Below are 115343 nucleotides of genomic sequence, written 5' to 3'. Positions count from 1 at the left end.
TGCAATTCCCCCTCGGCGGCGGTTGGTTCCGGCGCAAGACCTACCTGCGTGCAGTGGATGGCATCAGCCTCAGCGTGCAACGCGGCAAGACCCTGGGAATTGTCGGCGAATCCGGCTCGGGCAAGTCCACCTTGGGCCAGGCGATCCTGCGGCTGCTGGACTCCACCGGCAGCATCCGCTTCCAGGGTGAAGCCCTCGACCCGCTGAACCACAAGCAGATGCGCCCATGGCGCAAGCAGATGCAGGTGGTGTTCCAGGACCCCTACGGCAGCCTCAGCCCGCGCATGACCGTGGAGCAGATCATCAGCGAAGGCCTGGAAGTGCACGCGCCATGCAGCCTGGCCGACCGTGATGCACAGGTGATCCAAGTGCTCAAGGACGTGGGCCTCGACCCGGCCAGCCGGCATCGCTACCCCCATGAATTCTCAGGCGGCCAGCGCCAACGCATCGCCATCGCCCGCGCGCTGGTGCTCAAGCCGGCGCTGATACTGCTCGACGAGCCCACCTCGGCCCTCGACCGCACCGTGCAAAAGCAAGTGGTGGCGCTGCTGCGTGAGTTGCAGGATAAATACGGCCTGACTTACCTGTTCATCAGCCATGACCTGGCGGTGGTGCGTGCCATGGCCCACGACATGATCGTGATCAAGGACGGCAAGGTGGTGGAGGCCGGCGCGAGCCATCGGGTGTTTGATGCCCCCCAGCATCCGTACACCCAGGAGCTGCTGGCCGCCGCCTGCGGATTATCGTCATGAGCACCAGCCTCACGGATTACCAACAGGTTCGCGGCCTGGCGATCCAGTCGCTGTTCGAGATCATCGAACAGTCCAGCGAAGGCACGGTGATTGTCGACCGCGACGCCAATATCGTGTGGATGAACGAGCGCTACGCCAAGCGTTTCGGCCTCAAGAGCGCCGACGAAGCCATCGGCCAGCCGTGTGAACAGGTGATCTCCAACAGCCTGTTACGCCAGGTGGTGCGCAATGACCAGCCGATCCTGCTGGATATCCAGGACACGCCCAAAGGCCCGTTGGTGGTGATGCGTTTGCCGATCCACAACGACGCCGGCGCGGTGATCGGCGCGATTGGTTTTGCGCTGTTCGATGAATTGCGCAACCTGTCGCCGCTGATCGAGCGCTACCTGAGCATGCAGCAGGAGCTGGCCTCGACACGCTCGTTGCTGCGCTCACGCCAGAGCAAATACAACTTTGCCCATTTTATCGGCACCAGCACCGCCAGCCTCGAAGTTAAACGCCGGGCGCGGCGCAGTGCGAGCGCCGAGTCACCGGTGTTATTGCTGGGCGAGACCGGCACCGGCAAGGAATTGCTGGCCCAGGCGATTCACGGCGCCTCAAGCCGTGCGCACAAGGCCTTTGTCAGCATCAACAGTGCAGCGATTCCCGCTGACCTGCTGGAAGCCGAGTTCTTCGGCACCGCGCCGGGTGCATTTACCGGCGCCGACCGCAAGGGCCGTCCGGGCAAATTCCAGATTGCCCAGGGTGGCACGCTGTTCCTCGATGAAATCGGTGACATGCCCCTGCCGCTGCAGAGCAAATTGTTGCGGGTTTTGCAGGAGAAGGAATTCGAGCCTGTAGGCTCCAACGAGATGCTCCACAGCGATGTGCGGGTGATCGCGGCCACGTCCATGGACCTGGAAGCGGCAATCAAACGTGGCGAGTTCCGCGCGGACCTGTATTACCGGCTGAATGTGTTGCCGATCCAGGTGCCGCCGTTGCGTGAACGGTTGGAGGATATTCCGGCGTTGAGCGAAGCGATTCTTGAGGAGTTGCGCAGCCAGCATGAGCTGGACCGTGAAGCTTTGGCATTGCTGGGGCAGCATGCGTGGCCGGGGAATATCCGTGAACTGCGCAATGTGCTGGAGCGGGCTGCGCTGTTGAGTGATGACCTGGTGTTGAATGCCTCGGCGATCCGCGCAGCAATCGGCACCTTTACGCCGGTGGAGCGTGGCAGTGCCGTCGCAACGGTTGAGGGTGAAAGTTTCAGCGCGGCGCGGGAGCGCTTTGATCGGCAGATCATTGGAGCGGCGTTGAGGGCGTGCGAGGGGAATGTGGTAGAGGCGGCCAAGCAGTTGGGGCTTGGGCGGTCGACGTTGTACAAGAAAATGCTGGCGTTGGGTCTCGCCCAGTCTCAATAGAGAGACACGATTCTACATACGAAGACATTCCAATGTGGGAGCGGGCTTGCTCGCGAATACGGTGTGCCAGCCGCCTAATTCTTGGCTGATACACCGCATTCGCGAGCAAGCCCGCTCTCACATTAGATCTACATGAGTCTCAAATATGGGACAAATCTGATAGCGTCAATCCAATCTCTTTAATTTATTCATATATTTCAAATACTTAGCTAATTGGCACATATCTCGCTATAGCCCTCCTCCAAAGCCTAACCCCACAAAAATAACAATCCGATGGAGACACACCATGAGTGTGATCATTGCCCTGGCAGCCCTGGTGCTGCTGATGCTGGCTGCCTACCGTGGCTATAGCGTTATCCTGTTTGCCCCCATCGCCGCCCTCGGCGCTGTCCTGCTGACCGATCCGTCCGCCGTCGCACCCGCCTTTACCGGGGTGTTCATGGAGAAGATGGTCGGCTTTATCAAACTGTATTTTCCGGTATTCCTGCTCGGCGCGGTGTTCGGCAAGCTGATCGAGCTGTCGGGCTTTTCGCGCTCGATTGTCGCCGCCGCGATTCGTGTGCTCGGCACGCGTCAGGCGATGCTGGTGATCGTGCTGGTCTGCGCCCTGCTCACCTACGGCGGCGTGTCGCTGTTCGTGGTGGTGTTTGCGGTGTACCCGTTCGCGGCGGAGATGTTCCGCCAAAGCAATATCCCGAAACGTCTGATCCCGGCGACCATCGCCCTCGGTGCGTTCTCGTTCACGATGGACGCCCTGCCCGGCACGCCGCAGATCCAGAACATCATCCCCAGCACTTTCTTCAACACCACCGCCTGGGCGGCGCCGTGGCTGGGCTTGATCGGCACAATCTTCGTGTTCTGTGCCGGCATGCTCTACCTCGCGCGCCAGCGCAACAAGGCGCAGCGTGCCGGTGAAGGCTATGGCACCGAGCTGCGCAACGAGCCGGAAACCGCCGAGAACCTGGCCCTGCCCAATCCCTGGATCGCGCTGTCGCCGCTGATCCTGGTGGGCGTGATGAACCTGCTCTTCACCCACTGGATCCCGCAGTGGTACGGCAAGACCCACAGCCTTGCCCTGCCAGGCATGACCACGCCGGTGACCACCGAAATCGCCAAGCTCACCGCGATCTGGGCGGTGCAGGCTGCATTGCTGGTCGGGATTATCATGGTATTGGTCTTCGGCTTCTCGGCAATCAAAGGCAAGCTCGCTGAAGGCAGCAAAAGCGCGGTCAGCGGTGCATTGCTCGCAGCGATGAACACCGCGTCGGAGTACGGTTTTGGTGCCGTGATCGCCTCGCTGCCGGGTTTTCTGGTACTGGCGGACTGGCTCAAGGGGATCCCCAACCCGCTGGTCAACGAAGCGATTACCGTGACCCTGCTGGCCGGCATCACCGGCTCCGCGTCGGGCGGCATGAGCATCGCCCTGGCGGCCATGTCCGAGAGCTTTATTTCGGCGGCCCATGCGGCCAATATCCCCCTTGAAGTGCTGCACCGGGTCGCCGCCATGGCCAGCGGTGGCATGGATACCCTGCCCCACAACGGCGCGGTGATCACGCTGCTGGCAGTCACCGGCCTGACCCACCGCGAAGCCTACAAGGATATTTTCGGCATCACGATCATCAAGACCCTCGCGGTGTTCGTGGTGATCGGCACTTTCTACGCCACCGGCATTGTGTGAGGTTTTCATGACGACATTGAACGGCAAGACCGCCCTGGTTACCGGCTCCACCAGCGGCATTGGCCTAGGGATAGCACTGAGCCTGGCCAGGGCCGGAGCCAACCTGATCCTCAACGGTTTCGGCGACGCCAGCGCGGTGATCGCCCAGGTGCAGGCGTTCGGCGGCAAGGTCGGCCATCACCCGGCGGATGTCAGCGACCCGACACAGATCGCCGACATGATCGCCTACGCCGAGCGTGAGTTCGGTGGCGTGGACATTCTGGTGAACAATGCCGGCATCCAGCATGTGGCGGCAGTGGAAGACTTCCCGGCGGAGCGCTGGGACTCGATCATCGCGATCAACCTGTCATCGGTATTTCACAGCACGCGCTTGAGTTTGCCGGGCATGAAGGCCAAGGGATGGGGACGTATCGTGAATATTGCCTCGGTGCATGGCCAGGTCGGTTCGGTGGGTAAGGCGGCGTATGTGGCGGCCAAACATGGCGTGATCGGGCTGACCAAGGTTGTCGGCCTCGAGACGGCCACCAGCAACGTCACCTGCAACGCTATCTGCCCAGGCTGGGTGCTGACGCCGCTGGTGCAGAAGCAGATTGATGACCGTGCCGCCGCCGGGGTTGACCCGCAGCAGGCGCAGCATGATCTGCTCGCGGAAAAGCAGCCGTCGCTGGAGTTTGTCACGCCGCCGCAACTGGGCGAACTGGTGCTGTTCTTGTGCAGCGAAGCCGGCAGCCAGGTGCGCGGCGCGGCGTGGAATATCGACGGCGGCTGGCTGGCACAATAACGAGAGGCCCACTATGTCCGAGATTCTCTGGCAACCCTCCCCGGAGCGCATCGCCCACACGCGGATGGACCAGTTCCGGCGCTACATCGACGAGCGCTATAGCGTGCAGCTCAGCGACTACCCGGCGCTGCACCAGTGGAGCATCGACCAGCGTCCGGATTTCTGGCGGGCGATCGTGGCGTATTTCGATGTGCAATTTCGCAGCCCGCCCAAGGCGGTGCTGATCGAGGACGCCGAGATGCCCAGCGCTCAATGGTTTCCCGGCGCGACCCTGAACTTCGCCGAGCACCTGTTGCGCCGCCGCGACGATCACCCGGCCGTGGTTGCCATCAGCGAAGACGGCCAACGCGAACAATTGACCTATGCCGAACTGGCCGCCCATGTCGCCGGCCTGCAACAAAGCCTGCGGGCGGCTGGTGTGGTACAAGGCGACCGCGTCGCCGCGTGCATGCCCAACACCTGGCAAACCCTGGTAGGCATGCTCGCCACCACCAGCCTCGGCGCAATCTGGTCGTGCTCATCGCCGGACTTCGGCACCCAGGGTGTGATCGACCGCTTCGGCCAGATCGAACCCAAGGTGCTGATCACCTGCGCCGGTTATCGCTATGCCGGCAAAGACATCGACCAGAGCGCCAAGCTCAATGAAATCCTTGAGCGCCTGCCATCCCTGGAGCAGTTGATCATCGTGCCGTACGCGCGTCCCCAGGCCAGAATCGAGGACTATAAGACCCACGCCAGCGTTGCGCTGTGGCAGGACTTCTATCAGCCGGGCGGCGAGCCCGAATTCGTCGCGGTGCCGTTCGATCATCCGCTTTACATCCTCTATTCCAGCGGCACCACCGGCGTGCCCAAGTGCATCATCCACGGTACCGGCGGCGTGCTGCTTACCCACCTCAAGGAACACGGCCTGCATGCCGACCTCTCCCGCAAGGACTGCCTGTTCTACTACACCACCTGCGGCTGGATGATGTGGAACTGGCTGGTATCGGTCCTGGCCATCGGCGCCACAGTGGTGCTGTATGACGGTTCGCCGTTTCACCCTGGGCCCGAGCGCCTGATCGACCTGATCGATGCGGAAAAGATCAGCGTGTTCGGCACCAGTCCGAAATTTCTCGCCACGCTGGAAAAGGCCGGCTCACAGCCGCGTCTGACCCATGACCTCGGCAGCCTCAAAGGGCTGATTTCGACCGGCTCGCCGCTGTCGCCGCAGAGCTACGACTACGTGTACCGCGAGATCAAGGCCGAGCTGTGCCTGGCGTCCATGTCCGGCGGCACCGATATCGTTTCCTGCTTTGTGATCGGCAACCCGGTACTGCCGGTGCGGCGCGGCGAAATGCAGTGCAAGAGCCTGGCGATGGCCATTGAGGTATGGGACGACCAGGGTCGGCCGCTGATCGACGAAAAAGGCGAATTGGTGTGCACCCGGCATTTCCCGGCCATACCCATCGGCCTGTGGAATGACCCGGACCGCACGAAACTGCGCGCTTCGTATTTCAGCCAGTTTCCCGGCGTCTGGGCACAGGGTGACTACGCAGAGCAACGCACCAATGGCAGCCTGCTGATCCACGGGCGTTCCGATGCGGTACTCAACCCTGGCGGCGTGCGTATTGGTACGGCTGAGATCTATCGCCAGGTGGAAAAAGTCCCACAGGTGCAGGAAAGCCTGGCTATCGGCCAACGCTGGCAGGACGACGTCCGCGTGGTGTTGTTCGTGCGCCTCAATGAGGGGGTCGAACTGGACGAAGCCTTGGAGCAACAGATCCGCCAGGTGATCCGCGCCAACACCACACCTCGTCATGTACCGGCGAAGATCCTTGCTGTCACCGATATCCCCCGCACCATCAGCGGCAAGATCGTTGAATTGGCGGTGCGCAATGTGGTGCACGGCGAGCCGGTGAAAAACACCGATGCCCTGGCCAACCCGCAGGCGCTGGAGCAGTTTCGCGACCGCCCTGAACTGACGAGAGGATGAAAGGTTTCAGCCCTGGCGCACTCATTTGAAGACAAACCGCCAATGCATGCTATTTTTCGGGGGTAGTCACCCATTCCCGACTCGCGGGATAATAGGTGTTGTCATTTTTCAAAGCGTTACGCTCAGGGCTTTTTCATGAAGGACACAACCACCGGTAGCGAAGCCGCCGCATTGATTGCGCGGCTGGACTGGGCGCGAAGCCCTCTCGGTGAGGCCAATGATTGGCCGCAAAGCCTACGCACTGCGGTGGACATCGTCGTCCACTCGCCGATGCCAATGCTCCTGCTATGGGGCGATCAACTCACGCAACTCTACAATGACGGTTTCGCCCAACTGGCGGGCAACAAACACCCCGACGCCATGGGCCAACCCGCGCACCAGACATGGCCGGAGCTGGAAGGCTTCACCGCGCCGATCTACGACGCCGTGCTCACCGGCCAGGTGCGCACCTTCAGCGAGCAGCGCTTCGTGCTGCAACGCAACAATCGCGACACGGAAATCTGGCTGGACCTGACCTACAGCCCGATTCGCGATGAAAGCGCCCGTGTTGCGGGCATCCTGGTCACCGCCATCGAAACCAACGAACGCCGAAAAGCCCAGCACAACACCGAACAACGCCTGCAGCTTGCCCTCGCGGCGACCGACGCGGTGGGCACCTGGGATTGGGACATCGGCGAAGACCGTTTTATTGCCGACGCGCACTTCGCCTACCTGCACGGCGTCGACCCCAGTAATGCAAGCCAGTTGCCAATCAGCGATTACCTGCACGGCGTACACCCGGAAGACCGTGGCATGGTGACGCGCAGCATCAAGCATTGCATTACCTTCGGCACCGAGTACGCCGAAGAATACCGACTGCTGCAAGCCGACGGCCAGGTGCGCTGGGTATTTGCCCGCGGACGCTGCTATAAGGATCATCAAGGCCGCCCGGCGCGGTTCCTGGGTGCCGCGCTGGACCTCACGGAGCGCAAACATACCGAGCAGGCCCTGCGCCAAAGCCAGACCGAGTTGCAGCTGATCATCAATGCCATGCCGGTGCTGATCGGCTATGTCGACCATCAAGAGCGCTTTCGCCTCAACAACAGCGCGTACCTGGAGTGGTACGGTATGACACCCCAGGAGCTGTACGGCAAGAGCATCCGCGAAGTGCTCGGCGACGAGGTGTATGCCGGGCGTGAGGACAAGATCGCCGCCGCGCTCAAGGGCAAGGCCTGCAGCTTCATGACCATCACTCCGCACCACGACGGCCGTCCGCGCCATGCTTTGATGAAGTACCTGCCGCGTTTCAGCAATGACGGCTCGGTGAACGGTTTCTACATCTTCGTGATCGATGAGACCGAACGCAAACTCACCGAAGAAGCCCTGCGCCACCTCAACGAAAACCTTGAAGAGCGCGTGGCCCAGCGCACCCAGGCCCTGGCCGAGGCCAACCAGCGCCTGCAAAACGAGATGTACGAGCGCGAGCGTGCCGAAGATGCGCTGCGCCATGCACAGAAGATGGAAGCCGTCGGCCAGCTCACCGGTGGTATCGCCCACGACTTCAACAATATGCTCACCGGCATTATCGGCAGCCTGGACCTGATGCAGCGCTACATCGCGGCCGGGCGCAGTGACGAGATCGGCCGCTTTACCGATGCCGCCGTGTCCTCCGCCCATCGTGCGGCCGCTCTCACCCACCGCCTGCTGGCGTTCTCACGCCGTCAGTCGCTGGACCGCCGCCCGCTGGACCCCAACCAATTGGTGGAGTCCCTCGAAGACCTGTTCCGTCGCACCAAAGGCGCGCACATCGGGCTCAAGGTGCAACTGGGCCAAGACATCTGGCCAGTGAACACCGATGCCAGCCAACTGGAAAACGCCCTGCTCAACCTGGTGATCAACGCCCGCGATGCCATGCCCGATGGTGGTGAAATCCTGATCGAAACCGCCAACAGCTACCTGGACGGCACCGACATCACCACCCTCGAACCGGTCAAGGCTGGCGACTACGTGATGCTCGGTGTGTGCGACAACGGCACCGGCATGGCACCGAAGATTCTGGCCAAGGCGTTCGACCCATTCTTTACCACCAAGCCCATCGGCCAAGGCACCGGCCTGGGCCTGTCAATGATCTATGGATTTGCCCAACAGTCCGGCGGCCACGTGACCATTCATAGCGAACCGGGCCAGGGCACCTGTGTGCGCCTGTATCTGCCGCGACTGTATGGCACCTCGCTGGAAAGCAGTTTGCCCGCCAGCCTGGGTGAAGCCCCGGTGGCCCTGGCCGGTGAAGCCGTGGTGGTGGTCGAGGATGACCCGGCGGTACGCATGCTGGTGGTCAACCTGCTCGACGAATTGGGCTACACCGCCCACCAGGCCGCCGATGCGCGCACGGCATTACCGTTGCTGGAATCGGACTTGCGCGTGGATTTGCTGGTGACCGACGTCGGCCTGCCCGGCATGAATGGCCGGCAATTGGCTGAAATCGCCCGTCAGCATCGACCAGGACTCAAGGTGCTGTTCATGACCGGTTACGCGGAGAAAGCCGCCGAGCGCCAGGGTTTCCTGGAGGACGGCATGGACATGGTCGCCAAGCCGTTTTCCATCGACCTGCTGGCCACGAAAATCCGCAGCATGATCAGCGTGGTTGAATGAGTTCAGGCATAATCGCGCGCCGTTGCATGTACCTGGTAGAGATCAATGAAAGCCCAAGCCCGTCATATCCTGGTGAAAACCAGCGAAGAAGCCGAACAACTCAAGCAGCGCATTGCCAAGGGCGATGCCTTTGATGTGCTGGCCAAGAAGTACTCCACCTGCCCGTCGGGCAAGCGTGGCGGCGATTTGGGTGAAGTGCGGCCTGGTCAGATGGTGGGGGCAATTGATGCGGTGATTTTCAAGAAGCCGGTGAAGGTGGTTCACGGGCCGATCAAGAGCAAGTTCGGGTATCACTTGGTGCAGGTGTTCTACCGGGATTGATAGGTTGGCTTCAGATTGCTCGCCAATCGCCGCAGGCGGTCATTCAACGAGGAATCAAAGCCCCTGAAACTTGAATGACCCGGCTCGCCAATCGATGGCCGGCCAGCGCAGCTTGCTCCGCCGATCCACCCTTGAGCCGACTGGCCAAGTACGCCGCGCTGAATGAATCTCCTGCCGCCGTGGTGTCGATAACCTTTTCGACCTTCAGCGCCGGCACGGCAAAGCGCTCGCCATTGCAGCGAAACAAACACGCATCCGCCCCACGCTTGAGCACCACCTCTTCAATTCCCGAATACGCCGCGAACACCTGTTCACTGTCGGCATAACCAAACAGCGCCCGCTCGTCATCCTCAGTCAGCAAGGCAATATCCACCTCAGCCAACACGCGGTGATACGCGGCGCGCGCCGCCTCAATGCTCGCCCAGAGACGCGGTCGATAGTTGTTATCGAACACCACCTTACCCCCTCGCCGACGGGTCTCGACCAGGGTTTGCAGCAAACGCTCACGACCGATGTCACCCAGCACCGCCAGGGTGATGCCGCTGAAATACACCACGTCATAGTCCGGCAGAGCCGCCAGGATCGGCTCGGCGGCGGGCGTGGTGAAACAGTCGCGCACGGCGGCTTCGTTGCGCCAGTAGAGGAATTTGCGCTCGCCATTGGCGTCGGTCTGGATGCAGTACAAACCTGGCAGGCGTCCGGGCAAGCGCTGGACCATGCCCAGGCCGAGGCCTTCCTGCGTCCATTGCTGGCACATGGCATCGCTGAAGCTGTCATCGCCCAGGGCGGTGGCGTAGTCCACGCTGCCGATATCACCCAGTTCGCGGCGCAGGTACACCGCGGCGTTCAGGGTATCGCCGCCGAAGCTCTGGTGCAGGCTGCCGTCGGCGCGGTGTTGCAGTTCGATCATGCATTCGCCGATCAGGGCGATGCGCGGGGACAAGCGGGTCATGGCTTTATACTCAGAAACGGGTTTCCAGGGATTCGATTACCTGCAACTGCTCATCCACCAGGCAACCGACCTGCCACTTGTCGAAAGTCAGACAAGGGTGGGAGGTGCCGAACGAAATGATGTCGCCAACCCGCAGTTCCACCCCCGACGCCACGGTCATGAATGCATGCTGGTCCATCACTGCCGTGACTTTGCACGCACCTAAATCATCACCTTGCACCGGCAAAATACCGGCCTTGTAGCGCTTTAGCGGCACCGGCAGACCGGCGTCGTAGGCCACGTCGCGCTTGCCCAGGGCGATCACCGCAAAACCCGGCTCAGGCAACGATTGCACATGGGCCCAGACTTCCAGGGCCGGGCGCAGGCCTTCGCTGAGGTCACTGCGACGGTCGAGCACGCAGCATTGCGCCTCTTTGTAGATGCCGTGGTCATGGGCCACATAACTGCCGGGGCGCAGCACGCTAAGGAAGCGGCCGGCGGCGTTCTGTTCTTCGAACGACTCGGCGATCAGGTCGTACCAGGCAGACCCCGACGCGGTGACGATGGGCTTGGGCAGGTCGAAAGCTCCGTTGTTCTGCAGGTCTACCGCCAGGCGCACCAGGCTGGCGGCGAAGTCGCGGATGCCGCTGATGGCGTGCTCGCCATGGATCACACCTTCATAGCCTTCGATACCCGTGAGGGCCAGGGCCGGCTGGGCCTTGATCGCCTTGGCCAGGTCGCGCACTTCCTGCTCGCTGCGGCAGCCGCAACGACCGCCGACCACGCCATACTCGATCATCACGTTCAGGCGCAGGCCACGGGCGGCGAAAAACAGCCCCAGGTCGGCGACGTTATCCGGGTGATCGACCATGCAGTGGAAGTCGAAGTCCTCGTCGACCAACAGATCAGCAATCAACGCCATGTTCGGCGCGCCCACCAGTTGGTTGGCCATCAGCACGCGACGCACGCCACCGGCATACGCGGCGCGGGTCTGCACGGCATTGGCCAGGGTGATGCCCCAGGCACCCTCTTCGATCTGGCGCTGGAACAACGCCGGCATCATGCTGGTCTTGCCATGGGGCGCCAGCTCTGCGCCGCTCTTGCTGACAAAGTCCTGCATCCAACGGATGTTGTGTTCCAGGGCGTCACGGTGCAGTACCAGGGCGGGCAGGCTGACGTCACGGACCAAGTGGGCCCCGACGTCGGCGGCGCCCTTTTCAACGGCATTGATGGCAGACATGGAAAACTCCTATTCGTTGATACGCCGGGCCAGGTTGTTGGCGCTGTCGATCAACACCCGGCGATAGTCGTTGTAGTTTTTGATCGCATCGGCCCGGGGTGCGACGATACACAGGGTCGCGATGCTGATGCCTTGCGCGTCCCGCACCGGGGCGGCAAAGCAATGGGTAAAGGTGTCGGCCACGCTATCGAAGGAAAAGAAGCCATCGAGGGTGGCCTGACGGATCTGCGCCAGGAAGGTCTCCAGCGGCAAGCGCTGGCCGTCCGGCAGGATGAAGTCATCGTGATCGATCAGGTCGATGATCTGCTGGTCGCTCAAGTGCCCCAGCAATAGACGCCCGGACGCCGTCCAAGGGATCGGCGCGTTTTCGCCGATGTCCGAAGAAATCCGGAAGTGCCGCTCGCCTTCACGCATCAACGCCACCGTGTATTTGCGCCCATTGAGCAGGCACATCTGCGCGGTTTCGTGGGTCTGGCTGACGATCTCCTGCAGGGCGTGGTCGGCCTCGCGGGTCAGGTCGAAATGGCGCAGATGCGCCTGGCCGAGAAAATACAGCTGACGGCCGAGGTAGACGTGACCGTCCTTGCCCACCGTTTCCAGGATGCGTCGCTCAAGCAGGGACGCAACCAATTCGTAAACGGTGGACTTGGGGCTACCGATGCCGCTGGCAATATCATTCGGGCGCAGGGGCTGGCCGATTTCCTTGAGAAAATCGAGGATATCGAACGCGCGGTCCAGGCCTTTGGCGCGGCGCTTGATGGTGTCTTCGGTCATGGCGATGTTGGGTCCGGTCAGATTGTTGCTATCAACACAAATCCCCTGTGGGAGCGGGCTTGCTCGCTCCCACATTTGATCAGCTTTGGGCTTCAGATCCGGGCATTTAGCCTTTTTTCTTGTACGCCACGCAATCGATCTCCACCTTGCAATCAACCATCATGTTGGCCTGCACACAGGCACGCGCCGGGGCGTGTTCCGGGGTGAAGTATTCGCCGAACACCTTGTTGAAACTCCAGAAATCCCTCGGGTCTTCCAACCACACACCGACGCGCACCACGTCTTTGAGTTCGTAGCCGGCCTCTTCGAGAATCGCCACCACGTTGCGCATGGTCTGGCGGGTCTGTTCGATGATCCCACCGGTGATAATTTCGCCGTCCACCGCAGGCACCTGGCCTGAAACGTACAACCAACCATCCGCTTCCACCGCACGGGCGAAAGGACGGGGTTGGCCACCGCCGGCTGTGCTGCCGGCACCGTACCGAGTAATGCTCATAAAAATAGGCTCCTGATTAAAAACGAATGTTCTTGAGAAATTCCGCCAGGCGCGGCGATTGTGGGCGTTCGAAGATATCCTTCGAGGTGCCCTGCTCTTCAATGCGGCCCTGGTTCATGAAAACAATCTTGTCCGAGACTTCGTAGGCAAAGCGCATTTCATGGGTGACCAGCAACATGGTCATGCCCTCCTCTGCCAGGCCTTTGATCACACTGAGCACTTCACCCACCAGCTCCGGGTCGAGGGCCGAGGTGACTTCGTCGAACAGCATCAGGCTGGGGTTCATGGCAATGGCGCGGGCAATCGCCACACGCTGTTGCTGACCGCCGGACAACTGACCCGGGAAGTGGTTACGACGCTCTAAAAGTCCTACGCGGTCCAGCCATTTTTCTGCCAAAACCACCGCCTCGTCCTTAGGCATTTTCTTAACTTTCAATAGGCCCAGGGTGACGTTCTGCAAAGCCGTCAGGTGCGGAAACAGGTTGAATTGCTGAAACGCCATGCCGGTCATCGCACGGTGCTGGGCAATCACCCGCTCAGGGTGACGCACGCGCTTGCCGGCGATTTCGCTGTAGCCGATGGATTCGCCATCCAGTGTGATCTGGCCGCCCTGGAACTCTTCCAGCAGGTTCACGCAACGCAGCAGCGTGGTCTTGCCCGAGCCGCTGGAGCCGATCAAGGTCACCACGTTGCCGCGCTGCATGGACAGGTCGACACCCTTGAGCACTTCGACCTCGCCATATTGTTTACGCAGGCCGCAGATGTTCAGCAGTGGTTGGTCTGTTTGAGGTTGGTTCATGGCAAAGCCACCCGCTTTTCAATGTAGCGCCCGAATAACTCGATGGCGTAGTTGATGACAAAGAACATAAAGCCTGCGAACAGGTAGAACTCCAGGGTCATGAAGGTGCGTGCGATCACTTGCTGGGTGCTGAGCAGCAACTCGGCCACGCCGATCACCGAGAGCAAGGTCGAAGCCTTGACGATTTCCGTGGAAGAATTGACCCAGGTCGGCAAAATCTGGCGCAGCGCCTGAGGCAACAGCACGTAGCCCAAGGACTGGTAGAAGGTCAGACCGATCGCCTTGCCCGCTTCCAGTTGCCCACGGGGAATGGCTTGCAGCGCACCGCGCACGATCTCCGACACGTGAGAGCCGCAGAACAGCGTCAATCCGACCGCACCGGCCTGGAACGCGGTGATCTGCCAACCGAGCGCCGGCAGCATGTAGAAACACGCGAGCACCAGCACAAACACCGGCGTGCCACGGATCAGGTCGACATACAGGCGGAATGGCGCACGCATCCAGAACTTGCCGTAGGTCAGGATCAACCCGGCGACAATGCCGATCAGGGTGCCAAAGATAATCGCCAATGCAGACACATAAACGCTGGCTTGAAAGCCCGCCCAGAGGGTATCCCGGGCGATCCACAACTCATGCAGCCAGCTGGGGGATTCGTACATGGAAACCTCGCTTAACGACGGATCGCCAGACGCTGTTCCAGGTAACGGAGCAGCATGGCAATGAGGTAACAGGCGGCCACGTAGAGCGCGGTCGTGACCATCCAGGTTTCAATCACCCGGTAGCTTTCGACGTTGATCTTGCGGGCGTAATAGGTCAGTTCCGGCACCGCGATGGCGGCGGCGAGCGAGGTGTCCTTGAACAGCGAAATAAAGTTGTTCGACAGCGCGGGCAACACGTTGCGCAGCATCACCGGCACGGTGATGTAGGCGCGGATACGCCACTCGCCCAGACCAATGGCCAGCCCGGCTTCACGCAAGCCCTTGGGAATATTCAGCAACCCGGCGCGGAATACTTCGGTCAGATAAGCTCCGGCGTACAACGACAGGGTGATGATGAACGACGGGATCTTGTCCAGACGTATCCCGAGGCTGGGCAACGCAAAGTAGATCAACAGGATCAGCACCAGAATCGGCGTATTGCGCACCACCGTCACATACACCGAGGCGAAGACTCGCAACGCGCGGTGTTTGGACAGCATGGCAAACGCCATCATCAGGCCGATCACGCAGCCGATGGCGATCGACAGCAACGCCAGCTCAAGACCCAGGCCGAGCCCCGCCAGCAAGCTGGGGAAGTCGCGCCAGACGGCGGCAAAGTTCAACTGATAGTTCATGGTCAGCAGTACCTGATTGGGGCGCCGTCAGCGACGCCCCAGGTTTTCGATTTACTTGAACTCAACCGGGAAGCCGATCGCAGGTTCCGGCAGATCCACACCGAACCATTGCTTGAACGAGGCCTTGTAGGTCGGGAACTCCACGCCGGTCATGGCTTCATGCAGCGCGGTGTTGACGAAGTTCAGCCAGTCCTGATCGCCACGCTTGACGGCGCACGCGTAGGTTTGCGGGCTCCAGGCGTAAGTCGGGCTGCGGTAGCGGCCTGGGTTCTGCACCATCAGGTACTTGACCGAGGACTGGTCGGTGGCGGCGGCATCGGCGCGACCGGAGTTCACGGCCTGGTACATCAGGTCGACGCTGTCGTACTGGTCGACCTTGGCTTTTGGCAGTGCCTGGTGCACCAGCTCTTCGGCATACACGTTTTGCAGCACGGCCACGGTCACGCCGTCGCCCGCCGCTTGCAGGTCTTCAATTTCTTTGTACTTGCTGTTGTTCGGCAGCAGCAGGCCCACGCCTTCGCGGTAGTACGGCAGGGTGAAGGCGACCTGCTGGGCACGGCTGGCGGTGACGGTGATGAACTGGCAACTCATGTCGACCTTGTCGGTCAGCAGGTTGGGAATCCGCGCGTCAGACGACTGCACCACAAATTCGACCTTGCTCGGGTCGTTGAACAACCCTTTGGCCACGATGCGGCCGATGTCGATATCAAACCCCTGCAACTTGCCATCCGCTCCCTGGAAGTGCCACGGCGCATTGGTACTGCCTGTACCCACGATCAAGTGCCCACGCTTGAGCACATCATCGAGCTTGCTGTCCGCCGCCTGCACAACGCTTGCGAGGGAGGCCGATGCGGCGAAGAGAAAAACACACGCTTTGAACACGGAAGGTCGGTGATGCATGACAAGCACTCCAGAAGTTGTGTATTCCGCTATACCGGAACTTAGTATGTAACAACGGAATAGACAGCAGAAAGTGTGCCACACGCAGTAACAGAAAAATACCACATGAATAAATCTGTTTTAAATCAGTCAGATAAAAGATGATGCTGAGCACGGCGTTAAGCCAGCACTGGAAAGCACTTTGCTACCCAAGGCCCCATACAGCGGTGACAGGCCTCACTTGCGTGCGCCGCAACGGCGTTACCGCGCACCTTTGCAGTGCGCCTGGGGCGTGGAAAAATTCCTACGCTGGGCTAGCCTTGGCACATTCATTCCGACAAGGACTCCACCCTGATGAAGTTCCGCCTCACCCTGGTTTTGCTTTCTTTTCTGGTGGCCGGCAGCGCTTCGGCCAGTAACGACCGCCGTGAATGCAAGGAAGAACTGCGCAAGCTCAACGACGCCTTGAGCACCAATTACACCAGCCAGAATCACCACGGCTACCGCCAGGCGAAGGCCTCAAGGGACAACCTTGAATACAAGAAATGCGCGAGCCAGGCGCGCAAGGCGCGAGAACGCGTGGAGCGCAAGGGCGACCTGTGAACATTGACAGTAGACCCGGACAATTTCCCGCCTTAGCGTGAGCCATGCCTGGAGGGAAATGTCGATGAACTACGTGAATGCGGTGATTGCAGACAAGGCTGCGTTTGAGCGCGAACTGGAGACGAACCAGCCCGTCTTTGTGGTGTTCATGTCACATGACTGCGCGGCGTGCAGTGACGCGATGCCGCGATTCACGCGAATCAGCGAGCGCTACAAGGACCACGTCAAGATCTTGATTCTTGAGTGTGTCGACACCCCACCGCATCCAAGTGTCGACCGTATCCCGATGCTGCTGATCTACCATCACCAGAGACTGCTCGAAGCCCTTCCCGGTCTTGGCGAGCAAGCGTTGGAAAGCGCCTTCGAGCAGTACGCCCACCTACCCACCGTCACGCCTGGGGCAAAGGCGCCAGGCAAACCTGCGTGACCCGCCGCTCCTCCACCGCCGCCACCGTCAGGCGCCAGCCCTCATGCTCCAGGCTATCGCCCAGCACGGGGAGGCGGTCGAGCAGGCTCATGACCAGGCCGGCGAGCGTCTGGTAATCCTCGGTCGCAACAGCCTTGAAGCCGGTGCGCTGGCGAATCCGCGTGAGGTTCAAGGCGCCACTGGCGCGGAAACCGGCGCCCTCCTCGACGATATCCGGCCCGTCGATTTCGCTGGCGTCCGGCAACTCACCGGCGATGGATTCAAGGATGTCGGTCATGCTCAACACGCCCATGAAGTCACCAAATTCGTTGATCACGAACGCAATGTGGGTGGATTCCTGACGCATCTGCTCCAGGGCATTGAGGATCGAAAAGCTCTCCAGCAGGTTGATCGCTCGGCGGGCAAGGTGCTCCAGGTTCGGTTCGTTGCCGGCCAGGTATTCCTTGAGCAATTCCTTCTTGTGCACAAAGCTCAGCGGTTCATCGACGGCACCGTTGCGGATCAACGGCAGCCGCGAGTAGGACGAATGCATCAGTTTCAGGCGAATACTGTCGGCATCGTCCGCCAGATCGATGTAGTCGACCTTGGCCCGTGGCGTCATCAGCGTGCGGATCGGCCGTTCGGCCAATTGCAACACACCGCTGATCATCACCCGCTCACGTCGGTCAAACAGCGGGCCTTGCGCTGCATCCGGCTCGCCCAGCAGATCGGCGACTTCTTCACCCACCTCTTCCACGGCCAGGCTGCGACCACCCAGCAAACGCATCACCGCATGGGCGGTACGCTCACGCACCGGCAGCACGCCTTGCGCGGATTTCTTGCGACGTGAACGAGCGATCTGGTTGAACACCTCGATCAGGATCGAGAAACCAATGGCCGCGTACAGGTAGCCCTTGGGAATATGGAAACCCAGGCCTTCGGCGGTCAGGGCAAACCCGATCATCATCAGGAAGCCCAGGCACAGCATGATTACCGTCGGGTGCGCATTGACGAAGCGGGTCAACGGTTTGCTTGCGACGATCATCAGGCCAATGGACACGATCACCGCGATCATCATCACCGCCAGTTCGTCCACCATGCCCACGGCGGTAATCACCGCATCCAGGGAGAACACCGCATCCAGTACCACGATCTGCGCCACGATCGGCCAGAACATTGCGTAGGCAACATTGCCGGTGCGCTGGGCCACATGGCCTTCAAGGCGCTCGTGCAATTCCATGGTGGCCTTGAACAACAGGAACACACCACCAAACAGCATGATCAGGTCGCGGCCGGAGAAGCTCTTGTCGAACACCTCGAACAGCGGCTGCGTCAGGGTCACCAGCCAGGAAATACTCGCCAGCAGGCCCAGGCGCATCAGCAACGCCAGGGACAGGCCGATCAACCGCGCACGGTCACGCTGCTCCGGCGGCAGCTTGTCCGCCAGGATCGCGATAAACACCAGGTTGTCGATGCCTAGCACCAGTTCCAGCACAATCAAGGTCAACAGGCCGAGCCAGGCCGTTGGATCCGCTAACCATTCCATTTATTGAGTCTCTTCAGTCATCGATTTTCAGAATGCCGGGCACGGCAAGGCGCGGTCAGTGGACCGGTACAAGGTTAGCAGTCGGAATACGGGGTGTTTCAGACGGAACAGCGACAGCGGATGGCTTGGGGAAAGACGACTGGGAGGCTCCGAGAGGGTGTTCATGCAAATCCTGCAATGACAAAAGGACTTGAATCGTACAGTTGAAAGGGAAAATCCCCACAATCCAAAACTATTACAAGATCTGTAAAACCTCCAACACCAAATCGATCATTTGATCACCGTATGAAATTATTATCAGCAAAAAATCAGACTAAGTATCAGCGCAAAACCCAAAAAACCAAGAAAAAAGCCTTTTTTCCAGTTTTTCACGAAAGCATTTGACCGATCAGAATTTCATTTGATAAACATATGATCATCACAAGCAATGAATGAACGACTGACTACAACAATAAATGGGGTGCTCATCATGAAACTTGCTACGACCTTCGCCGCCGTTGCGGCCCTCTCTCTCCTCGCCAGCAGTATTGCCCTGGCTGCCGACGGCAAGACCTACAAGGTCGGCGCCGCGGTTTACGGCCTCAAGGGCCAATTCATGCAGAACTGGGTGCGCGAGCTCAAGGAACACCCGGCCGTCAAAGATGGCACCGTGCAGCTCACTGTGTTCGACGGCAACTACGACGCACTCACTCAGAACAACCAGATCGAAAACATGGTGACCCAGCACTACGACGCCATTCTCTTCGTGCCCATCGACACCAAGGCCGGCGTGGGCACCGTCAAGCAAGCCATGAGCAACGACATGGTGGTCATCGCCTCCAATACGAAAGTAGCCGATGCCTCTGTCCCCTACGTGGGCAACGACGACGTGGAAGGCGGCCGCCTGCAGGCTCAGGCCATGGTCGACAAGCTCAACGGTAAAGGGAATGTGGTGATCATCCAGGGCCCGATTGGCCAGTCGGCGCAGATTGATCGGGAAAAAGGTGAACTGGAAGTACTGGGCAAACACCCGGACATCAAGATCATCGAGAAAAAGACCGCTAACTGGGACCGCGCGCAGGCCCTGACCCTCACTGAAGATTGGCTGAACGCCCACCCCAAAGGCATCAACGGTGTGATCGCGCAGAACGACGACATGGCCCTCGGCGCTGTGCAAGCGCTTAAGTCCCACGGACTGACTTCCAAGGACGTGCCAGTCACATCCATCGACGGCATGCCGGACGCGATCCAGGCGGCGAAGAAAGACGAGGTCACCACCTTCCTGCAAGACGCCCAGGCCCAGTCCCAAGGCGCACTGGACGTAGCCCTGCGCGCCCTGGCCGGTAGCGACTACAAACCTCGATCAGTGATCTGGGAACGCTATGCCAAAGACGTGAAATGGGGTGATGGCACCGCGAAGAACTACATCCTTCCATGGGTACCGGTGACCAACGCCAATGCCGACGCGCTGTACAAGCAAGTCAGCGGCGCCAAGTAAACCATGCCGGGTTATCGCTCCCTGCACGGGAGCGATACGCTCACCTTTGCTGCGAGGTCTGCCATGTCCACCGTTACCGAACGCCCGCAAGAACAACTGTCCCCAATCATCCCGAAAACCATGCAGGCAGTGGTCTGTCATGGCCCTGAAGACTACCGGCTGGAAACCGTCGATGTGCCTGTCCCTGGCCCCGACGAAATTCTCACCAAGGTCGAGCTGTGTGGTATCTGCATGGGCGATATCAAGACCTATCGCGGCGCGCCTTCGTTCTGGGGCGACGCCGAGCAACCGCGCTACGTGAAACCGCCAATGATCCCCGGCCATGAGTTCGTGTGCCGCGTGGTTGCACTCGGCCCTGGCGCGGAAAGGCGTGGCGTGAAGATTGGCGAACGGGTCATTTCCGAACAAATCGTGCCGTGCTGGGGCTGCCGCTTCTGCAATCACGGGCAGTACTGGATGTGCCAGAAACACGACCTCTATGGTTTCCAGAACAACGTGCAGGGCGCCATGGCCCAGTACATGATCTTCACCAAGGAAGGCATCATCCACAAAGTCCCGGACGCCATTGCGCCGGACGAAGCCATTCTGATCGAACCCCTGGCCTGTTCACTGCACGCCGCCGAACGCGCCAATGTGGATTTCGATGACGTGGTGGTGGTCGCCGGGGCCGGTACGCTAGGCCTGGGCATCATCGGCGCGGTGCGCATGCGCAATCCGAAAAGGCTCATCGTGCTGGACATGAAACCCGAACGCACCGCCCTCGCCCTGCGCATGGGCGCCGACGAAGTGTGGAATCCGGCCGAAGTCGACGTACTGGCCAAGATCCGCGACATCACCGATGGCTACGGTTGCGACATCTATATTGAAGCCACCGGCCATCACAAGGCGGTCAACCAGGGCCTGGCGATGCTGCGCAAGCTGGGGCGTTTCGTCGAGTTCAGCGTGTTCAATGACGAGGCCACGGTGGATTGGTCGATCATTGGCGACCGCAAGGAGTTGGATGTACTCGGCTCGCACCTGGGACCCTACATGTACCCACGTGCTATCGATTTTATCGGCAATCGCAAGATCGATATGCGTGGCGTGGTGACCCACAAGTTCGCCCTGGCGGATTTCAAGGAAGCGTTCGCGGTGATGGAGCGCGGCGACAAATCCCTCAAGGTGGTGCTTGAGCCCTGACCTGCTGGACTGTCTGCCCTTTGCACCCTATACCAGCGGTGCCACAGGCCTCAATGAAACCTGTGCACCGCTGATCAGCCTTACCAGAACCGCTGCTGGGTCAACCGGCTCCACCAGGTCAACAACACGCGGTCCACCGAACCACTGGCTGCCAGGCCTACCCTTTCCTGCAAGCTCTTGCGTTCGGCATAGTGCAAATGGAAAACCTCGGCGGTCTTGGCCTTGGTGGCCAGGTATTCGTCGCTGGTCTGCAGCTCATCGACCAGTTGTTTGTCGAGGGCCGCAACACCCAGCCACACTTCTCCGGTCGCTACATCATCAATGGCCAGCTGCGGGCGGTAGCGCGAGACGAAGTTCTTGAACAGTTGGTGAGTGATGTCCAGGTCTTCCTGGAACTTCTCGCGGCCCTTCTCGGTGTTTTCGCCAAACACCGTGAGGGTGCGTTTGTACTCACCGGCAGTCAGCACTTCGAAGTCGATGTCGTGTTTTTTCAGCAAGCGGTTGACGTTAGGCAACTGCGCTACCACGCCGATGGAACCGAGGATGGCAAACGGCGCGCTGATAATCTTCTCGCCAATGCAGGCCATCATGTAGCCGCCGCTGGCCGCCACCTTGTCGATGCACACAGTCAGCGGCACGCCCGCCTGGCGGATGCGCGCCAATTGCGAAGACGCCAGCCCGTAGCTATGGACCATGCCACCACCGCTTTCCAGGCGCAGCACCACTTCATCTTTAGGGGTGGCCAGGCTGAGGAGCGCTGTAATTTCATGGCGCAGGCTCTCGGTGGCCGAGGCCTTGATGTCACCGTCGAAATCCAGCACGAACACCCGTGGCCTGGCCTCGGCTTTCTGCTTGCCCTTCTTCTTTTCAGCTTTGCCTTCGCACTTGCGCAGGGCTTTGAGCTGGTCCTTGTCGAGCAGCGTTGACTCCAGACGCTCACGCAGGCCCTTGTAGAAGTCATTGAGCTTATTGACCTGCAACTGGCCGGCGGATTTGCGACGACCTTTGCTGCGCAGCGATGCGAAGCTGATCAGTACCACCAGAATAGCAACCACCAGGGTGACGGTCTTCGCCAGAAAGCTCGCGTATTCGGCCAGAAAATCCATAGTTCTCCTTACAAGTGCAGTGCGCCAGGCGCGGATTGCCCAAGCATACCGGCGGCACCGCGTTCGGGCCAGTGATCAAACCGCCAGCAACCAGCCCTCTAACGCACTTTTAAAACAAGCGTATGTTTTTTCATTGACAGCCCTTCGGCATCCTCATAACCTCGCCAGACTTTCAACGTACCGGGAAAACGGACGTGGGCAGCATCTATCTGATTCGACATGGCCAAGCCTCCTTCGGTGAAGACGACTATGACGTCCTGTCGCCCGTTGGCGTGGAACAGGCGCAAGTGCTCGGTCGTCACCTGGCGGACATGGGCCTGGTGTTCGACCGCTGCGTGGCCGGCGACCTGCGCCGCCAGCAACACACCGCCACCGCCACCTTCGATCAGTACAGCGCCCTTGGTCTGCCGGTGCCGGCACTGGAAATCGACAGTGCCTTCAATGAATTCGATGCCGACGCGATCATCCGCGCCCTGCTCCCCGACCTGCTCACCGCCGAACCCGAAGCCCTGGAGATCCTGCGCAATGCCGCGCAGAACCGCAGTGAATTCCAGCGCATCTTCGCCCTGATCATCGAGCGCTGGCTGGCCGGCACTTATGACCCTCCAGGACTGGAGAGTTGGCTGGGGTTCGTGGAACGTGTGCAAGGTGGCCTGCAACGCATTCTTGAAGCGGCTGACAACACGCAAAAGATCGCCGTGTTCACCTCCGGCGGCACCATTACCGCCCTGCTCCACCTGATTACCCGGATGCCTGCCGCACAGGCCTTCGAACTGAACTGGCAAATTGTTAACACCTCGCTCAACCAGCTGAAATTCCGCGGTCGCGAGGTGGCACTGGCTTCCTTCAACAGTCATACCCACTTGCAACTGTTGAAGGCGCCGCAGCTCATCACGTTCCGATGAACTGCGGCCAACCGTGACCCCAAGGTCACTGGACTCTACCCTAAAGGATCGAAACCATGACTGACGTAGCCAAAGCTGTAGAAGCAATGAAAGCCAAATTCAACCCAAGCGCTGCCGAAGGCTTGGACCTGGTGTTCGGTTTCCGTATCGACGACACCAAGAACTTTTCCCTGGTCGTCAAAGACAAGACCTGTGAACTGTTGGAAGGCGAAAACCCAGACGCCCAAGTGACCCTGGTCATGGACAGCGAAACCCTGGAAGGCATCGTCGACGGCTCCACCGACGGCATGCAGGCCTTCATGGGCGGCAAGCTGCGCACCGAAGGCGACATGATGCTGGCCATGAAGCTGAGCGAGCTGTTCCCTTCCTGAGTCCGCTGAAGTTCAAAGGTGGGAGCGGGCTTGCCCGCTCCCACCTTTTATTCTGCGGTGTGACTTAGATTTTTGGCTGCAGCAACAACGCCACCAACGCACTCCACCCCGTCTGGTGCGAAGCTCCCAACCCCCGCCCAGTCTCTCCATGAAAATACTCATGGAACAACACCAGGTCGCGACTCTCCGGGTCCGCCTCCAACTGCGCATACCCCGCCATCGACGGCCGCAGGCCATTTTCATCGCGCAGAAACAACCGAGTCAGACGGTGACTGAGGCTACCAGCCACTTCCTCCAGGGATGACAGATAACCACTGCCCGTCGGGTATTCCACCGAGAAGTTGTCCGCGTAGTAGCGGTGAAACTCGCGCAGCGATTCGATCAACATGTAGTTCACCGGCATCCACAATGGCCCGCGCCAATTGGAGTTGCCGCCGTACAAACGCGAGTCGGACTCGCCGGGCTGGTAGCGGGCACACAGCGTGTTGCCGTTCATCTTCAACGCCAGGGGTCGCTCGGCGAACGCCTTGGACAGCGAGCGCACACCAAACGCCGACAAGAACTCATTGTCATCGAGCATGCGCCGCAGCAGGTCCTTGGTGCGTTCACCGCGCAGCAGCGCCAGCAACAGACGGTTACCCTGCCCCGGCTCGTTCCAGCGTGAAACCAGCTTGGCCAGGTCCGGCCGATGCTTCATGAACCCCAGCAAACGCTCGCGCAACCCCTCGAGGCCCTCATGCTCGCGCTGCTCCAGCACCAGCACGGCAAACAGCGGCATCAGGCCAACAATGGAGCGCAGACGCACCGGCTCGCTCTCGCCGTCCGGACGGTGCAGCACGTCGTAGAAGAACAGGTCCTGCTCATCCCACAGGCCTTCGGCACTGTCGTCGACGCGGTTGATGGCGCCGGCTATGTACAGGAAATGCTCGAAAAACTTCACGGCGATGTCGACATACACCCCGTTGCGCTTGGCCAGCTCCAGGCCGATCCGCATCAAGTCCAGCGCGTACGCCGCGACCCATGCCGTCCCGTCGGCCTGATCCAGTTGGTAACCCGTCGGCAGCGCGGCCGAGCGGTCAAACAAGGCGATATTGTCCAAACCCAGGAAACCGCCCTGGAACAGGTTGCGGCCTTCGGCGTCCTTGCGGTTGACCCACCAGGAAAAATTCAGCAGCAGCTTGTGGAAAATCCGTTCAAGGAAATCCATATCGCCTACGCCGGTCAGCGCCTTGTCTTGCTGATACACCCGCCAACTGGCCCAGGCGTGCACCGGCGGGTTGGCATCGTCAAAGCGCCACTCATAGGCCGGCAACTGACCGTTGGGGTGCATGAAGCGATCTTTCACCAGCAGTAGCAGCTGTTGCTTGGCGTACCCAAGATCGATCAATGCAATGGCCACTGCCTGGAAACCCTGGTCCCAGGAGGCATACCACGGATATTCCCAGGTGTCAGGCATGGAAAGAATGTCGAAATTCGACAGGTGCCGCCAATGAGTATTGCGGATATGCAGGCGCTCAGGCGGTGGCGTGGGTTGCGCCGGGTCGCCGTCGAGCCATTGGTTGACGTCCAAATAATAGAGTTGCTTGGACCACAGCAAACCGGCCAAGGCCTGACGCTGCACATTGCGCGCGTCCTCGTCGGCGAGATCGTGCTGCAAGGCGGCGTAGAAGTCATCGGCCTCCTGGCGGCGTTGTTCGAACAGCTTGCGAGCGTTGACCGGCGGCGCGTCGACCGGGGCGAAACGCAGGTAGAGGATTTTACTTTGCAGGCCTGCCAGGTCGAGGATGAAGCGTGCGGCGACTTTAGTCCCGCTGTCGCGGCGAATCGCCGATTGAACACCCTCGACCACATAGTCATTGATCCCGTCCTTGAACGGCCCCGGTGCCGGCTGTCCATCCAGCCTGGGGGAGTTGGTTTCGTTCTCACAGAACAGCCACTCCAACCCGTCCTGGCCCCAGACGCTGAGGTGACGGTCAAGCAGTTCAGGATGGTGCGCCAGTACCTGTTCCCCGTCCAACTTCAGCTGCGGTTTGGGTGCATCAAGAGTCCAGCTCCAGTCGTTGCGTGCCCACAGTTGAGGCAACACCTGCAACCGTGTTGGTTGCTCCGAACGATTTTTCACGGTGACACGCATGAAGATATCGTCGGGCTGATCCTTGGCATATTCGACGCTGACATCGCAGTAACGATTGTCTTCAAACACGCCAGTATCGAGGATCTCGTACTCAGTATCCTCCAGGCCACGGCGGGCGTTTTCGCTGATCAGGTCGGCGTAGGGAAAGGCAGCGTGGGGGTATTTATAGAGCATGCGCATGTAGGCATGGCTCGGGACGCCGTCAACGAAAAAGTACAGTTCCTTGACGTCTTCACCGTGGTTGCCCTCAGCGTTGTTGAGGCCGAACAGGCGCTCTTTGATGATCGCATCGCGCTCGTTCCACAGGGCCAGGCCCAGGCACCAGCGTTGCGCTTTGTCGCTGAAACCGGCCAGCCCATCTTCGCCCCAACGGTAGGCGCGGCTACGCGCGTGTTCATGGGGGAAGTAAGTCCATGCGTCGCCGTCGGCACTGTAGTCTTCGCGTACCGTGCCCCATTGGCGCTCGCTCAAATAAGGGCCCCACTCGCGCCAACGCTCGGCATCCTGCGGCGCCAGGCGTTGGCCCTCGATTGTTCCAAGTATTCGGTTGTCGGGTGTGGCCGTCATCGGGTCCTCCAGCGCCTACCAAGTGAGAGGCAGTGTAGAGCCCAATGACGGCCGGATGCACATGAAGACTTAGAAGATAGCGTAGGTGTAGTTGAAGATCAGGCGGGTTTGATCCTGGTCGGCGGTGCCGGTGTTCTTGCCGTGATAGGTACCAGTGCGGAACGTGGTACCGAAGCCTTTCAGGGGACCGGCCTGCACCACGTAGTCCAGGCGGAAGTCGGCTTCGTTTTCTTTCTGGTCAGGGCCGCCGGCGACCTTCGACTTGATGTCCGAACCGTCCAGGTACGCCACGGACGCCTTCAAGCCGGGTACGTACGCCTTGAAGTCATAGGTGTATTGGCCAAAGTTGACTTGCTCGCCCGCGCGGGAGAACTGGCCGACCACGGCGTCGGTGAACAGGTAGAAGTCGCTGCCGCCGGCGCCTTGGGCGTGCGGGTCGGCTAGGCTGCCCTGGTTGACCCAGACGAAACCGCCGTCGTCACCCACGCCAATGTGGCCAAGCATCAAGCTGCTGCCGCCCAGTTGGTAGGTGAAGGCCGCACTGTAGGTTTTGTTGTCGACTTCGCCGGCGTGCCTGGCGTAGCCGCCGTTGTTGTTGAACTGGTAGCCGCTCTCGCCGTTCTTGCCGTCGCTGCGGCTGTCGAAGTAGCGCAGGTCGGTCTTGAACGACTGGTCATTGCCCAGCGGCAGGGTGTGGACCAGGCCGACGTAGTTCTGTTTGTAGAAGTCTTGCAGTTGGGCGTAGTAGTACTGCAACGTCAGGTTTTTCGCGATCACGTTGTCGGAAGAACCAAACGGCTTGTAGTCCACCCCACCGAACTTGAAGCTGTCGCTGTCGCGAGTACCACCGGCCACACTCAGGCCTGTGGAGTTGCTGGAAGCACGGCCTTCGGCGCGATTCAGCTCACCACCGGTGAAAGTGACATTGGGAATGTCGTTGGAGGTCAGGATGCCGCCATCAAAAGTCTGCGGTGCCACGCGGCTGTCGTTGGAAACCAGAATTGGCAACACCGGCGCCAGGCCACCACCGACGTGCAACTCGGTCTGGGAAATACGGAACTTCACGTTGCCGGCAGCGCGACCAAAGGAGTCGGCTGGTTCAGTGCCATTGTTCTTGGTCGGGAAAAAGCTGTTACCGTTGCCCGACAGGCCTGCGCCCGCCGTGTGACCATCGCCGCCATCCAGACGCAGCGCGCCGAAGGCCATGACGTCAAAACCCAGGCCGACGGTGCCTTGGGTGAAACCGGATTTATAGTCAAAACGCAGCGCGGTGGCGGCTTCGCGCAGATCGTTGTTGGTCCCCGAGCGGTTGTCCGCGCTGTAGTACATGGTCCGCGAGCTGATGGTCGCGTGACTGTCTTCAAGGAAGCCGCTGCGACCGTTGCCCGTGCCCAGCGAACCGAGCCCGAAATCATCGGCGAATGCCTGTTGTGCAAGAACGGCGGCGGTGATCGACAACGCCAGTGTAGAAATTTTCATTAACGACAGCCCCTAAACATTTTTTTATGTGTCTGGTGTGCATAACGGCGTTTTCATCCTTGCAAACGTGACGATTCTTTCACGCCGACCCGTGCGGACTCCGTGAAGAATTAGTTAGGAAACCCGGCCTTAAATGAAATTTCTCACGGGCTGGTTTTTGTCATATTCACGTCATCTCATTCATTTGCAGAATGAAGTCCTGAGGATTCTTCGTTTGCAAGCGCGCCTTGCGCTCAACAAAATCCAGGCCAAGGCCACTTCTATTGTCATAGCCATCAGGAATTTTTCTATGCCCAGCACCGCACATGTCAGCCCCGACGAAATCCGCAAGGGCTTTTCAAAGGCCATGTCCGACATGTATCGAGATGAAGTTCCGCTGTATGGGGCATTGATGGAGCTGGTGGCTGAGACCAATACCCGTGTGCTCGACTCCCAGCCGAACCTGGCGCAGCAACTGCAACGCACCGGCGAAATCCAGCGGCTGGACATGGAACGCCACGGCGCGATCCGCCTGGGCACGGCTGAAGAACTGGCGACCATCTGCCGCTTGTTCGCGGTAATGGGCATGCAGCCGGTGGGCTACTACGACCTGACGCCGGCCGGTGTGCCGGTGCACTCCACCGCGTTTCGCGCCGTGCATGAACAATCGCTGCAAACCAGCCCGTTTCGGGTATTCACCTCATTGCTGCGCCTGGAACTCATCGAAAACCCCGATCTGCGCGCCTTCGCCGAAACCGCCCTGGCCAAGCGCTCGATCTTCACCCCTGGCGCTCTGGCGCTGATCGAAAGAGCCGAAAAAGACGGTGGCCTCAACGCCCAGGATGCCGACGAATTCATCTGCCAGGCCCTGGAAACCTTCCGCTGGCACCACACCGCCACCGTCACCGGGGCGCAGTACCAGCAACTGAGCGACCAGCACCGCCTGATCGCCGACGTGGTCGCCTTCAAAGGCCCGCACATCAACCACCTGACCCCGCGCACCCTGGACATCGACCAGGTCCAGGCCGCGATGCCCGGCAAAGGCATCACGCCAAAAGCCGTGATCGAAGGCCCACCGCGCCGCCAGTGCCCGATCCTGCTGCGCCAGACCAGCTTCAAGGCCCTCGACGAACCCATCGCCTTCACCGACGCCCAAGGCAGCCACAGCGCACGCTTCGGCGAAATAGAACAACGCGGCGTGGCGCTCACGCCCAAAGGCCGGGCGCTGTACGACCAATTGCTGAACGCCGCGCGCGATGAACTGGGCGCTTTCCCTAATGAGGGCAACGCCGCGCGTTATATGCAATTGATGGAACAGCACTTCCAGGCCTTCCCGGATAACCATGCGCAGATGCGTGATCAGGGCCTGGCATATTTCCGCTACTTTGCCACCGAGCAGGGTCTGGCGGCGCGCGGTACGGCTGATCAACCGCGCACCCTGGACGCATTGATCGCCGCAGGCCACATTGATGTGGAGCCTTTGGTGTATGAAGACTTTCTGCCGGTGAGTGCGGCGGGGATTTTCCAGTCAAACCTGGGGGAAACTGCGCAAAGTCACTACGCGGCCAATTCGAACCAGGCCGAGTTTGAAGAGGCGCTGGGCCGTCGGACGATTGATGAATTGAAACTGTACGGCGAGACGCAATGGCGCTCCATGGATGCGTGCACAAAGGCACTGCTGACATGAATTGAAGTGCCCACCCGGCTCATCAGCGCAATCCTTGCGCCGCAACAGTCCCCAGAGCCGGGTGGGCGGTGGGCATCATAGGCAGTGAAGAGCGCACTGTCCTTCAGGCAATTCTGAACAAATGTTTCCGCGCCCTGTAGGAACGCGGACCATCGCCTAACCCAGCTTCACCACAATCTCATCTTTGATCAACAAACGCTTTTTCTTCAGCTTCTCTACCTCCTCATCGCTGGCACTCGCCGATTCCGCCTTCAGCACCTCCTTGTCAGCGTCGTCGTACTGCGTGAGCAGCGAGTCCAGGCGTTTGTCGCTCGCCCTGCGTTCGTGAACGACTTCCTTGCTCAATCCCAAGTCCTGATACAGGTCGTGTTTCACTGGCATGGCGTACCTCCGCAAGTTGATCAATGGCTTACGCCCTAGAAGCTAGACCATTGCGAGGGGTCTTGTCATGTTCGAGGTCAATACGTTTCCGTTCGTCGCAGCGCGGGCGATGGGATAAAACCTTTGCCGCCCCCGGCCCTCCACTCTAGATAGCCACCCGAGGGAGACCGGTTTCATGACTCTTGCTGCCACCGCTGTCGACACCCAATGCATCAACACGATCCGCACCCTGGCGATGGACGCCGTACAGAAAGCCAATTCCGGCCATCCAGGCACGCCCATGGGCCTGGCGCCGGTGGGCTACACGCTGTGGAGTCGTTTCCTGCGCTACCACCCGCAACATCCCGACTGGCCCAACCGTGATCGCTTTGTGTTGTCGGTGGGGCATGCGTCGATGCTGTTGTATTCGCTGCTGCACCTGGCCGGCGTTGCGGAGATCGACGCTCACGGCAAACGCTCCGGCCAGCCGGCGATCAGCCTGGACGATATCAAGCAGTTCCGGCAGTCAGACTCAAAAACCCCAGGCCATCCCGAATACCGCATGACGACTGGAGTAGAAACCACCACCGGCCCACTCGGCCAGGGCTGCGCCAACAGTGTTGGCATGGCGATGGCCGAGCGCTGGCTGGGTAAACGCTTCAACCGTGACGGCAGGGTGCTGTTCGATTACAACGTCTACACCCTGTGCGGCGACGGCGACATGATGGAAGGCATCAGCAGCGAAACCGCGTCGATGGCCGGGCATCTGAAGCTGGATAACCTGTGCTGGATCTATGACAACAACACCATCAGCATCGAAGGCCACACCGAGCTTGCGTTCAGCGAGGACGTGATCAAGCGTTTCCAGGCCTATGGCTGGCACACTTTGCACGTGGCTGACGCGAATGACTTGCAGGCGCTGAGTACAGCGTTGGAGACCTTCAGGACCAACACCGGTGCGCCGACCCTGATCGTGGTCGACAGCGTGATCGGCTATGGCGCGCCGCATAAACACAACACCGCTGCCGCCCATGGTGAGCCTTTGGGCGATGAAGAAATTCGTCTGACCAAAGCCGCTTATGGCTGGCCGCAGGATTCAAGTTTTCTGGTGCCCGACGAAGTCCGCACGGTGTTGCAAGATGCGCTGCTGGAGCGCAGCCAGCCCTTGTATGACGCTTGGAACCGGCACCAGTCGCAGCTTGAGCAATATGAGCCGAAACTGGCTGACGAACTGCGCCGCATGCGTGCCGGGGAAATGCCCGAGCATTGGCAAGACAATCTGCCTCACTTCGACAGCGACCCCAAGGGCGTGGCCAGCCGCGCCGCGGGGGGCGAAGTACTGAATGCCTTTGCCCAGCAAATTCCCTGGCTGCTCGGTGGTTCGGCGGACTTGTCGCCGTCGACCAAGACCAACCTTACTTTTGACGGCGCCGGGCGTTTCAGCGCGGACGACTACAGCGGACGCAATTTGCACTTCGGCATTCGCGAACATGCCATGGGCGCGATTGCCAATGGCATGGCGCTGTCTTACCTGAGGCCGTACACCTCGACCTTCCTGGTGTTCAGTGATTACATGAAGCCGCCGATCCGACTCGCGGCAATCATGGAGCTGCCGGTGGTGTTTGTATTTACCCATGATTCGATTGGTGTAGGTCAAGATGGGCCGACGCACCAGCCGATCGAGCACCTCACACAGTTGCGCGCGACACCGGGGTTGCTGACCTTGCGACCCGGTGATGCCAATGAAACCCTGGAGCTGTGGAAGGTCGCCCTGGCGCAAACCCATCGGCCGAGTTGCGTGGTGTTGTCGCGTCAGCCGTTGCCGACGCTGGACCGTACACAATACGCGTCGGCATCCGGGGCGGCCAAAGGCGCTTACGTACTGGCGGCAGCGGATGAACCCAAAGTCCTGCTGGTGGCGACAGGCAGCGAAGTCAGTCTGGCAGTGGCGGCTTATGAACAGTTGAAAAGCGAAGGCATTGCCGCGCAGGTCGTCTCGATGCCCAGCTGGGAATTGTTTGAGGACCAGGACCAGGCCTATCGCGACAGTGTGTTGCCGCCGGCAGTGAAAGCCCGGGTTGTGGTGGAACAGGCGGGGCCACTGGGTTGGGACCGGTATGTAGGGCAATCCGGGGCCAAGGTGGTGATGAACAGCTTTGGCGCGTCGGCGCCGTTGGCCAAGTTGCAGGAGAAGTTCGGGTTTACCGTGGAGAATGTGGTGAAACAAGCCAAGGCCCAAATCCAACTGACTCAACCCTGAGTCACAAGCGGGCTTGCTCGCGAAGTCGGAGTGTCAGGCAGCATACATGTCGACTGATCCACCGCATTCGCGAGCAAGCCCGCTCCCACATCCGATCGATGTTGCCGGTTAGGTCAGCTCTCGGGCCAGAAATGGCGCGGTGCGGCTGGCCTTGCTTTTGGCAACCTTCTGCGGTGTGCCGCTGGCAACCACCTTACCGCCCAAGTCCCCCGCTCCCGGCCCGATATCGATCACCCAATCACTCTGCGCCACCACGCGCATCTCATGTTCCACTACAACCACTGTATGCCCCGCATCCACCAAGTGGTTCAACTGGCTTAGCAAGCGATCCACATCCCGTGGATGCAGGCCGGTGGTCGGCTCATCCAATACGTACAAGGTCGCGCCTCGCGCACTGCGTTGCAGCTCGGTCGCCAGTTTGATCCGCTGCGCTTCACCCCCCGACAGTTCGGTGGCCGGCTGGCCCAGGCGCAGGTAGCCCAGGCCGATATCCCGCAGCACCTGCAACGAGCGCAATACGCTCGGTTGTTCGGCAAACACCTCGACCGCCTGCTCGACCGTCAGCCCCAGCACTTGAGCGATGGTCAACCCTTGCCATTTGACCGCCAGGGTCTCGGGGTTGTAGCGCGCCCCATGACAGGTCGGGCACGGCGCGTACACACTGGGCATGAACAGCAACTCGACACTGACAAAGCCTTCCCCTTCGCAATTCGGGCAACGCCCTTTGGCGACGTTGAACGAGAACTGCCCGGCATCGTAGTGACGCTTCTTTGCCGCCGGCGTGGCCGCGAACAGTTTGCGCACGTTGTCGAACAGGCCGGTATAGGTTGCCAGGTTGGAGCGCGGCGTGCGGCCGATGGGTTTCTGGTCCACTTGCACCAGCCGGCGGATGTGCTCCAGCCCGCCACTGATCCGCCCATCGCTGGTCTGCGGCGCGTCGTCTTCCAGGCTCGGCTCTTCGTCATTTTCCACCACACGGCCAAGGCCGCTACCCACCAGCTCCAGCAGTGCCTGGCTGACCAGGCTGGACTTGCCCGAGCCGGAAATCCCGGTCACCGCCGTGAAGCAGCCCAGCGGGAAATCAACGTTCAAGCCCTTGAGATTATTGCGCGTCACGCCTTCCAGCTTCAGCCAACCGTTCGGCTCGCGGCGCAGGTGATCCTGCACACGTTTCTCGGCGAACAGATACCCGCGGGTCTGCGACACCTCCACCTCTGCCAGCCCCGCCGGCGGCCCGCTGTACAGCACTTGCCCGCCATGCTCACCGGCCGCCGGGCCGACATCGATCAGCCAATCGGCGCGGCGCATGGTTTCCAAATCATGTTCCACCACAAACAACGAATTGCCCGCCGCCTTCAAACGGTCCAGCGCGGTGAACAGTGCCTCGCCATCCGCCGGATGCAAGCCCGCGGAAGGCTCATCCAGTACGTAGATCACGCCAAACAACTGCGAGCCCAATTGGGTGGCCAGGCGCAGACGCTGCAACTCCCCGGACGACAAAGTCGGCGTACTGCGCTCCAGGGACAGATAGCCCAGACCCAATTCGATCAAGGTACTGACCCGCTCCAGCAAGTCCTGCGCAATACGCTGCGCCGCCAGGCGTTTTTCCACCGACAGTTTCATCTTGTCTTGCCCCGCCGCCACCGGCCGCAGCAACTCGGCCAATTGCGCCAACGACAGTTGCGACAACTCACCAATGTCCACCCCGGCAAACTTCACCGACAGCGCGGCCTTGGTCAGCCGCTTGCCCTCGCACAACGGACAGGCGCTGCCTTGCATGAATTGCGAGACGCGCTTCTTCATCAGCGCGCTCTGAGTGTGGGCGAAGGTATGCAGGATATAGCGCCGGGCGCCAACGAACGTGCCCTGGTAACTCGGTTCCAGCTTGCGTTTGAGCGCATCACGGGTCTGTTCTGGCGTAAAGCCGGCATAGACCGGTGCGGTGGGAGTTTCTTCGGTGAACAGGATCCAGTCGCGCTGCTTTTTCGGCAGGTCGCGCCAGGGGATATCCACGTCGTAGCCCAGGGTCACCAGGATGTCGCGCTGGTTCTGGCCTTGCCACGCCAATGGCCAGGACGCCACCGCGCGTTGGCGGATGCTCAACGAAGGGTCCGGCACCATCAGCGCCTCGGTCACTTCATACACACGGCCCAGGCCATGGCATTGCGGGCAGGCACCTTGAGGCAGGTTCGGTGAGAAGTCCTCGGCATACAGCATCGCCTGCCCCGGCGGATAACTGCCGGCTCGGGAATACAGCATGCGGATCAGGCTCGACAACGTCGTCACGCTGCCCACCGACGAGCGCGCACTCGGCGTACCGCGCTGCTGTTGCAGGGCCACGGCGGGCGGCAGGCCTTCGATGCTGTCCACGTCCGGCACGCCCACTTGGTCGATCAGCCGCCGCGCATACGGCGCCACCGACTCGAAATAACGCCGTTGCGCCTCGGCATATACCGTGGAAAACGCCAGGGACGACTTGCCGGAACCCGACACGCCGGTAAATACCACCAGGGCATCCCGGGGAATATCCACATCGACGTTACGCAGGTTGTGTTCGCGGGCGCCGCGCACGCGGACGAAACCGGATGGCTGGGCAGTGATCGGGGGAATGTTGCGCGGTGAAGTCATGGACAACCTTGTCGGGCGGTGAGCACGCTGCGCACCCGTTGCGTCAAGGCTTCGGGGCTGTAGGGTTTGCTCAGCAGATGAATGTCGGCACTCAGCAAGTGGTTGCTGGAGAGGATGTCGCGGGTGTGGCCGGAGGTGAACAGCACCGGCACGGGAGGATGCTGCGCACGGGCCCAGTCGGCCAAGTCGGTGCTTTTGACGCGGCCAGGCATCACCACATCGGTGAAGATCAGCTCCGGCTGTAATCCGGCCTGCAGCTTGAGCATGGCCTGGTCGCCATCATCGGCCGTGAGCACTGTGTAGCCGGACTGCTCGAGCAACTCGACCACGGTCAGGCGCACGCCTTCATTGTCCTCGACCACCAGAATGGTTTCCTGACCACCACTTTGCGGCACCTGGTCGATATGCACATCGAGGCTTTCCGGCTCCAGGCTGTGGGGGAAGTACATCTGTACCACCGACCCCTTGCCCTCCTCGCTCCACATTTCCACATGCCCGCCGCTCTGGCGAACGAAGCCGAAGACCATACTCAGGCCCAAGCCGGTGCCGTGACCTTCGCGCTTGGTGGTGAAAAAGGGTTCAAAGGCACGCTTGAGGGTCGCCTCGGACATGCCGACCCCCGTGTCGATGACGGCCAGGCGCACATACTCGCCGGGCTTGATGCTTTTACCCGCGCAATCGGCCGGGTTGAGAATAATGTTCTCGCCGGTGATACGAATCACGCCCTCGCCCTTCATGGCGTCCCGGGCATTGATCGCCAGGTTGAGCAGCGCATTTTCCAGTTGGTTGCGGTCGACGTTGATAAACCACGAGTCCTGGGGCAACTGCACATCGATATGAATGGTTTCCCCCAGCGCACGCTGCAGCAACTCGCCAAGGCCCGCGTAGATACGTTGCGGGTTGTACACTGCCGGTGACAACGGTTGGCGACGGGCAAACGCCAATAATTGCGATGACAGCTTGGCCCCGCGCTCAACCGCCGCGATGGCGGCCGCAACGCGGCGCTGTACCTGCGCGTTGTTCGGCTCGTGACGGGCCAACAGATGCAGGTTGCCGGCGATCACCTGCAGCAGGTTATTGAAGTCGTGGGCCACGCCACCGGTCAGGCCGCCGATGGCTTCGAGTTTCTGTGACTGGCGCAACTGGTCCTCGGCAGCGGAACGCGCCTGCACTTCAGCGACAACCCGTTGCTCGAGGTTATGCGTGAGTTCCTGGCGCACTTGTTCGGATTTCACCAGTTCGGTGGTCTCCACCACAATCGCCAGCACCCCGGCCGGTTGCTGGTTGTCGCCGGCGACCGGGCTGTAATACAAGTCCAGCCACACGGTTTCCGGTTTGCCGTTACGCAACAACACCAAGTCTTTGTTGTTAAACGACAACGTACCGCCCGCCAGGCAGGTGTCGACCACATGGCGGTTGAACTCGGCCACTTCCGGCCAGCCCAGTTCCACCGGAGTACCCAACAGATACGGGTGGCGCCCACCGGCGAATACCGAGTAACTGTCGTTGTAGATCATGTACCCCCATTGCCCCCACAGCATCACCATCGGCACGGGTGACGCCAGCATCATCTGCACGGTGCAGGTCAGGCTGGTAGACCATTGGTCAATAGGGCCCAAGTCAGTGGTTGCCCAGTCAAAGTCGCGGATCCGCTGAGCCATTTCACCGGCCCAGCCTTCACAGCCGTGGGGGTTGGATAAAAACTGCATGGTTGAACTCTGCGCAGAGAAAAGACAGTCGCAAAATTTGGAGCGCGCCAGGGGCGGATGGTTTCATCTCGTATAACTTAGGGGGTAATGGCGACAGAAGCCACAGGCCTTAATGAAAATCCCGGCTGCGCACAGTGATGCCTTCCAGCAATGGCGTCAGGTCAGTGAGGCGCCCGGCGATCAGGTGCCGCACTTCGCCCACCGCTTCCCAGCGACCGTCCACTTTCAGCAGCCGCGAGCCGACCAGAGCCTGGCGCTGGCGTTCTGCCAGATCGCGCCAAACCACCACATTGAGATTGCCGAACTCATCCTCCAGCGTGACAAAAGTCACCCCGCTGGCCGTACCGGGGCGCTGCCGACCGGTGACCAACCCAGCCACGCTGACATTGCGCCCATGCTCCACTGCCATCAGTTCCTGCGAACTGCGGCAGCGTCGCTTGTGCAGTTCAGCACGCAACAACGCCAACGGATGCGGGCCCAGCGTGGTGCCGACCGTGGCGTAGTCGGCATGCAAATCCTCTCCCACCGTGGGCGAAGGCAACTCCACTGCGGCTTCGTCCGGGCTCGGCAGGCCGGCAAACAGCCCGAGTTGCTTGTGCACGCCAGCCACCTCCCAACGCGCCTTGTGCCGGTTGCCGGCCAGGGCGCGCAAGGCACCGGAATCCGCCAGCAGTGCCTGGGCGCGTGCATCCAGCCCGGCGCGGTCGTCCAGGTCGGCAATGTCGTCGAATGCACGGCGTTGACGCGCCGCTTCGATGCGCCGCGCGTCCTCTTCGCGAAACCCCGAGATCATCCGCAAGCCCATGCGAATCGCCGGCTGTGCACCGTCGATCGGCTCCAGACTGCAATCCCAGTCGCTGGCCTGCACATCCACCGGCCGGATCTGCAAGCGATGGCGCCGCGCATCCTGCAGGATCTGGTCCGGGCTGTAGAAGCCCATGGGCCAACTGTTGATCAGCGCACAGGCAAACGCCGCCGGTTCGTGGCACTTGAGCCAGCAACTGGCGTAGGTCAGCAAGGCAAAACTGGCCGCATGGGACTCGGGGAAGCCATAGCTGCCGAAGCCTTTGATCTGCTCAAAGATCTGCGCGGCAAATGCCTCGCTGTAGCCATTTTTCAACATGCCGGTACGCAGGCGTTCGCGGTGCGGCTCCAAACCGCCATGGCGTTTCCAGGCAGCCATGGAGCGGCGCAGTTGGTCGGCTTCGCCGGGGCTGTACTCGGCGGCGACCATGGCGATCTGCATCACTTGCTCCTGGAACAGCGGGATGCCCAGGGTGCGTTTCAACACCACTTCCAGCTCCGGCGAGGGATAGCTGGTCTCCTCCTCGTTGTTACGCCGACGCAAATAGGGATGCACCATGCCGCCCTGGATCGGCCCCGGCCGCACGATCGCGACCTCAATGACCAAATCGTAGAACGCTTTCGGGCGCAACCTGGGCAACATCGACATTTGCGCCCGCGACTCGATCTGAAACACGCCGATAGTGTCGGCCTTGCTGATCATCGCGTAGGTAGCCGGGTCTTCCCTGGGTATCGACGCCAGACTCATGTTCCGGTTGCGATGACGGCGCAGCAAATCGAAACAACGGCGGATCGCGCTGAGCATGCCCAGGGCGAGGATATCCACCTTGAGCAGGCCAACCGCGTCGAGGTCGTCCTTGTCCCACTGGATAATGGTGCGCTCGGCCATGGTAGCGTTTTCCACCGGCACCAGGGTGTCCAGTGGGTATTCGGAAATCACGAAGCCGCCGGGGTGCTGGGACAGGTGCCGGGGAAAGCCGATCAGTTGTTGGGTGAGCGTGAGTACGCGACGCAGGATCGGGCTTTCGGGGTCAAAACCCGCTTCACGCAGGCGCGCCAAAGGCGGCGTGTCGTCACTCCAGCGTCCGCAACATTCGGCCAGCGCGTTGACCTGGTCCGGCGGCAAGCCCAAGGCTTTGGCCACATCGCGCACCGCGCCAGTGGCGTGGTAACTGCTGACCACCGCCGTCAGTGCTGCACGTGCGCGCCCGTAGCGCTGGAACACGTACTGCAGCACTTCTTCACGGCGTTCGTGCTCGAAGTCCACGTCAATGTCCGGCGGCTCATTGCGCTCGCGGGACAAAAAGCGTTCGAACAACAGGCTGGTCAGGCTCGGGTCGATCTCGGTGATGCCCAAGGCAAAACACACTGCCGAGTTGGCCGCCGAGCCGCGCCCCTGGCACAGGATCGAACGACTGCGGGCGAACTGCACAATATCGTGCACCGTGAGGAAGTAACTCTCGTAGCCCAGCTCGCTGATCAGCTCTATTTCTTTATTGATCTGCTGCCGAGTCTTGGCATCGACACCTTGCGGCCAACGCCGGGCGATGCCTTCTTCGGTCACGGCGCGCAGCCAGGAGTTGGCGTTGTGACCGGCGGGCACCAGTTCACGCGGGTAGTGATAGCGCAATTGGCTGAGGTCAAAGGTGCAGCGGCGGGCGATGGCCTGGGTTTCGTCGAGCAACGACGCTGGGTACAGCTTGCTTAACGCCGCCAGGCAACGCAGGTGCCGTTCGCCATTGGGATGCAGCCGCGTACCGGCTTCGGCCACCGGCACGTGATGACGGATGGCGGTCATGGTGTCTTGCAGGGCACGTCGACCGCGCGCATGCATGTGCACATCGCCGCAAGCCACGACCGGGATGTGCAAGCTGGCGGCCAATTGCAGGCGTTGCTCCAAGTGGCGTGCATCGTCCTGGCCGCAATGCAGGTGTACCGCCAGCCACAGGCGTTCGCCGAAGGTGCGGCGCAGCCATTGACTATCGGCCTGGGTGTCGGTGTCTGCGGCCACCCACAGCGCCAGCAGGCCGGGCGGCAGTTGATCGAAGTCCTCGCGCAGCAGGCGATAGCGGCCTTTTTCGGCACGCCGCCGGGCCAGGGTGATCAAGCGGCACAGGTGCTGGTAGCCGCTGAGGTCTTCCACCAGCAGCACCAGTTTCGGACCGTTCTCGATGCGCATCTCGCTGCCGATGATCAGCGGCAACGCTACTGTCTTCGCCGCCTGCCAGGCACGCACGATACCGGACAAGGTACATTCGTCCGTGATCGCCAGGGCGCTGTAGCCTTGGCGCTTGGCGCGTTCGAACAATTCCAGCGCACTGGAGGCACCGCGCTGGAAGCTGAAGTTGGACAGGCAGTGCAGCTCGGCGTAGCTCATGCAAACCAGCCCTGCAGCCACAGGCCATCATCCTGTCCCACGGTGCGAAAAGCCCAGCCTTGCTGGCCGGCGCGGGTCTGGATCAGGTAGTAGTCGCGGCGGATATCGGCGCCGTCCCACCAGCCGGACTCGATGCGTTCAGGCCCCATGAGGATTTGCACGCCCTGCTCGCCCAGCAAGGTCGGCTCGCTCAGCAGCCAGCCGGGGCGCCGCACCTTGTTCAGGGTCGGGCACGGGATTTTATCCGCCGCCGCTTGCCAGGCGCACTCGGGGCGGTGGTCGGCGTGAAAGCGCAGGCCCTGCACCGCCTCATCGCCCAGGCGGGCACGCAGGCGTTCGCGCAATTGCTCCCAGGGCAAGGTTTGCTGCGGGCGGTCGTCGAACAGGTCCTGGCGCTGAGGCACAAACACCGGCAGGTCCTGGGCCACCAGACGAAAGCCGCGCACCGGTGAAGTGACTTGGACTTGCTCCAGGCGGCCACGGGCCAGTTCAAACAACATCGCCGGTTCACGCTCGGCGCTGAGCAGGCCGATCTTGATCACGCTGTCGGGCGCCCGAGCGTGTTCCAGGTGCAGGTCGAAACGCTGCACGCCACTGTCGCGGCCGCACAGAAACGCGGACAGATCGCCGGTCAAGCGCCGTAGAGGAAACAGTAGCGCCTGATGGGATTGCACGTCGAAATTCAACTCGATGCGCACATCGAACCGGTCCGGCGGTTGATAGAACGCCAAGGCCAGCGGCCGTTGCCCGGCCAGTGCATCCAGGTGCTTGAGCAGGCTGGCCTCGAAGCGTCGCGCCAAGGTATGCCGAGGCAGCGCCTGCACCTGGGCCAGTGTGCGCAGGCCCATGCGCGATAAGGCCGTGGCGGCCTGCGGATCGAGGCCAGCGCGGTCGATGGGCAGCGGCGCCAGGGCCTGCATCAAGCCGTCATCCTGCACCGCCAGGCCATCGTAGATATTTGCCAGCACCCGCGCAGCTGCCGGGTTGGGTGCCGCGACGATACGATGGCGAAAACCCAGCTCGGTCAACTCCTTGCGCAAGCGCGTTTCAAAGCGCGACCACGGGCCGAACAGCCCCAGGCTCGACTCGATCTCGAACAACAAAGCGCGCGGATAATACAGGCTGACCTGGGAACTGAACTGGTAAGCCCAGGCGGCGAGGAACTGCTGGTAGCGTTCGATCTCGGCAGGGTCATATTCTGCGCTGGCAAAGGTCTTGGCCAGGGCATGCGCCGCCGTCAGGGATTGGCCGGGACGCAGGCCCAGGGCGCGGGCGGCGTCATTGACGGTTTGCAGCACACGCCGCTGCGGCGTACCGGCCAGCAGGACCAGGGGTTGGTCCGGTTCGGGGAGCGCACGCTGCACTCCGTCCAGCGCCAATTGCGGGAAGACAATACACACCCAACGCATGGCAACCTCAATGCCCCGCCAGCGCAATCGGCACCGGATGGGCCAGGCCGCCCCGGCACTTGAGCACCCGCACCTGCGCGGGTTTGGCCTCCACGGCCAGGCGCAAGGCGGCTGGTGATGAATTGATCGCCTCACTCAAGGCACGCCAGGCAAACGCCAGGGTCTGCCCGGTTTCCGCCGCCACTTGCAGGCGCCGCAGCGCCCGGTCATCAGCCTTGCGCGGCCAGCACAGCACCGCGCCGCAACTGCCGGAACGCAGGCACTGCTCCACCGCCCACAAGGCATCGCGCTCCTCGGCCTGGATCACCGAAAGCAAACGCAGGTCCACCCCGGCGTTCTGCCAGGCATGGGGGTACGGCGTGTAGGGCGGCGCCACCAACACAATGCGCTCACCCGCCTTTGACAAGCGTGCCAGGGTCGGCAGCACCAGTTGCAATTCACCCACACCCTCCTTGGCCATGAGGATTTCACTCAAGGCCGCCTCCGGCCAGCCGCCCGTGGGCAGCACCGCATCCAGCGCCGTCAGCCCGGTGGGATGCACACTGGCTGGTGGCGCAGCAGGTCGGCCCTTCCAGACACGCCCGCCATTGAACAGAGTGTCCAGTGCAACCACGGCGCCCATCAGCCTTGCCTCACCAGACCGCAGAACACCCCTTCGATCGCCAGGTCCTGGTCGGACCCGACGACGATGGGTTGATACGCGGGGTTGCGCGGCAACAGGCGCACGCTGTCGCCATGGCGCTCGAAGCGCTTGATGGTCACTTCGCCGTCCAGGCGTGCCACTACAATTTGCCCATTCAGCGCCTCGGCACTGCGGCGCACGCCGACCAGGTCGCCGTCGAGAATGCCATCCTCGATCATCGAGTCACCCTGAACGCGCAGTAGGTAATCCGGGGTTTTCGCGAAGGTCGATGGGTCCAGTTGCAGGCGGTTGTGCACTTCGGCATCGGCACCGATGGGCAAACCTGCGGCGACACGGCCCAGAACCGGCACATCCAGCCATTCCGGCCGCGCCGGTTGGTTGAGCAAGCGAATGCCCCGCGCTTGATTCGGGTTGACCTCGATAAAACCGGCTTCAGTCAGCGCCAGCACATGCTTGCGCGCCACGCTGCGCGAGGCGAAGCCGAACGCCTCGGCAATCTCGGCGAGGCTGGGAGGCTGACCTTGCTGCGCGATGCGGTCGCGGATGAAGGTCAGGATGGCGGTACGGCGGGGAGTTAATGTCGTCATGGAGTACATTTGTACTCCTGCGGGAAATTTCTGACAATAGCCGCTAGTCATGTAGGGGGCGACAAAGTTTGTCGAAACGTCCCACGTATCGGCCGGATTAGCTCTACTCCCCTCCCCTTAAAACCTCAGCAAAGTCCCTCGCCTGAATACACAGTGCGAGGGATTGCAGATGGATTTTCTGATTGTTGGAGCTGTTGCTTGAACCCGGCCATTGGCAGGCTGGCCCTGACACCAATGGATGTGAAGACGGTCGATGTCGAGGCTGTCTTTCTCGATTTTCGGGAATGCCTGAATACCTTTGACGACTGGGCGTCGAGCTTTTGGAGTTTTTCGGCGCTGGACGTCGAGCAGGTCTTCAAGGTCGGGGACGAAGTGGCGCTGGTCGCGCCGATCAACCGCTCTCTTTACCCGAGCAGCACCGTCGCTACCTGCCAGGCCAACGGTACGTTGACCCTGGTGCATATGTTCCAGAGCACGCGATTTGTGCCCATCGGCAACACGCCGGTGATGCTGCAACGCGTCGACCCCAACGGCGGCCCATTGGGCGAGCCGATCCACAAGACCATCGGCCCGAGCGGCATTCTCAAAATCGACGAGTGTGAGCGCAACCAGCAGTACCGGGTCAGTTTTTATCCCAATGTTTCCAAGGATCACGTCAAGGCGCTGTATGCGTCTTATCAGACGGTAATTGATGCGTTGGAAGTCCGTTTGCGCAAAGAGTGGACCGGCACCTTCCAGACACTATGGAAAGACTACACCGATGCGAGCCCGCTTGATCAGCGCAGGATGCTGGAGGCGGCGTTTCTACGAGGGATGGGCAAGGCGCTCTACAACCTCTGGGACAACCTCACCCAGCTGTATGACCTGCTGGCCGACATCAAGCCCAACAGTGAAAAGCTCCTGCACTACCTGTCCCAAAGCGAGCTGGATGAACTGCTGAAGCTAGGCCACAAATCCGTCGCCAAAGGATTGTTGGTGCTCAGTGATGAGCCGCTGTTGTTCATTTATGTATCGGCGATAGCCAGCTGGATTCGGATGTTGCCGCCGCAGGAAATGAACGAGGTGATGGGTGAGATCACCGGCGAGATCCTGATCAGCCTGGTGCTGATCTGGGCGACGGCGGGCATGGGTGTGACGGTACGCCTCGGCGCCCAGGTGTTGGGGCATATCAAATCCGGTCGAGTGCGCAAATGGCTGGAGAGGCTGGCCGATCAGTTGGTCGGGCCTCGGTTGGACGCCCATGTCGAAGCGGCCAAACCGTTGTTGCTGGGGAGCACGGGGACACCGATCAAGGTGATTCCGGATGTGCCGTTGAAGGCTGGCGATCAGTTGGTTTCCAACCCGGTGCCGGTGGTTCGGGACAAGGCCAGGCAACGGACGGTGTTGGTGCGGCAAGAGCCTGTGGATGACGTGCCGGCCGTTGCGAAGAATCCGGCTGGGGATGCGGCGGCGCCTTCGGACAAGACAGCCACTAACGGTTGCCCGGTGTCGATGGTCACGGGCGAAGAACTGCTGACCCTCACCGATGGCGCGCTGGACGGAGTTTTGCCGTTTGAGTGGACCCGCTTGTATCGCACCAGTGCGGTGGAAGTGGATTGTGGGTTGGGGTTTGGCTGGAGTCACTCGCTGGCGCATCGCTTGAGTGTTTCCGGGGATTCGGTGGTGTGGACCGACCATGAGAATCGCTCGACCACCCTGCCCTTGCCTACGGCTGCTCGACCTGCGATCACCAACAGCCTGGCCGAAGCGGCGATCTATCTGGGTTCATTGCCTGATGAGTTGGTGCTGGCTCAGGCGTCACGGTTCTACCACTTTCGCGACGGTGTGCTGACAGCGATCAGCGATGCGTATGACAACCGGCTGCGCATTTCCCGGGATTTTCTGGGGCGCATTGAGCGGGTGGATAACGGTGTCGGGCGCTCGCTGTTTTTGCGCTATGCCTCGGGGCGGATCGTGGCGGTGGACTATCAGATTCATCGCGTCGTGGATGAGGGGCCGTTTGTTTGGGTGACGGAGCAGACGTTTGTTTCCTACGCCTATGACGACCTTGGGCGACTGATCTCTGCGACCAATGCGGTCGGCGAAAGCGAGGTTTATCGGTACGACGAGCAGCACGTCATTCTTGAACGTGGCTTGGCCGGTGGGGCTAGTTTCTTCTGGGAGTGGGAAAAGTCTGGCAAGGCGGCGCGGTGTGTCCGGCATTGGGCCAGCTTCTCGCAGATGGACACACGCTACGCCTGGGATGACAACGGCCAGGTCACGGTGTTTAACGCCGATGGCAGCCGGGAAGTCTACGTGCATGACCAGCGGGCGCGGCTGGTGCAGCGGGTGGATCCGGATGGCGCCGAGCACTTCAAATCCTACGATGACAAAGGTCGGCTGACGGTTGAGCAGGATCCGCTGGGGGCGATCACGGCCTACCAGTACGACGAAGCCGGGCGTTTGGTGGCGGTGTTTCCGGGGGATGATGAGCCGACGACCTACGAGCATGAAAACGGGTTCGTACGGGTTGTGCGACGTGGGGAAGCGGTTTGGAAGTATGAGCGCAATGATCAGGGCGATGTTATTCGCAAGGTCGATCCTGACGGTCACGTTACCGATTACAGCTACAACCAATATGGGCAGCTGGTTGGGATTTGGTACCCGGATCACAGCTGTCATCGGCTGGTTTGGAATGAGCGTGGGCAGCTGCTTGAGGAGCAGTTGCCGAATGGCGGGGTCAAGCGTTATCGCTATGACGACCTCGGGCGAAAAATCACCCAGGAAGACGAGCACGGTTCGCTCACACAATTTGAGTGGAACGGCGTTGGGCGGTTAGTTCAAATCGTCTTGCCGAGCGGCGACACGCGTAAATATACCTACAACGCTTACGGAAAAATCACCTCCGAGCGGGATGAACTGGGCCACGTCACCCGCTACGAATATGCCGACGGATTGCACCTGATCAGCCGCCGCATCAATGCTGATGGCAGCCAGGTCAAATACCGCTACGACAACGTACGTTTGTTGCTGACCGAAATCGAAAACGAGGTGGGCGAAACCTACCGGCTCCAGTACCACAGCAACGGCCTGATCCAGCAGGAAATCGGTTTTGACGGCCAGCGTACGGCTTACCTCTACGACCTCAACGGCAACCTTCGGGAAAAGACCGAACACGGCGATGACGACAGTCAGCTGGTTACCCGCTACGAGCGCGATTACGCCGGACGCCTCATCAGAAAAACCCTGCCCGACAGCAACACCGTCGATTACACCTACGACCGCCAGGGCAACCTCCTCAGCGTCGAGGACGGCCACTGGTCTTTAGCCTACGAGTACGACAGCCAAAACCGCCTCACCGACGAACACCAGGGCTGGGGCACCCTGCGCTATGGCTACGACGCCTGCGGTCAGCTGCAAAACCTACGCCTGCCGGACAACAACCGTCTCACCTTCAATCACGACAAAGGCGGCCACCTTTCCACGGTTGAACTGAACGGCGCGTTACTCACCTCGCACCTCTTTACTGCAGGTCGCGAACAGCAACGCCAACAAGGCCAACTACTAAGCCACTACCAACACGACCACCAGGGACGCCTGTTCGACCAGAGCATCCACGACGCCGAAGGCCCGCTATACAGCCGCCACTACGACTACGACAAATCCGGCAACCTCACCCGCCTGCTCGACACCCACAAAGGCGAGCACCACTACCACTACGACCCATTAAACCGCCTCACCCGCGCCGACCACTCCCAAGGCGAGCAAGAACGCTTCGCCCACGACCCGGCCGGCAACCTGCTGATGCAAAACCGCCCCGGCCCCGACATCGTCGCCGGCAACCGCCTGATGATCCAGGGCGACCACCATTACGACTACGACGCCTTCGGCAACCTTATCCGCGAACGGCGTGGCAAAGGCCATCAACTCGTTACTGAATACCGCTATGACTGCCAGCACCGTCTGACCGGCATCACCCGCCCCAATGGCAAAAAAGCTAGTTACCGCTACGACCCATTTGGACGGCGCATCAGCAAAACCGTCGACGGTGTAACCACCGAGTTTTTCTGGCTCGGCGACAAACTCATCGCCGAGCACCACGCGGACCGTCACCGCAGCTATCTCTACGAACCGGACAGCTTCCGCCCACTGGCCCTGCTGGAAGGCTTCGGCCCAGAGGAAACCCAGGCCTACCACTATCAACTCGACCATCTGGGCACCCCACAGGAACTCACCGCCCCGGATGGTGAAATCGTCTGGTCCGCCCATTACCGCGCCTACGGCGAAATCACCCGTCTCGACATAGGAAAAGTCGACAATCCGCTGCGCTTTCAGGGTCAGTATTTCGATCAAGAAAGCGGGCTGCACTACAACCGCCATCGCTACTACAATCCGGATATTGGTCGTTATTTGACTCCCGATCCAGTGAAGCTGGCAGGGGGGATCAATGCGTACCAGTACGCGCCCAATCCGACGGGGTGGATGGACCCGCTGGGTCTGAGTTGTAAAAAAACGAACTGCCCTGAAGGCCCCTATAGCGCGATAGTTCCAGGAGGAGGATTAGCCGCACACGAGAAAGCAGGTGGACATCTAATGGAAAAACACATCGGCAGAACTGATCAGCAACTTGCGGAACGCTTGCAGCGCGAACCACATGTCCCAACCGCCTCTACTTTCCCAGACCGAGCCACAGCAGAGTCCGCGATATCAAAAGTGCTCGACAACAACAAATCAAAAATAAAAGACTTTCTAAAGGGCACCGAGCATCAACTTGTAATCAATCAAAGAACTCCAGGACCGATTGGTACTAGCTGGAAGCGGGGAGCAAAAACACCCACTCCCGGAACACAGATTCGCCTTATCATTCGAAGAGATAAAAAAATGCCAAATGGCTACAGAATACATACAGGATTTCCAAACCTATGAATGAAGACTATCCCGAACTACAACAGTTCTTAGCCGGGTATTTCAACGAGGATTGGGTAGATGACCATGAGAGTGCTGACGATGTAATTAACTTTTTCATTTCAGAAGCATCGGCAGGCATGCTAAAAAAGGTCAAACAAGAGCTCGAAAAACTGATACTCATCGAGCAGTCAGAACAAGAGCTTCAAGACTATTTATTCACGAGCATCGGCTGCGGCTATTACTACCCTAGCGAATGGGATGATGGCAAAACATGGCTGACCCATGTTGCTTTAATGTTGAGAAACGGCAGAGTCAGGAATGAGCAATAAAAGCCCTCAGTCCCTTGACCCTCACTTCGAGCTCTCTAGAAAGTGGGGGCGGATGGAGATCCTCTACAATAGTCAAAAAACCCTGTGGTGAGCGAGCTTGCTCGCGCTGGGCCGCGCAGCGGCCCCAATCCAGGCGATGAGGATTCAGGCAAATCGGCGTCGACTGTTCTAGGTCTGCTACGCAGCCCAAAGCAGGGCAACCCTGCTCACCACAAACGGATGTCAATCAGTAGAAAATCACCGCTTCGAAAGCTCCATAATCATCCGACTAAGCAAATAAACCCGCGGCACCACACTCTCCACCTCCGCATACTCCTCCGGCGTATGAATATTCCCGCCAACAATCCCAAACCCATCCAACGTCGGCGTCCCAACCCCAGCCGACAGGCTCGCATCCGCCGCCCCGCCGCTGCCTTCAATGGTCAGCGTCTTACCCAACTCCGCATAAATCCCCTGGGCAATTGCGACCAGTTTGTCCGACTCCTGCGTTTGCGGCATCGGTGGCAACCCACGTTGCAGGCTGGTCTTCACTTCCGTCTCGGGGATCAGCTTGTTCGCCGACACGCGGGCCAGGTCTTTCTCGATGCGATCAAACTCTTCCGGCAATGCAGCACGCACATCGGCCTTGGCGGTGGCCTGGTCTGGGATAACGTTGGTACGGTCCCCCGCCTTGATCACCGTAAAGTTGATGGTGGTTTTCTTCTCTTCATCCCCCAGCTTGCCCAGTTGCAGGATCTGGTGCGCCGCTTCCATGGCGGCGTTGCGACCCAGTTCCGGGGCGACGCCTGCGTGGGCGGCTTTGCCTTTGACTTCGACCACGGCGGTGGCGCTGCCTTTGCGCCACACCACCAGGCCGTCGGCGGGGCGGCCGGGTTCGAGGTTAAGGGTGACGTCGTGGGCCTTGGCGGTTTTGCGGATGAGGTCGGAGGCGGCGTCGGAGCCGGTTTCTTCGCTGGCGTCGAGCAGGAAGGTGATTTGCGCGTAGTCCTTGAAGCCCTGATCCTTGAGGACTTTGAGCGCGTAGATGCCGGCGACGATGCCGCCCTTGTCATCCATCACGCCGGGGCCGTAGGCGCGGCCGTCCTTGATGTGGAACGGGCGCTCGGCGGCCGAGCCTTCCTTGAACACCGTGTCCATGTGAGCCATCAGCAGGATCTTGGCCTTGCCGGTGCCTTTGAGGGTGGCAACCACGTGACTGTTGTTGGCCGCTTTGTCCGGCACCAGTTCGATGGAAAAGCCCAACTGCTTCAACTCATCCACGGCAATGTCGCGCACTTGGGTCAGGCCCGGTTCATAACCTGAACCCGAGTCGATGTTTACCAGGCGTTCCAGCAGTTTCAGGGCGTCGGCCTTGTACTGTTCGGATTGTGCCTGGATCTGTTTGTGAGGTTCGGCGCTGTCGGCCGGCACGGCGAAGGACATGGCCAGCGTGGCGGCCAGGAGGGTACGGCGGAAGGTGAAGAGCATGAACCGATCCTTGTTTTTTGTTGGAAGGTGCCGCGACACCCTACCCCACTAGATCGATAGCAACCAACCCTCCTTTACTGCACTGACACCCTCAGTGAGCAAAGCCCCGTGCCAGCATCAATGCCACGCCCAACAGCAACAGAGCCGTGATCCGCTGCAACACCACCCGGCGCTTCGGGTTTTCCAGCACATACTTGATGCGCTGGCCGAAGTAGCAATACAGGCAGCCGCTGGCGAATTGCAGCAACAGGAATGTCAGCCCCAGGATGGCAATGTCCACCGCCGAACTGCTCTGCCCGGTCCCGGCGAACTGGGGGAATACCGCGCTGAACATGATCAGGGTCTTGGGGTTGGAAAACCCGGTAAGCAAGCCCTTGCCGAACAGGCTACGCGCCGCTTCCACATGGCCGATCCGTTCAATGACCACCCCACTACTGGTCCACTGTCTGTAGGCGAGGTGGAGGATGTACGCCACGCCGACCACCTGGATGACCTGGGTGATGACAGGGTAGCCCTTGATCAACTCGGAAAAGCCCACGGCAAAGATCAGGATAGCTATCAGGTACGACACACTGGCGCCGATCTGCGCCGGGATCGAACGGCGCAGGCCATCGCGCAGACCCAGGCTCAACAGCAGTAGGGTCATGGGGCCGGGGCTGAAGGTCATGGCGGCGCAAAACAACAGGAAGTAGAGGAACGAAGAGAGGGTTAACGCACTTGTCATGGCCGAGGACCTGGGGAGGAGAGCCCGCAGTCTAGGCCGTTGGCATTGCACAAGGCAGGTGAAGTGGGGCCTAATTCGCCCATACTTCACCGGTAAAATAACCAGCAAAGATAAGGAAACTGCGTGTCCGTATCAGCCATTGCCTTTGTCGAGGGCACCCCCAAGGTGCAACAGATCGTCGAGGCGTTCAGCCGGGCCATCGACAACGGCGAATGGACGCCAGGTAGCAAGTTGCCTTCAGTGCGCGAACTGACCCAGATCCTGGGCGTGAGCAAGTTCACCCTCAACGAAGCCCTTGACCGCCTGCGCGGACGAAATCTGCTTACCTCCAGCCAAGGCCGAGGCTACTTCGTGGCGATGGAGGTGGTGCGCCCGACCTCTACGAACTGGGTGGAACTGCTGCCCCAGGACATGCTCAGCGTGCTGCGTCGTCCCTTGGCCGCTGCCAACGGCGACCTGCGCCCCGGTGGCGGCCACCTGCCGGAAAGCTGGCTCGACAGCGAAGCGCTCCGTCAAACCCTACGCAGCGTGGTGCGTGCGCCGTCACTGCGCATCGCCAGTCTCGGCACACCGGCCGGGCTGCTGCCGTTGCGCCAGGCCCTGCAACAGAAACTGCACGGCGAAGGCCTGTCGGTGCCGGTAGAACAGATCATCACCACCCCCAACACCGTCCAAGGCCTGGACATGCTCATGCGCCTGCTGGCACGGCCCGGCGACACGGTATTGCTCGATGCGCCGTGCTACTTCAACTTCCACGCCAACCTGGCCCTGCACGAGGTCAAGGTGGTGACGATCCAGCGCCGCCCCGACGGTTTTGACTTCACGGCCCTCGAAGACCTATTGGCCGAACACCGGCCCAGTCTGTATCTGACCACCAGCGTCCTGCAGAACCCGACGGGCCATTCCTTCAGCCCAGGCCAGGCATTCCGCCTGCTGCAACTGACCCAGCGCTACGCTTGCCATATCGTAGAAGACGATCTCTACGGCGACCTGCATCCCAACCCGCCGCCGCGCCTGGCCGCCCTCGCCGGACTGGACCAGGTGACCTACTTGTCAGGTTTTTCCAAGAGCCTCAGCGCCAACGCGCGCACAAGCTTCGTGGTTGCAGCCCCGCAACTGGCAGCCAACCTTACCAATATGAAGTTGATGAGCGGCGGCGTGACCTCAGAGTTGTTCGAGCAGATTGTGTACCGCATGCTCAGCGAAGGCAGCTATGCCAAGCACCGCAAGCGCATGGTGCAGCGCTTGCTCGAGGCCGGTGGGCGCGTGGAGCAATGGCTCAAGCGTTGCGGCTGCGAACTGCCGATGGCTTATGAAGGCGGGATGTTTATCTGGGCGCGCCTGCCGCCTGGAATCAACGGCGAGCTGCTGGCCCAGGCGGCATTAAAACAGGGCATGGTGCTGGCACCGGGCGCGCTGTTTGGCTACGACCCGGTACAGCGTGATTCGATGCGTTTCAATGTGGCCCACAGTGATGAGCCACAGGTCCAGCGGTTGTTCGAGACACTGCTGGGAAGCGCTTCGCACCCCTCTTGATTTATGAACATTGCCTGTCGCACCCGCGATTTTGCATCGTCGTGTATCTCCCTATCGCCAGATACACTGCAATACAAAGGGCACAAGGCAAGGCTGCCGCCAGTGGCTAGACTGCGCCCCAACGAGTATTTAACGAGGAAGGCAGCATGGATCATGTCGATCACATCCTGATTGTCGATGACGACCGGGAGATCCGCGAACTGGTAGGCAACTACCTCAAGAAAAACGGCATGCGTACCACAGTGGTCGCCGACGGCCGCCAGATGCGCAGCTTCCTCGAAAGCACCCCGGTGGACCTGATCGTGCTGGATATCATGATGCCAGGCGACGATGGCTTGCAGTTGTGCCGCGAACTGCGAGTGGGCAAGCACAAAACCACGCCGGTGCTGATGCTCACCGCCCGCAATGACGAAACCGACCGCATCATCGGCCTGGAAATGGGCGCCGACGACTACCTGGTCAAACCCTTCGCCGCCCGCGAACTGCTGGCGCGCATCAACGCCGTGTTGCGCCGCACACGGATGCTGCCGCCGAACTTGGTGGTCAGCGAAACCGGACGGTTGATTCGCTTCGGCCGCTGGCGCCTGGACACCACCGCCCGCCACCTGCTCGACGAAGACGACACCCTGGTGGCGCTGAGTGGCGCCGAATACCGCCTGCTGCGGGTGTTCCTCGATCACCCCCAGCGCGTGCTCAACCGAGACCAGTTGCTGAACTTGACCCAAGGTCGCGATGCCGACCTGTTCGACCGTTCCATCGACCTGCTGGTGAGCCGCCTGCGCCAACGCTTGCTCGATGACGCCCGCGAACCAGCCTATATCAAGACCGTGCGCAGCGAGGGCTACGTGTTCTCGTTGCCGGTGGAGATCCTCGGGGCTGATCAATGAGCTTAAGGTTTGGTTGGCCACGCACCCTGGCGTCGCAGTTGTCACTGATCTTCTTGATCAGCTTGGTGTGCGCCCATGGTTTGTCCTTCAGTGCGCAGTTCTACGAACGCTACATCAGCGCGCGCACCGCGATGCTGGGTAACCTGGAAAACGATGTCTCCACCTCGGTGGCCATCCTCGACCGCCTGCCCGCCGACGAACGCGCCAGTTGGCTGCCGCGTCTCGACCGCCAGAACTATCGCTACCTCCTGAACGCGGGTGAAATCGGCGAGCCGATGAGCAGCGACGATGTGCCAATGGCCGCGACTTCGATTGCGGACGCACTGGGCGAGCATTACGCGCTGACCTTCCGCGACATTCCCGGCATGCAGAAGCACTTCCAGGCGCACCTGACCCTGGCCGATGGCAGCCCGATCACCGTCGACGTCCGCCCTGCTGCCCTGCCTGTCGCCTACTGGTTGCCGGTGGTGCTGGTGCTGCAACTGGCACTGCTGCTGGGCTGCACCTGGTTCGCCGTGCGCCTGGCCATCCGCCCGCTGACCCGCCTGGCCCGCGCCGTGGAAACCCTCGACCCCAATGCCCACCCCACGCCGCTGGACGAAAAAGGCCCGACCGAAGTCGCCCATGCCGCCGCCGCCTTCAATGAAATGCAAAAACGCATCGCCGAATACCTCAAGGAACGCATGCAGATCCTCGCGGCAATTTCCCACGACCTGCAAACTCCGATCACCCGCATGAAACTGCGCGCCGAATTCATGGAAGATTGTGCCGAACGCGACAAACTCTGGAGCGACCTGGGCGAAATGGAACACCTGGTGCGTGAAGGCGTGGCCTATGCGCGCAGCGTCCACGGCGCCACCGAAGCCAGTCATCGCATCAACCTCGACGCTTTCCTCGACAGCCTGGTGTTCGACTACCAGGACATGCACAAACAGGTCATCCTCACGGGCAAAAGCGCCGTGGTCCTCGACACCCGCCCCCACGCCCTGCGCCGAGTGCTGGTGAACTTGGTGGACAACGCCCTCAAATTCGCCGGGGCCGCGCAACTGGAAGTCGGCTCCACGGCAGAGGGCGAACTCTCGATCAAGGTCTTGGACAACGGCCCTGGCATTGCCGAAGACGAACTGATACAGGTGATGCAACCGTTCTACCGCGTCGAAAGCTCACGCAACCGCGGCACCGGTGGCACGGGCCTGGGTTTGGCGATTGCCCAGCAACTGGTCGTGGCGATTGGCGGATCGTTGACGTTGAGCAATCGGCCGGAAGGTGGGTTGTGTGCGCAGATCAAGATCACTTTGTGAGCCGCACTTGAACACAGAGATGCAGACACCCTGGTGTATCTGGCACACCGTGTCGATGCCATCGCAGCGATGCGGCGACCCGACAACCCAGCTCCCACAAGACCGTATTTGCCTTTGCTCTACCACTCAAGCCGGCTGTCAAGCCGCTGTGCTCTTGCTTTTGATCTAAGGCGCCCCGTCAAACACGCTGGCCGGAATTCGACAGGGATTTGGGGGGCCGCCGTAAGGACGGAACCAATACCAGCCGTTACCCAAATAACGGATATGTACCCTTACCCAATCAATTAGCCGCCGTAGACGGCTCCAACTGCCGCTGCGCCAACCAGATCTCCTCCTGCAACCACTGACCAAACACCTGCAACTGCGGCATATCCGTCTGCTCCGGCCGCGTCACCAGCCAATACGACTGATGCCCCTCCACATGCACATTCAGCACCTGAGTCAACTGCCCGCAAGCCAGCTCCGCCGCCACCATATGCCAGTCAGCAATCGTGATCCCCAATCCATCCGTGGCCGCCCGAATCGCCAAGTCCAGCAGATCGAACTCATATCCACCCTGGGTATCCACCCCGTGAATACGCGCCGCATCCAACCAATGTTTCCAGGTGAGATACCGCTGATCCTCACTGGCCAACACATGCAGCAGCGTCATGCGATTGAGGTCCACCCCATCGCTACATTCGCGGGCATACAGAGACGGCGCACACACGGCGATATGCCGTTCCTGAATCAACAGCGAACTGTCCAGGCAGTCCCACTCGCCATTGCCAAAACGAATCGCACAGTCGAGGGTGCTGGTCTGCGCCAGGCTGTCTTGCAGGCAGGTGGTGAGACTCAATTCCAGCTCGGGATGGGCTTCACGCAAGCGCCCCAGACGCGGCATCAACCAGCGACTGGTGAAGGTCGGCGGTGCATTAACATGCAAGCGGTTGGAGTGGGTTTTCTGTTGGATGCTGCGCACCGTCAGCTCGATCTTGTCGAAGGATTGGTGCAGTGCGCGCAGCAATACGCGGCCGGCGCTGGTCAGTTCCAAATGGTGATGGCGTCGTTCCAGCAGGTTTTCACCCAACTGTTCTTCCAACTGGCGAACCTGACGGCTGACCGCACTTTGGGTCACGTTCAACAGCTCCGCAGCCCGGGTGAAACTGCCGGTACTGCCGGCCACTTCGAAAGCCTTGAGGGCATTGAGACCGGGCATTTTGCGTTTCATGGCGAGCACTCGAAGACGACAGACGAGGCGCCAAGCATCCCATGAGCAGCAGTACAATTCCTAGCCAACATGATTTTTTGTATCAATCGATGTGTCTATTTCAACCCCCTGGCCTCACCACGCCAACTAACATTCGTTTAACGAACGTTTAACCACTGAATTTATCGTTTGTCGATCTTTGCGCGGATGACAAAACTGCGGGCATCTCTAATAAAAACAACATGAGAGCAGCCCCATGATCAACCGCCGCCCATTCCTGGGCACCGGCCTGCCCTTGCAGCTGGTCCGCTTCACCCTCATCCCCGTGCTCGGCGTCCTCGCGGCGCCGGCCATGGCCGTGCAGGTTACCGACAACCTCGACCTCGGCGGCGCCATCCGTGCGCGCTGGGACTACGACCCGGATCGCGACATCCAGAAGTTCGGCCTGGACACCGTGTTCCTCAGCGCCAAGTACAGCTCCGACACATGGATCGGCGAGGCGCAGTACCGTTTCTACGGGCGCTCGTACCCCTACCAGTACACCAAGAACTATGGCGACATCCAATTCGCCAAGTTCGCCTGGGTCGGCTACAAGTTCAACCCCGAGCAACACGTGCAAGTGGGCTTGAACACCGTGCCGTTCGGCTTGCAGCCTTACTTCGGCAGCACCTTCTACGAAACGCTGGGCAACGTGATCGGCCTGGAAGACGTGCAGCAGGTCGGTGCCAAATACGTGCAACAGACCGGCGACTGGAACATCCAGGCTGGCTATTACCTTCGCCCCGCGTGGCAGGGCAAGGGCACCAGCAAGGGCGTGACCTATTCCAGCGTGGTGTCTGGCGCCGACAGTTACGTTGGCGACGGCAGTGACAACCAGGAACGCAACACCGTGGTGCTGCGCGTGGCCAAGGCCCTGGACCTGGGCGACTGGAAGTCCGAAATCGGCCTGTCCGGCCTGACCTCGACCCTGGAAAACAAAGATACCGGCAACGATGGGCGACGCAACGCCGTGGCCATCCACTACCTGGGCAAAAACGGCCCGTGGGGCCTGCAATTGCAGGCCGCACGCCAGCAGATGTCGCCGCGTAACGCCGGTACGGACGAAGTGGTGACCCTGGGCGGGTATGACGGCACTTACAACGTCGCCAGTCGCGGCAACCTGTATGTGGCGGACCTGAGTTATGACGTGGGCGGCAAATACCTGTGGGATCAGGTCAGCGGTGTGAAGCTGTACGCCAACTACAGTGCCTTTGATAAATCCGCCGATGAGTTCAAGACCTCGCAACGGGTGATCCTCGGCACGTCGCTTTCCTTCAGCAAGTTGTGGATCGCGACGGAGTGGTTGATTGGCAAGAATGACCCGTACATTGGCGGCAGCAGCTATACCCAGAGCCTGGGGGCCGGAGGCAGCAATCAGTGGGAGAATCAGCTGTACATGAACATTGGGTATTATTTCTAACCACTGCTCTTCGTAGTGAACGGGCTAGCCCCGCTCACTACAAACATCGTGGGGACTCTGACCCATGCGCCGCCTGCCTTCCCTCAACATGCTCCGCGTCTTCGAAGAGGTCGCCTGCCACCGCAGCCCATTGCAGCAGTGAGCTGCTGGTGATCGACCAGCAGATGATCGAACGTGAGTTGGCCAACGGCAGCCTGCTGCCGATCACCCGCTGGAGGTGATCGGCCCCTATGGCTATTGGCTGGATGTAGCGACGCAAAAGCAGGGCTTATCAAAGGTTCGGTTGTTTACGCAGTGGCTTAATCGAGAAAGCGATGTTTGAATACGTCAGCACCTACCTATTTAAGGCTCAATATCAATCAAGAAAATCAGATGACCGCAGGATATTATACAAAACCCTACCCATTCAAAATAACCACTAACCAACTGTCAGAATGCCCTTTGTTTATCACACTAAGGCAGTTAGCTCCGGCCCCTTCAGAACAACGAGCCTCTCAGCATGAGAAATCTCCAACAACCCCCTCAAGAAAGCCCCTCTCCAGCAACGCCCACCTCCAGACTTTCGCAGAATACTTAGTTCTTTAGTTATCAACCGTGCCAGCGCCTCCTCTGTAAACTTACCTTCCGCTCTAGCTCTAAACTCGGATCGATAATTCAAGGTAACGAATCGGTATGACTTGACCAAAACGTTCATTTTTATATGAAACTCAATTCGTCTGGACTCCGCCGGCAAAAACGAAGAACTATTATAACCCAGACGAAACTTAACCCTACGGTGCGAACCTTCAAACACCGTAATCAATAGAAGCCGTTCAAGTATTGAGACATCATAGATAGGATGAATGAATTTTTCGGCAACACCATTGACGTGCCTGCTTCCTCGCTTACTATTACAATCAACGCAGGAGGGTATAAGATTATTACTATAAATTGAATACTCAGGAAAAGGCGCCTTGGGCAAATAGTGCTCAACGGTGCCCATTGCGGTGTTACCACACATCGGACAGGAACTGGACACATGTAACTTTACTTTCTTTACCCAGTCGAGCCCGTGCAATTTTGCCGCACCAACATAAAGAGCATGCAAACAAGTTACCGCCTCTTTAGTCAAACCGACTGAACGCATATAAGGACTGCCTTCGGTAAGTTCATATTCAGCGTACGCGCCTAGTATTCTATCGTACACAGATGATAGATGGCCATAGCTTTCACACACCTTAGAAAGAGAGGATTCATCTGTGGCAACGTACTGCTTGTAACTCTGCATACTTAACCACGCCCCTCGACATCATCCATGAGATCACTAATTTCCATGAGCATATTAAGATTAAATATATCACGGTAGCCATCCAAGACCTCTTCAAAGGACAAATCAGACTCCGACAAAAGCTGCGTAATTTTCCTGTGATACGCATTAGCGGTGCTATCCCCGAAGACAGCTGCAGATATCTCTGAAACACTTGCACCCAAGGTATTTAGATAGGGAGTTCCATTTACAATCTTCTCACCATCACGCTGAAGGACATGAACACAATGCTTTGGCAGTTCCCTCACGACATAAGCCGAATGCGTTGCTATGATAGCCGTTGACCCTGTGGCCGTAAGAATACGGTACAACAGCATCATATAGTCACTGATTAAATTCGGATGAAGATAAGTTTCAGGTTCATCTATGACGAGTAGAGCCCCATAGCTTGCATGCGTCAGAAAGTGCAAGGCAAACCTAAACATGACCCGTTGGCCACTACTTAACTCCACTGGTATCGACCCTGTCAGTGGAAAGATCGAAGGCGGTCGACTGGGGTCTACGGTACCGTAGATATCCAGGCTTCTATTCTCGCCACTGATTCTGTCGATGTTGCACCAGCGCTCTCCACGCTGATCAGTGAAGTAATACCCTTCAGGGCATCGATCAGTCACAGGAATAGCCAAGCGCTCCATGGGAATCAGGCTCTCCAGGCTAGAGCAGAGTATCGCCCAAGCGCGCTCGTTGAATGCATCACTTACATCTCTCAAAACGCCCAGCAATAAGTGCGATAAACTTTTCCCATACTCACTGGAAGCGTTCGGGTCCGCCGAGTTAAAAATCTGATAATCAAATGAAGAAGGTTTGCCAGGCATCGGTAACATTGTGAATGCGTCAGAGCTGTAAGCCAATACCCGATTAAAATAGAACCCGTCAGGAACATCCAGTCGCCTAGCGGATTGCTCGACTTTGCTTCCAGCATGGAAAGCCAACCCGGGTAAAGGAGCATGTTGATTCATATCGCCGCAGCGCTGGGCAATTGAGCCAATCAACCCTGATAAAAATTGAGTTTTTCCTACCCCGTTCACGCCGATCAGACAATGTATTCTATCCTCAAAATACCGATGATCTTTATATATAAAAGACAAGCTCAGCCATTCGTTGGTACCTGGCAATATCATCGAGAATGAAAAATCCACCCGCGTATCACCGTATGCTTCAGCAACATATGATGACTCGTAACCTCTCACGATAGACAGGTATGCATTGGTTCTTCTTAGAACGCCAAGACGAAAGGGTTCAAGCGAAGCAATGTCATTTAATTCAGCCTGTGAAATGCTCCCCAAGCTTTTGGCAGCAGAAAGCTCTCTTAACTCATGCAAAAGAGCATTATAGTCAGAGTCGTCCAAATTTGAGGCAAGGTATTGATACGTCGCTGGATCGCGAAGCAAACTTATGTATCTTGTCAACTCACCCGGCGGAGCATCTGCCAATCTGTTGAATATTTCATTTTTTACGTCGAACGGCATTACATAAAGGTGGAATACTAAGCACTCATGTTTATAATGTAACTCTATCACCGCATGATAATTAAACCCAAAATCATCCCAGCGAGGGTTGCCTAGTGTGACTCTTAACGGACCGTGAAAATTGTTTAATTCCTTAGGTAGGGTAATAGTCCACTGCATACCAAAAACTCCATCTTGTGATGGCTTAATGGTATCATTTGCACGCGCTCAATTCCTAGCCTGGCACCGGGAGTACAAATACTTAAAATGATCAAACTTGCTGACCACCAACATTACTCATAATGTTGAGTATGGCCTTGAAGGCACGCCTACACTCACCAGCAGCAGTGTTTTTGACCGGAATATTCGGCTGGGCGATCACCTTGAACGGACAATGCCCCTGGCTTGGCGACGCGAGGCTGTTGGCGAACGCCTGGCCGGCCGGACCGTTGCGTGGACCGCTGAGGATATTGATGTGGGCAGCGTTGACGGTCGGGCCTTCGAAACCTTCGCCGATGGTGAGATTTGCTCATACCCCCTGCAACGATGAAGGCCGTCTTGTGCGTTGACCATCTCTGACACACACCATATAGTGTGCTCACAAACAAAACAGACCACTACATAGTGTGCGGCATCGGTATTTACCGACCACACTATGCGCAGTATTTCAATGCCTTGAAGCCTGCAAAAAACTTATTTTTCGAATACCAGGAAGGAGCATTTCCATGTTGAGTTGGGATGAAGTCGACAACGAAGACACCGGTGCAGCGGTGATCAAGGGCGCCAATGCTGGCCACGCCAGCGAAGCTAACATGGACCGCCTCGACGGCGACGGCGCCAAAGCCGCCCTCGAAGCCCGCGCCGTCACCTCCAGTGACTCCGCCGCCATCGTGCGCGCCAAGGCCGCCCTGGACAAACTCGACGTCGCCGAAGGCCTCGCCGAACTCGAAGGCGCTTCCGCCCGCGTCGCAGTCGACGAAAAGCGCATGATCAACTGCCGCGCCGACCTCAACCAACTTGTACCCTTCAAGTACGACTGGGCCTGGCAAAAGTACCTCGACGGCTGCGCCAACCACTGGATGCCGCAAGAGGTCAACATGACCGCCGACATCGCGCTGTGGAAAAACCCCGAAGGCCTGACCGACGACGAACGCCGTATCGTCATGCGCAACCTGGGCTTCTTCTCCACCGCCGACTCCCTGGTCGCCAACAACCTGGTGTTGGCCGTGTACCGCCTGATCACCAACCCGGAGTGCCGCCAGTACATCCTGCGCCAGGCCTTCGAAGAAGCGATCCACACCCACGCCTACCAGTACTGCATCGAATCGCTGGCCATGGATGAAGGCGAGATCTTCAACATGTACCACGAGATCCCATCGGTGGCTAAAAAAGCCGCCTGGGGCCTGAAATACACCCGCTCGATCTCCGATCCGAAGTTCGAAACCGGCACCGTCGAGACCGACAAAGAGCTGCTGCGCAACCTGGTCGCCTACTACTGCGTGCTGGAAGGCATCTTCTTCTATTGCGGCTTCACCCAGATCCTCTCCATGGGCCGTCGCAACAAAATGACCGGCGTGGCCGAGCAGTTCCAATACATCCTGCGCGATGAGTCGATGCACCTGAACTTCGGTATCGATGTGATCAACCAGATCAAGATCGAAAACCCGCATTTGTGGGATGCCGAGATGAAGGAAGAAGCGACCCAGATGATCCTGCAAGGGACTCAGCTGGAGATCGAATACGCTCGCGATACCATGCCGCGCGGGGTGTTGGGGATGAATGCGGCGATGATGGAGGACTACCTCAAGTTCATCGCCAACCGTCGCCTGTCGCAGATTGGCCTTAAAGAAGAGTACCCAGGCACTACCAACCCGTTCCCGTGGATGAGCGAGATTATGGACTTGAAGAAAGAGAAGAATTTCTTCGAAACCCGTGTGATCGAATATCAGACTGGCGGCGCATTGAGCTGGGACTAATCGACAACACTGACCTGACTGTGGGAGCGGGCTTGCTCGCGAATGCGGAGTGTCAGTTGATAAATCTGGTAACTGATACACCGCTTTCGCGAGCAAGCCCGCTCCCACATTGGGTCTGCGGTGTTTTACAGACTTTGCAAATTGCCCTTTATGCCCAATCAAACCATCAAGACGCCCTGCGTCGGCCTGTGCTCCACCGTTTACGGGGACCTGGTCTGCCGGGGCTGCAAGCGTTATCACCATGAAGTGATCCAGTGGAACGGCTATAACGCCGAGGAGAAACAGGCGGTATGGCTGCGCCTGGAGCAATTGCTGGTGCAGGTCATGGCCAGCAAGCTGGAGGTGTTTGATGCGCACCTGCTGCGTCAGCAACTGGAAAACCGCAAGATCCGTTTCATGCCGCACCAGTCGCCGTATTGCTGGGCGTACCAGCTGATTGCCCGGGGTGCGCGGGTGATTTCCAAGTTGGAAGCGTACGGGCTGGCGTTGCTGCCGGAGTTTCGCGAACGAAGCCTGGCGGATCTGCGAGATGCGATTGACCGGGAGTTTTTCTTGCTGTCCGAGGCGCATTACGAGCGGTACATCGCCCCCGGGTTCTTGAAGGAAGCGTTTGGGCCCGCTCTGATCGCCACTGTCTAAAAACACCACAAGTCACCACATTTGGATGTGCGCCCGTCAGCGAGTCCAAGAGGCTTCGCGGGCGACCAAGGTCAGGGCTGACATGCTTTCCGGTTCGTCCATCTCGCCATCGCCAATGACGCCCCAGACGTGACGGTCGGTGGTGTCCTGCAAGTTGCGGTGCTGCAGACAACGCATGAAACGCGCCTGGAAAATCGCGCTGATGGGGCCGATGCCCATGGAGCCGGTGGGAAACTGCCAGAAGTCCGGCATCAGCCAGGAGCATGAATCACTGCCAATCTTCTCTTTATGAGCACGTTATGCTCAAACAGGACGAAAGCCCGCAATTGTGTTTAAAATGCCGCCCGCTCAACGACCGACGTTTAACGATGAACCCAGACGCACTCGCCACCCTGCACGCTCACCTGCTCACCGCCCTGGCGAGCCCACCGGACGAAACCCGGCGTCTGTTCCATGGCCGTGGACGTTGCTGGCCGGGCCTGGAGCAACTGACGGTGGACTGGTTGCAAGGTGTGCTGCTGGTCTCGTTGTTCAAGGAACCGGACGCTACCCAGCTGGAAGCGTTGAAACAGCTGCTGCAAACCGGGTTCGGTACTTACACTGTCGCGTTGCAACACCGTTACCTGCCGCAAAGCACTACTGAATGGCTGGTGGGCGCACCCGTCGACGAGCTGACCATTACGGAAGGCGGCCTGCACTACCTGATCGACCTGGGTAAAAAACAGAATAGCGGGCTGTTCCTCGACATGCGCTACGGGCGCACTTGGGTGCGAGAGCAGGCCAAGGGCCGACGTGTGCTCAATCTGTTTGCCTACACCTGCGGATTTTCCGTGGCGGCCATTGAGGGCGGCGCCGATCATGTAGTAAACCTCGACATGGCCCGTGGTGCGCTGAGCCGTGGTCGCGACAACCATCGCCTGAATGGTCATGACCTCAGCAACGTTAGCTTCCTGGGCCACGACCTGTTCAAATCCTGGGCCAAAGTTACCCATAGCGGCCCGTATGATCTGGTGATCATCGACCCGCCGTCGTTCCAGAAAGGCAGTTTCCTGCTGACCAAGGACTACCAACGCGTACTGCGTCGCTTGCCGGCTTTGCTCACGCCACAAGGCACCGTATTGGCCTGCATGAATGATCCGGCGTTCGGCGAAGACTTCCTGATCGACGGCGTGACCCACGAAGCACCGGGCCTGCGCTTTGTCGAGCGCCTGGAAAACCCGCCGGAATTCCCGGATATCGACCCACAAAGTGGCTTGAAGGCACTGGTGTTCCGCCAGGGCTGATGCCGAAACGTCTTACGCTTGCTACGCTAAGTGATACACCGGGGTGGTGAACCTTATTGCCCCCTTCCCGGTCGATACCTGCATTCCCCGGCCAGACTCGACGGCGTCACGTTGTCGGCTGCCCCGTTTCACCATTTGGAGAACCGCCCGTGATATCGACCCTGCATGTAGCCAGACTCAAAGCCTGGGGCGCCCACGGCTTTACCGCCACCGGTGTGGTATTGGCCTTCCTGGCCACCCTGGCGCTGCTGGAAAACTCACCCAAGGCCTGCCTGCTGTGGCTGGGCCTGGCACTGGTAGTGGACGGTGTCGACGGTTCACTGGCGCGACGGGTGAACGTCAGCACGGTCTTGCCGAGCTTCGACGGTTCGGTGCTGGACCTGGTGATCGACTACCTCACCTACGTATTCATTCCAGCCTTGTTCATCTACCGCTACATCGACCTGCCGGACTTTACCCACCTGTTTACGGTGTCGGTGATCCTGGTGTCGTCGCTGTTCTGCTTCTGCAATGTGAACATGAAGAGCAAGGACAACTACTTTGTCGGCTTCCCTGCCGCATGGAACGTAGTGGCCCTGTGCGTCTATATCATCCAGCCGGAAGCCTGGGTCACCTTGCTTACGGTGATCGGCCTGGCATTGTTGACCGTGACGCCGATGAAATTCCTGCACCCGTTCCGGGTCAAGCGCTTCATGCCGATCAATATCGCAGTGACCACGATCTGGCTGCTGTGCAGCTTCTTGATGGTGGTGGATTACCCGAACACCAACCCATGGACGTTTGGGTTGTGGTCGGTGATGTCGGCGTATTTCCTGGGGATTTGTATCTGGCGGACCGCGCTGGAGTGGCTGGAGAAACGTCACGGTTGATCGCGGTTACCAATGGGAAGCGGGCTTGCTCGTGAACGCGGTGGGTCAGTTATGGATATTTTGACTGACACACTGCATTCGCGAACAAGCCCGCTCCCACATTTGGTTCTCGATACATCCGGCAGGTAAGATGCAGGCCTTTGGCGCCGCCCTCTCGCTGCGCACCCTGCCAAGAATAAGCCCTGCCCATGCCCTTCGAACTCAGCGTAGACCTCACCACCCTCGCCATCCTGGCCGTTGTCGCCTTTATCGCCGGTTTCATCGATGCCATTGCAGGCGGCGGCGGTTTGCTCACCACCCCTGCGCTGCTCACCGCCGGCATGCCGCCGCACCTGGTACTGGGCACCAACAAGCTCAGTTCCACCTTCGGCTCGGCCACCGCCAGCTTCACCTTTTATCGCCGCAAACTGTTCCATCCGCGCCAGTGGGTGCATGCCATCGTCGGCACGCTGATCGGTGCGCTGACCGGCGCCGTGGTCGCCCACTACCTGCCCGCTGAAACCCTGAACAAGATGCTGCCGGTGATCGTATTCGCCTGTGGCGTGTACCTGCTGTTTGGCGGCACGCCCAAGGCGCCGCTGGATGCAGACGCGCCGATCAAGAAAAAATGGCAATCCACCCAGGGCTTCGGCCTGGGCTTCTACGATGGCGTGGCCGGCCCCGGTACGGGAGCGTTTTGGACCGTGAGCACGATGTTGTTGCACCCCATCGATCTGGTAAAGGCCAGCGGCGTAGCGCGCAGCATGAACTTCGTCAGCAACGCCGCGGCGCTGACGGTGTTCATCATCAATGGCTCGGTGGATTGGATCGTCGGCCTGGCCATGGGCGTGTCGGTGATGTGTGGCGCGTTCTTTGGCGCACGCAGCGCGATCAGCGGCGGCGCCAAATTCATTCGTCCGGTGTTTATCACCGTGGTCCTTGGCCTGACGGTGCGCCTAGCCTGGCAACACTGGTTCAGCGTGGCCTAACCGACGGGCCAGGTAGAGGTCGATCAGGTAACGCGCAATCGAGCGTGACGCCGGCAACGGCGGCAAGTCGTGAATATTGAACCACTGTGCGTCTTCGATCTCATCGGCCTGGGGCACGATATCGCCCCCGGCGTACTCGGCATGGAAGCCGAGCATCATCGAATGGGGGAACGGCCAGCACTGGCTGCCCATGTACTGGATGTTCTTGACCTCCAGCTGCACCTCCTCACGGACCTCGCGAATCAAGCAGTCTTCGGCCGACTCGCCCGGCTCGGCAAACCCCGCCAGCGTGCTGTACACCCCCGTGACAAACCGTGGCGAACGCGCCAGCAGAATCTCGTCACCACGGGTCACCAGCACGATCATGCTTGGCGAGATACGCGGGTAGCAGCGCAAGTCGCAAGCCTGGCAATGCATCGCCCGCTCGCGCGGCACCTGGACCATGGCCTGGCCGCAACTGCCACAAAACCTGTGCTCGCGGGCCCAGGTGCCGATCTGCGCCGCGTAACCCAACACCTTGTAAAGGGTATGATCGCCTTGCAGCATGAAACCACGCAGGCCCTGCCAGCTGCAGCCCGGCACTTCAGCCGCCGAGTTGAGTTCCAGCAGGTACACCGGCTCGCCATCAAGGTGGCCGATGCCATGTTCGGCAAACACCGACAGGTCCTGGCGCTTGAGCCATTCCCTGGGGAACAGCGGGCCGTTGGTGTCATGCAAAAAGCCGTCGCGGCTGCGGGCAACGGCCCAGCCGCCGGGGGTGTCGTTGTCCAGCAGCGTTGTGGTAATCCAGCCTGGGGTCATGTCAGTCAATCCACGAATTCGGGGTTCTGCTTACTCATGTGGGCCGCGATGGCCACGCGCAGGTCGTTTGATTGCAACATAGCCGAGTTCCAGGTGGCAACGTATTCCAGGCCATCGTTGACTGTATGGTCACGCATGTAACTGATCATGGCCTTGGTACCGGTGACCGCGATCGGCGATTTGGCGGCGATTTCATGGGCGACTTCCATGACGCCGGCCAACAGACTGTCCTGATCGGGATAGACGCGGTTGACCAGGCCGATGCTGCGCGCCTCTTCAGCGCCGAACTGGCGACCGGTGTAGGCCAGTTCCCGTAGCATACCGTCGCCGATGATACGTGGCAGGCGTTGCAGGGTGCCGACGTCGGCGGCCATGCCGATGTCGATCTCCTTGATGGAGAATTGCGCGCCTTCGGCGGCATAGCGCATGTCGCAGGCGCTGATCAGGTCGATGGCGCCGCCGATGCAGTAACCTTGAACCGCCGCCAGCACCGGCTTGCGGCAGTTGTCGACGGCATTGAACGAGGCTTGCAGCTCAAGGATCTTGCGGCGCAGCAAGCGTGCGTTGCGGCCCACGTCCTTGCCGAATTCATTGGCCACCGAGGCCAGCATCATCAGGTCGATGCCGGAGGAAAAATGCTTGCCAGCACCGCTGAGCACCACGGCGCGTACGGCGTCGGTGTCTTCGACCCACTGGAAGATGTCGATGATTTCGGTCCAGAAGGCTGCGTTCATCGCGTTGATCTTTTCCGGACGGTTGATCTGCACATGGGCAACGTTGCCGGTGAGTTCGACGACGAAAGCTTGGTATTCGGACATGGCAGTGATCCCTGACTGGCGAGTGATAAGGCCCGAACTATAACAAGGGAGCGTAACGGCACATCGGCCAAAAACGGGACGGGCAAACGTAATGAAATGTTGTAGACCCAAGGTTCGTGCAGTGTCATTACATTTCACACGGGAAGCGCGGTTTATCAGCTATACAATCGGGGCCACTGCCTGGAGCCGTCTATGCCCTCCACGTTTCGTTCATCCTTGATCCTGGCCCTGGTGGTTGTGCTGACCGGCATTGGTGCCGGCTTGGGCGGGATGTTGCTCGCCCTGCTGCTACATGGCATTCAGCACCTGGCCTATGGCTACAGCCTCGACAGCCTGGTCAGCCATGAAAGCTTCCTGTGGGGCGTGACGGCCGCTTCGCCCGAGCGACGCTTGGCCGTATTGGTGGTTGGCTCGGTGTGCGTCAGCAAGCTGTGCAAGCGCTGGGAAAATGCTGGATAAAACCCCGCACACACGCCATCCTTTGCGCTTTAAGCCGCCCCCATTCGCGGCGCTAGACGTTTGAAGGATATGCCCATGCACGCCCAACCTCTGACCCCTGCCGAATTCGAATTCATCGAAAACACCCTGCTCAAGTACGGCGACGACCACTCGGTGTTGAACCTGGCCGAACTCGACGGCTACTTCACCGCGCTGGTGTCCAGCCCGGTCCAGGTGGACGTGGCCGAGTGGTTCCCGGCAATCTGGGGCGGCCAGAACCCGGAGTGGGACAACATGGACGAAGCGCAAACCTTCCTCGAACTGTGCGTGCGCCACATCAACACCTTGGCCGGACAATTGGCGACCGACGCCACCGGCTTCAAAGCCCGCTTCGACGACACCGAACACCAAGGCCACACAGTGACCCTCGCCGAAGAGTGGTGCTTTGGCTACATCCGTGGCGCCGCCATCGGCAACTGGCCGGAACTGCCGACAGAGCAGGCTGCACTGCTGGAAAAAATCTCCTGGTGCGCCGAACAGGACAACTTCGAACTCCCGGCCGACCTGGATGTGCAAGCACACCAGCAACGCGTCAGCGAAATCGAACCGGCAGCGCTAGCCCTGCATGATTACTGGCTGTCGAAACGATAATTCGACTTCGCTCTGCTTTAGCTTTTGATCTTGATCTTAAGCGCCCCGTCAAACACGCTGGCCGAACGCAGGCTTGAATCCGTGGGTAACCCGGCAGGACGCCGGGTTAGCCGCCGTTACCCAAATAACGGATATGTACACCGTTAGACCGCCATCGCTGGCAAGCCAGCTCCCCCAGTTGAATAAACCCGACATCATCACCCCAAGCTCGACAAGCACCACATCTATACCCGATTATTCAACTCCGCCCGCCGCCCTCGCCTTGAATCAGGAGCCTTGTACCTTGAGTTCGCAGAAAACCGTGACCGTTACACCGCCCAACTTCCCCCTCAACGGCAAGGTCGCGCCCCCCGGCTCCAAATCCATTACCAACCGCGCCCTCCTGCTGGCCGCCCTGGCCAAAGGCACCAGCCGCCTCAGCGGCGCACTCAAGAGCGACGACACCCGCCACATGTCCGTGGCCCTGCGCCAGATGGGCGTCACCATCGACGAGCCGGACGACACCACCTTCGTCGTCACCGGCCAAGGCAAACTGCAACTGCCATCGCAGCCCTTGTTCCTCGGCAACGCCGGCACCGCCATGCGCTTCCTCACCGCTGCCGTCGCCACCGTGGAAGGCACCGTGGTGCTGGACGGCGACGACTACATGCAAAAACGCCCGATCGGCCCGCTGCTGGCAACCCTCGGCCAGAACGGCATCCAGGTCGACAGCCCCACCGGCTGCCCACCGGTCACCGTGCATGGCGTCGGCAAGATCAAGGCCAAGCGTTTCGAAATCGACGGCGGTCTGTCCAGCCAATACGTATCGGCCCTGCTGATGCTCGCGGCCTGTGGCGAATCGCCGATTGAAGTGGCGCTGACTGGCAAGGACATTGGTGCCCGTGGCTACGTGGACCTGACCCTGGACTGCATGCGCGCCTTCGGTGCCCAGGTCGAAGCGGTCGACGACACCACCTGGCGCGTGGCCCCAACCGGCTACACCGCCCACGACTACCTGATCGAACCCGACGCCTCCGCCGCCACCTACCTATGGGCCGCCGAAGTGCTGACCGGTGGCCGCATCAACATCGGCGTGGCCGCGCACGACTTCACTCAGCCGGACGCCAAGGCCCAGGCCGTGATCGCGCAGTTCCCAGACATGCAGGCCACGGTGGTCGGTTCACAGATGCAGGACGCCATCCCGACCCTGGCGGTGCTCGCGGCATTCAACAATACCCCGGTTCGCTTCACCGAGCTGGCCAACCTACGGGTCAAGGAATGTGACCGCGTACAGGCGCTCCATGACGGCCTGAACGAGATCCGCCCGGGCCTGGCGACCATCGAAGGCGACGACCTGCTGGTAGCCAGCGACCCCGCCCTGGCCGGCACCGCCTGCACCGCGCTGATCGACACCCACGCCGACCATCGCATCGCCATGTGCTTTGCCCTGGCCGGGCTGAAAGTCTCGGGTATCCGTATCCAGGACCCGGACTGCGTAGCCAAGACCTACCCTGAGTACTGGAAGGCCCTGGGCAGTCTTGGGGTGCAGTTGAGTTACTGAGGGCTCGGCGTCGGAATGGGGAGGCACTGCACATGACAATTCGCCAATCCTGCCCACCCGGCGCCTGTGTCTGCGACCGCGAACAATTGCTGCAAGCGCCGGGCGCCGACCTGCGTATCCTCAGCCTCACGCGGCAGGAAGAGAAAAAACTGCTCGACCGCCTTGAACACCTCAAGAGCCTGCAAGACCTGGAACGCATGCAACAGTTGATGTACCAGCAATTGGGTATTCGCGTGCATATCGCGCCAGGCCACACCGAGGTCAAAAGCATGCGTGGCATTCAGATCGTGATCGAGGAGCTGCCGGGCCTGTGCCGCAAGACCCGTCAATCGATCCCGGCGGCGATCCGCCGAGGCCTGGAGAATCAGCCGGAAATCGCTTATCGCTTGCTGGATGCCCACGATTTGTTTCGCGAAGGTTGAATCAACCGGCGACTGCTTCCGTTTCGAACAGTCCCTCGCCCAAGGCCCTGGCCTTTTCCAGATGCGCCTGCGCCCCGCCGCTTTCCGAATCCAGCAACAGCGCTGACGTCACCACCTGTGCGCCACAGTAATCGAAGATTCCGTAGTCAATCTGCGTGCGCATGGCCTTGGCATAACCGTGCCGATCAAATGCGTCGTCGTCGGCAGCGCCCAGTGCCAGCAGGTGTACCTGCAAGTGCCCGAGCTTTTTCGTCACTGGCGTATCCGGGCCGTAATCAAGGGCCCAGCCGTTGATGAAGACGCGGTCGATCCAGCCTTTGAGCAGGCCCGGCATGGACCACCAGTAAATCGGGAACGCCAACACCAGCGCGTCGGCGCGATCAATGCGGGCTTGTTCAGCGAGTACGTCGGCCGGTGGCGTGGCGCGCGTGTGGTGTACCAAATGGTCGGCGGCGCTGTAGCGCGGGTCGAAACCTTCGGCAGCGATATCTGCGATTTCGAACGTATGGCCCGAAGCGCAGAGTCCAGCGGCTACCTGCGCTGCCACGCTGTGGGTGAGGGATTGCGGGTCGTGGTGAGCAACAACGATGAGTGCGTGCATGACATTGACTCCCTTAGAGGTTACGCTAGGCTTAAGTTACGATTAGTAAGTTACTTTTGGTATATAAGCATGTCAACCCCTTCATCCGCTACCCCACGTCGTCGACTGTCCCGTGAAGATCGCCTGCGCCAGCTACTTGATGTGGCTTGGCAATTGGTGCGCGAGGAAGGTACCGAAGCGCTGACCCTCGGCCGCCTGGCGGAATTGGCCGGCGTGACCAAGCCGGTGGTCTACGACCATTTCGTCAGCCGTGCCGGGTTGCTGGCCGCGCTGTATGAGGATTTCGATGCCCGTCAGGACCAGGTCTTTGCCGGCGCCATCGCCGCCAGCAGCGCAACCCTTGACGATCGTGCCTGGGTGATCGCCGAGTCCTATGTCGATTGCGTGCTATTGCAGGGTCGGGAAATTCCGGGAGTGATTGCGGCACTCAGCAGCTCGCCGGAACTGGAGGCCCTCAAGCGCCAGTACGAGGCGATATTCCTCGACAAATGCCGCGACGCGTTGTCGCCCTTTGGCCGTATCTCCCAGGCGGGACTGCGGGGCATGCTGGGGGCCGCGGAAGCGCTGTCCCAAGCGGCGGCGAGCGGCGAGATCAGCCGAGAAGAGGCGCAGCAGGAGTTGCTGGCAACCATTCTGGCGATGGTCAATCGCGGCCGCGTTTAAATAATTTCTGACCGGCAAGGAATAATCCGGCGCGGCGGGTGTTTACCTGAGTACGGCGTGTGAATACAGCACAACGCCAGTATCCAGACCAATAACACTCAGGAGTTCGTCATGCTGAAAAAATTCTCCCTCGCGGCTGCCGTCGTTATCGCCTGCGCCTCTTCCATGGCCTTCGCCGCACCGGCCAAAATCGCCGACAGCGCCAAAGGTAAAGTGCTGGTGGACAGCAAAGGCATGACCCTCTACACCTTTGCCAAGGACAGCGCGGGCAAGTCCGTGTGCAGCGGCCAGTGTCTGGCCAACTGGCCGGCGTTCACCGCCTCGGCAGCGGCAAAAGATGCTGATGGCTACACCGTGATCACCCGTGACGACGGTAGCAAGCAATGGGCCTACAAGGGCCAGGCGCTGTACACCTGGGTCAAGGACAGCAAGCCGGGCGACATCACCGGTGACGGCGTTGGCGGCAACTGGAACCTGGCCAAGCCTTAAGGCCAATACGGGGCTGTCGTTCAGCCCCGATCCTGGATAAACAGCTGCACCCTGCGCGCCAGTTGATCAAGATGCCGATCCCGTTGCTTCTCGGCATCCACCATGGCGCGCTTTCCATGTTTTTGCAGCAGATAGGTATGAATCTGCCGCACTTCCAGCGAGCTGTAGATCGCCGCCACGTCCAGCACACCCATCAAACCCTCCGTGCCGTACTTCCGTGTGTTCATCAGCACCTGGGTACCGCGTGCGCCACGCACCTGAAAGCCCATGCCTTCAAAGGCAGGCACCTTCTCCACCGAGCACGCCAACTCCGCGTGGGGATAATGGCTCAGCACGTCATGCATCATTGCGCGTGCCACGCCCTGGCGCCGGTAACCGACTTGCACTGCCATGAACGCGACGCCGCAGGCTTGCGGATCATCCTTCACCGGCAGGTACAGGCAAAAGCCGATCAGCTTGTCCTCTTCCATTGCCACCACCAACTCGACAGCAATGCCCTTGGCGCCGTTCAGCGCCTCCAGGTACAGGTGCACCTCGAAGCCAACGGCGTATTGGTAGATGTTGTACAGCAGGTTGCTCGGCGGCAGCGCCACACTGCTGATGTCGGTGAGGTTGTCCACCACCATCTGCAGGATCTGAGCATTGATGGGCTCGGGGCACGGTGTGGTGTAGCGGGTAAGGCTGAACATGCAAATTCCTGGTTTAAGCATCAAGGCATCGCCAATTGTACCTGTTGCAGCCCACACACCTCACGCAAACATCCGTGCCCCCAGCGATGGGCCAGGTCGGCATCCAGCCTGGGGAGCCAGAGCATCGCCAGGGCAATGACAGGTGGCCGCATTACTGCCGTTAATGCCCCACAGAACACCCGTTGAGGCAAAAAAACAAAAAAAGGCATTGCGCCAGACCGGGTTACATCGCGCATCATGGGCACTTTCAAGCTCAAGGGTAACGTCCATGCGCGTTCTGTCATTGATGATGGGTCTTACGACGCTGGCCGCCAGTTCGGTGTTCTGCGCCAGCGCGATGGCGAATGAAGAAAGTCAGTTGGTACAACAGATCAACCAATACCGCAGCCAGGTGCAACGCTGCGGTGACCAGGGTTCCCAGGAACTGCCACCGCTGGCCAGCGATACACGGCTGGTGCTGCCGGCCAACAATGTAGGCGACTTGCAGCAAGCGCTGGCGAGGGCCGCGTACCCGATGGTCAACGTGCAGGCCATCAGCCTGTCGGGTCCCAAGGATGCGCAGTCGGCCATGAAGGCGGTGCGTGAGAGTTTCTGCCGCGTGGTGCTGGACCCGCAATTTGTCGATATCGGCGTGAGCAACAGCGGCCAGGACTGGCGCATCGTGCTCGCCCGCCCACTGCTCACCAGTGGCCTGGGTGACTGGCAGACCGAAGGCAAGCAACTGCTCAACCTGATCAACACCGCCCGCGCACAACCGCGCCAGTGCGGCACCCAGGCGTTCACGGCCACTACGCCGTTGTCCTGGAATGACGACCTGGCTGGCGCCGCCAACAGCCACACGCGCAACATGGCCAACGGCAACTTCTTCGATCACCTCGACCACGACGGCCGTACCCCTGGGGATCGTGCCGAACTGGCCGGGTACATTGCGAAGAACATCGGCGAAAACATCGCCGCCGGACTGGATACACCACGCAAGGTTGTCGACGGCTGGCTCGCCAGCCCAGGCCATTGCGCCAACCTGATGAACCCGCAATTTCGTGAACTGGGCGCGGCGTATGCCATGGACCCGAAGAGTGATGCGGGGATTTATTGGACGGGGGTTTTCGGCGCGCAATAAATGAATCTGCGGAGCTACCCAAACGGATAGTGAAGCAAATTGCTATCACCGCGATAATCCCGCTGAACTGCCAGCGGGCATTTCGGTCTGTTGCTTGCCGGGCGGCCCTTCCGGGCATTGAACAGACTGTGGCAAACAAGGTGTTACCGTAATGATGAATTGGCTGCAAAGCAGCAGCGACATGGCTGAGCAAGTTCGCCAGCATGATTGGTCGAACACACCCCTGGGGCCGCTGGAACAGTGGCCGGACGTGCTCAAGACCACCGTGGCGCTCTGTTTTGCGTCGAGCTTTCCGCAAGCCATCATTTGGGGGGCTCACCTGACCACGTTGTACAACGACGCATTTATTCCAATCCTGGGCAACAAACCCTACGCACTGGGACGTCCATTCAACGAGGTGTGGCGCGAGGTCTGGACAGAAGTCAGCCCTATCGCCCAGGCAGCCTTTGAAGGCCATGCCACCTATATCGAGAACTTCCCTCTGCTGATCGAGCGTGGAGCTGGCCTCGAACAAGCCTATTTCACCTTTTGCTACAGCCCTATCCGCGACCCAGAGGGCAAGGTCGTGGGCATGCTGGATACCGTCACCGAAACCACTGCTACCGTGTTCCTCAACCGCCGCCTGGCCGTGTTGGACGCGGTGGGCAGCGCCGTGGCCAATGCCACCGACGCCGAAAGCATCATGTCCACCACCACGCGTCTGCTGGCCGAACACTTGCAAGTGTCCAATTGCGCCTATGCCGACATGGATGCCGATGAAGACGGCTTTACAATTCGCGGCAACTGGGCGGCGCCGGGCTCACCGAGCATCATCGGGCACTACAGCCTGGCGTCGTTCGGCGCACGGGCCGTGCAGCAGTTGCGCGCCGGAGAGCCGCTGGTGGTGCAGGACAACCGCGTCGAATTCCCGCCGCAGGAAGCCTCCAGTTATCAAGCCTTGGGCGCCCTGGCGACCGTGTGCTTTCCGCTGATCAAGGACGGCCGCCTGACCGCGTTGATGGCGGTGCACCACAAGACGGCGCGAGTCTGGTCGCCCTACGACTTGGCCCTGGTGAGGGAAGTCACCGAACGCTCCTGGGCGCACATCGAGCGGGTTCGCGCCGACGCCGCCGTACGCGAGGGCCTGGCCGCCTTCACTGAGCTGAATGCCAACCTGGAACAGCGGGTGCGAGAGCGCACCGACGCCCTCACCCAGGCCGAGTCCGCGCTGCGCCAATCCCAGAAGCTGGAAGCCATCGGCCAATTGACCGGCGGCGTGGCCCATGACTTCAACAACCTGCTGACCATCATTCGCTCGTCGGTGGACTTCCTGCGCCAACCGGGGTTGTCCGAGGAACGGCGCCAACGCTATATGAGCGCGGTTTCCGACACCGTGGAGCGTGCCAGCAAGCTCACCAGCCAACTGCTCGCCTTCGCGCGACGCCAACCGCTGAACCCGGAAATTTTCGATGTGGGCCAGCGGGTCAAGAACATCGGCGAGATGCTTGAAAGCGTTACCGGTGCGCGCATCCATGTGCAGGTGCAATTGCCCGGGCGGCCGTGCCATGTGCGCGTCGACGCCAGCCAGTTTGAAACTGCCGTGATCAACATCGCCCTGAATGCCCGGGACGCCATGGACGGGCAAGGCACCCTCACCTTGCGTGTGGCCGCGGTAGACGCGATGCCGCGTATCCGTGGCGACGAGGAAAGCCGCCAACCCTTTGTGAGCATCGCCCTGGCCGACACCGGCAGCGGTATTCCCGGCGAGACGTTCGAACGCATTTTCGAACCCTTCTTTACCACCAAAGCCGTGGGCAAAGGCACTGGCCTGGGGTTATCCCAAGTATTCGGCTTTGCCAAGCAGTCAGGCGGCAACGTCGATGTGACGAGCAACGTGGGCCAAGGCACGGTATTTACCTTATACCTGCCGGAGGTCGCGCCACAGGCGCTCTCGCATGAGCCTATCCAGGAAGATCCGCTGCCTATCCACAACACGACACAGCGCCATATCCTGATCGTGGAAGACAACCTGGAAGTGGGCCGCTTCGCCAACCAGATCCTGCAAGACCTGGGCTACCGAACGACGTGGGCCACCGATGCAGAGCAGGCACTCGCGCTGGCCGGCGCGGACGCCCTGGCGTTCGATGGGATTTTTTCGGATGTGGTGATGCCCGGTATGACGGGCGTGGCGATGGCTAAAGTATTGCGCCAACGGCGCGCGGACTTGCCGGTGGTGCTCACCTCCGGCTATAGCGAAGAGCTGGCCGACAGCGGTTATGAAGGGTTTGAGTTCCTGCCCAAGCCCTATTCCGCGGACCAGGTTGCCCGGGCGCTCGCCAAAGCGATGCCCTGAGCTCTACTCCGCCACCGCCACCTGATTACGGCCCAGTGCCTTGGCGCGATACAGCGCCTTGTCGGCGGTGTTCATCAGGCCGTGCAGGTCCTGATCCTGCGCGTGGGTGGAGGCCACTCCAAGGCTGGCACTCAACCCGTGCCCCGGCGCGGAGGCCAGGCCCGAGATTGCCTGGATCAACTGTTCGGCAATACCCCGAGCGGTTTCCAGCGACGTATTGGGCAACAATACCGCAAACTCCTCCCCGCCCAGGCGCCCGTATACATCGGCTTGTCGGAACGAGGCACTGATCACCCCACCAATCTGACGCAGCACCTGGTCACCGGCCTGGTGGCCGTAGGTGTCGTTGATTTCCTTGAAATGATCCATGTCCATCATCAGCGCACACAGCGGTTGCTGGTTATGACGGCATTGTTCGTACAACACCTGGGCATGTTCGAAAAACGCACGGCGGTTCATCAGGCCAGTGAGTTCATCAGTCTGTGCGGCGCGAGTGGAAATGTTGTGGGCACGTTCCATTTGCCGGGTGAGGCGAAAGGCTTTTTCCAAGGCATCCGACAACTTGCGCGTGGCACTGACCACAAAGGTGGAAAACACCAGTACTGCAACAGCGACGCCCACTTGCATCGAGGTCGGCTGGAGCAGCAGCCACAGCGTGCACGGCAACAACACCGCGCCCATGGAGGCCAACGTCATGTAGCGATAAGCCGAGTAACAAGACACGGCGCTGACCGACATGCCCACGGTAAACAGCATCACCAGCGCCTGGGACAACCGATCATCGGTTGGCATGACCGCCAAGGCGCCAACGCCCCAGGTTCCGGCAGACAGCATCAGCGTGACCCAGTAGCGGCGCTCCCAACGGTCAGGTGTGCGTTCGGCATTGGGGCAACGAAACCATTCCATGAACATCTTGATGCGAACCAGGGATGTCGCCATCAATACCACCAGCCAGACCAGGATGACCTGATGGTCAAACCGCTCCCAGCATAGCCAGCACAGCATCACTGCGGCCAGGTAACTGCCGAAAATCGCAGCAAATGACTGCCGGAACAGCTGGTGCAGACGGTCAGTCCGCACCTGCTCCTCTATAAAGCAATCCTGGTCCTGCCCACGCCCAAGGCCATTCATGAAATTCGCCTGATCCGACTGCCGCGACAAAGGCGCCATTGTGGCACCCTGCCAGTAGCGCGGACAACAGAATCCACCACGGTAGAGCCTTTAAAGCGGTTCCGGACGCAGAATCAACACGCCAAGCGGTGGCACATTCAACGACAGCGATACCGCCTGCCCATGGTGCGGTTCATCCTGGGTAAATACCTCGCCTCCGTTTCCGTAATTGGAGCCTGCGTACATGTCCGCATCGCTGTTGATCACTTCGCTCCAGCGCCCGCTGAATGGCACGCCGACTTTATAGCCCGCACGTGGCACCGGGGTGAAGTTGGCCACAACCAGCACCGGCCTGCCGTCCTTGCTCCAGCGCAACCAGGCGTAGACGCTATTGATCGCATCGTCACCGATCAGCCACTGGAAACCCTGGGGCGCGTCGTCCTGCTCGTGCAAGGCAGGTTCTTCGCGGTACAGCCGGTTCAGATCACCCACCAACTTTTGCACGCCTTTGTGCTCGGCATACTGCAGCAGGTACCAGTCCAGTTGTTGGTCATGGTTCCACTCGCGCCATTGGCCGAATTCACAGCCCATGAACAGCAGTTTTTTACCGGGGTGCATCCACATGAACGCCAGGTAGGCGCGCAGATTGGCGAATTTCTGCCAGCGATCGCCGGGCATCTTGTCAATCAGCGAGTGCTTGCCGTGCACCACTTCATCATGGGAGATCGGCAGGATAAAACGCTCGGACCAAGCGTAAACCAGACCAAAACTCAGCTCGTTGTGATGATGGGCGCGGTACACCGGATCCTGCTGGATGTAATGCAGGGAATCGTGCATCCAGCCCATGTTCCATTTGTAGTTGAAGCCCAGGCCGCCCTGTTGAGTCGGCTGGCTCACACCCGGCCAGGCGGTGGACTCCTCGGCAATCACCAAGGCACCGGGCGCCTCCAGTGCCACTACGTCGTTCAAGTGACGCAGAAAGTCGATGGCCTCCAGGTTTTCGCGCCCGCCATGGCGATTCGGCACCCATTCGCCAGCCTTGCGCGAATAGTCGCGATAAAGCATTGACGCCACGGCATCCACGCGCAGACCGTCGATGTGGAAGTGTTTGAGCCAGTGCAGCGCCGACGCCAGCATAAAGCCATGCACTTCGGTGCGGCCCAGGTTGTAGATCAGCGTGTCCCAATCCTGGTGGAAGCCTTCCAGCGGGTTGGCGTATTCGTACAGCGCAGTTCCGTCAAATTGTGCCAGACCGTGGGTATCGGTCGGGAAATGCGCCGGCACCCAGTCGAGGATCACGCCGATATCGGCCTGGTGCAGTGCGTTGACGAAGTAAGCGAAATCCTGCGGCGAGCCGAAGCGTGCCGTCGGTGCGAATTGTGACAAGGCCTGATAGCCCCATGAGCCGCCGAATGGATGCTCCATGATCGGCATCAGCTCGACGTGGGTAAAACCCAGTTGCTGCACATAGGGAATCAACCGTTCGGCCAGTTCTCGCCAGTTGTACTGGCGCGCTACCTCGCCCGCCTCGTCCAGTTCGCACTGCCAGGAGCCCACGTGCAGCTCATAGATTGACAATGGCGCCGTGGTCTTTTGCTTTTCGACACGCGACTGCATCCATTCGTGATCCTGCCAGTCAACCTGCAAAGGCTCGGCAACTTTGGACGCGGTGTCGGGTGGCAGTTGAGTAGCCAGCGCCACGGGGTCGGCCTTGAGCGGCAGAATCCCGTTGGCGCCGAGCACTTCGTATTTGTAGGCTGCGCCCGGCTGCAAGCGTGGGATAAAGATCTCCCACACGCCGGAAGGATGGCGCAGGCGCATCGGATGGCGGCGACCGTCCCAGATATTGAAGTCGCCCACCACCGACACCCGCCGCGCGTTCGGGGCCCACACGGCAAAGCGCACACCTTGCACGCCATCGACGCTGGTCACCTGGGCGCCGAGGCAACTGCCGAGGTCGCGGTGATTGCCTTCGGCGAACAGGTACAGGTCCATTTCACCGAGCAACAGTTGCTGGAAGCTGTAAGGGTCTTCGGTGATCTGTTCACCGCCGGCCCACTGGATTTTCAGCAGGTACGCCTGCCGGGTCTTGAACTGCCCGACAAACAATCCCGGGACCTGGCTCGCATCCAGGCTGCCGATCGGCTCGCCACTGTCGCGCGCCAGTACCTGGACGCTCAAGGCTTCGGGCAGGAACGCACGGATAAACTGGCCACCTTGGTCATCATCGTGCGGCCCCAGAATCGAGAATGGGTCATGGTGTTCGGCGCGTACCAACGCTTCGACGTCCTTGGACGCCGGCAATGCTGTCAATCTCGGTTGCAGCGGTTCTTTATTTGTAAAGCTCATGACGTCTCCCCACCGCGTGCATTTTTCGATATTGGTTCAAGTCCACTCAACAGTCCGTGCAGCCCTTGCAGGGGCACCGGCAACCAGGTCGGGCGGTTCTCCGCTTCATAAGCGACTTCATACGCGGCCTTCTCCAGGCTGAACAATGTCAGCGCGGCGTCCGGGCCATTGGCATCCTGCCAGTCATGCGCCAGTGTAGACGCAGCTGTCTGATAAGCCTGGATAAACGCCTGACGCGCTTCTTTCAGGTAGCGATTCGTCACACGCTTGCGCGACACCGCCGCTTCGGCCGACTGATCCACACCCTGCACATTCAAGGCCATGGCCGCCGCGTAATCGAAGGAGCGCAATACGCCGCTCACGTCTTTGTAGGGGCTGTGCTTGCCGCGTCGTTCGTGCAGCGGCCGTGCCGGTTCTCCCTCAAAATCGATCAGGTAGGCATCGCCTTTCACCACCAGCACCTGCCCCAGGTGCAAATCACCGTGGACCCGAATACGCAAACCGCCGGCCGTGGCTTTCGCCAAGGCCTGCACATGGCTGGCGATGGCTTTTTTCTGCGCCAGCAATTCACTGACCAGCGCTTGATCAGCCGGGTTCAATTGGCTTTGATGAAGTTTGAGCAACTGCAACGCTCGGTCCAACTGCGCGCCGACATCCTTGGCCCAGGCCTGGGTGTCCTTGACGCTGGTAACCTCTGGCTTGAAGTCCTTGTGGTCGGTTTTGGCACCCAGTACCCCATGCATTTCGCCCAGGCGCTGGCCAAGCAACCCGGCAAAATCCGCCAGCTCGCCGAGTGCGTTGTAGTGCTGTTCCTGTTCGGAAATAGCTTCGGCCAGCTCGTCGCGGATCGCCCGTTCCAGGTTGTTCTGGGTCCAGCTCCAGGCGTCGCCCTGGTTGCTCAAGTAGCCTTGGGCAATCATCAACAGGTTGTCCTGGCCTTCAGCGTCGTGGCGAACCATCGAACCCAGCAATGGCGAGATGTTGGGGTAGCCGGCTTCGGTCAGGTAGGCGCTCATTTCCAGTTCAGGGTGCACGCCGGCGGCGACTTTGCGAATCAGTTTGAGCACCAGGCTTTCACCCACCACAACCGAGCTGTTGGACTGCTCGGCCGACAGGTAGCGTACCTCGAACTCATCCGCCAGTTGCAGCTTGGCCAGGTGCGGTGTGGCGGCAAAGCGCAGCTCGCCCTCACTGGTATCAAGCACGGTGCCTGCCTGCAAACTTTGAATCACCGCACGAATAAAGTGCTCAAGGCTGAAGGCATCCGTGACCAAGCCGACCTGACGCACCCGACGCACACGGGCCAAGGCCAATTGCTGGGGCAACGCGCTGGTGAACTGGTCCTCACCGAGAAAGCCGAATGGCAGCTGATAGCGGCTGACTTGGCCACCCGCCGTCACCTCAAGCTCGCTGAGCAACACCGGATGCTGCGGATCGCCAAAACGCACGCCGTACGCGATGTGCACGCTGTCGATGGCGGTATCCTTGCCCGCAAACCAGCGACGCTTGGGCAACCACGCTGGCAGCGCAGTCTGTTCCAGGGAGGCGCGGCACGGTTCGTCCAGCAGTTCTTCCATACGTTTTTTCAATACCAATGTGGTGAAGTCCGGCATGCTCTGAGCGGGTTCCACATGCCAGCTGGGCATCTGGTTTTCCGGCGCCAGTACAAACCAATAAAAGCCATAGGGCGCCAGTGTCAGCAGGAAATTCAACTGGCCGATGGGCGGGAAAGCATTACCGCCGAGCATCTCCACCGGCACCATTCCGGCGAATGCGGACAGGTCCAGTTCGGCTGCCTGAGCGCTGCGGGACACGTTGGCCACGCAGAGGATGATCTCGTTGCGCCCGTCTTCGCCTGTGAATTCACGGGTATAGGCCAGGATGCGGCGGTTGCTCGGCGAGAGCATTTTCAAGCTGCCACGACCAAACGCCTTGGACTGCTTGCGTACCGCCAGCATGCGCCGGGTCCAGTTCAGCAGCGAATGCGGGTCCTGGGCCTGGGTCTCGACGTTGACCGACTGGTAGCCGTATTGCGGGTCCATGATCGGCGGCAGTACCAGGCTGGCCGGGTCGGCACGGGAGAAACCGCCATTGCGGTCGATGGACCACTGCATCGGCGTGCGCACGCCATCGCGGTCGCCAAGGTAGATGTTATCGCCCATGCCGATTTCATCGCCGTAATACAAGGTTGGCGTGCCAGGCATCGACAGCAGCAGGCTATTGAGTAATTCGACACGGCGACGATCACGCTCCATCAACGGCGCGAGACGGCGACGGATACCCAGGTTGATTCGCGCGCGCCGGTCAGCAGCGTAGTAATTCCACAAATAGTCGCGCTCTTTGTCGGTGACCATTTCCAGGGTCAGCTCATCGTGATTGCGCAGGAAGATCGCCCACTGGCAGTTGGCGGGAATTTCCGGGGTCTGGCGCAGGATGTCGGTGATCGGAAAGCGATCTTCCTGGGCCAGGGCCATGTACATACGTGGCATCAGCGGGAAGTGGAAGGCCATATGGCATTCATCGCCATCATCGCCCTTCTTGTCACCGAAGTAGAGTTGAGTGTCTTCCGGCCACTGGTTGGCTTCGGCCAGCAGCATGCGGTCAGGATAGTGGGCGTCGATTTCGGCGCGGATCTGCTTGAGCACATCGTGGGTTTCAGGCAGGTTTTCGTTGTTGGTGCCGTCGCGCTCGATCAGGTACGGGATGGCGTCAAGACGCAGGCCGTCGATGCCCATGTCCAGCCAGTAGCGCATCACCGACAGCACGGCTTTCATCACCTGTGGGTTGTCGAAATTGAGGTCAGGCTGGTGAGAGTAGAAACGGTGCCAGAAGTATTGGCCGGCGACCGGATCCCAGGTCCAGTTGGACTTCTCGGTGTCGAGAAAGATGATGCGCGTGCCGTCGTATTTCTGGTCGTCATCCGACCACACGTAGAAGTCCCGCGCCGCAGAGCCCGGCTTGGCCTTGCGTGCGCGCTGGAACCAGGGGTGCTGGTCCGAGGTGTGATTGATCACCAGCTCGGTGATCACTCGCAGCCCGCGCTTATGCGCTTCGGCGATGAAGCGCCTGGCGTCGGCCATCGTGCCGTAGTCGCTGTGCACGCCACGGTATTCAGCAATGTCGTAGCCATCGTCACGACGTGGCGAGGGGTAGAACGGCAGCAGCCAGATGGTGTTCACGCCCAGGTCGGCGATGTAGTCGAGCTTGGCGATCAGGCCGGGAAAATCACCAATGCCGTCGTTATTGGAGTCGAAATAGGATTTGACGTGGACCTGGTAGATAACCGCGTCTTTGTACCAGAGCGGGTCTTTTATGAACGTGGCAGTGTTGGGTTTCTTCGCCATTGGAAACTCCTGGAAAATTCATCGGAATGCTCAAGACGAGGGGGTGATGCGCCAGATGCCAAACGGCATCTGCGGCTCCAACCGTGTCCATTGGGTCTTGCCGTACCAGGTCCATCGACGGCCGTTCATCAAGTCTTCACCTTGGGTCTGGGCCTCGTCCGGCAACCCCAGTTCCCACAATGGCAGCTCGAAGTTGGCTTCTTGGGCGTTATAAGGATCGAGGTTGACGGCCACGAGGATGAAGTTGCTGCCATCCTCGCTACGCTTGCCGAAATACAGGATGTTGTCGTTCCAGGCGTTGTAGAGCTTGAGCCCCAGGTGAGTCTGCAGCGCCGGGTTCTGCCGGCGGATGCGGTTGAGCTGGGCGATCTCGGCGATGATGTTGCCGGGTGAGGTGAAGTCACGGGGGCGGATTTCGTATTTCTCCGAATCCAGGTATTCCTCTTTGCCTGGCACCGGGGCGGACTCGCAGAGTTCGAAGCCTGAATACATGCCCCACAGACCCGAGCCCATGGTGGCCAGCGCGGCACGGATCAGGAAGCCGGGACGGCCGGATTGGTGCAGGAAGGCCGGGTTGATATCCGGCGTATTCACGAAGAAATTCGGCCGGTAGCATTCGCGCCACGGCGATTCATTCAACTGCGTCAGGTATTCACTCAGCTCGGCCTTGGTGTTGCGCCAGGTAAAATAGGTATAACTCTGGGAATAGCCGACCTTGCCCAGGCGCGCCATCATCGCTGGAGTGGTGAAGGCTTCGGCGAGAAAGATCACGTCTGGGTACTTGGCCCGCACATCGCTGATCAGCCATTGCCAGAACGGCAGCGGCTTGGTGTGAGGGTTGTCGACGCGAAAGGTCTTCACGCCCTCTTCCACCCAGCCCACCACGATGTCGCGCAGTTCGGTCCACAGGCTTGGAATCGCGTCCGCCGCGTAAAAGTCGACGTTGACGATGTCTTGGTACTTTTTCGGCGGGTTTTCCGCGTATTTGATCGTGCCGTCCGGGCGCCAGTTGAACCAGCCCGGATGCTCTTTAAGCCACGGATGGTCCTGAGAACACTGGATGGCGAAGTCCAGGGCGATTTCCAGGCCGTGGTCGGCGGCGGCTTGGACCAAGCGACGGAAATCGTCTCGGCTACCCAGCTGCGGATGGATGGCCTCGTGGCCGCCGTCTTCGCTGCCGATCGCGTACGGGCTGCCCGGATCATCGGGCCCGGCGGTCAGTGAATTGTTTTTGCCTTTGCGGTGGCTGCGCCCGATCGGATGGATCGGCGGGAAGTACAGCACGTCGAAGCCCATGTCGTGGATCATCGACAGCCGTGAGTGCACGTCATTAAAGGTGCCGTGGCGCGCAGGATCGTCAGTGATCGAACGCGGGAACAACTCATACCAGCTGGCAAACAACGCTGCCTCACGCTCAACATCAATCGGGTAAACCGTGCTGATGCTCAGATAGGCGCGGTGATCCGCCTGGGTCATCAGGTGCGCACTGTCTTCGTGCAGGAACTGCGCGACCTGCTCGGTTTCCAGCAAACCGGAGAGTTCATGATGCAGCAACATCAGGCGGTCGCGCAGTTCATTGTCACTGCGTTCGGCGGCCTGCAGCACCAGGCTGCGGCCTTCCTGCAGTTCCAGGCTGACCGGAACGCCAGCCTCATGTTTCTTGCGCAGCTCGTAGCAAAAGCTGGCGAAGGTATCGATCCAGGCTTCGATGCAGTACTCGTGAGGACCTTGCTGGGTCACGGTAAACGCGCCCTCCCAGCCATTGTTGCCGACGTCGGTCATGACCACGCTGTGCCAGCTCTCATCCTGCAGCGGGCGCCAGCGGATCAGCACGGCAAGCTTGTCGTGGCCATCGGCGAACACTTTGCTGGTGACGTTGACTCGTTGGCCGACCACTGCCTTGACGGCGAATTCACCGCCGTCGATCACCGGCATGGTGCTTTCGATAGCGATCCTAGGTAACAACAGCGCTTGCGACAATGGCAGTGCGCAGCCTTCTGGAGCCAGTGTTTCAGCAGTCATCGAGCATCTTCCCCTTACGCCCCGTGGACGCTCTTTGCTTGATCAGAATTCAAGTACGGCGACACTCTCCCTGAGCAGGGCCGTTTAAAGTCCGAGCATGGGCGCGCGACAAAAGTTCAGGTGGATATGTCACCGCCGGGCGGGGAATCAATTCCCTAAGGCGGTGGTCAACCCATAGAGCCAAGCACAAAGGAGGCCACACTGATGAATATCCCAATACCCCCTGAGCCCGAAGATCCAAATATCGATGCCCCACCCTTGCCGTCTTCGGAGCCGACGCCGGCGCCAAAGCAGGAACCCCCTGAGGATGAGCCACCCGCAGCGCAAGAACCGCCCACGACCACGCCGCCGGTCATCGTCTGAGTCACAATGATGGAGGTTCGCTCGAGAGGGGCCAGGCTGCTCTTCAACTCGAGCGAGCGCAAAAAACCGAACTCTCCTACGGACACTGGAAACAAGCCTGAATGCTCGCGTGACCACGGGTTTATATATTTACCTCGCACTCAACCCATCTTCCGATGGGAAGTTCTGATCCTATCGCGAGGACACTATGTCGACAATTAACCCTCAGCACTTTTCCCGCACGCAGCCATCGCCACCTGGACACTCCAGCAGCACCCACGCTCAGGGCCGGCCAACACAGCACCAAGTGAAGGCGTTGCTCAAGGCTGGCCCGAACTGGTCCGCTGCGCCCAAGGCACCAGACCGTGCACAGCAATCGCCTGACGCGCGTTCCAATCAGACCTCCCCTGAGCAACAGGCAGACGCGACGAAACGCGTGAGCGATACTCATGCACTATTGACCCCGGAAACAATCAACGTGCTACAGAGCAATCCGGACTCTGCCCAATCTCGTGCAATCAAGTCCAAACTCGAATGGATTTCTCGGCCAGAAAACAGGCGCGCAGCGTTACGTGGGCCCGAGGCTAAAACGAACCGGAAAAAGTTTGAAGAGATGAGCGTCGTGCTCAATGAGGGTGCCAAAAACCTGAATTCAGCCAAGCATAAAATAATAGAAGAGATGACGAATAAATTCGCCTTGAAAAATATCGAGACCCTGCTCGGGGCATTCGACAGCGACGCCTGGACCTCTTTTAGCCGCCTCAATAACTCACTCGCAGAGTTAGCTAAAATCAAACAAGACTATTCCAAGATGGACTCGACCTATAAAGCCCTAAGCAATACCTGCGACTCGCTGTCCAAGGAAAGACTCAACGCGTCGCAAGCCGATGCGATGGCACCGTCGTCGGCCTCCGACACTGGCCACGACACCCCTGCAACCTACAGCTTCAGCTCTGTCAGTGAATCCACACTCGAGTCTCCTCAAGAGATCCGGAATTTCAAATCGCAAGACAAACTGAACCTGACCGGCATCCAGAAACAGTTGAACACCTCGCTGCGATGGGTTGAGCGCACCCCAGAGTCGAGCGGGGAGATACAGATTCAATATTCGCCCAATAACAATGTCAGCGTGGTAGTCATTGCTGACGCCCCAAGCAAGCCATCCTTTGTACTGAAGGTGTTTGGTGAGGTGCGCCAAAGCAACATCGTGACTTGATGACTGGGTATCACTTTTCCAATAACCTGACGATTCTCGGCATGATGCTGAACACCGTCAGGGCCAGCAGCGTACTGAGTACCGCCGTCGATTCACGCCCCATCCCCGCCGCCACCCCGATGGCGGCGGTCATCCACAACCCGGCAGCCGTGGTCAGGCCCTTCACATGCTGGCCCTCTTCATCTTCCCTGCCCTTGAGGATCGTGCCGGCGCCAAGAAAGCCAATGCCCGCAATCACCCCTTGAACCACCCGGCTCATGGCGTCTGCCTGGTTTCCGGACATCTGCGGCACCAGCACGAACAGCGCCGCGCCAAGCGCCACCAGCATATGGGTGCGCACGCCCGCCGCCTTGCCTTTGTGTTCACGCTCAAAACCCAGGATGCCACCCAGGATCGCAGCGATCAGCAGGCGCACAGTCACTTGAGTGAGTTGCCGGGCATCGGCGATGTCGGCGAACTCGGCTTGCAGGGTTTGCCACACTTGATGCCACCAGATGTCCATGGATGCGCTCCTTTTATTATGAGTAAAGAATAGACCGCACAGACCGCCAGTCAGTTGCCCGGAACCCGTGCGCATGGCGATCGCCTAACGCTGCACAACTCACAAAACGGAGATCGACATGACCGTACGCATCGAAAATCATCTGTGCTACTTCACGCTCGACGAAAACGGCCAGGAACAAAGCCTGCCCGCCACCCGGGTGACCATCCTTACCGATCACGACAAAGCCATGTCTTATCTGGAATTAGCGGGTGCTCGCATCTACATCACCGAAGCCGAGGCGGACGCCCTGACGGTTGAAGGCGCAACCGATGGCCGTCAACATGTGAAGGCCGACGAGCCTGGTTCGGTGATTTAATTGATCTGCGTCAGCAGCTACAATCTATTGCTGCACCTCATTGACACTGGGGTGCAGCACATTGACGCAGAGGGATACATCCAGCCTATCTGATCCGCTTTATATCGCCCTACCTGAGTCTGTTATGCAAACAGCCCGTCGCCCATAGTGCATTGGCCTGATGGAGGCTGATGAGCGAAAGACCATGAGCGAACGAATCCCAACCGTGGACACCTTTGAGCCCATATACCCAGAGAAGGTGAAGGCCAAATCCAGCGATAATCTGATTCATACCCGCAGCTTTACCGGCCTGTTCCGCACCTTGCGTGTCAGCGGAGCGGCTTTGCTGTTCCTGGCCTTTTTCGGCACCGTATGGCTGAACTGGGGTGGGCGCCAGGCCGTGCTGTGGGACCTGGCGCAAAGCAAATTCCACATTTTCGGCGCCACCTTCTGGCCGCAGGATTTCATCCTGTTGTCGGCGCTGCTGATCATCTGCGCGTTCGGCCTGTTTGCAATCACCGTGTTCGCCGGCCGCGTATGGTGCGGCTATACCTGCCCGCAAAGCTCATTTACCTGGCTGTTCATGTGGTGCGAAAAAGTCACCGAAGGTGAGCGCAACCAGCGCATCAAGCTGCAAGCGGCGCCCTGGAGCCTGAACAAATTGGCGCGACGCTCGGCCAAGCACACGTTATGGCTGGGCATCAGCGTGCTGACCGGGCTGACCTTTGTCGGCTATTTCACGCCGATCCGCCCCCTGGCGGCCGAGCTGCTGACCTGGCAGATGGGCGGTGTCAGCCTGTTCTGGGTGCTGTTTTTTACCGGCGCCACCTATATCAACGCCGGCTGGCTGCGCGAAGCGGTGTGCATGCACATGTGCCCCTATGCGCGATTCCAGAGCGTGATGTTCGACAAAGACACCCTGACCATTTCCTACAACGTAGCCCGCGGCGAAAGCCGTGGCCCACGCAAACGTGAAGTCAAGCCAGTCGACGTCGGCCTGGGCGACTGCATCGACTGCCAATTGTGCGTGCAGGTCTGCCCCACCGGGATCGACATCCGCGACGGCCTGCAAATGGAGTGCATTGGCTGCGCGGCGTGCATCGACGCCTGCGATTCGATCATGGACAAGATGGGCTACCCGCGCGGCCTGGTGAGCTACACCAGTGAACATCAATTGCAAGGCGGCAAGACGCACCTGCTAAGGCCGCGCCTGATCGGCTACAGTGCCATGCTGCTGGTAATGATTGCTGCGTTAGTAGTGGCGTTGGTGGAACGGCCGATGGTGTCGCTGGATGTGACCAAGGACCGTGGCATGTTCCGCGAAAATGCCCAGGGCCTGATCGAAAACATCTACAGCCTCAAGGTGATCAACAAGACCCAGCAACGCCAGGACTACCGCCTGGAGCTGGTGGACGCCGGCAGGTTCCAGTTGCAAGGCAAGACAGAGATCAGCCTGGCGCCGGGGGAAATCAGCGATGTGCCGGTGTCGGTGGCGTTGCTGGCGGATAAACCGGCGAGCAGTTCGCAGACGTTGCGTTTCAAGGTCACGGACGTGGATGAGCCGGGTATCTATAGCATTGCCGACAGCCGCTTTGTGGCGCCGTTGAACCGTTAAAACACACACTGACTGAGCCTGAATGAAACGCTACGAAAAATTCGCCGACGACATTGCAGAACTGATCCGCTCCGGCGTACTCGGCCCCGGCCAACGGGTGCCCTCGGTGCGTTATGCCAGCCAGACCTACGGCATCAGCCCGTCCACGGTGTTCCAGGCCTACTACCTACTGGAACGCCGCGGCCTGATCCGCGCGCGGCCGCGCTCCGGCTACTTCGTCAACACCCATGCGCCCAGCCCGTTTTCCGAACCGGTGGTGAGCGAGCAGGTGCATGAGTCCACCGAAGTGGATGTGAGCGAACTGGTATTCTCCGTACTCGACTCGATCAAGGACCCGAACACCGTCCCTTTCGGCTCGGCGTTCCCCAGCCCCATGCTGTTTCCACTGCCGCGCCTGGCGCGCTCCCTGGCCAGCGCCAGCCGTGAGATGGACCCGCGCCTGGTGGTCACCGACATGTCGCCGGGCAACCCGCAACTGCGCCGGCAGATTGCCCTGCGCTACGTGGTCGGCGGGTTGATGCTGCCGATGGAAGAGCTGTTGATCACCAACGGCGCCCTGGAGGCCTTGAACCTGTGCCTGCAAGCCGTTACCGAACCGGGTGACCTGGTGGCTATCGAGGCCCCGGCGTTTTATGCCTGCCTGCAGGTGTTAGAGCGTTTGAAACTCAAGGCGGTGGAAATCCCCGTGCACCCGCGCGATGGCATTGACCTCAACGCCCTTGCGCAAACCCTGGAGCGCTACCCGATCAAGGCCTGCTGGACCATGACCAGCTTTCAGAACCCCATGGGCGCGACCCTGCCGGAAACCAAGAAGCTGGCATTGGTGGAACTGCTGCGCGGCCATCAAGTGCCCTTGATCGAAGACGATGTGTACGCCGAACTGTATTACGGCCAACAGGCGCCGAAACCCGCCAAGGCGTTCGATACCGAAGGCCTGGTGATGCATTGCGGATCCTTCGCCAAAAGCCTGGCCCCCGGCTATCGCGTGGGTTGGGTGGCGGCCGGGCGCTTTGCGCAAAAGGTTGAGCGCCTGAAGTTGATGACCTCGCTTTGCCCGTCGATGCCGGCCCAGGCGGCGATTGCCGATTACTTGCAGCACGGCGGCTATGACCGACACCTGCGCAAATTGCGCTACGCCCTGGAAGAGCAACAAAGCGCCATGCTGGCGGCCATCGCCCGCTATTTTCCAGCGCAGACACGGGTCAGCCAACCCGCCGGCGGGTATTTCCTGTGGCTTGAGCTGCCGGAGCAGACGGATTCGTTGAAGTTGTTTCAGATGGCGTTGGCGCAAGGCATCAGCATTGCGCCGGGGCCGATCTTCTCGGCGACCCAGCGCTTTCGGAACTGCATCCGCCTGAACTACGGCAGCCCGTGGACCGAGGTGTCGGAAAAGGCGATGGAGACGTTGGGGCGGATTGTGCGGTCGTTCTAGCGACCTCCGCCCAAATCCAAGAAGGTACCGGTGGCGTATGAAGCTTTATCCGACAGCAACCAGATGATCGCCTCGGCCACTTCATCGGGGCGCCCGCCTCGGGCCATGGGAATACCGGATTCCAGCTTGCTGACGCGGTCCGGGTCGCCGCTCAAGGCGTGAAAGTCGGTGAAAATGTAGCCTGGTCGAACGGCGTTCACACGGATACCTTCACCGGCGACTTCTTTCGACAGACCAATGGTGAAAGTGTCGAGCGCGCCTTTGGAGGCCGCGTAGTCGACGTACTCACCAGGCGAACCCAAGCGCGCCGCCACCGACGACACATTGACGATGCTACCGCCCTGCCCGCCATGCCTGGGCGACATGCGCAGCACCGCGTGCTTGGCGCACAGGATCGGGCCGAGCACGTTGGTTTTCATGATTTTCAGGAGACGAAATTCGGACATTTCATCGACCCGCGACTTATGTCCAACGGTGCCGGCATTATTGACCAGTGCCGTGACACGACCCAGTTCGGCATCCACTCGATTGAACAAGGCGATCACCTCATCCTCGCTGCTGACATCGGCGCGAACTGCAATCGCCTGGGCGCCCAAGCCGCGCACTTGTTCAAGCACGCCATGGGCTGCGTGTTCGTCAGATTGGTAGTTAATGCAGATGCGATAACCCTCGCGAGCGGCCAGCAAGGCCGTCTCGGCGCCAATCCCACGGCTACCCCCGGTAATGATGACGACTTTGTCCATGCGTGCGATCTCCTGATTCAACCTGATGTTTAGGGTTGAATCCAAGAATACCCGTCATGCACGGCTTTTGTCAGGCGCAACGGCCTCTTCCCCGCGCTGGATATCCGCCATGAAGCCCTCCGCCGGCAACGGGTGGCCCAGCAGATACCCCTGCAAGGAATTACACCCCAACCGTGTCAGGAAACTCTGCTGTACATCGGTCTCGACACCTTCGGCAACAATCCGCAACCCTAAGGCCTGGCCAAGGGCGACAATGGCCGAGACGATGGCGGCATCGTCGCCGTCGTGTTCCAGGTCGCGCACAAAACCCCGGTCGATCTTCAGTTCGTTGGCCGGCAGGCGCTTGAGGTACATCAGGCTGGAATAACCGGTGCCGAAGTCGTCGATGGACAAGTCAACGCCCATGTCCGACAGCTGTTGCAACACTGTCATGCTCGCATCGGCGTCGCTCATGGCGGTGGTTTCGGTGATTTCCAGGGTCAGGTTATTGGCCGGTAACCGGTGCCGCTCGAGGGCCGCGGCCACGCTCTTGACCAACCCGGCGTGGCAGAACTGCAATGCCGACAGGTTCACGGCAATGCGCCAGTCTTCGTAGCCCTGGGCGTACCACAGGCTCATTTGGCGACAGGCTTCGTTGAGCACCCACTCACCGATTGGAATGATCAGGCCGGTCTTTTCCGCCAGCTCGATAAACATCGCCGGCAGCAGCAGACCTTGTTGCGGATGTTCCCAGCGCAGCAGGGCTTCGGCACCGATCGGAATACCGCTGATCGCGTCGAACTTGGGTTGGTAGTACAGGCGAAATTGCGCCTGCTCTACAGCATTGCGCAAATCCTGCAACAGCTGTAATTGCTTGCGCGCGTTGGTGTTCATTGACACGTCAAAGAAGCTGTAGCCGTTCTTGCCCATGCCCTTGGCGTGATACATCGCGGCGTCGGCGTTCATCAACAGTTCCTGAGGGTTGCTACCGTTGCCCGGAAACATTGCAATGCCGACACTGGCGGAGATCTTCAGCTCATGCTCGGCCACCTGGAACGCTCGGTTGATCAGGTTCACCTGGCGTTCGGCAAGGCCAAGGGCATCGTCCGGCTGGGTCAGTTGCACCAGCAACACAAACTCATCGCCGCCGATACGCGCCAAGGTGTCCTGGCTGCGCAAGTCTTCGCGCAGGCGCAAGCCGACTTCGCGCAACAACTGGTCACCCATGTGATGGCCAAAGGCATCGTTGACCGGCTTGAAGCCGTCAAGGTCGATAAACATCAGCGCGAAGCAACTGCCCTGCTCTTTCACGGCTTGCATGGCCTGTTGAATGCGATCGGCCAGCAAGGTGCGATTGGGCAGGCCGGTAAGCATGTCGTGCAGGGCCAAGTGGGTCAGTTCCTGGTTGGCCAGGGTCAGGGAGTCGGCCAGCACGGCAGTGCGTGCTTCCAGGCGTGCGTCGAGCAACGAGGTAAGCAAGGCAATGGCCAGCACAGCGAGGGTCGTGACCAGCACCAGATTGTCCAGGCCTTTGCCGCTCAAGCCATTCAACGCGGCACCGCAGAAGCTGTCATCGGCAAAACGTGCTGCGGCCATCCCGGTGTAATGCATGCCGACGATGGCGAATCCCATCACCACCGCCGCCCCGCTCCGCGCCAGGCGTACGTAAGGCATGTTGCGGCGCAGATTGTGAGCGATCCACAGTGCAGCGCCGGACGCCGCGACGGCAATCAGCAATGAAGCGCCGAACAAGGTGGGGTCGTAGTCGATACCTGGCGTCATGCGCATCGCGGCCATGCCGGTGTAGTGCATGCACGCGATGCCGCTGCCCATGACCAGCGCGCCAAACGCCAGCTGCCAGGCAGGCAAACGCGGCTGGCTGATCAGCCACAAGGCAAAGCCACTGGACAACACCGCGATCAACAACGACAGCGCAGTGATACCCAGGTCGAAGCCCAGTGCAAACGGCAAGCGCAGCGCCAGCATGCCGATAAAGTGCATCGACCACACTCCCACGCCCATCGCCATGGCGCCGCCGGCGATCCATAAATAAACCGCGCGGCCTTTGGCGGTAGCGATGCGACCGGAAAGATCCAGTGCGGTGTAGGAAGCCAGGATCGCGACGACCAACGAGATCACGACCAGTGAGGGGGAATAACTACCGATGAGCATGGGACTTCTCGTGCGCAACGGGCCCGAGAGGCCCGTGCCAAGTGGCAAAGCGGGCGATTGTAGCGAGAATAATTCTTGAACAGTTGATTAATTATCAGAGGGCCATTAGTGGCATTTTGACGCCAATTGCATGACTAAATAACGACTCGTATCTGTGGGTTGGTTGGGCCCAAATGTATGCGGGTTCATCTTTAATTTTTGTCGGCAATCGGCGTCTGCCCGTCCCAACCACCGCCCAATGCCGCGATCAATTGCACACTGGCCACCAGGCGCGTCTGCAACAAGGTCAATACCGTACGTTCGTTATTCAGGGCTGTGGCTTGTGTGGTGACCACGTCCAGATAGGCGATCAGACCCGCCTTGTACTGGTTCTGGGTTAGGCGCAACGACTCACGGGCAGCGTCCAGCGCTTCATTGCTGACCACCGCTTCGTCTTCCAGCACCTTGAGCTGCACCATGTAGTTTTCCACTTCGCGAAAACCATCCAGCACGGTCTGGCGGTATTTGGCGACGGTCTCGTCATAGCTGGCCACGGTGCGGTCGACTTCCGCCGAACGCTGGCCCCCGTCAAACAGGGTCATCGCCAGTTTCGGCCCCACCGACCAGAAGCGATTTGGCAGGCTGATCCAGTCGGCGTAGGTGCTGCTGGAGTAACCACCCTGCAGGCTCAAGCTCAGGTCCGGATAGTAGGCGGCCTTGGCCACGCCGATATTGGCGTTGGCAGCGATCACCGAGCGTTCGGCCGAGGCGATATCCGGACGGCGTTCCAGCAGTTGCGACGGCAGGCTCAGCGGAATCTGCGGCAGCGCCGGGATGTCCTTGCTTACGGCCAGGTTGAAGTTGGCCGGCGCCTCGCCGATCAATACCGCGATCGCGTTTTCCAGCTGGGCGCGTTGCCAGATCAGGTCGATCAGGCTGGCCTGGGTGGTCTTGAGCTGGGTTTGCGCCTGGGCCACCGCATCTTTGCCGGAGACACCGGCGCGGTACTGGTTCTGAGTCATTTGCAGGGAGCGTTGGTAGGTTTCCAGCGTGGCTTGCAACAAACGTGTCTGTTCATCCATGACACGTAATTGCAGGTAGCTTTGCACCAGTTCCGACTGTTGGCTCAGGCGCATCGCCGCCAGGTCCGCCGAGCTGGCTTCGGCGCTGGCTTCGTTGGCTTCCAGGCCACGGCGCAATTTGCCCCAGATATCCGCCTCCCAGCTCACACCCAACTGCGCGTTGAGGGTGTCGCGGATGCCGCTGCTTGAACTGCTCAGGCTCGCGCTGCTGCTACCGGTGCCCTGGCTCGCGCGGGTTTTCCCGGCACTCACGTCGACGGTAGGATAAAACGCGCCCCGGGAACTGCGCACCAGTGCCTTGGCCTGACGAAAGCGCGCTTCGGCCTGGGCCACGGTCTGGTTGGAGTTGTTCAGACGCAGCACCAGATCGTTCAACTGACGGTCGCCGTACAGCTCCCACCAGGCGCCACGTGCCAGCGAGTCGCTGGGGGTGGCTTGACGCCAGCCCTGGGCTTCCTTGAATTGCGCAGGCTCCACGACGTCCGGGCGTTTGTAGTCAGGGCCGACGGCGCAGGCGCTGAGCAGCACGCCGCACAGCACCAGGCTCGCCACACGGGAGCCCCGGAACAGGGCCAATCGGGCAAAGGTTGAATCGGTCATAGCGCAGTGTCCAGGGCAGCATCGGTACGCACGCCGCGCCAAGCGTTGAAGCGATGGCGCGCGCGGTCGAGATAGAGGTAAACCACCGGGGTGGTGTAAAGCGTCAGGATCTGGCTGAACACCAGGCCGCCGATAATCGTCAGGCCCAGGGGGCGGCGCATTTCTGCGCCGTCGCCAGCGCCCAACAGCAACGGCAAAGCGCCGAGGATGGCCGCCAGGGTGGTCATCAGGATCGGCCGCAAACGCAGCAGACAGGCACTGCGAATCGATTCCAGCGGGCCCAGGCCGTCGTGGCGCTCCAGTTGCAAAGCCAGGTCGATCATCAGAATCGCGTTTTTCTTCACCACCCCGATCAGCAGGAACAGGCCCAGCAAGGAAATCAGGCTGAACTCGCCCCCCGTCAGGTAAATCGCGAGCATCGCGCCGACACCGGCCGATGGCAAGGTCGAAAGGATGGTCAGAGGGTGAATATAGCTTTCATACAGAATGCCCAACACCAGGTACACCGCCACCAACGCGCCGAGGATCATGAACGGCTGCCCCTTCTGCGTGGCCGCGAAAGCATCGGCGGTGCCGGCCATCTTGGCGATCACGTCTTCCGGCAGCCCGACCTTGGCAATCGCCCGCTCAATGGCGGCTGTGCCCTGCTCCACTGTCACGCCGGGCGCCATGTCGAAGGCGATGTTTTCCGAGGCAAACTGGCCTTCGTGGCTGACGCGGTCGTCGGCCAGGCTGTTCTCATAATGAGCAATCGTCGACAACGGCACCCGGGCACCATCGGCGGTGATCACCTGCATCTGGTTGAGGGTGATCGGGTCCTGGGCATATTTGGGGTTGACCTCCATCACCACCTGGTATTGGTTGAGGCTGTCGTAGATGGTGGAGATCTGCCGTTGGCTGTAGGCGTTGTTGAGCACCGAGGTGACCATGTCCATATCGATGCCCAGGCGCTTGGCCTGGTCGCGGTCCACAATCAGCGTGACCTGCGCCGCGCCCCGGCCTTCGCGGGCGTCGATGGCGGTGAGTTCGGGCAGCTCGCGTAATGCAGCCACTACTTTCGGATACCACAGGCGCAATGCCGCCAGGTCGCCGCTTTGCAGGATGTAGGAATACTGTGCGCTGGTCTGGTCGCGGCTACCGCCAAATTGCAGGTCCTGATCGGCCATCAGGAACAGCCGCCCGCCCGGCACCAGTGGCACGTCCTTGCGCAAACGCTCGATCACCGCTTGGGCGGAAATCTTGCGCTCACTGATGGGCTTCAAGCGCACCAGCATCACCGCATTGTTGGTGCCGTTGTTGCCGCCGATGAAGCCGGCCACGCTGAGCACCGCCGGATCCTTGAGCACCGCCTTGCGGAATGTTTCCATTTTTGGTTGCATCACGCTGAACGACAGCCCGTCATCACCGCGCACAAACCCGATCAACTGGCCGGTGTCTTGCTGCGGCATGAAGGTTTTCGGCACCACCACGTACAATGCCACGTTCATGCCGATGGTCAGCAACAGGCTGAGCAAGGTCAGGCGACGATGGCGCAACACCCAGTCCAGGCTGGTGGCGTAGCCGGCGACCATGCGGTCGTTGACCTTCTGGCTCCAGCGCTGCAAACCGGTCATCCGGCCCTTGACATGCGGCTTGAGCCAGCGCGCGCAGAGCATGGGGGTCAGGGTCAGCGACACAATCAGCGACACAATGATCGCCGCCGACAAGGTGATGGAAAATTCGCGAAACAGGTTGGCGACAATCCCCCCCATAAACAGGATGGACAGGAACACCGCCACCAGCGACACGTTCATCGACAGCAAGGTAAAGCCGACTTCCTGGGCGCCCAGGTAAGCGGCTTTCATCGGCGGCACACCTTCGTCGATATGCCGGGAAATGTTCTCCAGCACCACGATGGCATCGTCCACCACCAGGCCAGTGGCCAGGATCAACGCCATCAACGAAAAATTATTCAGCGAGAACCCGTACAAGTACATCACCGCAAAGGTGCCCACCAGCGACACCGGCACCGCCAGGGTCGGAATCAGCGAGGCACGGAAGTTACCCAGGAACAGGTACACCACCAGGATCACCAGCCCTACGGCAATCAGCAAGGTCATCTCGGCTTCGTGCAAGGTGGCGGTAATCACTGGCGAGCGGTCCATCGCCAGGCTCAACTTGACGCTGGACGGCAGCACAGCCTGCAACGCCGGCAACTGCGCCTTTATCTGCCGGACGGTCTCGATGATGTTGGCGCCGGACTGGCGGTTGATCACCAGCAGCACCGCCGGCTCATTGTTGAAGAAGCCACTGTTGTAGCGGTCTTCCACACCGTCGCTGATTTTCGCCACATCACCCAGGCGCAGCGCCGCGCCGTTCTGGTAGCGGATCAGCAGCGGCTCGTAGTCCTTGGCTTTTTCCAACTGGTCATTGGCCTGGATCTGCCAATTGCGCTGGCTGTCCTCCAGGGACCCTTTGGGCCGACGTTGGTTGGCGTTGGCGATGGTGTTGCGTACATCGTCCAGGGCCACGCCGTACTGGTCGAGGGCCTTGGGTTCCAGTTCGATGCGTACCGCCGGCAGGGAGCTGCCGCCGATCTGCACTTCACCGACGCCGGGCACCTGGGACAGGCTTTGCGACAGGATGGTCGAGGCCAAGTCGTACAGCTGGCCTTTTTGCAACAGGTCCGAGGTCAGCGACAGCACCATGATCGGCGCCTGGGACGGGTTGATCTTCTTGTAGGTCGGCATGCTGCGCATGCCGCTGGGCAGCAGGTTACGCGAGGCGTTGATCGCTGCTTGCACTTCCCGCGCCGCGCCGTTGATATCACGGTCGGAGTCAAACGCCAGGATCACCCGCGTGGAACCCTGGCTCGATGAACTGCTCATGGTAGTGATGCCGGCAATCGCGCCAAACGAGCGCTCCAGCGGCGTCGCCACCGTAGACGCCATCACCTCGGGACTGGCGCCGGGCAAGCTGGCCGACACCACGATCACCGGGAAGTCGATCTGCGGCAACGGCGACACTGGCAACAGGTTGAAGCTCACGCCGCCCAGCAACAGGATCGCCAGGCTCAGCAGCATGGTCGCGACCGGCCGGCGGATGAAGGGTCCGGACAGGTTCATGACTCAACCGGCTCCAGGCTTTGCGGCTCTTTGCACCAGCGGCGGCCGAGGCGGTCGAAATACAGGTAGATCACCGGCGTGGTGAACAGGGTGAGCACCTGGCTCACCAGCAGGCCACCCACCATCACCAGCCCCAGCGGCTGACGCAATTCAGCACCGGAACCGGTGGCGAGCATCAACGGCACCGCGCCGAACAGTGCGGCCAGTGTGGTCATCAGGATCGGCCGGAAGCGCAGCAGCGCCGCCTGATAAATCGCGGTTTGCGGGTCGAGGCCCTGGTTGCGTTCGGCGTCGAGGGCGAAGTCGATCATCATGATCGCGTTCTTCTTGACAATACCGATCAGCAAAATGATGCCGATGATCGCGATCATGCCCAGGTCATTGCCACTGAGCAGCAAGGCAAGCAAGGCCCCCACCGCTGCCGACGGCAATGTCGAGAGGATGGTGATCGGATGGATATAGCTCTCGTAGAGCACACCGAGCACGATGTACATGGTGACCACCGCCGCCAGGATCAGCAGCAAGGTGCTCGACAGCGAGGCTTCGAAGGCCTGGGCCGCGCCCTGAAACTGAGTCTGCACGCCCACCGGCATGCCGATGTCTTTCTGGGTCTGGTTGATCAGTTCCACACCTTTGCCCAGCGCCACGCCGGGCGCCAGGTTGAACGACATCATCACCGCCGGGAACTGACCGATATGAGCAATCGCCAACTGCGCCTGGCGCTGCTCCACATGGGCCAGGCTGGACAGCCGCACCTGGCCGCCGTCGGTGGTTTTCACGTGGATCTGATTCAGCGCCTCCGGGCCAAGGGTTTCGCCGGACTGGGCCTGCAACACTACGCGGTACTGGCTGGCCTGGGTGTAGATGGTGGAAATCTGCCGCTGGCCGAAGGCGTCATACAGTGCGTCGGTGATGGTTGAAACACTGACGCCCAGGCGCGAAGCCGCGTCGCGGTCGATCACCAGGTACACCTGCAAGCCCTTGTCCTGCAGGTCACTGGCGACGTCGGTGAGTTCGGGCAACTGGCTCAACGCGTGGACCAGTTTTTCACTCCACAACGCCAGCAACTCGGAGTCCGGCGAGGACATGCTGAATTGATACTGGGTGCGGCTGACGCGGTCTTCGATGGTCAAATCCTGCACCGGCTGCATGAACAGACGGATGCCCACCAATTTGTCGATTTCCGGCTGCAAACGGGTGATCACCTCGGCCGCGCTCAGGTCACGCTGGCCGTGGGCCTTGAGGTTGATCAGCAAACGCCCGCTGTTGAGGGTGGCGTTGTCGCCGTCCACACCAATGTAGGAAGACAGGCTTTCCACCGCGGGATCGGCCAGGATGATCTTCGCCAGTTGCTGTTGGCGCTGGCTCATGGCGGCAAAGGAAATCGACTGCGGCGCTTCGGAAATGCCCTGGATCACGCCAGTATCCTGCACCGGGAAGAAGCCCTTGGGTACGATCACGTACAGGAAGACGGTCAGGCCCAGGGTGGCGATGGCCACCAGCAGGGTCAGCGGCTGGTGCTTGAGTACCCACTGCAACATGCTGCCGTAACGCGCAATCAACCAATCGATCCAGGCGCCGCTGGCCTTGTAGAAACGCCCCTGCTCTTCTTCCTTAGGTTCACGTTTGAGCAGGCGCGCGCACATCATTGGCGTCAGGGTCAGGGACACCACCAGGGAAATCAGGATCGCCACCGCCAGGGTGATGGCAAACTCACGAAACAGGCGCCCTACTACGTCAGCCATGAACAGCAGCGGAATCAACACCGCGATCAACGACAAGGTCAGGGAAATCAGGGTGAAGCCAATCTGTTTGGCACCCTTGAGTGCAGCGGCCAGCGGGGTCTCGCCTTCCTCGATGTAACGGGAAATGTTCTCCAGCATCACGATGGCGTCGTCCACCACGAAGCCGGTGGCGATGGTCAAGGCCATCAGCGTCAGGTTGTTGATGGAGAACCCCGCCAGGTACATCACGCCAAAGGTACCCACCAGGGACAGTGGCACGGCGATGGAGGGGATGATGGTGGCGCTGACCCGGCGCAGGAACAGGAATGTCACCATCACCACCAGCGCGATGGCGATGAGCAGTTCGTGCTGAACGTCTTTCACCGAGGCGCGGATGGTCTGGGTGCGGTCGGTGAGCACCGTCACGTCGAGGCCGGCCGGCAAGTTGTCGGTGATGCTCGGCAGCAACGCCTTGATGCGGTCCACCACCTCGATCACGTTGGCCCCCGGCTGGCGCTGGATGTTCAGCAGCACGGCCTGGTTTTCATTGGCCCAGGCGGCGAGGCGTTCGTTTTCGGCGCCGTCGACGATTTGTGCGACGTCCTTGAGGCGCAGCGGCGCGCCATTGTTGTAGGCCAGGATCAACTCGGCGTATTGCTGAGGCGATACCAACTGATCGTTGGCATCAAGCATCGACACGCGGGTAGGGCCGTCGAAGTTGCCTTTGGGCTGGTTGACGTTGGACGCGGCAATCAGTGTGCGCACGTCCGACAGGTTCAGGCCGTTGGCCGCCAGGGCCTCGGGGTTGACCTTGATGCGCACCGCCTGGCGTTGGCCGCCCGCGATGCTGACCATGCCGACGCCACTGATCTGCGCGATTTTCTGCGCCATGCGCGTGTCGACCAAATCATTGAGCTTGGGCAGCAACATGGTCTTGGAGGTGATCGCCAGGGTCAGCACCGGGGTATCCGCCGGGTTGACCTTGTTGTAGACCGGCGGCGCGGGCAGGTCCTTGGGCAACAGGTTGGTCGCGGCGTTGATTGCGGCCTGCACCTGCTGCTCGGCGACATCCATGTTGATGTCGAGGTTGAAGCGCAGGGTCAGCACCGACGCACCGCCGGAGCTGGTGGACGCCATCTGCGTGAGACCGGGCATTTGCCCGAACTGGCGTTCCAGCGGCGCGGTGACCGCGCTGGTCATCACGTCCGGGCTGGCGCCGGGATACAGGGTCATCACCCGGATGGTCGGGTAATCCACCTGAGGCAATGCCGAGACGGGCAGCAAGCGGTACGAGATGATGCCGGCCAATACAATGGCCAGCATGCTCAGCGTGGTGGCAACCGGGCGAAGGATAAACAGCCGCGACAGGTTCATGAACCGACCTTTTGCGCCTTGCCGGTGGTAGTACCGCTCTCCCCTTTCGCCGCAGGCTTGCCTTGCAGGTGTTCGGTCGGCGTGGTCGGCACTTCGCTGCCGTCGTTGACCACTTCGATTTCGCTGCCGTCCTTGAGACGATCGGTGCCTTCCAACACCACGCGGTCACCGGCCTTCAGGCCCTCTTTGATCACCGTATTGTCGCCATCCGTATCACCGACCACCAGGGGCTGCACCTTGACCTTCTTGTCGCCGTCGAGCACGTAGACGAAGGTGCCGGCGTTGCCGAACTGGATCGCTGCGGACGGTGCCAGCACTACGTTATGCAGGGTGTCGGCCAACAGGTGCACATTGACGAACTGGTTGGGAAACAGCGCCTGGTCCTTGTTATCGAAACGCGCCTTGAATTTCAGGGTTCCGGTCGTCACGTCGATCTGGTTGTCCAGGCTCTGCAGCACACCGCAGGCCTGTTGCTTCACGTCACCACGGTCCCAGGCTTCCACGGGCAACTTGTTGCCGGCGTGGTAGCGGGTGAGCACGGTTTCCAGGGTGTTTTCCGGCAAGGTAAAAGCCACGCTGATGGGCTGGGTCTGGGTGATCACGGCGAGGGACGTGGTGTCGTTGGCCGCCACCAGGTTGCCAACATCCACCTGACGCAGGCCGACACGGCCGCTGATAGGCGCGCGGATCTTGGTGAATTCGAGGTTGAGCCTGGCGTCATCCACCGCACCCTGGTTGGTCTTGACCGTGCCCTGATACTGCAAAACCAGCGCTTCTGCGGTGTCCAGGGTCTGCTTGGCGATACTGTCCTGGGCGTACAGGTCACGATAGCGCTGCACATCGACCTGGGCGTTTTTCAGCTGGGCCTGGTTCTGCATCAGTGTGCCCTGGGCCTGGAGCAAAGCGTTCTGGTAGCTACGCGGGTCGATCTCGGCCAGCAAGTCGCCGGCCTTGACCATCTGCCCTTCTTCAAAGGCGATCTTCACCAGCTCGCCGCCCACCCGGCTGCGCACATTGATGGTGTTGAGCGCGGTCACCGTACCCAACGCCTTGTAATACACCGGGAACTCGCCCAGCACCGCCCGCGCCACACGCACCGGCACCGGGCCAGTTGAGCCACCAAAGCCCGGGCGCATCATCCCCGTCTTGCCGGCATGGCCCGCGGGCTTCTCGGCGCCATCCTTATGGCTGCCGGGCCAGAATTTCCAGCACACACCGGCGATAACCAGCAGCACGAGCAGGCCGAACAGCCAGCGGCGGGACTTACGGGGGGAGGATTGCATGGAGTGATCAACCATTGGGCGCGAGAGCTTCTTCTTTGGGAGGCTGAAAGATAAGCACTGGAGCGCATTAAGAAAAGCGCCTTTACCGGCTATTTACCTTGGGCTTACAACTTTTAACTTCTGACCTTAGTTCACTGGCTATCTCGCTAAGCCGCTGACCGACAAATAAAAACGGCCTGGACTAGGCCAGGCCGCAATCATGCATCAAGCGTGTTACTGCAAAACGACAGTAACGTACCGAAACAGTTACTTCAAAACAGCCAGGGCTGCTTCGTAGTTCGGCTCTTGGCCGATTTCAGGAACCAGTTCGCTGTGCAGCACGTTGTTGTTTTCGTCCAGCACCACCACGGCACGCGCGGTCAGGCCTTGCAGGGGGCCGTCAGCCAGAGAAACACCGTAGTCGACAGCGAAGTCGGCGTTGCGGAAGTCCGACAGGCTCTGCACATTGTCCAAGCCTTCGGTGCCGCAGAAACGCTTCTGGGCAAACGGCAGATCAGAAGAAATACACAGTACAACGGTGTTGCTCAGGTCGTTGGCCTGGGCGTTGAACTTGCGGACCGAAGTGGCGCAGGTCGGGGTATCAACGCTTGGGAAGATGTTCAGTACCTTGCGCTTGCCGGCGAAGGTTTCCAGGGTCGCTTGCGACAGGTCGACAGCGACAAGGCTGAACTCAGGAGCGGTGGAACCGGTTTTCGGCAATTCGCCTTCAATCTGGACAGGGGTACCACGAAGGGTGACTTGAGCCATGAACGGAATCCTTATGCTGATTTGGGTTTAACGAATTCGAGAGGCCGAAGTTAACCACAAAGTACGGTGGCTACCTACCGCCAAACATAAATTGTCATGTCTTCGGTTATGGTTTAATTGCGCGCTTTGCGCCCTGCCCTTCAAGGAAAACGATGTCGATGAATGCCCCTGCCACCAAAGTCCTGGTCATTGGATACGTCTGGCCGGAACCCCGTTCCTCGGCCGCAGGCGGGCATATGATGCAAATCCTTGAGAGTTTTCTTACACAAGGTTGGGACATCACCTTCAGCAGCCCCGCCACAGTCGGCGAACACAAGGCCGATTTGTCTGCGTTGGGCATCGCCGAATGCGCTATCGAACTGAATAACAGCAGCTTCGATGATTTTATCCGCGAACTGGCCCCGGACATCGTGCTGTTCGACCGTTTCATGATGGAGGAACAGTTCGGCTGGCGCGTCGAGAAGCATTGCCCCGATGCGCTGCGCGTGTTGGAAACCTGCGACCTGCAAAGCCTGCGCGACGCACGCCAGCAACGCCTGAAGGACCACCTCAAGGCCCATCCCGACAGCCAAGACTTCCATGCCCTGTTCGCCCCCGCCCTGAAGGAAGAGTTCCAACTGATGGCCGACACGGATATCGCCAAGCGCGAAATTGCGGCGATCTATCGTTGTGACATCAGCCTGATGATCTCCGACGTGGAAGCCCACTTACTTACCGAACACTTCAAGGTACCCGCCGCCCTGCTCCATTGGTGCCCACTGATGCTGGAGCCGCCGGCCGAACCTTTCGCACCGTTTGAAGACCGCGCGCACTTCCTCAGTATCGGCAACTTCCGCCATGCGCCGAATTGGGATGCCGTGTTATGGATGAAAAACAGCTTATGGCCATTGATCCGTCAGCAATTACCGGGTGCCCAGCTGCATATCTACGGGTCCTATACCCCGCCCAAGGCCACGGCATTGCACAACCCGGCGCAGGGTTTTCATATCATGAACTGGGCCGAAGATGCCTTGCAGGTGATGACCGCCGCGCGTATCTGCCTGGCCCCCTTACGTTTCGGCGCAGGCATCAAGGGCAAACTGGCAGACGCGATGCTCTGCGGCACACCGAACATCACCACGCCCATCGGCGCCGAGGCCATGGGTGATGAACAGCCGTGGCCCGGGATGATCGAACAGAGCGCCCCCGCCCTTGCAGCCGCTGCCGTGGCGCTTTATCAGGATCGTGAACGTTGGACCCAGGCCCAGGAAGACGGCCGCCGGTTGCTGGCCCGCCGCTACAACGAGACCAGCCACGGGCCGGCGTTGGTGGCGTGCCTGGAACAATGTCGCGGCAACCTGGCTACCCATCGCCGGGAAAACTTCACCGGCAGCATGCTGCGCCACCACGCGCATAAAAGTACGCAGTACATGTCTCAGTGGATCGAGGCGAAAAACCGCGCTCTATAAACACCAGTGCTGGCGAGGGCGTGCGCGAGGGGGCATTATCCTACGCAGCAACCACAATAAAGCGACGGCAGCATGACCCGAGCAACGCGTATCACCGACCCTTCCTACGAGCTGATGGACGATCACAACGGCCTGTCCATCATCTATCGCCAGCACGGTTTCCCGTGCCCGCTGGTGCGCTGGCATTTTCACAAGGAATACGAACTGCACCTGATCGTCGCCAGCTCGGGCAAGGTGTTTATCGGCGACTACATCGGCAACTTCTACCCCGAAAGCCTGTTCCTCACCGGCCCCAACCTACCGCATAACTGGATCAGCCAGGTGGAGGAAGGCGAAGTAGTGCCCAAGCGCGACATGTTGGTGAACTTCACCGATGAGCTGTTCGAGCAAGGCAGCCATACGTTTGCCGAGCTCAAGAGCCTGGCGCCCTTGCTGGAGCGTGCGCAATACGGCATAGAATTCCGCAGCAAAAAAACCATCGCCCAGGCCATGGCCCTGATGCAGCGCATTGAGGAAGCCCAAGGCATGGCGCGCCTGGGGCATTTTTTCATTTTGCTGGAAGTGCTGAGCGCCTGTGACGACTACCAACTGCTCTCCGGGGTGACCACGCCACAGCAAGCCGATGAACACAGCATCGATCGCACCAACCGGGCGGTGGACTACATCTTTGCCCACTACGCGAGGGAATTGCCCTTGGAAGAAGTCGCGGAATACTTGGGCATGAAGCCGACGTATTTTTCCCGGGTATTCAAACAGGCCACCGGGCGTACGTTTATTGAGTTCGTCAATCGGCTGCGGATCAGCAAGTCCTGCGAATTGCTGGCCGATGGCGATAAGGCCGTGACGGATGTGTGCTTTGAGTCGGGGTTCAACAATATTTCCAACTTCAACCGGCGCTTTCAGCAGCTTAAGGGGATGACGCCGTCTCACTATCGGCGGTTGGCGGTGCAGCGGTTGACGGAGCAGAATTTGGCTTGAACGATCGGGCCCACGCGCTGCGTGTGGGGATGCTCTTGTTAATCAGCTTTCAGGCCGTAGCAAGACTCTGCGAGAGATCAATCGTGTCCGGAATCAATCAAGGAGAAACTGATATTGTTAACTCTAAAATTTTCCAGATAGCTGAGAGTCACCATCACGTTGGGATGTGCCTTTTGGTCCAAATGATATATGTCCGCTCCGCCCCGCATACCCAATCCACCTGGCAGTTTTACGGAGGGCTTGGATTTAATGGGCACACCTATAACCTCACGTACGTATCGTTGATCCATATCTAACTTGAACGGTTGAGGTAATTGCCCGGCATAAACCGGTTGCCCGACCGTCGGGATGAGTGTGATCAAAATCTGCTTCAGGGACTTGGTCCTGTCATTGAAGAGCAACTCCACTCCCTCTACTGGACGCATGGTCGGCCAATCGCTGTCCTCAAATGGCTTCACCAGCGGTTGATTGGGAATCTTCCCACTTGCTACAAGTTCGATAAAACCAAGTCCTAAACTCTCTACCCACAACTTAGTCGCTGGTGCACCCATCAGTACCCTCTCTGAATTTGGTTGATGTCATGTAATTGTCGGCGAGCAGCCTAAATATTAAACCAAGCGCCCCTCTCATCCGGACTTAATTGCATCCAAGGGCATAACACCTTCCTGCTATCGACAGTTAGCGGAGCAACGGTTAACTGAGCATAGTCTATGCTTGACGTGATCATTCCCACGCGCTGCGCGTGGGAACGTTACTATTTATTAGTCGAATTTAACTTTCAGAGCAAGTTCAATTATGGTGTGTATTTCTCAAACAGAACCCCATGCTACACACCATATCGTCATTACGATATTGAAATCCGAGGTGAACACCTGGATAACCAAAACCGTCCATGCGGTAGGTGTCGCTACCACCGTACCCCCGATATTTTAAAATTTTAACCGGCTCCTTCGACTCGAAAGGCTCCCCAAACAATCTATGGACGTCGATTCGACTCATTTTAGCTGTAAGAGGCGAAGGCAACTCACCGGTATAAAAGTGAATACCACCAGCCATGTTAATTAAAGAAAAAAGAACCTCAGTGAGGACTCTATTTTCCGCTCTAAACCACAGTTCAACACCAGACTCTGGCTTCTGGATCAAATATTCATTATCGTCACCCTCTAATGAGCGTGCCAGAGGCTTGCTCGTAATCACACCCTCCGCTAGAAGGTTTACATGAGTAGATCCAAGCCCGGCCAGCAAGCGTTTGATCGTCAAGGCATCCATTAGTACCACCCTTGTTCTTGATTGATCTTATGCATTTTGGCGCGAGCCTCTTCCAAGCTTTTTTGAGTGAAGCCTTCCTCAATCATGTAAGGTCTAATCACGTCGAAATTACTGTCTACAGCCGCCCGAAGATCAGCGGCGTCAAAGTGCTGCTTAACTTTATTGTTACGCCCACCGTACGTCTCGCTATATTTTTGATGGATATGAGCAGGAATAGCAATGCTGGCTACTCGCATGAGCAACTCGTTGATTTCGTAATCCATAAACGCTGTGGATACGTTTTTCAGATATCGCCTGATCGCCGCCTGCGAAGGCATATGATCCACATGCAAACCGCGCCTTGATCGGCCGCTGAAAGCCCCATAGATGTCGACCTCCAACGGCCTGACCGCCGGCTTGGCAAACACCAAATACAACGGCGGCACACCCGAATCAGCCGGAAACGAAATGATCGTATCCTGCCAGGTGATGTTTTCTGCATCCCGCCCTGGATAGTGACTGATCGCCGAATCTTGCCCCACCGCAATCGGGTGAACAAATACATTATCCAAGCGCTCAGGTGTTCCCGGATACGGGCTCGGCACGCTGACAACCGGGCCGTGGTTCGGCGTCCATGTGATGCTGATGCCATCCAGCACCGCCACCATCGCGCTGTGGTCCTCATTCCACCGGGCTTGCGCAACGGGTACGCGGTCGGCGCCACTGCCAGGTTGGGTATGTAGGCCGTAAACACTCAGTTCACCGGACTCATCCTGGCGAAACTGGAAACGCACTCGCGTGCTGGCCAAACGCATCCCCTCCAACTGCTCCGGGGTGTACAGCGTTGAGTCACCGATATCCCGTGGCCAGAATGCCAGCAGCACGAGGTTGAGGGCGGAACTGGCGCCGGCCAAGCCTCGTACAGCCCAGGTACCGAGGTCGCTGCCGAGTGCGCCGGCTACCCTGCCGACGGCGCCCGTGGTACCGGTTGAAGCCATGAGGGCGGTGGTGCCGAAGTTTTTGGCGTTTTCCGGGGCGGTGCCCGCGGCCGTAGAGCCGGCTGGCACCGAAACGCAGGATTTGGCAAAAACGCAGGCATCAGCGGCACGATTCGACGCAACGGGCGCGGCATAATTCGCAGGGGCCGAGGCGGATGCAGTCGGCCTCATTACAACCGGGGTGACACGTTGAGGTTGGGGACCGAACTCCTGACATTTGGAACTCTGATTGGCAATCAACTCCGGCGGCGGATCGCATTTGCAGATGCACAGATCACCCTCCAGCGCCGCTTGCTTGCCGTTCCACTCTTCGTGCAAATGAGGGCCGGTAAGCGCGATGAAGCCTTCAGTGCCGCAAGCCGGGCAAGCGACCCGGTCACCCTCCCTTGAGATTAATTCGCCGTTGAAACTGGTGCGCTCACAAACCACTGGTCACTTTGCCACCCGCTGTGGTGGTTGAACCCGTGGTGATGTTGTAGCGCCTCACATCTGACTCTCCACGCGATATCCAGGCTTTAGAAGGCCAGGAATACCATCGCCGTCCGCGTACTCCACCACCTGAGCCAGGTTTTGCAGGCTGCCCGTCACGGTGTCGCCGTTGTCGGTAGCGCTGCCGACAATGGCGATGGGCAGACCTTTGTAGGTGGCTGCGAAACCTGCTCCCGAGACAATTTCGCTCTCTTTGCCATCGGGGTAGCGCACTCGGTCGCCGACGCACGCGATGCGCAAGTCATGGATCTCGAGGCTGGTGCTTGCAGTAATGATTTCTCCACCCATACGCGTTCTTGAGCCGAGTGTCGCGTAGTCGTAGATGGCTTTGATTGGGCGAGTTGATTGTTGGATTTCAGTATCGGTGTCTTTCATGCTTCGTCCTTTTTTAGCGCGCAGGGGTGCTCAAACGCGGTCTTGGCGTTGAGTTATGCAGAGAGATGGCGCCGAAATGGCGCAAGGAAGATGGTGCTGACTAGTACAAAGCCAAACAACTGACCGTTCGGCTAGGTATTGGGAAACGCAGAAATGTCTGACAAGGATTTGAGGTTGTCCCTAGGACACTCAATCTCTAGTCTCCGTACACCGCTGCACACTCAGCGGTCGGGCGTCGCGGCCCGGTTTAATCAGACGCAAAGTGCCATTTCCGCTTTCAGTTGACGTCTTTTTATCGTCTACTGTGCGCCCTTATGGTGGCTGTGCGCGGGATACCTTCGGGTATGCCGGTTTCCTGATTCCGGTCCGCGAACCTGCGTACAGCTACCACCCAATCGCGTCGCGGCGATCAGTGGTAGCTCCACTTAAATCAGGAGTTTCACCATGATCAAACCCACCCCAAATCCCCCAATCGATCCAGCACCCAGCGTGCTATTCACCGTGAAAGACGGCATCTCTACTCAAGACCTACTGGTCAACCTCAGCGAATCACTCGCCTCCGCCCACGCCCTGACCTGCGATTTTGCCTTTGATCTCGACGGCTCGCGGCGCGAAGGCGCCCTGGGTATTGCCCAGTTGATCGAAGTGTCTCGATTGCTGGCTGAGCGGGTACTGGCTGATATCGAGCGTTAAATACGGCATCGATCGTCCCCACGCGCCACGGGGACGATCACCGAGTGCAAAAAAGTATCAGTGGGCGTGCGCCCAAGGATTTGTCACAACCCTATTTCAAGGCTGTAATCAACGCACACTCTTCCTGGCTACCTGTAGGAAGACACAACAACAATAACTGTCCTTCCGTAGCCCCTGGGCGCGGAAATGGAGTGCGCGATGAAGTTCACAGCAAAAGTACTGCTTGCCTCGACCTGCATGACAGCATGCATGACCCTCAGCGCCGTCAGCTTTGGCGCGCAAACCCTGACCATTGCCACCGTCAATAACAGCGACATGATCCGCATGCAGAAGCTCTCGAAAACCTTCGAGGCCGAGCATCCGGAGATCAAGTTGAACTGGGTGGTGCTCGAAGAAAACGTGCTGCGCCAACGCCTGACCACCGACATTGCTACCCAGGGCGGGCAGTTCGATGTGTTGACCATCGGCATGTACGAAGCCGCACTCTGGGGCGCCAAGGGTTGGCTGGAGCCGATGAAGGACCTGCCGGCCTCCTACGATCTCGACGATGTGTTCCCTTCGGTGCGTGACGGTTTGTCGGTCAAGGGCTCGCTGTACGCCCTGCCGTTCTATGCCGAAAGCTCGATCACCTATTACCGTACCGACCTGTTCAAGGACGCCGGGCTGAGCATGCCCGAGCACCCGACCTGGACCCAGATCGGCGAATACGCGGCCAAACTCACCGACAAATCCAAAGAGCAATACGGCCTGTGCCTGCGCGGCAAAGCCGGTTGGGGTGAGAACATGGCGCTGATCACCACCCTGGCCAACGGCTACGGGGCGCGCTGGTTCGATGAGAAATGGCAGCCGCAATTCAACGGCCCGGAGTGGAAGGATGCGCTGAACTTCTACGTCGACAACATGAAGAAATCCGGTCCGCCGGGGGCTTCCAGCAACGGTTTCAACGAAAACCTGGCGCTGTTCAACAGCGGCAAGTGCGCGATCTGGGTGGATGCCAGCGTGGCGGGCTCGTTTGTTACCGACAAGAGCCAGAGCAAGGTCTCTGAGCATGTCGGCTTCACCTTCGCGCCCCACGAGAAGACCGACAAGGGCACTTCGTGGCTGTACTCCTGGTCCCTGGCGATTCCGACCAGTTCCAAGGCCAAGGATGCCGCCAAGGTATTCACCACCTGGGCCACGTCCAAGGAATACAGCCAGCTTGTGGCCAAGACCGACGGCATCGCCAACGTGCCGCCAGGTACGCGCAAATCCACCTACAGCGATGAGTACATGAAGGCGGCGCCGTTTGCCAAGGTGACCCTGGAGTCGCTGAAGGTCGCGGACCCGACCAAGCCTACCGAGAAGCCGGTGCCGTATATCGGGATCCAGCTGGTGACCATTCCTGAGTTCCAGGCGATTGGTACCCAGGTCGGCAAGTTCTTCTCCGGTGCGTTGACCGGCCAGCAAACGGTCGATGCCGCCTTGACCGCCGCGCAGACCACCACCGAGCGTGAAATGAAGCGGGCCGGTTACCCCAAGTAACCCGAGCCTCACCCTAGTCAAATGTGGGAGGGGGCTTGCTCCCGATAGCAGTGGATCAGCCAGCAGGTTCATCGACTGACACTCCGCTATCGGGAGCAAGCCCCCTCCCACACTGACCGCGCTCCGATTCGTATCTGACTGGTCTTGATCCTAATGAATACACCCGCCAAAAACCGCCTGGCCAACCCCGGCTGGTTCCTTGTCAGCCCCTCGGTGGCCTTGTTGCTGCTGTGGATGATCGTGCCCCTGGGCATGACCCTGTACTTTTCGCTGATCCGCTACAACCTGCTCTATCCCGGCGAAAACCAGTTCGTAGGGCTGGAGAACTTCACCTACTTCATCACCGATTCGGGCTTCCTGCCCGGCGCCACCAATACGCTGTTGCTGGTGGGCAGCGTGTTACTGATCAGCGTGGTGTTCGGCGTGTTGATCAGCGCCCTGCTGGAGGCCAGTGAGTTCCTCGGGCGCGGCATCGTCCGGGTGCTGTTGATTTCGCCGTTCTTCATCATGCCCACCGTCGGTGCGCTGATCTGGAAAAACCTGATTTTCCACCCGGTATCGGGGATTCTCGCCGCGGTGTGGAAGTTCTTCGGGGCCGAGCCGGTGGACTGGCTGGCGCACTATCCGTTGCTGTCGATCATCATCATTGTCTCGTGGCAATGGCTGCCCTTCGCGATCCTGCTGCTGATGACCGCGATGCAGTCCCTGGACCAGGAACAGAAGGAAGCCGCGCGCCTGGACGGTGCCGGCGCCATCGCGATCTTCTGGCACCTGACTCTACCCCACCTAGCCCGCCCGATTGCGGTGGTGGTGATGATCGAAACCATCTTCCTGCTCTCGGTGTTCGCGGAAATCTTCACCACCACCAACGGCGGCCCCGGCTACGCCTCGACCAACCTCGCCTACCTGATCTACAACCAGGCGCTGGTGCAGTTCGATGTGGGCATGGCGTCGGCCGGCGGCTTGATTGCCGTGGTCATCGCCAATATCGCGGCGATCATCCTGGTGCGGATGATCGGCAAAAACCTGACTGACAAACCTTGAGGGCCGCGCCATGACGCTTCAACAATCTCGCCGCCTGCAAAGCCTGTTGCTCGGCACCCTGGCCTGGGCTATCGCGATCCTGATCTTCTTCCCGATCTTCTGGATGGTGCTGACCAGCTTCAAGACCGAAATCGACGCGTTCGCCACGCCGCCGCAATTCATCTTCACGCCGACGCTGGAGAACTACCTGCACATCAATGAGCGCAGCAACTACTTCAGTTATGCGTGGAACTCGGTGCTGATCTCCTTCAGCGCCACCGCCCTGTGCCTGCTGATCTCGGTACCGGCCGCCTACTCCATGGCGTTCTACGAAACCCAGCGCACCAAGGGCACGCTGCTGTGGATGCTGTCCACCAAGATGCTGCCGCCGGTGGGTGTGTTGATGCCGATCTACCTGCTGGCCAAGAGCTTTGGCCTGCTGGATACGCGCATTGCGCTGATCATCATCTACACCCTGATCAACCTGCCGATTGTGGTGTGGATGGTTTACACCTACTTCAAAGACATCCCCAAGGACATCCTCGAAGCCGCACGCCTGGACGGTGCCACGCTGTGGCAGGAAATGGTCCGTGTGCTGCTGCCGATCGCCAAGGGTGGCCTGGCCTCCACCGTGTTGCTGTCGCTGATCCTGTGCTGGAACGAGGCCTTCTGGTCATTGAACCTCACCTCTTCCGCCGCCGCGCCGTTGACCGCATTGATCGCTTCCTACTCCAGCCCCGAAGGGTTGTTCTGGGCCAAATTGTCCGCCGTCTCGACCCTCGCTTGCGCGCCGATCCTGATTTTTGGCTGGATCAGCCAGAAACAGCTGGTGCGCGGTTTGTCCTTCGGCGCCGTGAAATAACGGCCTTTTAATAAAAAATTCAACGCGGAGGCCCATCCCATGGCCAACCTGAAAATCAAGAATCTGCAAAAAGGCTTCGAAGGCTTCTCCATCATCAAGGGCATTGACCTGGAAGTGAACGACAAGGAATTCGTGGTGTTCGTCGGGCCGTCGGGCTGCGGTAAATCCACCCTGCTGCGCCTGATTGCCGGCCTGGAAGAAGTCAGCGAAGGCACCATCGAACTGGACGGTCGCGACATCACCGAAGTGACTCCGGCCAAGCGTGATCTGGCGATGGTGTTCCAGACCTACGCGCTGTATCCGCACATGAGCGTGCGCAAGAACATGTCATTTGCCTTGGACCTGGCCGGTGTCGACAAGAAGCTGGTGGAAAGCAAGGTCAGCGAAGCCGCGCGCATCCTCGAGCTGGGCCCGTTGCTGGAGCGCAAGCCCAAGCAACTGTCTGGCGGCCAGCGTCAGCGTGTGGCCATTGGCCGCGCGATTGTGCGCAACCCGAAGATATTCCTGTTCGACGAACCGCTGTCCAACCTGGACGCTGCCTTGCGCGTGCAGATGCGCCTGGAGCTGGCGCGCCTGCATAAGGAGCTGCAGGCGACCATGATCTACGTGACCCACGATCAGGTTGAAGCCATGACCCTGGCCGACAAGGTTGTGGTATTGAACAGCGGGCGCATCGAACAGGTCGGTTCGCCGCTGGAGCTTTATCACCAGCCGGCCAATCTGTTTGTGGCCGGTTTTCTCGGCACGCCGAAGATGGGCTTCCTCAAAGGCAAGGTTACCCGCATTGAAAGCCAAAGCTGCGAGGTGCAGTTGGACGCGGGCACGCTGATCAGCCTGCCACTGAGCGGCGCCAGCTTGAGTTTGGGCAGTGTCGTGACCCTGGGCATCCGTCCGGAACACCTGGAAATCGCCTCACCAGGTCAAACCACCCTGACCGTCACCGCTGACGTCGGCGAACGCCTGGGCAGCGACACCTTCTGCCACGTCATCACCGCCAACGGCGAGCCGTTGACCATGCGGATTCGCGGCGACATGGCCAGCCAGTACGGCGAGACGCTGCACCTGCACCTGGACCCGGCGCACTGCCATCTGTTCGACACCGACGGTGTAGCCGTGGCCCGCCCACTGCGCGCCGCCGCCTGATTTTGCGAGAGTTGTGATGAAACTGAACAAGCAGAACCTCACCCAACTGGCGCCGGAAGTAAAACTGCCGGCCTACGCGATTGCCAGCACCACGCAAGGCATCGCTCATATCGGCGTCGGCGGTTTCCATCGCGCGCACCAGGCGTATTACACCGATGCCCTGATGAACATTGGCGTTGGCCTGGACTGGAGCATCTGCGGCGTCGGCCTGCGGGCCGAGGACCGCAAGGCCCGTGATGACCTGGCCGGCCAGGACTACCTGTTCACCCTCTATGAATTGGGCGATACAGACGACACCGAAGTGCGCGTGATCGGCTCGATCAGCGACATGCTGCTGGCCGAAGACGGCGCCCAGGCGTTGATCGACAAGCTGGCTGACCCGGCGATCCGTATCGTCTCGCTGACCATCACCGAAGGCGGCTACTGCATCGACGACAGCAACGGTGAGTTCATGGCTCAACTGCCGCAGATCCGGCATGACCTGGCGCATCCGGGCGCACCGAAAACCGTGTTCGGCTTTATCTGCGCCGCCCTGACCAAACGCCGCGCCGCCGGTACCCCGGCATTTACCGTGATGTCCTGCGATAACCTGCCGCACAACGGCGCCGTGACGCGCAAGGCACTGCTGGCATTCGCCGCCCTGCACAATGCCGAGCTGCATGACTGGATCAAGACCAACGTGAGCTTTCCCAACGCTATGGTCGACCGCATTACGCCGATGACCAGCACCGCCCACCGCCTGCAACTGCATGACGACCACGGCATCGATGATGCCTGGCCGGTGGTGTGTGAGCCGTTTGTGCAATGGGTGCTGGAAGACAAGTTTGTGAATGGCCGCCCGGCGTGGGAAAAGGTCGGCGTGCAGTTCACCGATGACGTCACGCCCTATGAAGAAATGAAGATCGGCTTGCTCAATGGCAGCCACCTGGCGCTGACCTACCTGGGTTTTCTCAAGGGTTACCGGTTTGTACACGAGACCATGAACGACCCGCTTTTTGTCGCCTACATGCGCGCCTATATGGACCTGGACGTCACACCCAACCTGGCGCCGGTGCCGGGCATCGACCTGACCGACTATAAGCAGACGCTGGTGGATCGTTTCTCCAACCAGGCGATTGCCGACCAGTTGGAACGGGTGTGTTCCGACGGCTCGTCGAAGTTTCCCAAGTTTACCGTGCCGACCATCAATCGCCTGATTGCCGATGGGCGCGAGACCGAGCGTGCGGCGTTGGTCGTGGCGGCCTGGGCGTTGTATTTGAAAGGTGTGGACGAGAATGGGGTGAGCTACACGATCCCGGATCCTCGTGCAGAGTTTTGCCAAGGGCTGGTGAGTGATGATGCGCTGGTCAGCAAACGCCTGCTGGGGGTGGAAGAGATTTTCGGCAAGGCTATTCCCAATTCGCCTGAGTTTGTGGCAGCGTTCGAGCGGTGTTATGCGAGCCTGCGTGACACAGGCGTTACCGCAACCCTGCAAACCCTACTGAAGAAACCGACTTAAACATGTGGGAGCGGGCTTGCTCGCTCCCACATTTGACCGGGTTTCCAACTCAAAAAAACAACACTGCTGAGCAAATCCTCATGACCCAGCAAAACCTGTTTCTCGGCGTCGATTGCGGCACCCAAGGCACCAAGGCCATCGTCCTCGATGCCACCAGCGGCAAGGTGCTGGGCCTCGGCGCCGCCGCGCACACGTTGATCAGCGGCGCCAATGGCCGCCGTGAACAGCACACCCAGGAATGGCTGGACGCCTTTACCGAAGCCACTCACCGCGCCCTGCAACAGGCCGGTGTGGACGGTCAGGACATCCTCGGTATCGGCGTGTCCGGCCAGCAACATGGCCTGGTGCTGCTGGATGAACACGGTGAGGTATTGCGCCCCGCCAAGCTGTGGTGCGACACCGAAACCACGCCCGAAAACGACCGTCTCCTGCAGCACCTGGGCGGTGAAAACGGCTCCCTGGAACGCCTCGGCGTGGCGATTGCACCGGGCTACACCGTGTCCAAGCTGCTGTGGACCCGCGAGCAGCACCCGAACATCTTCGCGCGCATCGCGCATATCCTGCTGCCCCACGATTACCTCAATTACTGGCTCACCGGGCGCGCCGTTGCGGAATACGGCGATGCGTCGGGTACCGGCTACTTCAACGTGCGCAACCGTGAGTGGGATGTGGCGCTGCTCCAGCACATCGACCCCAGCGGTCGCCTGGAACGGGCCTTGCCACCACTGATCGACGCGGATCAGGCAGTCGGCACAATCCTGCCCGCCATCGCCGAACGCCTGGGCATCAACCCCAACACCATCGTCTCCAGCGGTGGCGGCGACAACATGATGGGCGCCATCGGCACTGGCAACATTGCCCCCGGCGTGATCACCATGAGCCTGGGCTCGTCGGGCACCGTGTATGCATTTGCCGACCAGCCCAACGTCAGCCCGCAGGCCTCGGTCGCGACCTTCTGCTCGTCCAGCGGCGGCTG

At 59.9% G+C, this 115343-nt stretch carries 90 protein-coding genes and 5 pseudogenes (2 of these 95 cut by a window edge); 49 read left to right on the top strand and 46 right to left on the bottom strand.

Annotation, left to right across the window (positions count from 1 at the left end; genetic code table 11):
• The 7 genes from LVW35_RS12815 to LVW35_RS12785 all read left to right on the top strand — a co-directional run.
• A protein-coding gene (locus LVW35_RS12815) for an ABC transporter ATP-binding protein (protein ID WP_233895951.1) crosses the window boundary here: on the top strand, positions 1 to 752 show its end. 823 nt of this gene lie to the left of the window's left edge; 752 of the gene's 1575 nt are visible here — the last part of the coding sequence; its start codon lies beyond the left edge, outside the window; it ends in the stop codon at positions 750 to 752.
• Complete coding sequence (locus LVW35_RS12810; protein ID WP_326489605.1) at positions 749 to 2152, top strand: sigma-54 interaction domain-containing protein; 1404 nt, start codon at positions 749 to 751, stop codon at positions 2150 to 2152. Before LVW35_RS12815 ends, LVW35_RS12810 begins: the two co-directional genes overlap by 4 nt.
• Positions 2153 to 2438: 286 nt before the next feature.
• On the top strand, positions 2439 to 3830 hold the full coding sequence (locus LVW35_RS12805; RefSeq protein ID WP_233895950.1) for a GntP family permease: 1392 nt from the start codon (positions 2439 to 2441) through the stop codon (positions 3828 to 3830).
• Positions 3831 to 3837: 7 nt separating this feature from the next.
• Positions 3838 to 4611, top strand: coding sequence for a 3-hydroxybutyrate dehydrogenase (gene hbdH, locus LVW35_RS12800; RefSeq protein WP_233895949.1), 774 nt, complete (start codon positions 3838 to 3840; stop codon positions 4609 to 4611).
• 13 nt (positions 4612 to 4624) lie between these two features.
• The gene (locus LVW35_RS12795) at positions 4625 to 6583 is read left to right on the top strand and encodes an acetoacetate--CoA ligase (protein ID WP_233895948.1); all 1959 of its coding nucleotides are present in this window, start codon (positions 4625 to 4627) and stop codon (positions 6581 to 6583) included.
• A gap of 135 nt (positions 6584 to 6718) precedes the next feature.
• Complete coding sequence (locus LVW35_RS12790; RefSeq protein ID WP_233895947.1) at positions 6719 to 9214, top strand: PAS domain-containing protein; 2496 nt, start codon at positions 6719 to 6721, stop codon at positions 9212 to 9214.
• A 45-nt stretch (positions 9215 to 9259) separates the two neighbouring features.
• Positions 9260 to 9535, top strand: coding sequence for a peptidylprolyl isomerase (locus LVW35_RS12785; RefSeq protein ID WP_233895944.1), 276 nt, complete (start codon positions 9260 to 9262; stop codon positions 9533 to 9535).
• A 43-nt stretch (positions 9536 to 9578) separates the two neighbouring features.
• On the opposite strand, the gene LVW35_RS12780 is transcribed toward LVW35_RS12785, so the two are convergent.
• The 8 genes from LVW35_RS12780 to LVW35_RS12745 all read right to left on the bottom strand — a co-directional run bounded on the left by LVW35_RS12780 (position 9579) and on the right by LVW35_RS12745 (position 16008).
• Positions 9579 to 10487, bottom strand: coding sequence for a sugar kinase (locus tag LVW35_RS12780; RefSeq protein WP_233895942.1), 909 nt, complete (start codon positions 10485 to 10487; stop codon positions 9579 to 9581).
• Positions 10488 to 10497: 10 nt separating this feature from the next.
• Positions 10498 to 11706: an amino acid deaminase gene (locus tag LVW35_RS12775; protein ID WP_233895940.1), complete on the bottom strand. Its 1209-nt coding sequence runs from the start codon at positions 11704 to 11706 to the stop codon at positions 10498 to 10500.
• 9 nt (positions 11707 to 11715) lie between these two features.
• Positions 11716 to 12480, bottom strand: coding sequence for an IclR family transcriptional regulator (locus LVW35_RS12770; protein ID WP_056859507.1), 765 nt, complete (start codon positions 12478 to 12480; stop codon positions 11716 to 11718).
• Between the two features lie 106 nt (positions 12481 to 12586).
• Positions 12587 to 12976: a RidA family protein gene (locus LVW35_RS12765; protein WP_010210958.1), complete on the bottom strand. Its 390-nt coding sequence runs from the start codon at positions 12974 to 12976 to the stop codon at positions 12587 to 12589.
• 16 nt (positions 12977 to 12992) lie between these two features.
• On the bottom strand, positions 12993 to 13775 hold the full coding sequence (locus tag LVW35_RS12760; RefSeq protein ID WP_233895939.1) for an amino acid ABC transporter ATP-binding protein: 783 nt from the start codon (positions 13773 to 13775) through the stop codon (positions 12993 to 12995).
• Entirely contained in the window at positions 13772 to 14434 is a 663-nt protein-coding gene (locus LVW35_RS12755) for an amino acid ABC transporter permease (RefSeq protein ID WP_016976586.1), read from the bottom strand. Before LVW35_RS12755 ends, LVW35_RS12760 begins: the two co-directional genes overlap by 4 nt.
• Positions 14435 to 14445: 11 nt before the next feature.
• Positions 14446 to 15108 (bottom strand): amino acid ABC transporter permease, encoded by a 663-nt coding sequence (locus tag LVW35_RS12750; protein WP_122727686.1) that lies wholly within the window; start codon positions 15106 to 15108, stop codon positions 14446 to 14448.
• A 51-nt stretch (positions 15109 to 15159) separates the two neighbouring features.
• Complete coding sequence (locus LVW35_RS12745; RefSeq protein WP_065907736.1) at positions 15160 to 16008, bottom strand: transporter substrate-binding domain-containing protein; 849 nt, start codon at positions 16006 to 16008, stop codon at positions 15160 to 15162.
• A gap of 333 nt (positions 16009 to 16341) precedes the next feature.
• On the opposite strand from LVW35_RS12745, the gene LVW35_RS12740 reads away from it, so the two are divergent.
• Positions 16342 to 16590 (top strand): hypothetical protein, encoded by a 249-nt coding sequence (locus LVW35_RS12740; RefSeq protein WP_233895937.1) that lies wholly within the window; start codon positions 16342 to 16344, stop codon positions 16588 to 16590.
• Positions 16591 to 16648: 58 nt separating this feature from the next.
• Positions 16649 to 17017: a thioredoxin family protein gene (locus LVW35_RS12735; protein WP_233895935.1), complete on the top strand. Its 369-nt coding sequence runs from the start codon at positions 16649 to 16651 to the stop codon at positions 17015 to 17017.
• Here the strand turns inward: LVW35_RS12735 and LVW35_RS12730 are convergent.
• The gene (locus LVW35_RS12730) at positions 16980 to 18542 is read right to left on the bottom strand and encodes a TerC family protein (RefSeq protein WP_233895933.1); all 1563 of its coding nucleotides are present in this window, start codon (positions 18540 to 18542) and stop codon (positions 16980 to 16982) included. The genes LVW35_RS12735 and LVW35_RS12730 overlap by 38 nt on opposite strands.
• Before the next feature lie 469 nt (positions 18543 to 19011).
• On the opposite strand from LVW35_RS12730, the gene LVW35_RS12725 reads away from it, so the two are divergent.
• Together LVW35_RS12725 and LVW35_RS12720 are read left to right on the top strand one after the other, a co-directional pair.
• Positions 19012 to 20019: a substrate-binding domain-containing protein gene (locus LVW35_RS12725; RefSeq protein WP_233895931.1), complete on the top strand. Its 1008-nt coding sequence runs from the start codon at positions 19012 to 19014 to the stop codon at positions 20017 to 20019.
• 63 nt (positions 20020 to 20082) lie between these two features.
• Positions 20083 to 21198, top strand: a complete 1116-nt coding sequence (locus LVW35_RS12720) for an MDR/zinc-dependent alcohol dehydrogenase-like family protein (RefSeq protein WP_233895929.1) — start codon at positions 20083 to 20085, stop codon at positions 21196 to 21198.
• A gap of 80 nt (positions 21199 to 21278) precedes the next feature.
• Here the strand turns inward: LVW35_RS12720 and sohB are convergent, their stop codons facing one another.
• Complete coding sequence (gene sohB, locus LVW35_RS12715; protein WP_233895927.1) at positions 21279 to 22304, bottom strand: protease SohB; 1026 nt, start codon at positions 22302 to 22304, stop codon at positions 21279 to 21281.
• Positions 22305 to 22498: 194 nt separating this feature from the next.
• Between sohB and LVW35_RS12710 the strand changes: the two genes are divergently transcribed.
• Positions 22499 to 23209: a histidine phosphatase family protein gene (locus LVW35_RS12710; RefSeq protein WP_233895925.1), complete on the top strand. Its 711-nt coding sequence runs from the start codon at positions 22499 to 22501 to the stop codon at positions 23207 to 23209.
• Between the two features lie 56 nt (positions 23210 to 23265).
• Positions 23266 to 23580: an SCP2 sterol-binding domain-containing protein gene (locus LVW35_RS12705; RefSeq protein WP_065927178.1), complete on the top strand. Its 315-nt coding sequence runs from the start codon at positions 23266 to 23268 to the stop codon at positions 23578 to 23580.
• 64 nt (positions 23581 to 23644) lie between these two features.
• Here LVW35_RS12705 and LVW35_RS12700 read toward each other — a convergent pair whose 3' ends face one another.
• Both LVW35_RS12700 and LVW35_RS12695 read right to left on the bottom strand, forming a co-directional pair.
• The gene (locus LVW35_RS12700) at positions 23645 to 26281 is read right to left on the bottom strand and encodes an MGH1-like glycoside hydrolase domain-containing protein (protein ID WP_233895923.1); all 2637 of its coding nucleotides are present in this window, start codon (positions 26279 to 26281) and stop codon (positions 23645 to 23647) included.
• 69 nt (positions 26282 to 26350) lie between these two features.
• Entirely contained in the window at positions 26351 to 27760 is a 1410-nt protein-coding gene (locus tag LVW35_RS12695; RefSeq protein ID WP_233895921.1) for an OprD family outer membrane porin, read from the bottom strand.
• A gap of 289 nt (positions 27761 to 28049) precedes the next feature.
• Here LVW35_RS12695 and hglS point away from each other — a divergent pair, with 289 nt between their 5' ends.
• A complete protein-coding gene (gene hglS, locus LVW35_RS12690) occupies positions 28050 to 29426 on the top strand; it encodes a 2-oxoadipate dioxygenase/decarboxylase HglS (protein ID WP_233895913.1) in 1377 nt (458 codons plus the stop codon).
• A gap of 156 nt (positions 29427 to 29582) precedes the next feature.
• Here hglS and LVW35_RS12685 read toward each other — a convergent pair whose 3' ends face one another.
• Positions 29583 to 29807 carry a DUF465 domain-containing protein gene (locus LVW35_RS12685; protein ID WP_058424193.1) on the bottom strand — a complete coding sequence of 75 codons (225 nt, stop codon included), beginning with the start codon at positions 29805 to 29807 and terminating at the stop codon, positions 29583 to 29585.
• A 175-nt stretch (positions 29808 to 29982) separates the two neighbouring features.
• Between LVW35_RS12685 and tkt the strand changes: the two genes are divergently transcribed.
• Positions 29983 to 32046 (top strand): transketolase, encoded by a 2064-nt coding sequence (gene tkt, locus LVW35_RS12680; protein WP_233895911.1) that lies wholly within the window; start codon positions 29983 to 29985, stop codon positions 32044 to 32046.
• A 108-nt stretch (positions 32047 to 32154) separates the two neighbouring features.
• Here tkt and uvrA read toward each other — a convergent pair whose 3' ends face one another.
• The 6 genes from uvrA to lexA all read right to left on the bottom strand — a co-directional run bounded on the left by uvrA (position 32155) and on the right by lexA (position 42212).
• Positions 32155 to 34674, bottom strand: a complete 2520-nt coding sequence (gene uvrA, locus LVW35_RS12675; RefSeq protein WP_233895909.1) for an excinuclease ABC subunit UvrA — start codon at positions 34672 to 34674, stop codon at positions 32155 to 32157.
• On the bottom strand, positions 34671 to 36383 hold the full coding sequence (locus tag LVW35_RS12670) for an ATP-binding protein (RefSeq protein WP_233895907.1): 1713 nt from the start codon (positions 36381 to 36383) through the stop codon (positions 34671 to 34673). The genes uvrA and LVW35_RS12670 overlap by 4 nt, the downstream gene beginning before the upstream one ends.
• A 109-nt stretch (positions 36384 to 36492) precedes the next feature.
• Positions 36493 to 39585, bottom strand: coding sequence for an error-prone DNA polymerase (locus LVW35_RS12665; protein ID WP_233895905.1), 3093 nt, complete (start codon positions 39583 to 39585; stop codon positions 36493 to 36495).
• Entirely contained in the window at positions 39561 to 40973 is a 1413-nt protein-coding gene (locus LVW35_RS12660) for a Y-family DNA polymerase (RefSeq protein WP_233895903.1), read from the bottom strand. The genes LVW35_RS12665 and LVW35_RS12660 overlap by 25 nt, the downstream gene beginning before the upstream one ends.
• A 7-nt stretch (positions 40974 to 40980) precedes the next feature.
• Entirely contained in the window at positions 40981 to 41595 is a 615-nt protein-coding gene (gene imuA / locus LVW35_RS12655; RefSeq protein WP_233895901.1) for a translesion DNA synthesis-associated protein ImuA, read from the bottom strand.
• Positions 41595 to 42212 carry a transcriptional repressor LexA gene (gene lexA / locus LVW35_RS12650; protein ID WP_233895893.1) on the bottom strand — a complete coding sequence of 206 codons (618 nt, stop codon included), beginning with the start codon at positions 42210 to 42212 and terminating at the stop codon, positions 41595 to 41597. The genes imuA and lexA overlap by 1 nt, the downstream gene beginning before the upstream one ends.
• 225 nt (positions 42213 to 42437) lie before the next feature.
• Between lexA and LVW35_RS12645 the strand changes: the two genes are divergently transcribed.
• Together LVW35_RS12645 and LVW35_RS12640 are read left to right on the top strand one after the other, a co-directional pair.
• Positions 42438 to 47108, top strand: a complete 4671-nt coding sequence (locus LVW35_RS12645) for an RNase A-like domain-containing protein (RefSeq protein WP_233896460.1) — start codon at positions 42438 to 42440, stop codon at positions 47106 to 47108.
• The gene (locus tag LVW35_RS12640; RefSeq protein ID WP_233895886.1) at positions 47105 to 47419 is read left to right on the top strand and encodes a contact-dependent growth inhibition system immunity protein; all 315 of its coding nucleotides are present in this window, start codon (positions 47105 to 47107) and stop codon (positions 47417 to 47419) included. The genes LVW35_RS12645 and LVW35_RS12640 overlap by 4 nt, the downstream gene beginning before the upstream one ends.
• Positions 47420 to 47656: 237 nt before the next feature.
• Here the strand turns inward: LVW35_RS12640 and LVW35_RS12635 are convergent, their stop codons facing one another.
• Positions 47657 to 48886, bottom strand: a complete 1230-nt coding sequence (locus LVW35_RS12635; protein WP_233895885.1) for a M20/M25/M40 family metallo-hydrolase — start codon at positions 48884 to 48886, stop codon at positions 47657 to 47659.
• A 91-nt stretch (positions 48887 to 48977) separates the two neighbouring features.
• On the bottom strand, positions 48978 to 49610 hold the full coding sequence (locus tag LVW35_RS12630) for a LysE family translocator (protein ID WP_233895884.1): 633 nt from the start codon (positions 49608 to 49610) through the stop codon (positions 48978 to 48980).
• A gap of 123 nt (positions 49611 to 49733) precedes the next feature.
• On the opposite strand from LVW35_RS12630, the gene LVW35_RS12625 reads away from it, so the two are divergent.
• From LVW35_RS12625 to LVW35_RS12615, 3 genes are all read left to right on the top strand, one after another.
• Positions 49734 to 51146 (top strand): aminotransferase-like domain-containing protein, encoded by a 1413-nt coding sequence (locus tag LVW35_RS12625; protein ID WP_233895883.1) that lies wholly within the window; start codon positions 49734 to 49736, stop codon positions 51144 to 51146.
• Between the two features lie 146 nt (positions 51147 to 51292).
• Positions 51293 to 52033 carry a response regulator gene (locus tag LVW35_RS12620; protein WP_233895882.1) on the top strand — a complete coding sequence of 247 codons (741 nt, stop codon included), beginning with the start codon at positions 51293 to 51295 and terminating at the stop codon, positions 52031 to 52033.
• Entirely contained in the window at positions 52030 to 53334 is a 1305-nt protein-coding gene (locus tag LVW35_RS12615) for an ATP-binding protein (protein ID WP_233895881.1), read from the top strand. Before LVW35_RS12620 ends, LVW35_RS12615 begins: the two co-directional genes overlap by 4 nt.
• 280 nt (positions 53335 to 53614) lie before the next feature.
• On the opposite strand, the gene LVW35_RS12610 is transcribed toward LVW35_RS12615, so the two are convergent.
• Positions 53615 to 54544 (bottom strand): LysR substrate-binding domain-containing protein, encoded by a 930-nt coding sequence (locus LVW35_RS12610; protein ID WP_233895879.1) that lies wholly within the window; start codon positions 54542 to 54544, stop codon positions 53615 to 53617.
• 331 nt (positions 54545 to 54875) lie between these two features.
• Between LVW35_RS12610 and LVW35_RS12605 the strand changes: the two genes are divergently transcribed.
• Positions 54876 to 55982 carry a hypothetical protein gene (locus tag LVW35_RS12605; protein WP_442799675.1) on the top strand — a complete coding sequence of 369 codons (1107 nt, stop codon included), beginning with the start codon at positions 54876 to 54878 and terminating at the stop codon, positions 55980 to 55982.
• A 143-nt stretch (positions 55983 to 56125) separates the two neighbouring features.
• A pseudogene (locus tag LVW35_RS12600) lies at positions 56126 to 56304 on the top strand (LysR substrate-binding domain-containing protein); the annotation flags it as partial.
• A gap of 947 nt (positions 56305 to 57251) precedes the next feature.
• Here the strand turns inward: LVW35_RS12600 and LVW35_RS12595 are convergent.
• Positions 57252 to 58916, bottom strand: a complete 1665-nt coding sequence (locus LVW35_RS12595) for an AAA family ATPase (RefSeq protein WP_233895875.1) — start codon at positions 58914 to 58916, stop codon at positions 57252 to 57254.
• 172 nt (positions 58917 to 59088) lie between these two features.
• Positions 59089 to 59253, bottom strand: a pseudogene (locus tag LVW35_RS12590) (formaldehyde-activating enzyme); the annotation flags it as partial.
• A gap of 208 nt (positions 59254 to 59461) precedes the next feature.
• On the opposite strand from LVW35_RS12590, the gene LVW35_RS12585 reads away from it, so the two are divergent.
• On the top strand, positions 59462 to 60712 hold the full coding sequence (locus tag LVW35_RS12585) for a ribonucleotide-diphosphate reductase subunit beta (RefSeq protein ID WP_233895873.1): 1251 nt from the start codon (positions 59462 to 59464) through the stop codon (positions 60710 to 60712).
• Positions 60713 to 60862: 150 nt separating this feature from the next.
• Positions 60863 to 61351, top strand: coding sequence for a DUF1289 domain-containing protein (locus LVW35_RS12580; RefSeq protein WP_233895871.1), 489 nt, complete (start codon positions 60863 to 60865; stop codon positions 61349 to 61351).
• Between the two features lie 54 nt (positions 61352 to 61405).
• Here LVW35_RS12580 and LVW35_RS12575 read toward each other — a convergent pair.
• Positions 61406 to 61609, bottom strand: a pseudogene (locus tag LVW35_RS12575) (hypothetical protein); the annotation flags it as partial.
• 110 nt (positions 61610 to 61719) lie between these two features.
• Here LVW35_RS12575 and LVW35_RS12570 point away from each other — a divergent pair.
• The 3 genes from LVW35_RS12570 to LVW35_RS12560 all read left to right on the top strand — a co-directional run bounded on the left by LVW35_RS12570 (position 61720) and on the right by LVW35_RS12560 (position 64471).
• On the top strand, positions 61720 to 62634 hold the full coding sequence (locus LVW35_RS12570; protein WP_233895869.1) for a class I SAM-dependent methyltransferase: 915 nt from the start codon (positions 61720 to 61722) through the stop codon (positions 62632 to 62634).
• Between the two features lie 149 nt (positions 62635 to 62783).
• Positions 62784 to 63503, top strand: coding sequence for a phosphatidylcholine synthase (gene pcsA, locus LVW35_RS12565; RefSeq protein ID WP_233895868.1), 720 nt, complete (start codon positions 62784 to 62786; stop codon positions 63501 to 63503).
• Between the two features lie 188 nt (positions 63504 to 63691).
• The gene (locus LVW35_RS12560; protein WP_033898325.1) at positions 63692 to 64471 is read left to right on the top strand and encodes a TSUP family transporter; all 780 of its coding nucleotides are present in this window, start codon (positions 63692 to 63694) and stop codon (positions 64469 to 64471) included.
• Here the strand turns inward: LVW35_RS12560 and nudC are convergent.
• Positions 64439 to 65272, bottom strand: a complete 834-nt coding sequence (nudC, locus tag LVW35_RS12555) for an NAD(+) diphosphatase (protein WP_233895867.1) — start codon at positions 65270 to 65272, stop codon at positions 64439 to 64441. The genes LVW35_RS12560 and nudC overlap by 33 nt on opposite strands.
• A 5-nt stretch (positions 65273 to 65277) precedes the next feature.
• Positions 65278 to 66090, bottom strand: a complete 813-nt coding sequence (locus LVW35_RS12550) for a crotonase/enoyl-CoA hydratase family protein (RefSeq protein WP_233895866.1) — start codon at positions 66088 to 66090, stop codon at positions 65278 to 65280.
• Positions 66091 to 66282: 192 nt separating this feature from the next.
• Between LVW35_RS12550 and LVW35_RS12545 the strand changes: the two are divergent.
• From LVW35_RS12545 to LVW35_RS12530, 4 genes and pseudogenes are all read left to right on the top strand, one after another.
• Positions 66283 to 66498 (top strand): annotated as a pseudogene (locus LVW35_RS12545) (chloride channel protein); the annotation flags it as partial.
• A 126-nt stretch (positions 66499 to 66624) separates the two neighbouring features.
• Positions 66625 to 67179, top strand: a complete 555-nt coding sequence (locus LVW35_RS12540; RefSeq protein WP_233895865.1) for a UPF0149 family protein — start codon at positions 66625 to 66627, stop codon at positions 67177 to 67179.
• A gap of 283 nt (positions 67180 to 67462) precedes the next feature.
• The gene (locus tag LVW35_RS12535) at positions 67463 to 68719 is read left to right on the top strand and encodes a 3-phosphoshikimate 1-carboxyvinyltransferase (RefSeq protein WP_233895864.1); all 1257 of its coding nucleotides are present in this window, start codon (positions 67463 to 67465) and stop codon (positions 68717 to 68719) included.
• Between the two features lie 32 nt (positions 68720 to 68751).
• Positions 68752 to 69141 (top strand): hypothetical protein, encoded by a 390-nt coding sequence (locus LVW35_RS12530; protein WP_233895863.1) that lies wholly within the window; start codon positions 68752 to 68754, stop codon positions 69139 to 69141.
• Position 69142: 1 nt separating this feature from the next.
• On the opposite strand, the gene LVW35_RS12525 is transcribed toward LVW35_RS12530, so the two are convergent.
• Positions 69143 to 69742 carry an NAD(P)H-dependent oxidoreductase gene (locus LVW35_RS12525; protein WP_233895862.1) on the bottom strand — a complete coding sequence of 200 codons (600 nt, stop codon included), beginning with the start codon at positions 69740 to 69742 and terminating at the stop codon, positions 69143 to 69145.
• A 69-nt stretch (positions 69743 to 69811) separates the two neighbouring features.
• On the opposite strand from LVW35_RS12525, the gene LVW35_RS12520 reads away from it, so the two are divergent.
• On the top strand, positions 69812 to 70405 hold the full coding sequence (locus tag LVW35_RS12520; RefSeq protein ID WP_233895860.1) for a TetR/AcrR family transcriptional regulator: 594 nt from the start codon (positions 69812 to 69814) through the stop codon (positions 70403 to 70405).
• Between the two features lie 111 nt (positions 70406 to 70516).
• Positions 70517 to 70894 (top strand): COG4315 family predicted lipoprotein, encoded by a 378-nt coding sequence (locus tag LVW35_RS12515; protein ID WP_233895858.1) that lies wholly within the window; start codon positions 70517 to 70519, stop codon positions 70892 to 70894.
• Positions 70895 to 70914: 20 nt separating this feature from the next.
• Here LVW35_RS12515 and LVW35_RS12510 read toward each other — a convergent pair whose 3' ends face one another.
• Complete coding sequence (locus LVW35_RS12510; protein ID WP_233895856.1) at positions 70915 to 71583, bottom strand: GNAT family N-acetyltransferase; 669 nt, start codon at positions 71581 to 71583, stop codon at positions 70915 to 70917.
• Positions 71584 to 71603: 20 nt separating this feature from the next.
• A pseudogene (locus tag LVW35_RS12505) lies at positions 71604 to 71717 on the bottom strand (LysR family transcriptional regulator); the annotation flags it as partial.
• Positions 71718 to 71851: 134 nt separating this feature from the next.
• Here LVW35_RS12505 and LVW35_RS12500 point away from each other — a divergent pair.
• A complete protein-coding gene (locus LVW35_RS12500; protein WP_233895855.1) occupies positions 71852 to 72703 on the top strand; it encodes a CAP domain-containing protein in 852 nt (283 codons plus the stop codon).
• A gap of 151 nt (positions 72704 to 72854) precedes the next feature.
• The gene (locus LVW35_RS12495; protein WP_233895853.1) at positions 72855 to 75035 is read left to right on the top strand and encodes a GAF domain-containing protein; all 2181 of its coding nucleotides are present in this window, start codon (positions 72855 to 72857) and stop codon (positions 75033 to 75035) included.
• Positions 75036 to 75038: 3 nt separating this feature from the next.
• On the opposite strand, the gene LVW35_RS12490 is transcribed toward LVW35_RS12495, so the two are convergent.
• Genes LVW35_RS12490 through LVW35_RS12475 form a run of 4 tightly spaced genes read right to left on the bottom strand, consistent with a single transcriptional unit; the run spans position 75039 to position 83860 of the window.
• Positions 75039 to 76205 carry a GGDEF domain-containing protein gene (locus LVW35_RS12490; RefSeq protein WP_233895851.1) on the bottom strand — a complete coding sequence of 389 codons (1167 nt, stop codon included), beginning with the start codon at positions 76203 to 76205 and terminating at the stop codon, positions 75039 to 75041.
• Positions 76206 to 76256: 51 nt separating this feature from the next.
• Entirely contained in the window at positions 76257 to 78494 is a 2238-nt protein-coding gene (glgB, locus tag LVW35_RS12485) for a 1,4-alpha-glucan branching protein GlgB (protein WP_233895849.1), read from the bottom strand.
• Positions 78491 to 81838, bottom strand: a complete 3348-nt coding sequence (gene treS / locus LVW35_RS12480; protein WP_233895840.1) for a maltose alpha-D-glucosyltransferase — start codon at positions 81836 to 81838, stop codon at positions 78491 to 78493. Before treS ends, glgB begins: the two co-directional genes overlap by 4 nt.
• A 30-nt stretch (positions 81839 to 81868) precedes the next feature.
• Positions 81869 to 83860 carry an alpha-1,4-glucan--maltose-1-phosphate maltosyltransferase gene (locus LVW35_RS12475; RefSeq protein WP_233895839.1) on the bottom strand — a complete coding sequence of 664 codons (1992 nt, stop codon included), beginning with the start codon at positions 83858 to 83860 and terminating at the stop codon, positions 81869 to 81871.
• Positions 83861 to 84064: 204 nt separating this feature from the next.
• Between LVW35_RS12475 and LVW35_RS12470 the strand changes: the two genes are divergently transcribed.
• Both LVW35_RS12470 and LVW35_RS12465 read left to right on the top strand, forming a co-directional pair.
• Complete coding sequence (locus LVW35_RS12470) at positions 84065 to 84223, top strand: hypothetical protein (RefSeq protein ID WP_233895838.1); 159 nt, start codon at positions 84065 to 84067, stop codon at positions 84221 to 84223.
• 187 nt (positions 84224 to 84410) lie between these two features.
• On the top strand, positions 84411 to 85418 hold the full coding sequence (locus LVW35_RS12465) for a M10 family metallopeptidase C-terminal domain-containing protein (protein WP_233895837.1): 1008 nt from the start codon (positions 84411 to 84413) through the stop codon (positions 85416 to 85418).
• A 10-nt stretch (positions 85419 to 85428) separates the two neighbouring features.
• Here LVW35_RS12465 and LVW35_RS12460 read toward each other — a convergent pair whose 3' ends face one another.
• Positions 85429 to 85920, bottom strand: a complete 492-nt coding sequence (locus LVW35_RS12460; RefSeq protein WP_233895836.1) for an MgtC/SapB family protein — start codon at positions 85918 to 85920, stop codon at positions 85429 to 85431.
• Between the two features lie 118 nt (positions 85921 to 86038).
• Here LVW35_RS12460 and LVW35_RS12455 point away from each other — a divergent pair, with 118 nt between their 5' ends.
• The 3 genes from LVW35_RS12455 (at position 86039) to mapR (ending at position 89304) form a co-directional block, all read left to right on the top strand.
• Positions 86039 to 86278 (top strand): DUF3203 family protein, encoded by a 240-nt coding sequence (locus LVW35_RS12455; RefSeq protein ID WP_233895835.1) that lies wholly within the window; start codon positions 86039 to 86041, stop codon positions 86276 to 86278.
• 184 nt (positions 86279 to 86462) lie between these two features.
• Entirely contained in the window at positions 86463 to 87872 is a 1410-nt protein-coding gene (ccoG, locus tag LVW35_RS12450; protein ID WP_233895834.1) for a cytochrome c oxidase accessory protein CcoG, read from the top strand.
• A 22-nt stretch (positions 87873 to 87894) separates the two neighbouring features.
• On the top strand, positions 87895 to 89304 hold the full coding sequence (gene mapR / locus LVW35_RS12445; RefSeq protein ID WP_233895832.1) for a GntR family transcriptional regulator MpaR: 1410 nt from the start codon (positions 87895 to 87897) through the stop codon (positions 89302 to 89304).
• Here mapR and LVW35_RS12440 read toward each other — a convergent pair.
• From LVW35_RS12440 to tpx, 7 genes are all read right to left on the bottom strand, one after another.
• Positions 89301 to 90047, bottom strand: coding sequence for an SDR family oxidoreductase (locus tag LVW35_RS12440; RefSeq protein ID WP_233895825.1), 747 nt, complete (start codon positions 90045 to 90047; stop codon positions 89301 to 89303). The genes mapR and LVW35_RS12440 overlap by 4 nt on opposite strands.
• A 54-nt stretch (positions 90048 to 90101) precedes the next feature.
• The gene (locus LVW35_RS12435; protein WP_233895823.1) at positions 90102 to 92198 is read right to left on the bottom strand and encodes a putative bifunctional diguanylate cyclase/phosphodiesterase; all 2097 of its coding nucleotides are present in this window, start codon (positions 92196 to 92198) and stop codon (positions 90102 to 90104) included.
• Between the two features lie 191 nt (positions 92199 to 92389).
• Positions 92390 to 93859, bottom strand: coding sequence for an efflux transporter outer membrane subunit (locus LVW35_RS12430; protein ID WP_233895822.1), 1470 nt, complete (start codon positions 93857 to 93859; stop codon positions 92390 to 92392).
• On the bottom strand, positions 93856 to 96963 hold the full coding sequence (locus LVW35_RS12425) for an efflux RND transporter permease subunit (RefSeq protein WP_233895821.1): 3108 nt from the start codon (positions 96961 to 96963) through the stop codon (positions 93856 to 93858). The genes LVW35_RS12430 and LVW35_RS12425 overlap by 4 nt, the downstream gene beginning before the upstream one ends.
• A complete protein-coding gene (locus LVW35_RS12420) occupies positions 96960 to 100061 on the bottom strand; it encodes an MdtB/MuxB family multidrug efflux RND transporter permease subunit (protein WP_233895820.1) in 3102 nt (1033 codons plus the stop codon). Before LVW35_RS12420 ends, LVW35_RS12425 begins: the two co-directional genes overlap by 4 nt.
• Positions 100058 to 101359: an MdtA/MuxA family multidrug efflux RND transporter periplasmic adaptor subunit gene (locus LVW35_RS12415; protein ID WP_233895819.1), complete on the bottom strand. Its 1302-nt coding sequence runs from the start codon at positions 101357 to 101359 to the stop codon at positions 100058 to 100060. Before LVW35_RS12415 ends, LVW35_RS12420 begins: the two co-directional genes overlap by 4 nt.
• 231 nt (positions 101360 to 101590) lie before the next feature.
• Complete coding sequence (tpx, locus tag LVW35_RS12410) at positions 101591 to 102091, bottom strand: thiol peroxidase (protein WP_233895818.1); 501 nt, start codon at positions 102089 to 102091, stop codon at positions 101591 to 101593.
• A gap of 158 nt (positions 102092 to 102249) precedes the next feature.
• Here tpx and LVW35_RS12405 point away from each other — a divergent pair, with 158 nt between their 5' ends.
• Together LVW35_RS12405 and LVW35_RS12400 are read left to right on the top strand one after the other, a co-directional pair.
• Positions 102250 to 103539, top strand: a complete 1290-nt coding sequence (locus LVW35_RS12405) for a glycosyltransferase (RefSeq protein WP_233895817.1) — start codon at positions 102250 to 102252, stop codon at positions 103537 to 103539.
• 72 nt (positions 103540 to 103611) lie between these two features.
• On the top strand, positions 103612 to 104517 hold the full coding sequence (locus LVW35_RS12400; RefSeq protein WP_057022460.1) for an AraC family transcriptional regulator: 906 nt from the start codon (positions 103612 to 103614) through the stop codon (positions 104515 to 104517).
• Between the two features lie 77 nt (positions 104518 to 104594).
• Here the strand turns inward: LVW35_RS12400 and LVW35_RS12395 are convergent, their stop codons facing one another.
• The 4 genes from LVW35_RS12395 to LVW35_RS12380 all read right to left on the bottom strand — a co-directional run bounded on the left by LVW35_RS12395 (position 104595) and on the right by LVW35_RS12380 (position 107627).
• Entirely contained in the window at positions 104595 to 105068 is a 474-nt protein-coding gene (locus LVW35_RS12395; RefSeq protein WP_233895816.1) for a DUF6392 family protein, read from the bottom strand.
• 238 nt (positions 105069 to 105306) lie between these two features.
• The gene (locus tag LVW35_RS12390; RefSeq protein WP_233895814.1) at positions 105307 to 105786 is read right to left on the bottom strand and encodes a DUF6392 family protein; all 480 of its coding nucleotides are present in this window, start codon (positions 105784 to 105786) and stop codon (positions 105307 to 105309) included.
• Entirely contained in the window at positions 105786 to 107192 is a 1407-nt protein-coding gene (locus LVW35_RS12385) for an S-type pyocin domain-containing protein (protein ID WP_326489604.1), read from the bottom strand. The genes LVW35_RS12390 and LVW35_RS12385 overlap by 1 nt, the downstream gene beginning before the upstream one ends.
• A 54-nt stretch (positions 107193 to 107246) precedes the next feature.
• Positions 107247 to 107627: a PAAR domain-containing protein gene (locus LVW35_RS12380; RefSeq protein WP_059397558.1), complete on the bottom strand. Its 381-nt coding sequence runs from the start codon at positions 107625 to 107627 to the stop codon at positions 107247 to 107249.
• A 444-nt stretch (positions 107628 to 108071) separates the two neighbouring features.
• Here LVW35_RS12380 and LVW35_RS12375 point away from each other — a divergent pair, with 444 nt between their 5' ends.
• The 7 genes from LVW35_RS12375 to xylB all read left to right on the top strand — a co-directional run.
• Positions 108072 to 108320, top strand: a complete 249-nt coding sequence (locus tag LVW35_RS12375; protein WP_124400512.1) for a DUF6124 family protein — start codon at positions 108072 to 108074, stop codon at positions 108318 to 108320.
• Positions 108321 to 108518: 198 nt separating this feature from the next.
• On the top strand, positions 108519 to 109841 hold the full coding sequence (locus tag LVW35_RS12370; RefSeq protein ID WP_233895811.1) for an ABC transporter substrate-binding protein: 1323 nt from the start codon (positions 108519 to 108521) through the stop codon (positions 109839 to 109841).
• A 153-nt stretch (positions 109842 to 109994) separates the two neighbouring features.
• A complete protein-coding gene (locus tag LVW35_RS12365; protein ID WP_043051067.1) occupies positions 109995 to 110885 on the top strand; it encodes a carbohydrate ABC transporter permease in 891 nt (296 codons plus the stop codon).
• 10 nt (positions 110886 to 110895) lie between these two features.
• Positions 110896 to 111726 carry a carbohydrate ABC transporter permease gene (locus LVW35_RS12360; protein WP_003173672.1) on the top strand — a complete coding sequence of 277 codons (831 nt, stop codon included), beginning with the start codon at positions 110896 to 110898 and terminating at the stop codon, positions 111724 to 111726.
• Positions 111727 to 111765: 39 nt separating this feature from the next.
• Positions 111766 to 112869: an ABC transporter ATP-binding protein gene (locus LVW35_RS12355; protein WP_233895810.1), complete on the top strand. Its 1104-nt coding sequence runs from the start codon at positions 111766 to 111768 to the stop codon at positions 112867 to 112869.
• A gap of 16 nt (positions 112870 to 112885) precedes the next feature.
• Positions 112886 to 114367 carry a mannitol dehydrogenase family protein gene (locus LVW35_RS12350; protein WP_233895809.1) on the top strand — a complete coding sequence of 494 codons (1482 nt, stop codon included), beginning with the start codon at positions 112886 to 112888 and terminating at the stop codon, positions 114365 to 114367.
• An 80-nt stretch (positions 114368 to 114447) separates the two neighbouring features.
• Positions 114448 to 115343, top strand: partial view of a xylulokinase gene (gene xylB / locus LVW35_RS12345; RefSeq protein WP_233895807.1) — the 5' portion only. The gene runs 586 nt beyond the window's last position; the window shows 896 of its 1482 coding nt (coding positions 1–896); its start codon is at positions 114448 to 114450; its stop codon lies off the right edge, out of view.

It is taken from the genome of Pseudomonas sp. HN11 (assembly GCF_021390155.1).
Taxonomy (GTDB): domain Bacteria; phylum Pseudomonadota; class Gammaproteobacteria; order Pseudomonadales; family Pseudomonadaceae; genus Aquipseudomonas.
The sequence above is the reverse complement of the archived record's forward strand: the minus strand, read 5'-3'. Positions and strand labels throughout refer to the sequence as shown.

Coding starts and splice junctions, on each gene's coding strand:
- LVW35_RS12770 (WP_056859507.1), bottom strand. CDS start 12,480: ATGACCGAAGACACCATCAAGCGCCGCGCCAAAGGCCTGGACCGCGCG.
- LVW35_RS12810 (WP_326489605.1), top strand. CDS start 749: ATGAGCACCAGCCTCACGGATTACCAACAGGTTCGCGGCCTGGCGATC.
- LVW35_RS12350 (WP_233895809.1), top strand. CDS start 112,886: ATGAAACTGAACAAGCAGAACCTCACCCAACTGGCGCCGGAAGTAAAA.
- LVW35_RS12620 (WP_233895882.1), top strand. CDS start 51,293: ATGGATCATGTCGATCACATCCTGATTGTCGATGACGACCGGGAGATC.
- uvrA (WP_233895909.1), bottom strand. CDS start 34,674: ATGACTTCACCGCGCAACATTCCCCCGATCACTGCCCAGCCATCCGGT.
- LVW35_RS12440 (WP_233895825.1), bottom strand. CDS start 90,047: ATGGACAAAGTCGTCATCATTACCGGGGGTAGCCGTGGGATTGGCGCC.
- LVW35_RS12510 (WP_233895856.1), bottom strand. CDS start 71,583: ATGTTCAGCCTTACCCGCTACACCACACCGTGCCCCGAGCCCATCAAT.
- LVW35_RS12780 (WP_233895942.1), bottom strand. CDS start 10,487: ATGACCCGCTTGTCCCCGCGCATCGCCCTGATCGGCGAATGCATGATC.
- LVW35_RS12470 (WP_233895838.1), top strand. CDS start 84,065: ATGAATATCCCAATACCCCCTGAGCCCGAAGATCCAAATATCGATGCC.
- LVW35_RS12765 (WP_010210958.1), bottom strand. CDS start 12,976: ATGAGCATTACTCGGTACGGTGCCGGCAGCACAGCCGGCGGTGGCCAA.
- LVW35_RS12695 (WP_233895921.1), bottom strand. CDS start 27,760: ATGAAAATTTCTACACTGGCGTTGTCGATCACCGCCGCCGTTCTTGCA.
- LVW35_RS12380 (WP_059397558.1), bottom strand. CDS start 107,627: ATGAAAGACACCGATACTGAAATCCAACAATCAACTCGCCCAATCAAA.
- LVW35_RS12405 (WP_233895817.1), top strand. CDS start 102,250: ATGAATGCCCCTGCCACCAAAGTCCTGGTCATTGGATACGTCTGGCCG.
- LVW35_RS12740 (WP_233895937.1), top strand. CDS start 16,342: ATGAAGTTCCGCCTCACCCTGGTTTTGCTTTCTTTTCTGGTGGCCGGC.
- LVW35_RS12455 (WP_233895835.1), top strand. CDS start 86,039: ATGACCGTACGCATCGAAAATCATCTGTGCTACTTCACGCTCGACGAA.
- LVW35_RS12720 (WP_233895929.1), top strand. CDS start 20,083: ATGTCCACCGTTACCGAACGCCCGCAAGAACAACTGTCCCCAATCATC.
- LVW35_RS12490 (WP_233895851.1), bottom strand. CDS start 76,205: ATGGCGCCTTTGTCGCGGCAGTCGGATCAGGCGAATTTCATGAATGGC.
- LVW35_RS12725 (WP_233895931.1), top strand. CDS start 19,012: ATGAAACTTGCTACGACCTTCGCCGCCGTTGCGGCCCTCTCTCTCCTC.
- LVW35_RS12615 (WP_233895881.1), top strand. CDS start 52,030: ATGAGCTTAAGGTTTGGTTGGCCACGCACCCTGGCGTCGCAGTTGTCA.
- LVW35_RS12795 (WP_233895948.1), top strand. CDS start 4,625: ATGTCCGAGATTCTCTGGCAACCCTCCCCGGAGCGCATCGCCCACACG.
- LVW35_RS12365 (WP_043051067.1), top strand. CDS start 109,995: ATGAATACACCCGCCAAAAACCGCCTGGCCAACCCCGGCTGGTTCCTT.
- mapR (WP_233895832.1), top strand. CDS start 87,895: ATGAAACGCTACGAAAAATTCGCCGACGACATTGCAGAACTGATCCGC.
- imuA (WP_233895901.1), bottom strand. CDS start 41,595: ATGGGCGCCGTGGTTGCACTGGACACTCTGTTCAATGGCGGGCGTGTC.
- LVW35_RS12580 (WP_233895871.1), top strand. CDS start 60,863: ATGCCCAATCAAACCATCAAGACGCCCTGCGTCGGCCTGTGCTCCACC.
- LVW35_RS12670 (WP_233895907.1), bottom strand. CDS start 36,383: ATGCAGTTTTTATCCAACCCCCACGGCTGTGAAGGCTGGGCCGGTGAA.
- LVW35_RS12425 (WP_233895821.1), bottom strand. CDS start 96,963: ATGAACCTGTCCGGACCCTTCATCCGCCGGCCGGTCGCGACCATGCTG.
- LVW35_RS12785 (WP_233895944.1), top strand. CDS start 9,260: ATGAAAGCCCAAGCCCGTCATATCCTGGTGAAAACCAGCGAAGAAGCC.
- LVW35_RS12525 (WP_233895862.1), bottom strand. CDS start 69,742: ATGCACGCACTCATCGTTGTTGCTCACCACGACCCGCAATCCCTCACC.
- LVW35_RS12430 (WP_233895822.1), bottom strand. CDS start 93,859: ATGACCGATTCAACCTTTGCCCGATTGGCCCTGTTCCGGGGCTCCCGT.
- LVW35_RS12435 (WP_233895823.1), bottom strand. CDS start 92,198: ATGCTCATCGGTAGTTATTCCCCCTCACTGGTCGTGATCTCGTTGGTC.
- LVW35_RS12745 (WP_065907736.1), bottom strand. CDS start 16,008: ATGCATCACCGACCTTCCGTGTTCAAAGCGTGTGTTTTTCTCTTCGCC.
- LVW35_RS12515 (WP_233895858.1), top strand. CDS start 70,517: ATGCTGAAAAAATTCTCCCTCGCGGCTGCCGTCGTTATCGCCTGCGCC.
- tkt (WP_233895911.1), top strand. CDS start 29,983: ATGACTCTTGCTGCCACCGCTGTCGACACCCAATGCATCAACACGATC.
- LVW35_RS12735 (WP_233895935.1), top strand. CDS start 16,649: ATGTCGATGAACTACGTGAATGCGGTGATTGCAGACAAGGCTGCGTTT.
- LVW35_RS12775 (WP_233895940.1), bottom strand. CDS start 11,706: ATGTCTGCCATCAATGCCGTTGAAAAGGGCGCCGCCGACGTCGGGGCC.
- LVW35_RS12475 (WP_233895839.1), bottom strand. CDS start 83,860: ATGACTGCTGAAACACTGGCTCCAGAAGGCTGCGCACTGCCATTGTCG.
- LVW35_RS12560 (WP_033898325.1), top strand. CDS start 63,692: ATGCCCTTCGAACTCAGCGTAGACCTCACCACCCTCGCCATCCTGGCC.
- LVW35_RS12375 (WP_124400512.1), top strand. CDS start 108,072: ATGATCAAACCCACCCCAAATCCCCCAATCGATCCAGCACCCAGCGTG.
- LVW35_RS12395 (WP_233895816.1), bottom strand. CDS start 105,068: ATGGGTGCACCAGCGACTAAGTTGTGGGTAGAGAGTTTAGGACTTGGT.
- sohB (WP_233895927.1), bottom strand. CDS start 22,304: ATGGATTTTCTGGCCGAATACGCGAGCTTTCTGGCGAAGACCGTCACC.
- LVW35_RS12400 (WP_057022460.1), top strand. CDS start 103,612: ATGACCCGAGCAACGCGTATCACCGACCCTTCCTACGAGCTGATGGAC.
- LVW35_RS12415 (WP_233895819.1), bottom strand. CDS start 101,359: ATGGTTGATCACTCCATGCAATCCTCCCCCCGTAAGTCCCGCCGCTGG.
- glgB (WP_233895849.1), bottom strand. CDS start 78,494: ATGAGCTTTACAAATAAAGAACCGCTGCAACCGAGATTGACAGCATTG.
- LVW35_RS12550 (WP_233895866.1), bottom strand. CDS start 66,090: ATGTCCGAATACCAAGCTTTCGTCGTCGAACTCACCGGCAACGTTGCC.
- LVW35_RS12700 (WP_233895923.1), bottom strand. CDS start 26,281: ATGACGGCCACACCCGACAACCGAATACTTGGAACAATCGAGGGCCAA.
- treS (WP_233895840.1), bottom strand. CDS start 81,838: ATGGCGAAGAAACCCAACACTGCCACGTTCATAAAAGACCCGCTCTGG.
- LVW35_RS12755 (WP_016976586.1), bottom strand. CDS start 14,434: ATGTACGAATCCCCCAGCTGGCTGCATGAGTTGTGGATCGCCCGGGAT.
- LVW35_RS12360 (WP_003173672.1), top strand. CDS start 110,896: ATGACGCTTCAACAATCTCGCCGCCTGCAAAGCCTGTTGCTCGGCACC.
- LVW35_RS12370 (WP_233895811.1), top strand. CDS start 108,519: ATGAAGTTCACAGCAAAAGTACTGCTTGCCTCGACCTGCATGACAGCA.
- ccoG (WP_233895834.1), top strand. CDS start 86,463: ATGAGCGAACGAATCCCAACCGTGGACACCTTTGAGCCCATATACCCA.
- LVW35_RS12645 (WP_233896460.1), top strand. CDS start 42,438: ATGGATGTGAAGACGGTCGATGTCGAGGCTGTCTTTCTCGATTTTCGG.
- LVW35_RS12500 (WP_233895855.1), top strand. CDS start 71,852: ATGCGCGTTCTGTCATTGATGATGGGTCTTACGACGCTGGCCGCCAGT.
- LVW35_RS12540 (WP_233895865.1), top strand. CDS start 66,625: ATGCACGCCCAACCTCTGACCCCTGCCGAATTCGAATTCATCGAAAAC.
- LVW35_RS12610 (WP_233895879.1), bottom strand. CDS start 54,544: ATGAAACGCAAAATGCCCGGTCTCAATGCCCTCAAGGCTTTCGAAGTG.
- LVW35_RS12730 (WP_233895933.1), bottom strand. CDS start 18,542: ATGGAATGGTTAGCGGATCCAACGGCCTGGCTCGGCCTGTTGACCTTG.
- LVW35_RS12760 (WP_233895939.1), bottom strand. CDS start 13,775: ATGAACCAACCTCAAACAGACCAACCACTGCTGAACATCTGCGGCCTG.
- LVW35_RS12355 (WP_233895810.1), top strand. CDS start 111,766: ATGGCCAACCTGAAAATCAAGAATCTGCAAAAAGGCTTCGAAGGCTTC.
- LVW35_RS12790 (WP_233895947.1), top strand. CDS start 6,719: ATGAAGGACACAACCACCGGTAGCGAAGCCGCCGCATTGATTGCGCGG.
- LVW35_RS12750 (WP_122727686.1), bottom strand. CDS start 15,108: ATGAACTATCAGTTGAACTTTGCCGCCGTCTGGCGCGACTTCCCCAGC.
- LVW35_RS12705 (WP_065927178.1), top strand. CDS start 23,266: ATGACTGACGTAGCCAAAGCTGTAGAAGCAATGAAAGCCAAATTCAAC.
- LVW35_RS12465 (WP_233895837.1), top strand. CDS start 84,411: ATGTCGACAATTAACCCTCAGCACTTTTCCCGCACGCAGCCATCGCCA.
- LVW35_RS12420 (WP_233895820.1), bottom strand. CDS start 100,061: ATGAACCTGTCGCGGCTGTTTATCCTTCGCCCGGTTGCCACCACGCTG.
- LVW35_RS12635 (WP_233895885.1), bottom strand. CDS start 48,886: ATGCTCTTCACCTTCCGCCGTACCCTCCTGGCCGCCACGCTGGCCATG.
- lexA (WP_233895893.1), bottom strand. CDS start 42,212: ATGTACTCCATGACGACATTAACTCCCCGCCGTACCGCCATCCTGACC.
- LVW35_RS12495 (WP_233895853.1), top strand. CDS start 72,855: ATGATGAATTGGCTGCAAAGCAGCAGCGACATGGCTGAGCAAGTTCGC.
- LVW35_RS12805 (WP_233895950.1), top strand. CDS start 2,439: ATGAGTGTGATCATTGCCCTGGCAGCCCTGGTGCTGCTGATGCTGGCT.
- hglS (WP_233895913.1), top strand. CDS start 28,050: ATGCCCAGCACCGCACATGTCAGCCCCGACGAAATCCGCAAGGGCTTT.
- nudC (WP_233895867.1), bottom strand. CDS start 65,272: ATGACCCCAGGCTGGATTACCACAACGCTGCTGGACAACGACACCCCC.
- LVW35_RS12390 (WP_233895814.1), bottom strand. CDS start 105,786: ATGGATGCCTTGACGATCAAACGCTTGCTGGCCGGGCTTGGATCTACT.
- hbdH (WP_233895949.1), top strand. CDS start 3,838: ATGACGACATTGAACGGCAAGACCGCCCTGGTTACCGGCTCCACCAGC.
- LVW35_RS12460 (WP_233895836.1), bottom strand. CDS start 85,920: ATGGACATCTGGTGGCATCAAGTGTGGCAAACCCTGCAAGCCGAGTTC.
- LVW35_RS12685 (WP_058424193.1), bottom strand. CDS start 29,807: ATGCCAGTGAAACACGACCTGTATCAGGACTTGGGATTGAGCAAGGAA.
- LVW35_RS12520 (WP_233895860.1), top strand. CDS start 69,812: ATGTCAACCCCTTCATCCGCTACCCCACGTCGTCGACTGTCCCGTGAA.
- LVW35_RS12630 (WP_233895884.1), bottom strand. CDS start 49,610: ATGACAAGTGCGTTAACCCTCTCTTCGTTCCTCTACTTCCTGTTGTTT.
- LVW35_RS12530 (WP_233895863.1), top strand. CDS start 68,752: ATGACAATTCGCCAATCCTGCCCACCCGGCGCCTGTGTCTGCGACCGC.
- LVW35_RS12595 (WP_233895875.1), bottom strand. CDS start 58,916: ATGCAGTGGACTATTACCCTACCTAAGGAATTAAACAATTTTCACGGT.
- LVW35_RS12660 (WP_233895903.1), bottom strand. CDS start 40,973: ATGCGTTGGGTGTGTATTGTCTTCCCGCAATTGGCGCTGGACGGAGTG.
- tpx (WP_233895818.1), bottom strand. CDS start 102,091: ATGGCTCAAGTCACCCTTCGTGGTACCCCTGTCCAGATTGAAGGCGAA.
- LVW35_RS12585 (WP_233895873.1), top strand. CDS start 59,462: ATGTTGAGTTGGGATGAAGTCGACAACGAAGACACCGGTGCAGCGGTG.
- LVW35_RS12640 (WP_233895886.1), top strand. CDS start 47,105: ATGAATGAAGACTATCCCGAACTACAACAGTTCTTAGCCGGGTATTTC.
- LVW35_RS12570 (WP_233895869.1), top strand. CDS start 61,720: ATGAACCCAGACGCACTCGCCACCCTGCACGCTCACCTGCTCACCGCC.
- LVW35_RS12605 (WP_442799675.1), top strand. CDS start 54,876: ATGGCCGTGCAGGTTACCGACAACCTCGACCTCGGCGGCGCCATCCGT.